102 protein-coding genes, 1 tRNA gene and 2 riboswitches (1 of these 105 cut by a window edge) are annotated in these 110,415 nt (G+C 68.8%); of the genes, 52 read left to right on the forward strand and 51 right to left on the reverse strand.

The features are described from left to right. Positions 1–131, reverse strand: partial view of an arsenical resistance protein ArsH gene (gene arsH, locus GDJ08_RS10330; RefSeq protein ID WP_153164819.1) — the start only. 610 nt of this gene lie to the left of the window's left edge; 131 of the gene's 741 nt are visible here — the first part of the coding sequence; the start codon lies at positions 129–131; its stop codon lies off the left edge, out of view. A 42-nt stretch (positions 132–173) separates the two neighbouring features. Between arsH and GDJ08_RS10335 the strand changes: the two genes are divergently transcribed. Together GDJ08_RS10335 and arsB are read left to right on the forward strand one after the other, a co-directional pair. Next, entirely contained in the window at positions 174–500 is a 327-nt protein-coding gene (locus GDJ08_RS10335; RefSeq protein ID WP_136005267.1) for an ArsR/SmtB family transcription factor, read from the forward strand. Next, positions 497–1,570, forward strand: coding sequence for an ACR3 family arsenite efflux transporter (gene arsB / locus GDJ08_RS10340; protein ID WP_153164820.1), 1,074 nt, complete (start codon positions 497–499; stop codon positions 1,568–1,570). The genes GDJ08_RS10335 and arsB overlap by 4 nt, the downstream gene beginning before the upstream one ends. A 39-nt stretch (positions 1,571–1,609) precedes the next feature. On the opposite strand, the gene arcD is transcribed toward arsB, so the two are convergent. The 3 genes from arcD to GDJ08_RS10355 form a co-directional block, all read right to left on the reverse strand. After that, positions 1,610–3,034 carry an arginine-ornithine antiporter gene (gene arcD / locus GDJ08_RS10345; protein ID WP_026070568.1) on the reverse strand — a complete coding sequence of 475 codons (1,425 nt, stop codon included), beginning with the start codon at positions 3,032–3,034 and terminating at the stop codon, positions 1,610–1,612. A gap of 111 nt (positions 3,035–3,145) precedes the next feature. Then, entirely contained in the window at positions 3,146–5,686 is a 2,541-nt protein-coding gene (locus GDJ08_RS20370; protein WP_153164821.1) for a methyl-accepting chemotaxis protein, read from the reverse strand. A gap of 169 nt (positions 5,687–5,855) precedes the next feature. Further along, the gene (locus tag GDJ08_RS10355) at positions 5,856–7,334 is read right to left on the reverse strand and encodes a SulP family inorganic anion transporter (RefSeq protein WP_153164822.1); all 1,479 of its coding nucleotides are present in this window, start codon (positions 7,332–7,334) and stop codon (positions 5,856–5,858) included. Positions 7,335–7,583: 249 nt separating this feature from the next. Here GDJ08_RS10355 and GDJ08_RS10360 point away from each other — a divergent pair, with 249 nt between their 5' ends. Beyond that, entirely contained in the window at positions 7,584–7,883 is a 300-nt protein-coding gene (locus GDJ08_RS10360) for a putative quinol monooxygenase (protein ID WP_017354807.1), read from the forward strand. A gap of 4 nt (positions 7,884–7,887) precedes the next feature. On the opposite strand, the gene GDJ08_RS10365 is transcribed toward GDJ08_RS10360, so the two are convergent. Then, positions 7,888–8,751, reverse strand: a complete 864-nt coding sequence (locus GDJ08_RS10365) for a DMT family transporter (RefSeq protein WP_136005281.1) — start codon at positions 8,749–8,751, stop codon at positions 7,888–7,890. A 121-nt stretch (positions 8,752–8,872) separates the two neighbouring features. On the opposite strand from GDJ08_RS10365, the gene GDJ08_RS10370 reads away from it, so the two are divergent. Next, complete coding sequence (locus tag GDJ08_RS10370; RefSeq protein WP_136005284.1) at positions 8,873–10,288, forward strand: aminotransferase-like domain-containing protein; 1,416 nt, start codon at positions 8,873–8,875, stop codon at positions 10,286–10,288. On the opposite strand, the gene GDJ08_RS10375 is transcribed toward GDJ08_RS10370, so the two are convergent. After that, positions 10,285–10,680 carry a hypothetical protein gene (locus GDJ08_RS10375; protein ID WP_017354810.1) on the reverse strand — a complete coding sequence of 132 codons (396 nt, stop codon included), beginning with the start codon at positions 10,678–10,680 and terminating at the stop codon, positions 10,285–10,287. The two genes, GDJ08_RS10370 and GDJ08_RS10375, sit on opposite strands and share 4 nt — an antisense overlap. A 226-nt stretch (positions 10,681–10,906) precedes the next feature. On the opposite strand from GDJ08_RS10375, the gene GDJ08_RS10380 reads away from it, so the two are divergent. The 9 genes from GDJ08_RS10380 to GDJ08_RS10420 all read left to right on the forward strand — a co-directional run bounded on the left by GDJ08_RS10380 (position 10,907) and on the right by GDJ08_RS10420 (position 18,371). After that, complete coding sequence (locus tag GDJ08_RS10380) at positions 10,907–11,470, forward strand: fasciclin domain-containing protein (protein WP_136005286.1); 564 nt, start codon at positions 10,907–10,909, stop codon at positions 11,468–11,470. A 134-nt stretch (positions 11,471–11,604) separates the two neighbouring features. Further along, the gene (locus GDJ08_RS10385; RefSeq protein WP_153164871.1) at positions 11,605–12,552 is read left to right on the forward strand and encodes a DUF2268 domain-containing putative Zn-dependent protease; all 948 of its coding nucleotides are present in this window, start codon (positions 11,605–11,607) and stop codon (positions 12,550–12,552) included. Positions 12,553–12,691: 139 nt separating this feature from the next. Further along, entirely contained in the window at positions 12,692–13,387 is a 696-nt protein-coding gene (locus tag GDJ08_RS10390; RefSeq protein WP_017354813.1) for a response regulator transcription factor, read from the forward strand. A gap of 25 nt (positions 13,388–13,412) precedes the next feature. Next, positions 13,413–14,666, forward strand: a complete 1,254-nt coding sequence (locus GDJ08_RS10395) for a sensor histidine kinase (protein ID WP_153164823.1) — start codon at positions 13,413–13,415, stop codon at positions 14,664–14,666. A 75-nt stretch (positions 14,667–14,741) separates the two neighbouring features. Then, on the forward strand, positions 14,742–15,188 hold the full coding sequence (locus GDJ08_RS10400) for a diacylglycerol kinase (protein ID WP_229296488.1): 447 nt from the start codon (positions 14,742–14,744) through the stop codon (positions 15,186–15,188). Positions 15,189–15,281: 93 nt separating this feature from the next. Continuing rightward, entirely contained in the window at positions 15,282–16,937 is a 1,656-nt protein-coding gene (locus GDJ08_RS10405) for a phosphoethanolamine transferase (protein ID WP_153164824.1), read from the forward strand. Positions 16,938–17,216: 279 nt separating this feature from the next. Further along, complete coding sequence (locus GDJ08_RS10410) at positions 17,217–17,468, forward strand: polymorphic toxin type 15 domain-containing protein (RefSeq protein ID WP_165699789.1); 252 nt, start codon at positions 17,217–17,219, stop codon at positions 17,466–17,468. A gap of 5 nt (positions 17,469–17,473) precedes the next feature. Continuing rightward, positions 17,474–17,641 (forward strand): polymorphic toxin type 15 domain-containing protein, encoded by a 168-nt coding sequence (locus GDJ08_RS20445; protein ID WP_425505096.1) that lies wholly within the window; start codon positions 17,474–17,476, stop codon positions 17,639–17,641. A gap of 46 nt (positions 17,642–17,687) precedes the next feature. Then, positions 17,688–18,371: a GAD-like domain-containing protein gene (locus GDJ08_RS10420; protein WP_153164827.1), complete on the forward strand. Its 684-nt coding sequence runs from the start codon at positions 17,688–17,690 to the stop codon at positions 18,369–18,371. Between the two features lie 116 nt (positions 18,372–18,487). On the opposite strand, the gene GDJ08_RS10425 is transcribed toward GDJ08_RS10420, so the two are convergent. The 4 genes from GDJ08_RS10425 to dtd form a co-directional block, all read right to left on the reverse strand. Continuing rightward, positions 18,488–18,563, reverse strand: a tRNA-Ile gene (locus GDJ08_RS10425). A gap of 68 nt (positions 18,564–18,631) precedes the next feature. Further along, the gene (gene yjjJ / locus GDJ08_RS10430; RefSeq protein ID WP_165699790.1) at positions 18,632–20,032 is read right to left on the reverse strand and encodes a type II toxin-antitoxin system HipA family toxin YjjJ; all 1,401 of its coding nucleotides are present in this window, start codon (positions 20,030–20,032) and stop codon (positions 18,632–18,634) included. Between the two features lie 342 nt (positions 20,033–20,374). Then, entirely contained in the window at positions 20,375–22,225 is a 1,851-nt protein-coding gene (gene rpoD / locus GDJ08_RS10435) for an RNA polymerase sigma factor RpoD (protein WP_017357507.1), read from the reverse strand. Positions 22,226–22,314: 89 nt separating this feature from the next. Beyond that, on the reverse strand, positions 22,315–22,755 hold the full coding sequence (dtd, locus tag GDJ08_RS10440; protein WP_017357508.1) for a D-aminoacyl-tRNA deacylase: 441 nt from the start codon (positions 22,753–22,755) through the stop codon (positions 22,315–22,317). Between the two features lie 118 nt (positions 22,756–22,873). On the opposite strand from dtd, the gene GDJ08_RS10445 reads away from it, so the two are divergent. The 4 genes from GDJ08_RS10445 to GDJ08_RS10460 all read left to right on the forward strand — a co-directional run bounded on the left by GDJ08_RS10445 (position 22,874) and on the right by GDJ08_RS10460 (position 27,113). Continuing rightward, positions 22,874–23,791, forward strand: a complete 918-nt coding sequence (locus GDJ08_RS10445) for a lauroyl acyltransferase (RefSeq protein ID WP_017357509.1) — start codon at positions 22,874–22,876, stop codon at positions 23,789–23,791. Between the two features lie 67 nt (positions 23,792–23,858). Beyond that, a complete protein-coding gene (gene ribA / locus GDJ08_RS10450; RefSeq protein WP_026071013.1) occupies positions 23,859–24,995 on the forward strand; it encodes a GTP cyclohydrolase II RibA in 1,137 nt (378 codons plus the stop codon). An 82-nt stretch (positions 24,996–25,077) separates the two neighbouring features. Continuing rightward, entirely contained in the window at positions 25,078–25,593 is a 516-nt protein-coding gene (locus tag GDJ08_RS10455; protein WP_136004458.1) for a PH domain-containing protein, read from the forward strand. Beyond that, a complete protein-coding gene (locus GDJ08_RS10460; protein ID WP_229296489.1) occupies positions 25,590–27,113 on the forward strand; it encodes a PH domain-containing protein in 1,524 nt (507 codons plus the stop codon). Before GDJ08_RS10455 ends, GDJ08_RS10460 begins: the two co-directional genes overlap by 4 nt. Before the next feature lie 22 nt (positions 27,114–27,135). Here GDJ08_RS10460 and GDJ08_RS10465 read toward each other — a convergent pair whose 3' ends face one another. Continuing rightward, complete coding sequence (locus GDJ08_RS10465) at positions 27,136–28,194, reverse strand: CDP-glycerol glycerophosphotransferase family protein (RefSeq protein WP_026070936.1); 1,059 nt, start codon at positions 28,192–28,194, stop codon at positions 27,136–27,138. Between GDJ08_RS10465 and GDJ08_RS10470 the strand changes: the two genes are divergently transcribed. After that, positions 28,193–29,011: a glycosyltransferase family 2 protein gene (locus tag GDJ08_RS10470; protein ID WP_017357127.1), complete on the forward strand. Its 819-nt coding sequence runs from the start codon at positions 28,193–28,195 to the stop codon at positions 29,009–29,011. The two genes, GDJ08_RS10465 and GDJ08_RS10470, sit on opposite strands and share 2 nt — an antisense overlap. Here GDJ08_RS10470 and GDJ08_RS10475 read toward each other — a convergent pair. The 5 genes from GDJ08_RS10475 to def form a co-directional block, all read right to left on the reverse strand. Then, positions 28,996–30,285 carry an O-antigen ligase family protein gene (locus GDJ08_RS10475; protein ID WP_017357126.1) on the reverse strand — a complete coding sequence of 430 codons (1,290 nt, stop codon included), beginning with the start codon at positions 30,283–30,285 and terminating at the stop codon, positions 28,996–28,998. The genes GDJ08_RS10470 and GDJ08_RS10475 overlap by 16 nt on opposite strands. Positions 30,286–30,396: 111 nt before the next feature. Next, on the reverse strand, positions 30,397–32,118 hold the full coding sequence (locus tag GDJ08_RS10480; RefSeq protein WP_153164828.1) for an ArnT family glycosyltransferase: 1,722 nt from the start codon (positions 32,116–32,118) through the stop codon (positions 30,397–30,399). 25 nt (positions 32,119–32,143) lie between these two features. After that, a complete protein-coding gene (gene rsmB / locus GDJ08_RS10485) occupies positions 32,144–33,484 on the reverse strand; it encodes a 16S rRNA (cytosine(967)-C(5))-methyltransferase RsmB (RefSeq protein ID WP_229296490.1) in 1,341 nt (446 codons plus the stop codon). A 1-nt stretch (position 33,485) separates the two neighbouring features. Further along, positions 33,486–34,409, reverse strand: coding sequence for a methionyl-tRNA formyltransferase (gene fmt, locus GDJ08_RS10490; protein WP_017354355.1), 924 nt, complete (start codon positions 34,407–34,409; stop codon positions 33,486–33,488). A gap of 99 nt (positions 34,410–34,508) precedes the next feature. Further along, positions 34,509–35,021 (reverse strand): peptide deformylase, encoded by a 513-nt coding sequence (gene def, locus GDJ08_RS10495; protein ID WP_136004464.1) that lies wholly within the window; start codon positions 35,019–35,021, stop codon positions 34,509–34,511. 126 nt (positions 35,022–35,147) lie between these two features. On the opposite strand from def, the gene GDJ08_RS10500 reads away from it, so the two are divergent. The 9 genes from GDJ08_RS10500 (at position 35,148) to GDJ08_RS10545 (ending at position 44,756) form a co-directional block, all read left to right on the forward strand. After that, a complete protein-coding gene (locus GDJ08_RS10500) occupies positions 35,148–36,281 on the forward strand; it encodes a LysM peptidoglycan-binding domain-containing protein (protein ID WP_017354357.1) in 1,134 nt (377 codons plus the stop codon). Positions 36,282–36,374: 93 nt separating this feature from the next. Then, on the forward strand, positions 36,375–37,505 hold the full coding sequence (gene dprA / locus GDJ08_RS10505) for a DNA-processing protein DprA (RefSeq protein WP_153164829.1): 1,131 nt from the start codon (positions 36,375–36,377) through the stop codon (positions 37,503–37,505). 42 nt (positions 37,506–37,547) lie between these two features. Beyond that, positions 37,548–38,021, forward strand: coding sequence for a DUF494 family protein (locus tag GDJ08_RS10510; RefSeq protein WP_136004468.1), 474 nt, complete (start codon positions 37,548–37,550; stop codon positions 38,019–38,021). Positions 38,022–38,058: 37 nt separating this feature from the next. Beyond that, a complete protein-coding gene (locus tag GDJ08_RS10515; protein ID WP_017355384.1) occupies positions 38,059–38,802 on the forward strand; it encodes a GYF domain-containing protein in 744 nt (247 codons plus the stop codon). Between the two features lie 48 nt (positions 38,803–38,850). After that, positions 38,851–39,774, forward strand: coding sequence for an RDD family protein (locus tag GDJ08_RS10520; protein WP_017355383.1), 924 nt, complete (start codon positions 38,851–38,853; stop codon positions 39,772–39,774). Between the two features lie 192 nt (positions 39,775–39,966). Next, on the forward strand, positions 39,967–42,465 hold the full coding sequence (locus GDJ08_RS10525; protein ID WP_153164830.1) for a DNA topoisomerase I: 2,499 nt from the start codon (positions 39,967–39,969) through the stop codon (positions 42,463–42,465). A gap of 16 nt (positions 42,466–42,481) precedes the next feature. Continuing rightward, positions 42,482–43,042, forward strand: coding sequence for an L-threonylcarbamoyladenylate synthase type 1 TsaC (gene tsaC / locus GDJ08_RS10530; protein WP_136004474.1), 561 nt, complete (start codon positions 42,482–42,484; stop codon positions 43,040–43,042). 56 nt (positions 43,043–43,098) lie between these two features. Then, positions 43,099–43,902, forward strand: a complete 804-nt coding sequence (locus GDJ08_RS10535) for a DUF4124 domain-containing protein (RefSeq protein ID WP_136004476.1) — start codon at positions 43,099–43,101, stop codon at positions 43,900–43,902. A 128-nt stretch (positions 43,903–44,030) separates the two neighbouring features. Beyond that, a complete protein-coding gene (locus GDJ08_RS10545) occupies positions 44,031–44,756 on the forward strand; it encodes a hypothetical protein (RefSeq protein WP_313160972.1) in 726 nt (241 codons plus the stop codon). Between the two features lie 10 nt (positions 44,757–44,766). On the opposite strand, the gene GDJ08_RS10550 is transcribed toward GDJ08_RS10545, so the two are convergent. Then, on the reverse strand, positions 44,767–45,543 hold the full coding sequence (locus GDJ08_RS10550; protein WP_136004477.1) for an SDR family oxidoreductase: 777 nt from the start codon (positions 45,541–45,543) through the stop codon (positions 44,767–44,769). Between the two features lie 161 nt (positions 45,544–45,704). On the opposite strand from GDJ08_RS10550, the gene GDJ08_RS10555 reads away from it, so the two are divergent. Next, positions 45,705–45,950: a hypothetical protein gene (locus GDJ08_RS10555; RefSeq protein WP_229296491.1), complete on the forward strand. Its 246-nt coding sequence runs from the start codon at positions 45,705–45,707 to the stop codon at positions 45,948–45,950. Between the two features lie 104 nt (positions 45,951–46,054). On the opposite strand, the gene sppA is transcribed toward GDJ08_RS10555, so the two are convergent. The 4 genes from sppA to GDJ08_RS10575 all read right to left on the reverse strand — a co-directional run bounded on the left by sppA (position 46,055) and on the right by GDJ08_RS10575 (position 51,083). Next, positions 46,055–47,959 carry a signal peptide peptidase SppA gene (sppA, locus tag GDJ08_RS10560; protein ID WP_153164831.1) on the reverse strand — a complete coding sequence of 635 codons (1,905 nt, stop codon included), beginning with the start codon at positions 47,957–47,959 and terminating at the stop codon, positions 46,055–46,057. Positions 47,960–48,032: 73 nt separating this feature from the next. Continuing rightward, positions 48,033–49,400 (reverse strand): MATE family efflux transporter, encoded by a 1,368-nt coding sequence (locus GDJ08_RS10565; RefSeq protein WP_136004483.1) that lies wholly within the window; start codon positions 49,398–49,400, stop codon positions 48,033–48,035. Positions 49,401–49,519: 119 nt separating this feature from the next. Further along, positions 49,520–50,086 carry a DUF3106 domain-containing protein gene (locus GDJ08_RS10570; RefSeq protein WP_136004485.1) on the reverse strand — a complete coding sequence of 189 codons (567 nt, stop codon included), beginning with the start codon at positions 50,084–50,086 and terminating at the stop codon, positions 49,520–49,522. After that, positions 50,079–51,083: a hypothetical protein gene (locus GDJ08_RS10575; protein WP_153164832.1), complete on the reverse strand. Its 1,005-nt coding sequence runs from the start codon at positions 51,081–51,083 to the stop codon at positions 50,079–50,081. The genes GDJ08_RS10570 and GDJ08_RS10575 overlap by 8 nt, the downstream gene beginning before the upstream one ends. 438 nt (positions 51,084–51,521) lie before the next feature. On the opposite strand from GDJ08_RS10575, the gene GDJ08_RS10580 reads away from it, so the two are divergent. Beyond that, entirely contained in the window at positions 51,522–53,747 is a 2,226-nt protein-coding gene (locus tag GDJ08_RS10580) for a primosomal protein N' (RefSeq protein ID WP_136004489.1), read from the forward strand. Between the two features lie 41 nt (positions 53,748–53,788). On the opposite strand, the gene GDJ08_RS10585 is transcribed toward GDJ08_RS10580, so the two are convergent. Next, a complete protein-coding gene (locus GDJ08_RS10585) occupies positions 53,789–53,992 on the reverse strand; it encodes a hypothetical protein (protein ID WP_229296492.1) in 204 nt (67 codons plus the stop codon). A 103-nt stretch (positions 53,993–54,095) separates the two neighbouring features. Here GDJ08_RS10585 and GDJ08_RS10590 point away from each other — a divergent pair, with 103 nt between their 5' ends. After that, entirely contained in the window at positions 54,096–54,716 is a 621-nt protein-coding gene (locus tag GDJ08_RS10590; RefSeq protein ID WP_017356738.1) for a glutathione S-transferase family protein, read from the forward strand. A gap of 72 nt (positions 54,717–54,788) precedes the next feature. On the opposite strand, the gene GDJ08_RS10595 is transcribed toward GDJ08_RS10590, so the two are convergent. Continuing rightward, positions 54,789–55,538 carry an NYN domain-containing protein gene (locus GDJ08_RS10595; protein WP_136004493.1) on the reverse strand — a complete coding sequence of 250 codons (750 nt, stop codon included), beginning with the start codon at positions 55,536–55,538 and terminating at the stop codon, positions 54,789–54,791. A gap of 163 nt (positions 55,539–55,701) precedes the next feature. On the opposite strand from GDJ08_RS10595, the gene GDJ08_RS10600 reads away from it, so the two are divergent. After that, entirely contained in the window at positions 55,702–56,991 is a 1,290-nt protein-coding gene (locus GDJ08_RS10600) for an NAD(P)/FAD-dependent oxidoreductase (protein WP_153164833.1), read from the forward strand. A gap of 12 nt (positions 56,992–57,003) precedes the next feature. On the opposite strand, the gene GDJ08_RS10605 is transcribed toward GDJ08_RS10600, so the two are convergent. Beyond that, positions 57,004–57,264 (reverse strand): hypothetical protein, encoded by a 261-nt coding sequence (locus tag GDJ08_RS10605; protein ID WP_153164834.1) that lies wholly within the window; start codon positions 57,262–57,264, stop codon positions 57,004–57,006. Here GDJ08_RS10605 and GDJ08_RS10610 point away from each other — a divergent pair. Continuing rightward, entirely contained in the window at positions 57,263–58,351 is a 1,089-nt protein-coding gene (locus tag GDJ08_RS10610; protein WP_153164835.1) for a hypothetical protein, read from the forward strand. The genes GDJ08_RS10605 and GDJ08_RS10610 overlap by 2 nt on opposite strands. A 3-nt stretch (positions 58,352–58,354) precedes the next feature. Beyond that, positions 58,355–59,956, forward strand: coding sequence for a hypothetical protein (locus GDJ08_RS10615; protein ID WP_153164836.1), 1,602 nt, complete (start codon positions 58,355–58,357; stop codon positions 59,954–59,956). Between the two features lie 137 nt (positions 59,957–60,093). Here GDJ08_RS10615 and GDJ08_RS10620 read toward each other — a convergent pair whose 3' ends face one another. The 4 genes from GDJ08_RS10620 to GDJ08_RS10635 all read right to left on the reverse strand — a co-directional run bounded on the left by GDJ08_RS10620 (position 60,094) and on the right by GDJ08_RS10635 (position 61,335). Next, a complete protein-coding gene (locus GDJ08_RS10620; RefSeq protein ID WP_153164837.1) occupies positions 60,094–60,252 on the reverse strand; it encodes a hypothetical protein in 159 nt (52 codons plus the stop codon). 42 nt (positions 60,253–60,294) lie between these two features. Continuing rightward, on the reverse strand, positions 60,295–60,618 hold the full coding sequence (locus GDJ08_RS10625) for a DUF2004 domain-containing protein (RefSeq protein ID WP_017356744.1): 324 nt from the start codon (positions 60,616–60,618) through the stop codon (positions 60,295–60,297). Positions 60,619–60,647: 29 nt separating this feature from the next. Further along, positions 60,648–60,995: a ribonuclease E inhibitor RraB gene (locus GDJ08_RS10630; RefSeq protein ID WP_026070875.1), complete on the reverse strand. Its 348-nt coding sequence runs from the start codon at positions 60,993–60,995 to the stop codon at positions 60,648–60,650. 67 nt (positions 60,996–61,062) lie between these two features. Next, positions 61,063–61,335: a GIY-YIG nuclease family protein gene (locus GDJ08_RS10635; protein WP_026070876.1), complete on the reverse strand. Its 273-nt coding sequence runs from the start codon at positions 61,333–61,335 to the stop codon at positions 61,063–61,065. Between the two features lie 44 nt (positions 61,336–61,379). Next, positions 61,380–61,462: riboswitch (glycine riboswitch) on the forward strand. Between the two features lie 20 nt (positions 61,463–61,482). Further along, positions 61,483–61,573, forward strand: a riboswitch (glycine riboswitch). 88 nt (positions 61,574–61,661) lie between these two features. Here GDJ08_RS10635 and GDJ08_RS10640 point away from each other — a divergent pair. From GDJ08_RS10640 to GDJ08_RS10655, 4 genes are all read left to right on the forward strand, one after another. Then, entirely contained in the window at positions 61,662–62,279 is a 618-nt protein-coding gene (locus GDJ08_RS10640; protein ID WP_136004499.1) for a trimeric intracellular cation channel family protein, read from the forward strand. A 204-nt stretch (positions 62,280–62,483) separates the two neighbouring features. Then, positions 62,484–63,650: an MdtA/MuxA family multidrug efflux RND transporter periplasmic adaptor subunit gene (locus GDJ08_RS10645; protein ID WP_153164838.1), complete on the forward strand. Its 1,167-nt coding sequence runs from the start codon at positions 62,484–62,486 to the stop codon at positions 63,648–63,650. Continuing rightward, positions 63,647–66,751 carry an MdtB/MuxB family multidrug efflux RND transporter permease subunit gene (locus GDJ08_RS10650; protein WP_136004501.1) on the forward strand — a complete coding sequence of 1,035 codons (3,105 nt, stop codon included), beginning with the start codon at positions 63,647–63,649 and terminating at the stop codon, positions 66,749–66,751. The genes GDJ08_RS10645 and GDJ08_RS10650 overlap by 4 nt, the downstream gene beginning before the upstream one ends. Next, positions 66,748–69,813 carry an efflux RND transporter permease subunit gene (locus GDJ08_RS10655; RefSeq protein ID WP_153164839.1) on the forward strand — a complete coding sequence of 1,022 codons (3,066 nt, stop codon included), beginning with the start codon at positions 66,748–66,750 and terminating at the stop codon, positions 69,811–69,813. Before GDJ08_RS10650 ends, GDJ08_RS10655 begins: the two co-directional genes overlap by 4 nt. A gap of 132 nt (positions 69,814–69,945) precedes the next feature. On the opposite strand, the gene aroG is transcribed toward GDJ08_RS10655, so the two are convergent. The 5 genes from aroG to GDJ08_RS10680 all read right to left on the reverse strand — a co-directional run bounded on the left by aroG (position 69,946) and on the right by GDJ08_RS10680 (position 74,606). Beyond that, the gene (gene aroG / locus GDJ08_RS10660) at positions 69,946–71,019 is read right to left on the reverse strand and encodes a 3-deoxy-7-phosphoheptulonate synthase AroG (protein WP_153164840.1); all 1,074 of its coding nucleotides are present in this window, start codon (positions 71,017–71,019) and stop codon (positions 69,946–69,948) included. Between the two features lie 276 nt (positions 71,020–71,295). Next, the gene (locus GDJ08_RS10665; protein ID WP_017356751.1) at positions 71,296–72,051 is read right to left on the reverse strand and encodes a DNA alkylation repair protein; all 756 of its coding nucleotides are present in this window, start codon (positions 72,049–72,051) and stop codon (positions 71,296–71,298) included. Further along, on the reverse strand, positions 72,048–72,542 hold the full coding sequence (locus GDJ08_RS10670; protein ID WP_026070877.1) for a MarR family winged helix-turn-helix transcriptional regulator: 495 nt from the start codon (positions 72,540–72,542) through the stop codon (positions 72,048–72,050). The genes GDJ08_RS10665 and GDJ08_RS10670 overlap by 4 nt, the downstream gene beginning before the upstream one ends. A 31-nt stretch (positions 72,543–72,573) precedes the next feature. Then, the gene (locus GDJ08_RS10675) at positions 72,574–73,866 is read right to left on the reverse strand and encodes a HAMP domain-containing sensor histidine kinase (protein WP_136004678.1); all 1,293 of its coding nucleotides are present in this window, start codon (positions 73,864–73,866) and stop codon (positions 72,574–72,576) included. Positions 73,867–73,898: 32 nt separating this feature from the next. Beyond that, positions 73,899–74,606, reverse strand: a complete 708-nt coding sequence (locus GDJ08_RS10680) for a response regulator (protein ID WP_136004508.1) — start codon at positions 74,604–74,606, stop codon at positions 73,899–73,901. Positions 74,607–74,709: 103 nt separating this feature from the next. On the opposite strand from GDJ08_RS10680, the gene GDJ08_RS10685 reads away from it, so the two are divergent. Further along, positions 74,710–75,663: a retropepsin-like aspartic protease gene (locus tag GDJ08_RS10685; RefSeq protein WP_153164841.1), complete on the forward strand. Its 954-nt coding sequence runs from the start codon at positions 74,710–74,712 to the stop codon at positions 75,661–75,663. Between the two features lie 23 nt (positions 75,664–75,686). Here GDJ08_RS10685 and GDJ08_RS10690 read toward each other — a convergent pair whose 3' ends face one another. Both GDJ08_RS10690 and GDJ08_RS10695 read right to left on the reverse strand, forming a co-directional pair. Then, positions 75,687–76,736 (reverse strand): LLM class oxidoreductase, encoded by a 1,050-nt coding sequence (locus GDJ08_RS10690; protein WP_206147326.1) that lies wholly within the window; start codon positions 76,734–76,736, stop codon positions 75,687–75,689. A gap of 16 nt (positions 76,737–76,752) precedes the next feature. Next, a complete protein-coding gene (locus GDJ08_RS10695; RefSeq protein ID WP_136004512.1) occupies positions 76,753–77,388 on the reverse strand; it encodes a glutathione S-transferase family protein in 636 nt (211 codons plus the stop codon). Positions 77,389–77,544: 156 nt separating this feature from the next. On the opposite strand from GDJ08_RS10695, the gene GDJ08_RS10700 reads away from it, so the two are divergent. Then, positions 77,545–78,444: a LysR substrate-binding domain-containing protein gene (locus GDJ08_RS10700; RefSeq protein WP_017356758.1), complete on the forward strand. Its 900-nt coding sequence runs from the start codon at positions 77,545–77,547 to the stop codon at positions 78,442–78,444. Positions 78,445–78,573: 129 nt separating this feature from the next. On the opposite strand, the gene groL is transcribed toward GDJ08_RS10700, so the two are convergent. Then, on the reverse strand, positions 78,574–80,223 hold the full coding sequence (groL, locus tag GDJ08_RS10705) for a chaperonin GroEL (protein ID WP_017356759.1): 1,650 nt from the start codon (positions 80,221–80,223) through the stop codon (positions 78,574–78,576). Positions 80,224–80,276: 53 nt separating this feature from the next. After that, on the reverse strand, positions 80,277–80,564 hold the full coding sequence (locus GDJ08_RS10710; RefSeq protein ID WP_017356760.1) for a co-chaperone GroES: 288 nt from the start codon (positions 80,562–80,564) through the stop codon (positions 80,277–80,279). 271 nt (positions 80,565–80,835) lie between these two features. On the opposite strand from GDJ08_RS10710, the gene GDJ08_RS10715 reads away from it, so the two are divergent. From GDJ08_RS10715 to GDJ08_RS10730, 4 genes are all read left to right on the forward strand, one after another. Next, positions 80,836–82,632, forward strand: coding sequence for an endonuclease (locus GDJ08_RS10715; RefSeq protein ID WP_017356761.1), 1,797 nt, complete (start codon positions 80,836–80,838; stop codon positions 82,630–82,632). Between the two features lie 100 nt (positions 82,633–82,732). Beyond that, positions 82,733–83,071, forward strand: coding sequence for a divalent-cation tolerance protein CutA (gene cutA / locus GDJ08_RS10720; RefSeq protein WP_153164842.1), 339 nt, complete (start codon positions 82,733–82,735; stop codon positions 83,069–83,071). Continuing rightward, the gene (locus GDJ08_RS10725; protein WP_206147328.1) at positions 83,071–85,428 is read left to right on the forward strand and encodes a protein-disulfide reductase DsbD family protein; all 2,358 of its coding nucleotides are present in this window, start codon (positions 83,071–83,073) and stop codon (positions 85,426–85,428) included. Before cutA ends, GDJ08_RS10725 begins: the two co-directional genes overlap by 1 nt. A gap of 2 nt (positions 85,429–85,430) precedes the next feature. Continuing rightward, on the forward strand, positions 85,431–85,976 hold the full coding sequence (locus tag GDJ08_RS10730) for a TlpA disulfide reductase family protein (protein ID WP_136004681.1): 546 nt from the start codon (positions 85,431–85,433) through the stop codon (positions 85,974–85,976). Between the two features lie 66 nt (positions 85,977–86,042). Here the strand turns inward: GDJ08_RS10730 and GDJ08_RS10735 are convergent, their stop codons facing one another. Beyond that, a complete protein-coding gene (locus GDJ08_RS10735; RefSeq protein WP_136004516.1) occupies positions 86,043–88,676 on the reverse strand; it encodes an excinuclease ABC subunit UvrA in 2,634 nt (877 codons plus the stop codon). Between the two features lie 67 nt (positions 88,677–88,743). Beyond that, entirely contained in the window at positions 88,744–91,311 is a 2,568-nt protein-coding gene (locus tag GDJ08_RS10740; protein ID WP_136004518.1) for a methyl-accepting chemotaxis protein, read from the reverse strand. 250 nt (positions 91,312–91,561) lie between these two features. On the opposite strand from GDJ08_RS10740, the gene GDJ08_RS10745 reads away from it, so the two are divergent. Next, on the forward strand, positions 91,562–92,383 hold the full coding sequence (locus tag GDJ08_RS10745; protein WP_153164844.1) for an arylamine N-acetyltransferase family protein: 822 nt from the start codon (positions 91,562–91,564) through the stop codon (positions 92,381–92,383). A gap of 19 nt (positions 92,384–92,402) precedes the next feature. Here the strand turns inward: GDJ08_RS10745 and GDJ08_RS10750 are convergent, their stop codons facing one another. Next, entirely contained in the window at positions 92,403–93,089 is a 687-nt protein-coding gene (locus tag GDJ08_RS10750) for a cysteine hydrolase family protein (RefSeq protein WP_153164845.1), read from the reverse strand. 120 nt (positions 93,090–93,209) lie between these two features. Between GDJ08_RS10750 and GDJ08_RS10755 the strand changes: the two genes are divergently transcribed. Beyond that, positions 93,210–94,184 (forward strand): helix-turn-helix domain-containing protein, encoded by a 975-nt coding sequence (locus tag GDJ08_RS10755; RefSeq protein WP_153164846.1) that lies wholly within the window; start codon positions 93,210–93,212, stop codon positions 94,182–94,184. A gap of 10 nt (positions 94,185–94,194) precedes the next feature. Here the strand turns inward: GDJ08_RS10755 and GDJ08_RS10760 are convergent, their stop codons facing one another. Further along, on the reverse strand, positions 94,195–94,896 hold the full coding sequence (locus GDJ08_RS10760; RefSeq protein ID WP_229296493.1) for a hypothetical protein: 702 nt from the start codon (positions 94,894–94,896) through the stop codon (positions 94,195–94,197). A 144-nt stretch (positions 94,897–95,040) separates the two neighbouring features. Here GDJ08_RS10760 and GDJ08_RS10765 point away from each other — a divergent pair, with 144 nt between their 5' ends. Together GDJ08_RS10765 and GDJ08_RS10770 are read left to right on the forward strand one after the other, a co-directional pair. Further along, a complete protein-coding gene (locus tag GDJ08_RS10765; protein ID WP_153164847.1) occupies positions 95,041–95,883 on the forward strand; it encodes an AraC family transcriptional regulator in 843 nt (280 codons plus the stop codon). After that, positions 95,874–96,947 carry an alpha/beta hydrolase family protein gene (locus tag GDJ08_RS10770; RefSeq protein WP_153164848.1) on the forward strand — a complete coding sequence of 358 codons (1,074 nt, stop codon included), beginning with the start codon at positions 95,874–95,876 and terminating at the stop codon, positions 96,945–96,947. The genes GDJ08_RS10765 and GDJ08_RS10770 overlap by 10 nt, the downstream gene beginning before the upstream one ends. 50 nt (positions 96,948–96,997) lie before the next feature. On the opposite strand, the gene GDJ08_RS10775 is transcribed toward GDJ08_RS10770, so the two are convergent. Both GDJ08_RS10775 and GDJ08_RS10780 read right to left on the reverse strand, forming a co-directional pair. Then, a complete protein-coding gene (locus tag GDJ08_RS10775) occupies positions 96,998–97,639 on the reverse strand; it encodes a response regulator transcription factor (protein WP_153164849.1) in 642 nt (213 codons plus the stop codon). Then, complete coding sequence (locus tag GDJ08_RS10780) at positions 97,636–98,739, reverse strand: sensor histidine kinase (RefSeq protein ID WP_017357177.1); 1,104 nt, start codon at positions 98,737–98,739, stop codon at positions 97,636–97,638. Before GDJ08_RS10780 ends, GDJ08_RS10775 begins: the two co-directional genes overlap by 4 nt. A gap of 144 nt (positions 98,740–98,883) precedes the next feature. Between GDJ08_RS10780 and GDJ08_RS10785 the strand changes: the two genes are divergently transcribed. Together GDJ08_RS10785 and GDJ08_RS10790 are read left to right on the forward strand one after the other, a co-directional pair. Next, positions 98,884–99,306 (forward strand): DUF2141 domain-containing protein, encoded by a 423-nt coding sequence (locus GDJ08_RS10785; protein ID WP_153164850.1) that lies wholly within the window; start codon positions 98,884–98,886, stop codon positions 99,304–99,306. A 45-nt stretch (positions 99,307–99,351) separates the two neighbouring features. Next, the gene (locus GDJ08_RS10790; RefSeq protein ID WP_153164851.1) at positions 99,352–100,875 is read left to right on the forward strand and encodes a carotenoid oxygenase family protein; all 1,524 of its coding nucleotides are present in this window, start codon (positions 99,352–99,354) and stop codon (positions 100,873–100,875) included. Positions 100,876–100,884: 9 nt separating this feature from the next. On the opposite strand, the gene GDJ08_RS10795 is transcribed toward GDJ08_RS10790, so the two are convergent. The 3 genes from GDJ08_RS10795 to GDJ08_RS10805 all read right to left on the reverse strand — a co-directional run bounded on the left by GDJ08_RS10795 (position 100,885) and on the right by GDJ08_RS10805 (position 103,734). Next, entirely contained in the window at positions 100,885–101,577 is a 693-nt protein-coding gene (locus GDJ08_RS10795; protein ID WP_153164852.1) for a hypothetical protein, read from the reverse strand. After that, positions 101,574–102,032 carry a methyltransferase family protein gene (locus GDJ08_RS10800; protein WP_153164853.1) on the reverse strand — a complete coding sequence of 153 codons (459 nt, stop codon included), beginning with the start codon at positions 102,030–102,032 and terminating at the stop codon, positions 101,574–101,576. The genes GDJ08_RS10795 and GDJ08_RS10800 overlap by 4 nt, the downstream gene beginning before the upstream one ends. Positions 102,033–102,204: 172 nt before the next feature. Next, positions 102,205–103,734, reverse strand: coding sequence for an alpha/beta hydrolase (locus GDJ08_RS10805; RefSeq protein ID WP_229296494.1), 1,530 nt, complete (start codon positions 103,732–103,734; stop codon positions 102,205–102,207). 130 nt (positions 103,735–103,864) lie between these two features. On the opposite strand from GDJ08_RS10805, the gene GDJ08_RS10810 reads away from it, so the two are divergent. Beyond that, on the forward strand, positions 103,865–105,571 hold the full coding sequence (locus tag GDJ08_RS10810) for a histidine kinase (protein WP_153164854.1): 1,707 nt from the start codon (positions 103,865–103,867) through the stop codon (positions 105,569–105,571). Next, the gene (locus tag GDJ08_RS10815; protein ID WP_153164855.1) at positions 105,559–106,260 is read left to right on the forward strand and encodes a response regulator transcription factor; all 702 of its coding nucleotides are present in this window, start codon (positions 105,559–105,561) and stop codon (positions 106,258–106,260) included. Before GDJ08_RS10810 ends, GDJ08_RS10815 begins: the two co-directional genes overlap by 13 nt. A 24-nt stretch (positions 106,261–106,284) precedes the next feature. On the opposite strand, the gene GDJ08_RS10820 is transcribed toward GDJ08_RS10815, so the two are convergent. The 5 genes from GDJ08_RS10820 to GDJ08_RS10840 form a co-directional block, all read right to left on the reverse strand. Continuing rightward, positions 106,285–106,422: a hypothetical protein gene (locus GDJ08_RS10820; protein ID WP_017356879.1), complete on the reverse strand. Its 138-nt coding sequence runs from the start codon at positions 106,420–106,422 to the stop codon at positions 106,285–106,287. Continuing rightward, positions 106,407–106,664 (reverse strand): hypothetical protein, encoded by a 258-nt coding sequence (locus GDJ08_RS10825; RefSeq protein ID WP_153164856.1) that lies wholly within the window; start codon positions 106,662–106,664, stop codon positions 106,407–106,409. Before GDJ08_RS10825 ends, GDJ08_RS10820 begins: the two co-directional genes overlap by 16 nt. Before the next feature lies 1 nt (position 106,665). After that, a complete protein-coding gene (locus GDJ08_RS10830; protein WP_153164857.1) occupies positions 106,666–107,982 on the reverse strand; it encodes a hypothetical protein in 1,317 nt (438 codons plus the stop codon). A 154-nt stretch (positions 107,983–108,136) separates the two neighbouring features. Continuing rightward, entirely contained in the window at positions 108,137–108,733 is a 597-nt protein-coding gene (locus GDJ08_RS10835; RefSeq protein ID WP_136004541.1) for a TetR/AcrR family transcriptional regulator, read from the reverse strand. Positions 108,734–108,745: 12 nt separating this feature from the next. Continuing rightward, complete coding sequence (locus GDJ08_RS10840) at positions 108,746–109,345, reverse strand: NAD(P)H-dependent oxidoreductase (protein WP_153164858.1); 600 nt, start codon at positions 109,343–109,345, stop codon at positions 108,746–108,748. A gap of 175 nt (positions 109,346–109,520) precedes the next feature. Between GDJ08_RS10840 and GDJ08_RS10845 the strand changes: the two genes are divergently transcribed. Further along, positions 109,521–110,096 (forward strand): metal-dependent hydrolase, encoded by a 576-nt coding sequence (locus GDJ08_RS10845; RefSeq protein ID WP_165699791.1) that lies wholly within the window; start codon positions 109,521–109,523, stop codon positions 110,094–110,096. Positions 110,097–110,415 lie beyond the last annotated feature (319 nt).

Consider the following 110,415-nt stretch of genomic DNA (forward strand, 5'->3'; position numbering starts at 1 on the left):
CTGTAGGACTGTGGGCGCAGCGATCCGTACAGAATCAGGATCCGCGGCGGGTGGTCGCCGCCCTCCTGGCGCAATGCGTCCAGATCGGGCGACGGGGCCGCCGCCGGGGTCAGGTGGGGAAGGCGGGACATGAGGGCGTTGCTCCGGCGCTATTGTTCCACTATTCTAGAAACATGGAACACAAAACCGCAACCACCGCCCTAGCCGCGCTGGGCCACGCCACCCGCCTGAGCGTATTCCGCCTGCTGGTCCAGGCGGGCCACAGCGGCCGCCTCGCCGGCGAGATCGCCGCTGAACTGTCGTTGCCCGGGGCCACCCTCTCCTTCCACCTCAAGGAACTGGCGGCTGCCGGGCTGGTGACGGCCGAAGCGCGGGGCCGCAGCATCTGCTACCGCGCCGAGTTCGACGCGATGAACGGACTGATCGGCTACCTGACCGAGAACTGCTGCGCCGGCGACGCCGCCTGCGGACCGGATGCCCGCTGCATGCCGACGCCATGACGTCTCCCGCCGCCCCCCGCCTGTCCTTCCTGGACCGTTGGCTGACGCTGTGGATCTTCGCGGCGATGGCGCTCGGCATTGCCTTGGGCGCCTGGTTCGAGGACCTGCCCGCCGCCCTGGATGCCCTCAGTATCGGCAGCACCAACATCCCCATCGCGATCGGCCTGATCCTGATGATGTATCCCCCGCTGGCGAAAGTGCGCATGGATACCCTGCCCACCGTGTTTGCCGACAAGCGCGTGCTGCTGCTGTCGCTGGTGCAGAACTGGGTGGTCGGGCCGGTGCTGATGTTCGCGCTGGCCGCCCTGCTGCTGCGCGACCATCCCGATTACATGACCGGCCTGATCCTGATCGGGCTGGCGCGCTGTATCGCAATGGTGCTGGTCTGGAATCAGCTCGCGCGTGGCGACAACCGGTATGTCGCCGGCCTGGTCGCGTTCAATTCGCTGTTCCAGATCGCGTTCTTCAGCCTGTACGCCTGGCTGTTCCTGTCGGTGCTGCCACCGCTGTTCGGCCTGGAGCGCAGCGTGATCGACGTCAGTCCCTGGACCATCGCCAGCGCCGTGCTGGTGTATCTGGGCATTCCGTTTGCAGCCGCATGGCTGGGGCGGGTGCTGCTGACCCGCATGCGCGGTGCGGACTGGTACGAAACGCGCTTCCTGCCCGCAATCAGCCCGCTGACGCTGGCCGCGCTGTTGTTCACCATCGTGCTGATGTTCAGCCTCAAAGGCAGTGATGTGCTGCGCCTGCCCCTGGATGCGATCCGCATCGCGCTCCCCCTGACGCTCTACTTCCTGCTGCAGTTCCTGATCAGCTTCTTCATGGGCCGGTGGATCGCCAAGGACTACCCACGCACCACGGCCATCGCCTTCACCGCCACCGGGAACAACTTCGAACTGGCGATCGCGGTGGCCATCGCCTCGTTCGGCCTGGCCTCGCCGGTGGCGTTCGCGGCGGTGATCGGGCCGCTGGTGGAGGTACCGGTGCTGATCCTGCTGGTCCACCTGGCGCTGTGGCTGGGGCGCCGTGGATTCGCCCCTGCCGGCAGCCGCGTCGACAGCGCGGCATGAACGGGACGACCGGACCGGGCCGGCAACCGCTGCCGCAGCTCAGGCCAGCGTCAGGCTGCCGTGCCACAGCCCCCATACCCCGCACAGCGCCACGCCCAGCACGCCCCCGGCGATCCCCCACTCCACCGGAGTGAACACCGGCTGCCCGTGCTGCCGCTTGGCCAAAGCGAACATGAGCATGCCCGGTGCGTACAGCAGCGCCGACAGCATCACCTGCGCCACGCCGCCGGCATACACCAGCCACACCGCATACACGGTGGCCAGCAACGCCACGAACAGGTCGCGCCGGCGCGGCGCGGCGGGGTCGGTGTAGCCTTCGCCACGCCACGCGATCAGCACCCCGTAACCGGCCGAGAACAGGTACGGCACCAGCGCCATCGAGGCGCCCAGCAACACCAGACTGGTGTAAGTGCCGGCATTGAACAGGGTGATCACCAGGAACAGCTGGATCAATCCGTTGGTGAGCCACAGCGCGTTGGCGGGCACGTCGTTGGCGTTCTGGCGGGCCAGGAAAGCGGGCATCGTGCCGTCCCCGGCCGCGGCGTACAGCACTTCGGCACACAGCAGCACCCAGGCCAGCAGCGCGCCCAGCACCGACACGATCATGCCGATGATGATCAGGGTGGCTCCCCACGGGCCAACAATGGCCTCCAGCACGAACGCCATCGAGGGGTTGTGCAGGTGCGCCAGCTTCTCGTGGCCGAGCACGCCCATCGACAGCAGATTCACCAGCATCAGCAACGCCAGCACGCACAGGAAGCCGATCACGGTGGCGCGCCCCACGTCGGCGCGCTTTCCTGCACGCCGCGAGTAGATACTGGCGCCCTCGATGCCGATGAACACCCAGACGGTGATCAGCATCATCCCGCGCAGCTGCTCGCCCAGGCTGCCCAGCGTGGCGGTACCCCAGAAATCGCCAGTGAAGATGTCGGCCCTGAAACCGATCGCGGCGATGATCAGAAACACCACGATCGGCACGATCTTGGCCACCGTCACCACCGCGTTGACCAGCGCCGCCTCGCGGATGCCGCGCAGGATCATCGCGTGCATCGACCACAGCAGCACCGATGCACATGCCACCGCCTGCCAGGTGTTGCCTTCGCCGAAGGCAGGCACAAAGTAGCCCAGGCCGCTGAAGATCAGCACGAAGTAGCTGACATTGCCCAGCAGCGAGCAGACCCAGTAGCCCCAGGCCGATGAGAACCCGATGTAGTCGCCGAATCCAGCCTTGGCGTAGGCGTAGATGCCGGTGTCCAACCCGGGCTTGCGGTTGGCCAGGTTCTGGAACACGAACGCCAGCATCAGCATGCCCAGCCCGCTGATCGCCCAGCCGATCAACGCGGCCCCGGGGCCGGCGCTGCGCGCGATGTTCTGCGGCAGCGAGAAGATGCCGGCCCCGATCATCGAGCCGACCACCAATGCGGTCAGTGCGGAAAGACCGAGGCGGTCGGAGGACGCTGTCATGACGGTGCCTGCGCGGTCAGGGGAACGCCCGCAAGTCTAGGACCGCCCGATGATTCCAGGGTGAAGCGCGCCGGTGCCGGCATGCACCGACGCGCATGCCGGACGCCTGGCTCACACCGTTGCCGGTGCGCGTCCGCTCGCACGCTGCACCGGTGCGGCCGGCGCCTGCAGGCGGAAGATCGACACTGCGGTGCCCAGCTGCTGTGCCTGCTCTTCCATCGCACGTGCCGCTGCCGTCGCTTCTTCGACCAGCGCTGCGTTCTGCTGCGTGGTTTCGTCCATCTGGGTGATGGTCTGGTTGACCTGCTCGATGCCGGCCGACTGTTCCTTCGAGGCCGCCGAGATCTCGGCCATGATGTCGTTGACCCGGCGCACGCCGCTGACGATGTCCTCCATCGTTCGGCCGGCGGTCTGCACCAGCGCCGAGCCCTGGCTGACCTGCTCGACCGAATCGTCGATCAGCGTCTTGATCTCCTTGGCCGCGCCGGCTGAGCGCTGCGCCAAGGCGCGCACTTCAGAGGCGACCACCGCGAAACCACGGCCCTGCTCACCCGCGCGCGCCGCTTCCACCGCTGCGTTCAGGGCCAGGATGTTGGTCTGGAAGGCGATCCCGTCGATGACCGTGATGATCTCGGCGATGCGCTTGGACGACGCTTCGATACCGGCCATCGTCGTCACCACCTGGCCCACCACCAGGCCACCCTGCGACGCTACCTCGGCAGCGCCGGCGGCCAGCTGGTTGGCCTGCACCGCATGGTCGGCATTCTGACGCACGGTGGAGGTCAGCTCTTCCATCGATGCCGCGGTTTCCTCCAGACTGGCGGCCTGCTGCTCGGTGCGGCGCGACAGATCGCTGTTGCCCGAGGCGATCTCGCCGGCGGCCAGGTTGATGCTGTCGGTGGCCTGCTGGATACGGCCGACGATGTCGGTGAGCTGGCTCACGGTGGTATCGGCATCGTCGCGCATGCGGGCGAACACGCCGTGGAACTCACCGTGCATGCGCGCGGTCAGGTCGCCCGCCGCGATCGCCTGCAGCAGGTCGGAAATCTGCTGCAGGTTGTCGTCGCTCACCTGCATCATGGTGTTGAGGTTCTCCACCATCAGGCGGAAGTCGTGGTCGAACCGCACCACGTCGCCGCGCTGGCTGAAGTCGCCGATGGCCGCCGCGCCGGCCAGATCCTGGATCTGGGTGTTGATCGCGCGCAGGTTGCCCTTGGTGGTATCCATCGCCGCGGTGAACGCGGCCTGCTCACCGGGCAGGCGGTCCATGTCCGGGGTGAGGTCGCCGACCGCATAGCGCTGCATCACCTCAACCAGGCGCCGGGTCACGCCGATGTTGGCACCCACCAGGTGGTTGGTGTCGTGCACCATGCGGCCGTATGCGCCGGGGAACCCCTCGGCATCCATGCGGTAGCTCAGCTCGCCGGCTTCGTGGCGCCGTGCCATCTCGGCCTGGGCGGTCATCACCGCCTGCAGCTGGTCACGCATGCGCTGCATCGACTGCAGCAGGCGGCCCACTTCGTCATCGCGCACCGCCGGCAACGGCGTATCCAGGCGACCGTCGGCGACCTCGGCCGACAGCCGCACCGCATCGGCCAGCGGACGGATCGCCTGGCGGCGCAGCAGCACATAGACGCTGCCGCTGAGCACCAGCGCCGCGCCCAGGCCCACGGCCAGGATGATCCAGAGCAGCGCGCGGGCCTGCGCGGTGATCAGGTCGTGCGGCACGATCACGCCGAGCGCGAAGCGCTCCTGGCTGCCGCCGATGCGCAGCGGCACGTACGCCTTGACGTTGCCGGCGGCGTCTTCGTGGAAATCCTCGTACGGCTTGTCCGCCGCGATCTGCGCCAGCAGGCGGCGGGTCGCCGCGTCCTCGCGGCGCGTGCCGATCTCCTTGGCGTCGGCGGCGGCCAGCACGATGCCGGCCGGCGAAATCAGCTCCACATGGCCCTCGCCCATCGGACGCAGCGCGGCCAGGCGCTCCTGCAGTGCGGCCAGGCCGAAGTCCACGGTCACCGCACCGAGGAAGGTGCCGTTGTCCAGCACCGGCGTGGACAGCGTGGTCATCAGCACCGGCTTGCCGCCGATCTCATAGCGGTACGGCTCGGCCACGGTGGGGCGCTTGAGCTCGCGCGGGCGCAGGTACCAGTCGCCGTCGCCAGGCACGTCGTAGCCCTTGAGCACGTCCTGCACCGGGTTGCCGTCCTGCCAGGCCCAGTAGCTCATGAAGCGGCCGGTGGCATCGTGGGCCTCGGCATCGACGAAATCGGCATCCTTGCCGTCGAACGCCTGCGGTTCCCACAGCGTGCCCAGGCCCACCCACTCCGGGTGCGAGCGCAGCTGCTGCTGCAGGATCTGTGCGGCGGTGCCGCGCGACAGCGTGCCGGCGGCATGCTGCACCACCAGGCTGTCGGCCAGTGCCTGGCTGGTGGCGAACGCAGCGGACAGGTCGGTATTGACCCGGCGCGCCTCGGCCTCGGCCTGGCTCTGCATGGTCCGCCGCGAGGACTCCACCAGCGCCTGGCTGGCTTCGCGGTAGCTGATGGCCGCGGTGACGCCGAAGCAGAGCATGGCAATCAGTGCGGTACCGAGCATCAGCCGGTTGGCGATGCTGCCGGGGCGCTTGGAAGCGGTCGAGCGGGACGCAGGCATGGGGGCGGTTCCGGAAATAGGGTACAGGGTCAGCGGACGCCATCGAGCGCCACTACGGCATCGCGCAGTCCATTGCGGTCCAGCCCGGGACGGTGACACTCACGCACCGGGCATTGAGCTGGATAACGGCCTTGCCGCGCCGATGTTTAGCCGCGTTTCCTGACCGGGTTCAGTGTCCGCCCGGTGGCAGCCCATCCACGCCCGGTGTCCGCGCCAGGCGCTCGACCAGGGTCTGGCTGGCCGCATTGAGCCCGCGGACCTCGACCTGCGCGCCATGCGCACGCAGCCTGGCCACCACCCGTTCCAGCGCAGCCACCGCGCTGAGGTCCCAGAAGTGCGCGTTCGACAGGTCGATCACCACGCGCGCGGGAACATGCTGCAGATCAAAGCTGGCAGCGAACTGCCCGGCCGACGCGAAGAACACCTGCCCGGCGACGGTGCAGGTGCAGCTGCCATCGGCCTGCGCGACGGCGTGGACATCGAGCATGCGGCCCACCTTGCGGGCGAAGAACAGCGCCGACAGCAGCACCCCGGTCAACACGCCCTTGGCCAGGTCGTGGGTGATCACGGTGACCACCACGGTGGCCACCATCACCAGCGACGAGCTCTTCGGGTGCAGCCGCAGTTCCTGGAACGAGCGCCAATGGAAGGTGCCGATGCTGACCATGATCATCACCGCCACCAGCGCGGCCATCGGAATCTGCCGCACCCAGTGGGCGCCATAGACCACCAGCAGCAGCAACAGCACACCGGCGACCAGGCACGACAGCCGCCCGCGCCCGCCCGAGGACACGTTGATCACCGACTGCCCGATCATCGCGCAGCCGCCCATGCCGCCGAACAGCCCGGCGGTGATGTTGGCCAGGCCCTGTCCGGCGCATTCGCGGTTGCGCTGGCTGGGGGTGTCGGTCATGTCCTCGACGATCTGCGCGGTCATCATCGACTCCAGCAGACCCACGACCGCCAGCGTCGCCGACACCGGCAGCAGCAGGCGCAGCGTGTCCCAGGTCAACGGAGCATCCGGGAACAGGAACGTCGGCAGGCTGTCCGGCAGTGCGCCCATGTCGCCGACCGTGCGCACCTCCCAGCCAAATCCGATCGACAGCACGGTCAGCACCACGATCGCCACCAGCGGCGACGGCACCGCACGGGTCAGCCGCGGCAGCAGGTAGATGATCGCCAGCCCGGCCGCGCACACCGCCCATACCTGCCAGGACCGTCCGATCAGCTCGGGCATCTGCGCCAGGAAGATCAGGATGGCCAGGGCGTTGACGAAACCGGTGATCACCGAACGCGACACGAAGCGCATGAGGGCCCCCAGCTTCAATGCGCCGGCCACCACCTGCAGCAGGCCGGCCAGGATCGTCGCAGCCAGCAGGTACTGCAGGCCGTGGTCGCGGACGAGGTCGACCATCACCAGGGCCATCGCGCCGGTGGCCGCCGAAATCATGCCGGGGCGGCCGCCGGCGATGGCGGTGACCACCGCGATGCAGAACGACGCGTACAAACCGACCTTGGGGTCGACGCCGGCGATGATCGAGAAGGCGATCGCTTCGGGGATCAGCGCCAGTGCCACGACGGCGCCGGACAGCAGGTCGCCACGGATATTGCCGAGCCATTGCTGGCGCAGCGGATAGGAAACGGACATGAAAAAACTCCACGCACCGGCGCGGCGCGCGGCGCGTTGTGTGATGGAAACAAGGCACTCCCTGGACCCGGCACTGGCACGGGCGCGTCGTCAGCGCGTTGTCAGGGTGGCGTCATCACAGCAGGTCCGGCCCGGAGGCGAAAGCGGCGCGCAGGATACCGCAGCGCTGCCAGCCCCTCAATGCGGCGGGCGTTGACCTGTGCCGCCCGCATGCCCAGCATGGGCGCCGGACCTGTTCAGGAGTGCACCATGTACGGATTGATCGGCAAGATGAAGACTGCGGCCGGCGAGCGCGATCGGGTGATCGCGATTCTTCTCGACGGTACCGGCGCCATGCCCGGCTGCCTGAGCTACGTGGTTGCCACCGACCCGGCCGATCCGGACGCGATCTGGATCACCGAGGCATGGGAGAGCGCCGACCTGCACCGCGCCTCCCTCGCCCTGCCGGCCGTACAGGCGGCCATCGCCCAGGCGCGCCCGATGATCACCGGCTTCGGCGAGCGCTTCGAGACCGCCCCGGTGGGCGGGCACGGCCTGGTCAGCGGCTGACGCCTCAGCGTGCGAACCGCCGGGCGCCCGCCACGCAGGCCACCGCGCACAGCGTGACCACCAGCATCATCGGGCTCACCGTTTCGTGCAGCAGCAGCGCGGCCAGGGCCAGGCCGAAGAACGGCTGCAGCAACTGCAGCTGGCCGACGGCGGCGATCCCGCCCTGGGCCAGGCCGCGGTACCAGAACATGAAACCGATCAACATGCTGAACACCGACACGTAGCCCAGCCCCCACCAGGCGGGCGCGCCCACCTGTGCCCAGGATGCCGGCCAGCGCAGCAGCATCAGCGGCAGCATCACCGGCAGCGACACCACCAGCGCCCAGCTGATCACCTGCCAGCCACCCAGCGTGCGCGCCAACCGCGCCCCTTCGGCGTACCCCAGCCCGCATACCACCACCGCTGCCAGCATCAGCAGATCGCCCTGCAGCGAAGCCTCGATACCGTTGCCGAGCGCGTAGCCAACCACCACCACGCTGCCGAGCAGCGAGAACCCCCAGAACGCGGGGCGCAGCCGCTCGCCGCCGCGCAGCACGCCGAATACCGCCGTGCTCAGGGGCAGCAGCCCGAGGAACACGATCGAGTGCGCCGACGAGACATGCTGCAGCGCCAAGGCGGTGAGCAGCGGAAACCCGACCACCACCCCCAACGCTACGACCGCCAGTGCAGGCAACACCGCTGCGGCCGGTCGCCGCTGGCCCAGCGCGTGCAGCAGCGCCCACCCGAGCACGGCGGCGACGCTGGCGCGCGCGGCGGTCAGGAACAGCGGGTCCAGATCCGCCACTGCCACACGGGTGGCCGGCAGCGAGCCGGCAAAGATCACCACGCCAATCAACCCGTTCATCCAGCCGCGTGTCGCGTTGTCCATCGTCCAATCCTTGTAGGGGACGGCCAGTGGATCACGCCGACCCGGCCTTCCCCCAGAGACAGTCCAGTACACTTCGACGTAACTGTTATGCCCTGACCTCCCCTACGGAATGCACACACCGATGACGCCGCCCGCCACCCGCATCGATGCGGTGATGACCGCCGTGCGCGCGAAGATCACCGCGCGCACCTATCTGCCCGGCATGCGCCTGCCCTCGGTGCGTGCCCAGGCCCGGGCACTGCAGTTGTCGGTGTCCACCATCGTGGAGGCCTACGAGCGGTTGGCGGCCGAAGGGCTCATCGTGGCCCGGCCCGGCTCGGGCTTCTACGTCATCGGGCCGGTGGCACCGCTGGCGCTGGCCGAGATGGGGCCGCCGCGCGATCGCCAGGTGGACCCGCTGTGGTTGGCGCGGCAGTCGCTGGAGCAGGACGCCAGCGTGCTCAAACCGGGCTGCGGCTGGCTGCCCGACGACTGGATGTACGTGGACGGGATCCGCCGTGGCCTGCGCCATGCCGCGCGCAGCAGCGCATCGGCACTGGCCGGTTACGCCACCCCGCTTGGGCTGCCGCCGTTGCGGCAACTGCTGGCGCGGCGCCTGGCCGGCCACGGCATCGATGCCGCACCCGAGCAGATCATGCTGACCGAATCGGGATCGCACGCGATCGACCTGATCTGCCGTTTCCTGCTGGAACCCGGCGACACCGTGCTCATCGATGACCCGTGCTATTTCAACTTCCTGGCACTGCTCAAGGCGCACCGGGTGCAGGTGGTGGGCGTGCCCTATACCGCCAACGGGCCGGACGTGGCTGCCTTCGCCGCCGCACTGGAAGCACATTCGCCACGGCTGTACATCACCAATTCGGGCATCCACAACCCGACCGGTGCGGTGTTGTCGCCGGCCACCGCGCACCGCCTGCTGTCGTTGGCCGAGCACAGCGACCTGGTGATCGTCGAGGACGATCTGTTCGCGGACTTCGAGCACACGCCCGCACCGCGCCTGGCCGCATTTGATGGGCTGTCACGGGTGATCCAGGTGGGAAGCTTCTCCAAGACGCTGTCGGCGGCGGTGCGCTGCGGCTTCATCGCCGCACGCGGCGACTGGATCGAGCGGCTGGCCGACCTGAAGATCGCCACCAGCTTCGGCGGCGGGCGCCTGGCCGCCGACATCCTGCACACCGCGCTGACCGACAGCGGCTACCGCCGCCATGTGGAGTCCATCCGTACCCGCCTGGCCGTAGCACGCGAGCACACCCTGGCGCGGCTGGCCGCGCTGGGCATCCGCCCCTGGCTGGTGCCGCAGGCGGGGATGCTGCTGTGGTGCCACCTGCCCGACGGCCGTGATGCGGCCACCCTGGCGCGCACCTGCCTGGCCGACGGCGTGGTGCTTGCGCCGGGCAATGCGTTCAGTCCATCGCTGAGCGCGGGTGGGCTGCTGCGCTTCAATGCCGCCCAGGCGCAGGATCCGCGCATCTTCGACGTGCTGCGCCGGGCGCTGCGGGAGCGGCCCGCCGACGCGCGCGCCGTCGCCGGGGACTAACCCACCAGCCAGTCCACGATCAGGCGCGGCAGAAAGACCATCGCGGCGACAACGGCCACGAAGATCATCAGTACCTTCAGCGTCAGCGGCCGGCGCCGGGGATGGCTGAAATGCAGGTGCAGGTCGCGCAGCTCCGATTCCAGCGCGTAGTGTCCGGTCGCCGAGCGCCTTCCGGGCGCCGACGTGAGCCGCTCCAGTTCGCGGCAGCGGGCCATCAATTCGCGCGCGGGCGTCTTCAGCAGAATCTGATGGCGGATCTCGACCAGTCGCGACGTGAGCGGCATCAAGGCCTCCGCGCAACGGTCGGCCGGTGTCTGCTGCGCCGCCAACCGCGCCGCCTCCACATCGATCGCGTACTGAAGCGCATCGCGGTCTGCACGCAACTGCGTCAATGAACGTCTGCCCACACGCATCGCACGCTCCCTATGCGGCTGATCCCGCCACCGGGCGGTTCGTCCATTCTAGAGCGTCGCCACGACCAAGGAATCTGAATACGCATAACGGGTACATGGCACCGGTCCGCTGGAAACAGTCGCTCCCACGTGCATCCGCTTGCCTGCCCGCTGCGTACCTTCAGTACCCCTCATCCCGAGGGCACACCAGATCAGGAGAAGCACCATGCACGCTCTTCTTCAACGCATCGCCGTCGCCGCCAGCTTCGCCGTACTCGGCACCACCCCTCTGCTCAGCATTGCCGCCGACACCGTCATGGTCGGCGGCGCGGCGATGTACCCGACGAAGACCATCGTTGAGAACGCCATCAACTCCAAGGATCACACCACCCTGGTCGCCGCCGTGAAGGCCGCCGGTCTGGTCGACACCCTCAACGGTAAAGGCCCCTTCACCGTCTTTGCGCCCACCAACGCTGCCTTCGACAAACTGCCGGCGGGCACCGTCGATACCCTGATCAAACCCGAGCACAAGGCCGACCTGACCAGGATCCTCACCTATCACGTCGTCCCCGGCACCTACACCTCCATGCAGCTCACCGCCGACGCCAGAAAGCACGGCGGCACGGCAACGCTCAAGACCGTTCAAGGCGAGCCGCTGACCATCAAGCTGCATGATGGCAAGCTCTGGGTTGTGGATGCCAAGGGCGGCAAGGCGGCGATCAGCATCGCCGACGTTACCCAGTCCAACGGCGTCATCCACGTCGTGGACAGCGTGCTGATGCCCAAGTAACCGCACGGCCGGGCGGGCATTCACGGGAATGCCCGCTGCGGGTCGGCGTTACCGGGGCCGACGTGTAAACCTTCTCACCGCCTTCTGCATCCAACCTTGGATATCACCACAAGGCGACCGATATGAAGGCATGGATGTGGATGCTCGTGGCTCTTTTGGCTGCAGGCACGGTGCCGGCAGCCACGGCCGCCGCGCCGCAGGTGGAGACACGCGACATCGCGAATTTCTGGATCGCGTACGACGCCATCCGTGCCGAAACCGATCCGGTGCGCAGGAAGGCGCTGATCAACACGCTCTACATCGGCAAGGGCACGCCCGGCCTGCATGCCCTGATGCGGGCGCGCGGCTACACCGACGACCAGTACGTCGCAGCGATTGATGCTTGGCCGCGTTACTGGGCGTCGGTACGCCCGCTGACCGGTCGCGCCTTCGCCGCCACCGCCCCACTCGAGGCCGATCTGGCCACACTCAGCCGCCTGTACCCCGCCCTGCGCCCAGCGGGCATCACCTACGCCATCGGCGTGCTGCGCACCGGCGGCACTACGCTTGACGACAAGGTGCTGATTGGCGCCGAACTCGCCCTGGGCGACGACAGCGTCGATGTCTCGGAGCTTCCCGAGCCTCTGCAGACCCGGCTGCGCACCTTCTATGCATCTCAGCCGTTCCACAACAACGGGCAGAACAACATCCACGAGTACATCCACACCCAGCAGGCCGAGGCCGGCGATACCCTCGCCCAGTACGCACTGCGCGAAGGCGTGGCGGAGCTGGTGGCCGAGCTGGTCACCGGGAAGAAGCCCGATCTGCCGCTGTACGTGTACGGGCCGGCACACGAGGCCGAGTTGAAGGCACGGTTCCAGGCCGACCGGCGCGGGAACGACTACCGCGACTGGCTGTACAACAGCAGCAACAACCGGTTCGGGGTGAGCGACCTGGGGTACTACGTGGGATACCGCATCGCGAGCGCGTACTACGCCGCGCAGCCGGACAAGGCCACAGCGATCGCGACGTTGCTGGAGCTGCGCTATGACGATGTGCAGGCAGTGGACGCAGTGATCGAACGATCCGGCTACCTGCGCTGATCCGAACGACGTCCACGGCGGTGCGCGCCCTGTCGACAGGTACGCGTTCGACGTCCCCTCAGCGGCAGGGTCCGGCGACGCTTGGCAACCCTGCGCCGATCCCGCACAGTTCCCCTCTGCCCCAGGATGCCGATGCCCCATGACACGCCTGCTCATCATCGAGGACAACCCCGAGCTGGTGGCCAACCTGTACGGCTTCCTGGAGCCACTGGGCTATGTGCTGGACGATGCACGGGATGGCGCCACCGGCCTGCGCCTGGCCACGCAGAATGACTACGATGCCATCCTGCTGGACCTGATGCTGCCACGACTGGACGGCATGACGCTGTGCCAGAAGCTTCGCGAGGAATTCCAGAATCCCGTGCCGGTGATCATGCTGACCGCCCGCGACCCGGTGGACGACCGGGTGCAGGGCCTGGCGCAGGGTGCGGACGACTACCTGGTCAAGCCCTTCTCATTGAAGGAGCTCGATGCGCGCATCCAGGCGCTCGTCCGCCGTGCCCAGGGCCGCAACGTCCAAGGCACGCTCACCTGGCAGGACCTGCGCGTGGACACCCGGGCGCCTCAGGCGTGGCGGCAGGGCCAGACCATCACGCTGACTCCGAGCACCCACAAGCTGTTGCTGTGCCTGATGCGTGCCGCGCCTGACGTGGTGAGAAAGCAGGAGATGGAATACCTGCTCTGGGGCGACCATCCGCCGGAAAGCGGTGCGTTGCGGACGCACATCCACGAGCTCCGCCAGCACACCGACAAGCAGTTTGCGAATCCGCTCATCGAAACGGTGCATGGCATCGGCTGGCGTCTGAACGCGCCCCGGACGCCCGCCCCGGAATGACCATGCAGGGAGGCCCGTTGCCACCATGAAAGCGATCTACCGCCAGATGACGCTCAGAGTGCGCATCATCGTGTCGTTCGTGCTGCTGATGGTCGCCGTCATGGGGTTTGTGGTCGCCGCCGAGCAGCTGGACTATGACGAACTGCGCGCATACGTCATCTCCAGAAGCCTGCACGACGAGATGCATCGGCTGCAGTCGGAGCTCGCCAACGGCACGACGCCAACCCTCTCCCCCGGCAGCCAGCTCTATGACAGCCGCAGCGTACCCGATGACCTGCGCAGGTTTGCACCGGGCTACTACAGCGCCGACCCGCCCGACGTCTGGCACCTGCTGGTGTTCGACGGCGATGGCCAGCGCTACTACCTCCGCCAGGATGCAGAGCGCTACCAGTACCTGGAGCACGTGATTGACGGCTATGCGCTGGTGGTCATTCTGCTGTGCATCCTGTGCGCGTTCTGGATCGGACGGCTGACCGCGGCGCGGGTCATCGCCCCGATCACCCTTCTGGCCGATGCGGTGCAACGCAAGCAGACCCCCTTCCCGTTCCAGGATGCGCGCGATGAGATCGGGGTGCTGGCACGCGCCTTTGCCCAGCACAGCGACGAGGCGGAGCAGTTTCTGCAGCGCGAACGCTGCTTCGTGGGCGATGCGAGCCATGAACTGCGCACCCCACTGGCCGTCATCTCCGGGGCAGCGGAGACCATCGTTCACCAGCTGCCCGACGACAGCCACCTGAAAGCGAGTGGCGAGCGCATCGTGCGCACCACGCAGGAGATGCAGCGCCAGCTCACCTGCCTGCTGCTGCTCTCGCGCGACCCGCAGCGCCTTGCCAAGGAAGACGTGCCACTACGCCCGCTGATCGAAGAATGCATGACGCGCTGCCACCCCTGGCTGGCGGGAAAGCCGGTGACCGTGCGGCTGGATGCGCCACAGGCGCCGTCCATCCATACCAATGCCGAACTGGCGCGCAGCGTGGTCTGGAACCTGCTGCGCAATGCATGCCAGTACACCGATCAGGGCGAAATACGCATCGCCGTCGAGGGTGCCACACTGGCCATTGCCGACACCGGCCCGGGCCTGCCACCCAGCATCGACCCGCAGCAGTTCCAGCGTTTCGCGCCCAGCCTGCGCGAGAGTGGCGAAGGGCTTGGCCTGTCGATCGTGCAGCGGATCGTGGACCACCTGGGATGGCACATGGCGGTCGAAAGCTCGCAGACCGGCTGTCGATTTACCGTGGACATGTCCGGCACCGGGCACGGAGCAGCGCAGAGCCGATAGCCGCGCGTCCACGCGCGGCCAGGAAAGCGCGCCATGCCGCGCCGGTCCTGACAGCTTCCTGACGCCGCCTTCTCAATGATCTGCCTCGATCACGCCCTTGATGAGAAGCAGATGCAAGCGCCAGACCCCGTCGGAACCGGCAAGTATCGCCACGGCAGAACCGGATTCAACCGGATTCTCCACACGTTGATTCATTCGCGGGATGGCTTCCTGGCAACCGTGCGCGGCGAGGCCGCCTTTCGGCAGCTCCTGGCTCTGCATGGCGCACTGATGGCAGGCACGCTGCTGCTTGATGTCACCCCGGTGGAGCGTGCGCTGATGCTGGCCGCCAGCTTCATCAGCCTGATCGTGGAGCTTCTCAACTCGGCCATCGAAGCCGTCGTTGACCGCATCTCGCTTGAGCGCCACCCCTTGTCCAAGAATGCCAAGGACATGGGCAGTGCAGCACAAACCGTCGCACTGATGATGGTGGGTGCCGTGTGGATGGCCATCCTGCTGGGACAGGACGCCACGGCGCTTTGATCCACACGGACCACCGGGACGCACCGCGTCATTCCTGACAACTTCCTGATACGAGCATTTTGATACTGCGCGCACTCTTCATTCATTGGACGAATGCGCGTGCTTCAACGCCTGACCTCTGTGCGGCTCAACCCGGTACAACTGACATGGGTAGCCGCACTGTTCTTCACCACCCTCGGCAACATCGCACTGTGGCAGACGCTATGGACCCACCTGGAGCTGGATGGCCTGCGCGGCGTGCTGTTCGCCCTGAGCCTGCCGGTGTTCTTCTTCTGCCTGTTCAACCTGCTGCTCATGCCGGTGCTCGCGCTTCCGTATCTGCGCAAGCCCCTGCTGGCGCTGCTGGTGATCATCAGCGCCGCCTGCACGTACTTCATGCTGCACTATAACGTGCTGATCGACCGCAGCATGGTGCAGAACGTCTTCGAGACCAACCAGGCCGAGCTCGGGTCCTACTTCTCCGTTCCCCTGCTGCTCACCATCGTGGTGCTCGGTGTCCTTCCGGCTGCGGCAATGGTGTCGCTGCGCATCGGCAGCGCATCGGCGGGAAAGACCGCCGGCTGGATGCTGATCAATGCAGTGGCAACACTGGTGATCCTGACCGTAGTGTCCATGTTGTTCTACAAGGACTACGCCTCCCTGCTGCGCAACAATCGTGAGCTCAGGGACCAGGTGTTGCCGGTCAACGTCGTACGCAATGCCAATGGTTACCTCAAACGCAGACATCTCACGGTGTCACGACCGCTGCAGGCCGTTGCCGAGGACGCTACCCGGCCAGCGATGGTCGCCGGCAGGCGGCCGAGACTGGTGATTGCCGTCGTGGGCGAGACCGCGCGCGCACAGAACGTCCAGCTCACTGGCTACCCGCGCGAAACCAATCCGGTGCTGTCGGAGCGAGGGGATATCATCGCCTTCAGGAACGTCTCATCCTGCGGCACCGCCACCGCCATTTCCGTGCCCTGCATGTTTTCCCGGATGGCACGCAGCCAGTACGACGACGTGCGCGCCGCAACCGAGGAGAATCTGCTGGATATCCTGCAGCGCACCGGCGTGAACATCCTCTGGCGCAACAACAACAACGGTGGCTGCAAAGGGGTGTGCGCACGCGTGCCCACCGATGACATGCCCACGCTCAAGGTGGCCGAACACTGTGTCAACAGGGACGGCACCTGCTACGACGAGGTGCTGCTGCATCAACTCAATGCGCGCATCGATGCCATGCAGGGCGATGCCCTGATCGTGCTTCACCAGCTGGGCAGCCACGGCCCCACCTACTTTGAACGCTACCCGCCGGACGCGGCCGTCTTCACCCCGACCTGCAACAGCAATCAGATCCAGAAGTGCACCAACGAGGCGCTGATCAACACGTACGACAATACGCTGCGCTACACCGACCGCATGCTGGGCAGGACCATCGAGATGCTCGAAAGCTATTCGGACCAGCGGGACGTGGCCATGATCTACGTTTCCGATCATGGCGAGTCGCTCGGCGAGCGCGGCATGTATCTGCACGGCACGCCGTACGTCATTGCGCCGCCGGAGCAGACGCGCGTGCCCATGTTGATGTGGTTCTCGCCGGCATTCGCACTTCACGCCAACCTCAACCTGGCCTGCCTTCGTTACCATGCCGAGGGAACCCCGTACAGCCATGACAACATCTACCACGCCGTCCTGGGCCTGTTCGATGTCAGGAGCAGTGTCTACCAGCGCGATCTTGATCTGTTTGCCGGCTGCCGCTCCGGGGCGTGACCGCCCTTGCCACCTGCGCCGTCACGTTCGCCGCAGGCGGATAACCGCCTGGGCGTGCTCGAGCAGCAGGATCGTTTCCCCCTGCACGGATTGAAGCATCGCGGCGTCACAGCTGCCGTCGGGAACGGGGGCGACAAGCAGGACGCCGCCGGCCATCAATCGCCGGCGACGACCGGGCATTGCCATCCCGATCTGCCCGCCGTGAAACCGCCGCGAGGGCGCTGATTGTTCCGGCCAGTGTTCCGCAAGCTCTTATCAGGTACTTCGGGGATACTCCAGGTGCGTGATTTTCTTGGTGGGGACCGGCAGTTGAAGCGGCAGGAGCAGGCGCTCAATGATATGAGTGTTGATGAGTACCTTGAGGCGCGGAAGGCATTTGATCCGAAGAATCGGGATAGAACGGTCGCCGAAGCGGCTGGAAGGCAGTACAAGCTCTTTTTTTGGAACAGAAGGAGAACGAGCGAAAAGATCTTGGGATCGATAGAGAGACGCGCAGGAGAATGGGAGCCGAGCACGCAGATGAAACAATGAAGGTCATGCACGCGCTTCACAATCCAGACTTCGTGGCTGGGGGCAACGACAAGATTACCGACGTCGGCGATGGCCAGGTCACCTCGACCAGTGGCGGCAGTGGAAGCGTGCAAAGAAAGGGCGAACATCGCGTATCGATGAGTTGGACGAGGCCGCAGCCAACGTTCCTTTGAGCGAAAGAAGCAAGACAAAAATGAAGGGCGGACTGGAGCGTTGCAAATGACCCGCATGATTGATGAAGATTTTAAGTACTTCTATCGAAACTCGGGATTTGGACCTGCAGTGGATACCCGACCCGCAGGGGAATCTACGCTGACGCTCTATCGCGGGAAGCTACCTGAAAAGCTGCTTGAGTACTGGAAGGCCTATGGCTTTTCCGGCTACGGAGGCGGCTTGTTTTGGATGACTGATCCAAGTGAGTATTCTGAAGTCCTCAATGCCTGGATCTACGGCACGCCGCTGTACGGGACCGACGATTTCCACGTTATCGGTCGGACGGCATTCGGGCGACTGATGGTGTGGGGAACCCGAACGGGCCCGTGCATGACCATCCTGTCGATGACGTCAATGATCTTCCCAAAAGACAATTCGAAGTGGATGAGCCAAGGCAAAGGCGACGCTTTAGCGTCCAGCTGGGTGGAGCGCCTTGATAAGGTCGATCTAGATGAGGAAGACGAAGCTGGACAGCCTCTGTTTGAAAGAGCAGTGAACCAGCTCGGGCACTTGGCTCCCGATGAGATGTATGCCTTCACTCCGGCTTTGAGGGCGGGCGGGCCGTGTCGCCTCGATCATTTGAAGAAGGTCAAGGCCGTCGAACACCTCATGCTCCTGGCCCAGCTTGGAGAGCCAGAAATCATGCTGGACATCGTGAAAGAAGCGAAAGACCGTGGTGTCTGGAAGTAGCCCATGCCCGGTCATCCTGTCGGACTGTCATCGGCCCCCAAAGCGACTGCCTCAAGGCCAAAACCCCTATTTTTTTTGAGAGTTCAGCCTTTGCTGGACTACATGGGATCATCAAGTGGTGGGCCCACCAGGATTCGAACCTGGAACCAAAGGATTATGAGTCCTCTGCTCTAACCGTTGAGCTATAGGCCCTTGCGGCCGCACAGTGTAGTAGAGCCGCGCCCGGCCCTGCCACTGCCTGCGGGCATGCCACGCACCCCTCATCCGAACCGGTGGCGCATCGCATCGACCTGCCGTGCATTGTCCGCCGCCAACGCGCGCAAGGCGGGCGAGCGCAGCAGGGACGAGCCCGCCACCCGCTGCCAGTAGTCGAGCGCCACCGGCGCGGCCCATTGCAGGTGGGCGAGCTGGCCGCTGCGCTCTGGCGCAACCGGCCCGAGCGGCGCTGCCGCGCGCAGCACCCCGGTGCGCGAGGGGGCCAGCGACATCGGCAGCATGTCGTAAACCGGCGCCAGCGGCAGCGGGCCGCGGTCGACCAGATGGAAGCCGAGATTGCCGTGGTGCATGTCGCTGTTGCCGATGAGGCGGCCGAAGGCATGCAGCCGGGCCATGTGCGTGGCGGTGGCGGCCGTCAGCCAGCCCTGCGCGTGCAGCTGCTCGCCCGCGCGCGCCCAGTCCAGCGTGACGTCTCCCACGAACGCCGCAGTCAGCGACATCAGTGACACGAAGCCGCGGCGGCCAAGCACGTCCGGCGTGCGGTCGAAGCGCTGCACCTCGAGGAAGGCATGCGTGCTGGTCTGGAGCAGCTCGGAAACGGCCGCATCCACGCCTGCATCGCGCAGGCACTGCAGCGCGAGGTGCTCGCACACGAGCAGGTCGGCCCAGCGCTCGGCAGCCTCACCGGCGGTGGGCTGCGCGAACTTCACCAGCACTGCCTGGCGATGACCGTTGTGCGTCACGGTGGCGGTGAACTTGGGCTGCTCCCCGCCGGGTGATGAACCGACATCCTCGCCCTCCAGGACGGCCGCAGCGCGCGCAGGATAGTCGCGGACACGCTGGTCGGCCTGGACACCGTCCGGCGGCGCATCCAGTTCGGCCAGGGCTGCGGCGACGGCGTCGCCCCCCAGCAGCAGGTCGCCGATGCCGGTACCTCCGGCGCGCACCAGCGCCTGCAGAATGTCGCCCTGGTGCCAGCGGTTGAGATCGTCCGGCACGCCGAGATCGCGTGCGCGGCGATGGGCGAAGGTGCGGCCGAGAAACCCCTGCGGGCGCAGGTCATCCAGGAACCACGGGATATCGGGGAACCAGCCGTCGATGGCACCGTCCGGGGCGCGGTTGAGGTTGGGCCGGGCGGTGCCGACGTCCAGGTGGAAGGCATCACCGCTGAGGGCGATGAGCATGCCCAGCTCTTCCAGGCTGGCATCGGGGCGGAGGCGGAACAGCGGCCATTCGCTGCCTGCGGCAGTGGCTCGGCGGGCGGCGTAGGCAGTAGCGCGGCCCCGGCCCAGGCGGGCCACGCGGTCGCCGGCGTCGGCCACCAGTCGGCTCAACGTCATCCGGGTGGCGCCGAGACGCTCGGCGAGCGCGGCGGCCGCTACCACCTCACCGGCCGGAAGGCGGTCGAGCAGATCCTGCACGGTGTGGCGGGTGGGACGGGCCATGCTGGCGGACATCCGGACTGATTATGTTACGAATATATAGACGTAAACACGGAGCTTCGCAAGGACGTGCACGTCTATCTTACTGATAACAGAGCTACTTTCATCGGGTTGTCCGGCCATCGATCCGTTTTTATGTTACGAATCATGTTACATAAATGGGAGGCTGCAACGGTACCATGCGAGGAGCGTCCGGGTCGCGTGCGTACGCCCCCCCCCCGACTGCCGCGCTGCACGCGGGCAGCCGACCGACGGTCGGCTCCACCGTCGGGGCACCCGCTCCCGCCACCCCATAAAAAAACCCCGCCGAAGCGGGGTTTTTTCATCAACGCACCAACGCGGAGATCAATCGATATCCAGGAAGCTGCGCAGCTGCTCGGAGCGGCTCGGGTGACGCAGCTTGCGCAGCGCCTTGGCTTCGATCTGGCGGATGCGCTCGCGGGTGACGTCGAACTGCTTGCCGACTTCCTCAAGGGTGTGGTCGGTGTTCATGTCGATGCCGAAGCGCATGCGCAGCACCTTGGCTTCCCTCGGGGTGAGGCCGGCCAGCACGTCGCGCACGGTTTCAGACAGATTGATGTTGGTGGTGTTCTCGATCGGGGACTCCACGTTGGTGTCCTCGATGAAGTCGCCCAGATGGGAATCCTCGTCGTCGCCGATCGGGGTTTCCATCGAGATCGGCTCCTTGGCGATCTTCATCACCTTGCGGATCTTGTCTTCCGGCATGTCCATTTCCTTGGCCAGCTCCTCCGGCGTGGCCTCGCGGCCGTACTGCTGGAGCATCTGGCGGGAAATGCGGTTCAACTTGTTGATCGTTTCGATCATGTGCACCGGAATACGGATGGTGCGGGCCTGATCGGCGATCGAACGGGTGATGGCCTGGCGGATCCACCAGGTCGCATACGTGGAGAACTTGTAGCCGCGGCGGTACTCGAACTTGTCCACGGCCTTCATCAGGCCGATGTTGCCTTCCTGGATCAGGTCGAGGAACTGCAGGCCGCGGTTGGTGTACTTCTTGGCGATGGAGATCACCAGGCGCAGGTTGGCCTCGACCATTTCCTTCTTGGCCTTGCGCGCCTTGGCTTCACCGTAGGCCATCGCCCGGCTGATTTCCTTCAGCTCTTCCAGTTCCAGCCAGGTGGTCTTCTCGATGTCGATCGTGGCCTGCTGCTCGGCGATGATCTGGTCCTTCACATCACGCAGGGCCGAGGACCACTTCTGCTTGCGCTTGAGGGCGTCTTCCACCCATTCCAGGTTGGTCTGGTTGCCTTCCCAGGAACGGATGAAGTCCTTGCGCGGCATGCGCGCGGTCACGGTCGCCAGGTTCAGCACGCGGCGCTCGTGGGACTTGATGTCGGCCATGACGTCGCGCAGCTGCTTGACCAGCACGTCGGTCAGCGGCAGCGGCAGCTTCAGGGTCACGAACACGGCGGCCATGTCGTCGCGCAGCTTGGCCAGCGGCTTGCGGTCGCCCTTGGCGGCCGCCTTCTTGAACGCGGCATAGGCGTCGGTCAGCGCCTGCATGCGGCGCGCGACTTCTTCCGGGTCCGGGCCGGTCGGGCCGGCGTCTTCCTCGGCGTCGACGTCGTCGTCTTCGTCCTCGTCGGCATCAGCGTCGGCGTCGTCGCTGGTGTCTTCGGCCACGGCCGGGGCCGGGACTTCCTCGACCAGGTCGTTGAAGCCGACGATCACTTCGGCCAGGCGCTTCTTGCCTTCCTTGTGCGCGTCGTAATCGGCGAGCAGGGTTTCGACCGACACCGGGAAGGTGCCGAGCGCAGCCTGGACCTGGCCCAGGCCTTCTTCGATACGCTTGGCGATGGCGATTTCGCCTTCGCGGGTCAGCAGTTCGACGGTACCCATTTCGCGCATGTACATGCGCACCGGGTCGGTGGTGCGGCCACCTTCGGTGTCGAGCGCGCTCAGCGCGGCGGCGGCTTCTTCGGCCGCGGTGTCATCGACTTCGCGGTTGCCGGTGTTGCCATCGTTGAGCAACAGGGTTTCGGCATCGGGTGCAACTTCATGGACATCGATGCCCATGCCGTTGATCATGCCGATGATATCTTCGATCTGCTCCGGGTCGACGATGTCGTCGGGCAGGTGGTCATTGACTTCGGCGTAGGTCAGGTAGCCCTGTTCCAGGCCCTTGCTGATCAGAAGCTTGATGTCGTTTTGCTGGGCAGGACGTTCGTTGGCCATGTAGTGCTCGCGCCACCGGCTGGGAGAGGGAATAGAACCTAGCATTATACCAGCCCGGCGCCCCGCCTTCCCGGGCGGTGGTCCCGGGGCTAGGGTCTGAGCAGGAAGGTCACGGGACCATCATTGACCAGGCTGACAACCATATGGGCACCAAACCGCCCGGTTTCCACCCCTGGGGCGTGCTTTTGACGGCATGTTTCGACCAGTTGGTTGAATCCACGTTCAGCCTCCGCAGGCGCGGCGGCGGTACTGAAGCCCGGCCGCATGCCGCTGGCGGTGTCCGCCGCCAGGGTGAACTGGCTGACCAGCAGCAGGCCACCCCCGGTATCGAGCAGCGATCGGTTCATTTTTCCGCCCTCGTCGCCAAAGACACGGTAACCAAGCAGGCGATCGGCCATCCGCCGGATCTGCGCGTCGGTGTCGCCCGGCTCCATGCCGACCAGGGCCAGCAGCCCTGGCCCGATCTGCCCGACCACGGCATCGTCGACGCGGACACTGGCTTGGCTGACGCGCTGGATGAGAACAAGCATGGCAGGGCTTCCGTGGCAGAGGGCGGACCACCTTAGAGCCTGGGGGTGCGGTTGGCGATCCGGACCGTGGGCGGGCTGCGGATGCCCCCGCACCGCCCAGCGGCTAGACTTCCACGTGATGAAACCGCATACCACCGCCCGCCTGGCCTATCGCGCCGCTGCCCTGTTCACCCGCCTGCCCTGGGCCTGGCTGCGTGGGTTCGCCGCCGCCCTGGCCTGGTTGTGGATCCGCCTCAATGCCCGCGAGAGCCGGGTGACCCGACGCAATCTGGAGCTGGCCTACCCCGAGCTGGCCCCGGCCGACCGCGCGGCGCTGCACAAGGCGGTGCTGCGCTCGACCGCGATGCAGGCCATCGAAACGCTGCGGCTGTGGACCCAGCCCCGCGAGCGCAACCTGGCCTGCCTGACCGAGCGTCACGGCGAGGCCCTGTACGACGCCGCGCTGGCCTCGGGCAGGGGCGTGATCGTGGCCGCCCCGCATTACGGCAACTGGGAGCTGCTGAACCAGTGGCTGGCCTCGCGCGGGCCCATCGCCATCGTCTACAAGGCGCCCGATGAAGCGGTGGGCGACGCCTTCCTGCAGCTGGTGCGTGGCGGCGACAACGTGCAGCAGGTGCGCGCCGAGGGCCCGGCCGTGCGCCAGCTGTTCAAGGTACTCAAGGACGGCGGGGCCACCGGCATCCTGCCCGACCAGCAGCCGAAGGCCGGCGACGGCGTGTTCGCGCCCTTCTTCGGCATCGAGGCGCTGACCATGACCCTGGTCAACCGGCTCGCCGAGCGTACCGGGGCGACCGTGCTGTACGGCTGGTGCGAGCGGATCGGCCCGGACATGCAGTTCGCCCTGCACATCGAGCCGGCGCCGCCGACGGTGGCCGACCCGGACCCGCGCACCGCCGCCAGCGCGCTCAATGCCGGGATTGAACGGATCGCGCGCCGCGATCCGAGCCAGTACCAGTGGACCTACAAGCGCTACACGCTGCGCCCGCCGGAAAGCGGCGAAGTGGACCCTTACGCCACCGAGGAACACCCGCACTGAATGCGACGCTGTGTCGCGCCCGGGCGCGATTGGAATCGTCGCCCCTCGTCCCCACTGTGAACCCACGATGTCCCCCACGGCCCCTGCCATGTCTGATGCTGCTTCTTCCCTGTTCGGCGATCCGGCCGCGATCCGCTGCGAGCGCGCGGTCGCCGAGCTGCGTGCCGGCCGCCCGGTGGTGATCGATGACAGCCACGGCCAGCGCCTGGCGTTCATCGCCCTGGACAGCAGCACCCGCAGCAGCTTCGGTGCCTTCGCCGAGGCCGCGGCCGGCCAGCACTACCTGTTCCTCACCGCCACCCGCGCGCGGGTGCTGGGCGTGGCGGCCGAACATGGCGCGCGCGTGCCGCTGGCCGGGATCGATTTCGATGCACTGCCATCGTTGGGCTACCTGCGCGAACCGGAGGCGATGCCGCCAGGTTGGAGCGCCGGCCAGGCGCTGGACGACGGCGCGATCGAAGTGGCGCGGCTGGGCCTGTTGCTGCCAGCCACGGTCGGGGTGCTGCTGGACCCGGCCGATACCCGCTTCGACAGCTGCGCGCAGGTCTCTCTGTGCGACCTGCACCAGGGCGCCGAGCAGGCCGCCCATGCCTACGAGCTGGTGGCGCGCTCGCCGGTGCCGTTGCGCGACGTCGGCATGACCGAGTTCGCGGTATTCCGCGGCGGTGTCGCCCAGCGCGACCAGGTGGCGATCATCGTGGGCACCCCGGATCTGTCCGGCGTGGTGCCGGTACGCGTGCACTCGTCCTGCCTGACCGGGGATCTGTTCGGCTCGCTCAAGTGCGACTGCGGCGATCAGCTGCGCCGCGGCCTGCGCAAGCTCAAGGATCTTGGCGGTGGCGTGCTGCTGTATCTGGACCAGGAAGGGCGCGGTACCGGTATCGCCGCCAAGATGCGCGCGTACGGTTATCAACATGACGGCCTGGACACCATCGACGCCGATGCACAGCTCGGCTTCGGCGCCGACGAACGCCGCTACGGCAGCGCGGCGGCGATGCTGCAGGGCCTGGGCGTGTCGCGGGTGCAGCTGCTCAGCAACAACCCCACCAAGGCCCAGCGCCTGCGCCATGCCGGTATCGAGGTGGTGGAGTGCGTGCCGGTCACCGGCGACATCACCGTCGAGAACGAGCACTACCTGCGCACCAAGGCCGAGCGCGCGGGGCACCTGCTCGATGTCGACGCGCTGATCCAGGCCGCGCAGTAACCGGGCAACCTGCTACCGTCTGCGCCACGGGCGCCGGTTGCTGACGCGGGCGTCCGGCCCTGTCCACGCCGAGCGCCCTGCCTTGACCGAGTCCATCGATCCCGTCGTGCCGCCCGCGCTGCCGCTTCCGGCAGCCTGGCAGCCGTTGCCGCTGCGTGCGGCCTCCATTGCCGCAGCCAGCGGCGCGCTGACCGGCGCGCTGCTGCCCGGCGGCGCGCTCGGTGCCGGCTGGTTCCTGCTGGCGCTGCCCGGGCGCTGGTGGGGCGTGGCCGCGATGGTGGTGCTCGGCGCACTGATCGGCGCGGTGATTGGCTTCCGCCGTCAGCGCCGCACGTCGTGGCGCCTGGATGCGCGCGGGCTGGGCCTGCGCCGCGAGCTGCTGTGGCAGCAGGAAACCCATGTCCCGATCTCGCGCGTACAGCACCTGGACCTGCGTCGCGGGCCGATCGAGCGTAGTGCAGGGCTGGCCACGCTGGTGGTGCACACCGCCGGCAGCCGCATGAGTGCGGTCTCGATCAGTGGCCTGGACCAGGCCGATGCCGAGCGCCTGCGCGACACCCTGGCCCACCAGCTCGACCAGGACGACGACGCCCTGTGAGCACCCCGGCCCCCGAAACTCCGGCACCCGAGCAACGCCTGCATCCGTGGTCGTGGCTGTTCGTGCTGCTGATGCAGCTGCGCCAATCCCTGCTGCCGCTGGTGGCGCTGGTGGTGTTCGGCAACCGCGGCGACCGCGACCAGCTGTGGCTCACACTGGGCCCGCTGATCGCCGTGGTGGGGCTGGTAGCGTACGCCCTGCTGCAGTACCTGACCTACCGCTACCAGATCGGGCGCGATGCGATCACCGTGCGCAGCGGGGTGGTGTCGCGCAACCGCCGCGAGATTCCGTTCGCGCGCATCCACAACGTGGTGGTGCACCAGAATCCGCTGCACCGGCTGTTCGGCGTGGCCGAGCTGAAGCTGGAATCGGCCGGCGGCAACCGGCCGGAAGCGGAGATGCGCGTGCTCAAGCTGGACCAGGCACTCGCACTGGAAGCACTGGTCCGCCAGCGTGGGCAACCGACGGTGGCCGTCGCCGCGCCCGGCGCGACCGAACCGCCACCACTTCCCACCGACCCCGTGCTGCTGCGGCTGGGCGCACGCGACGTGCTGCGCATCGGGCTGCTGTCCGACCGTGGCTGGGTGGTGGTGCTGGCGGCCGTGGGCGCGGTGATGCAGTTTGTGCCGAGCGGGACGGTCTCCGACGTACTCGACAACGGCAGCCGGCAGGCGTTCGGCTACGCCAGCCACCTGCATCCCAGCACTTGGATGTGGGTCGTGGCCGGTGCCTCCGCGCTGCTGGTGTTCTGGCTGCTGCTGCGGGCGCTGTCGGTGACGCTGGCCTTCCTGCGCTACCACGGTTTCCAGCTCAGCGAGCACGAGCGACGCCTCACCGTGTCCAGTGGCCTGCTGACCCGGTTGCGCACCAGCGTGGCGCGGCGTCGGATCCAGGCCTGGACCCTGCGCGAGAGTCCCCTGCAGCGCCTGTTCGGGCGTCGCCATCTGGGCATCGACATCGCCGCCAGCACCCCGGGCGATGGCGAACGGCGCGACCTGCGCGAGCTGGCCCCCTTGGCCACGCCGGCCGCGTGCGATGCGCTGGTGCAGCACCTGCTGCCGCATGCGCAGTGGCCGCCGGCCACGTGGCAGCCGGTGGATCGGCGCGGCTGGTGGCGGCTGTGCCTGCCGGCGCTGGTGATCGCTCTGCTGCTGGCTGCCGGTGCCGTGTGGGAAGACCAGCGCTGGGGCCTGCTGGTGCTGCTGTGGCTGCCGTGGTCGGCGTTCAGCGCGCGGCGGCGTATGGCGCGCATGGGCTACTACGTGGACGACGCACTGGTGGCCGTCCGCGGCGGCTGGTGGCACCGCTGGTGGCGGTTCGCCGAGGTGGACAAGGTGCAGGCGCTGCGCCTGTCACGCTCGCCGCTGGACCGTTGGCTGGGCACTGCCAGCCTCTGGCTGGATACGGCCGGTGCCGGCGGCAGCCTCCCGCTGTGCCTGCGCTACCTGCCCGACGCCGAGGCCCGCGCGTTGCAGGCGCAGCTGGGCGATGCGCTGGCCAGGCGCCGGCTGCACTGGTAGACGCGCGGCCGGGGGCCCACCCTCAGCGCCTGGACGGCCCCCAGTATCCCAGGTCGCGGCGGATCTGCAGGCCCCGCGTCCAGGCGCCGAACGGTTTGCGTTTGAGGCGGCCCAGTTCCCCGGCCAGGAAGTCCTCGGTGGCCGCGATCACCCGTTCGCTGGAACAGCCGTCGCGATAGGGATGGATCGCATCGGCATAGCGGCGGATCTCGGCCATCAAGGCCGGCTCCGGCGCCAGTGCGCGCGCCAGCATCGCCGGCAGCTGCGCCGCATCGTCGAAGTCGATCATGTGCGGCTGCGGCACCCGGTTGCGGAAGGTCACCACCGGTTTGTGCTGCACCACGAACTCGGACACGATCGACGAGGTGTCCGACACCAGCACATCCGCCGCCCGCTGCGCGGCCATCACCTGCTCGGGCTCGATAAAGGCGGCGTTGGCGCCGGCCAGCGCGCGGTAGCGGTCAAACAGCGCGGGGGGACATTTGGGATGCAGGGTCAACAGCCAGTAGCGGTCGCCGCGGGCGATGTCGGCGGCGATCGGGTCATACAGGTGCGGCGCCGCACTCAGCCGCTCGGTGAAGGTGGAGCCGAACAGGATCACCGGGCGCGCCTGGGCAGGGGCGCGCAGGGCGGCCGACAGGCCACCGTCATCGCGGAACAGCGGGTCCAGCTTGGGCCAACCGGTTTCGGCGACGGCGAAATGGCCATCGCGCATGGCGAGGTCACGGAACGGCGTGGTGGTCGCCGGACCCTGCGTGCAGTACAGGTCGAACAGACCGCGCACCCGGAAGTGGCCGCGCGCGCTGTCGCGCTTCTGCACGTTGAAGCCGTGGAAGACCTGTACTTTGGCCCCGGCAATGAACGGCGGCACCCAGTTGGCGGCGCTGAACACCGCGCGCGGACGCAGCGCCAGCGCCTGCTTGAGGTCTATTCCGGGCACCCCCGGCAGCGTTGCGCCGGCCGCGCCGTCGACGAACCAGGTCGACACCGATTGCCCGGATGCGTGCAACGCCTCGGCCAGTGGGGCGAGAATAGGCAACGCATAGCGTTCCGTCGCAAACAGCAGGTACTCGGCCATCATGTCCTCCACGACCGCTCCCGTTGAACGGCCTCGCATCTCGGCCTGCATTATCGCGTTCAATGAAGCCGACCGCATCGGCGACTGCCTGGCCTCACTGGCCTTCTGCGACGAGATCATCGTCGTGGACTCCCATTCCACCGATGCCACCGTGGCCATCGCCAGCGCCGCCGGTGCCCGCGTGCTGCAGCGCGCGTTCGACGGCTTCCGCAGCCAGAAGGCCTTCTGCGTCGCGCAGGCCAGCCACGACTGGGTGCTGTGCCTGGACGCGGACGAGCGCGTCGACGACACCCTGCGCGCCTCGATCCAGAGCGCCCAAGCTGGCGGCTTCGCCGGCCATCACGGCTACCGGTTCGCGCGGCTGTCGGCCTACTTCGGCAAGTTCCTGCGTCACGGCAACGCCTATCCGGACCGGGTGATGCGGCTGTTTGACCGCCGCCACGGCGGCTGGCGCGGCAAGCGGGAGATCCATGAAGCGGCCAGCGTCGACGGTACCGTCGGCACCCTGCGCGGCGACCTGATCCATTACCCCTACCGTTCGCTGGAGCAGCAGCTGGCCAAGACCCAGCGCTATGCGCGGATGATGGCCGAACACGAGTTCGCCCGCGGCAAGCGCGCCACGCTGGGCAAGCTGGTGCTGGCCCCGGCGTGGCGCTTCTGGCGCGGCTGGCTGTTCCGCGGCGGGTTCCGCGATGGCTGGCACGGACTGGTGTACGCCTACGTGCGCGCCAACTACGTGCGCCAGAAGACCATCATGTTGTGGATGCTGCAGATCGGCCAGCCGGTGGCAGACCCGCCCCGGGATCAGCCGCCGGCCTGAGCCGGGCGCTGGCGGTGGGCGTGTCCCTGCAGGACCGACAGGCCGGTCAGCAGGGCAACGATGGTGACGTAGAAGCTCGCGGTGATCTGGTGGGCGAACATCGACTGGGTCAGGCCGCACAGGACGTAGGCCACCACCACCATGATCCCGGCTGCGGCCGGGCCGCGGAAGCCGATCTGGCCACTGCGCCGGTGCAGCCTGGCAAACACCAGCAGCGGCACGCCGTACACGGCCAGCAGCAGCAACAGCCCGGGCACCCCCTGGGTGGCCGACCACTCGGCCAGGTCATTGTGCGCGTGGCCCAGGTGGCAGCGCGGCTCGTCCGGGTCTTCGCGGCACACCGGCAGGCGCAGCATCGCGCTGTCGAAGTGGCCGATCCCCACCCCGATCAGCGGGTGGTCGAAGAACGTCTCATAGGCCACCTGCAGGCGTTCGACACGGGCGCCGGCCGAGGAATCGCTGTCGCCGCGCTCCATCCGCACCACATCGTGCTGCAGTTCGGTCAGGCGCACCTGCTCGCGCAGGCCGGGGACGGTCAACGCCAGCGTGCCGGCGATCGCCAGCAGCGCCAGCAGCACCGACAGCCGCGCCCGCCCGGTCCGCCAACGCAGGCTCATCGCCATCACCACCAGCAGGGCCACCAGCGCCGGCCATACGCCGCGGCTGCCACTGAGCACGATCGTGACGCAGCCGGCGATCATGCCCACGATCACCCACGGCCAGCGGTGGTGCGGGCGACAGAACACGAGCAGCACCATCAGCATCAGCACGATGTCGGCCAGCACGATCGCATTGGTGCTCAGTTCGGCGCGGGGCGCCCCCCCCATCACCTGCACCACCGACAACACCATCACCGCCAGCAGGCCGACCAGCGAACCAGCCCACAGCCAGTGCAGCGCCGGGCGCAGCGCGCAGACCCACAGAATGATCCACGGGATCACGACGAAGCGGGAGCGGTTGTCGATATCGCGCAGGCCCTGCTCGAACAGCAGCATCGACACCAGCGACAGTGCGATCACCGCCAGCATCAGCCAGCCCAGCACCACCAGCGGACGACCGGCGATGACCCGCGCGCGCCACAGCTCCAGCGGTGCCAGCAGGCTGCCCAGCAACAGCAGCAGGCCGTACGGCAGCAGGTTCTGCGGCACGCTGAGGATCAGCGCCGGCAGGCAGAACAGGCCAATGTTGGCGACCCAATGCGCCACGCCGAGACGGCCCTGCAAGGGCGGGAATGACGCCACGTCGGTCGTGCTGGACGCGCCTTGCTGCTTCATTGCCAACCTCGATTACCACGCCCAGGCCGCAAGGCCCATTGACACGAACGGCGCGACCGGCGCCCACGGAGCGGCCTGCGGACCTGGATGGCCCGATGACCCCGGCTATCTTTACTCATCGCCATCGATTCTGTGCAACTCGCGTTCGCGCTTCTGTTCAGCCGCCGTGGCCGTACAGGGACTGCGGATATCACTGGCCCGCACCAACCACCAACGACGCCGGTTGGCGACCCCGGCCAGCGTGGCGCTGTCGCGATCCACGCAGCCCAGCAGCGCGTCTTCCTGCACCAGCAGCCAGCGCTGCGCGGGGGCCTGCACCTGCCACTCCACGCCGTCGCGCAGCTGGTTGTCCCAGCGTCGGTTGAATCCGAAGGTGGTGGCCGCGCGGTCGGCCATCAGCAGGTTCTGCTCCTTCCAGGCCACCAGGCCCAGCTCCGCATCCGGGCCGATCCGCTGGCCGACCTGCTGCATCAGCCCGCGCGCGGAACTGGAATCGTTGAACAGCGGGTAGCCGATCAGCCCGTAGGCCACCCAGGCCATCGCCAGCGTGGCGATCGCCGCCACGTGGAAGCGCCGGCGCCCGCTGAACACCAGGCTCATCACCGCGCCGCAGCCCAGTGCGATGCCGATCCAGGCCAGGCCGCTGGTCACCGCGGTGTCGATGCCGCGCTTGATGATCAGGCTGCGTTCGAAGCCGGGCTCGCCCCCGAGCATGGCGATGCCCACGCCCAGCAGCGCCAGTGCCAGCACGGCAGTGAAGGCGCCCATCAGCCATTGCACGTCGCGCCGCCGCAGCAGCCCGGGCAGCAGCGGGGCCAACGCCAGGCAGAACATCGGCAGCGCCGGCAGGATATAGACATCGCGCTTGCCGTGCGGGATCGAGAAAAACAGCACGATCAGCAGCCACCAGCCCAGCAGCATCAGGTAGCGTGGATCGCGCCGCCGCAGCCGCCGCCACCAGGCCGGAACCGCCCACGGCAGGACCAGGAAGGCGGGAAGCCACATCGACGGCATGGTGGCCAGGAAGTACCACCACGGCTGGTGGTGATCCCAGGACTGGGCGTAGCGCTTGGCGGTCTGGCGGAACAGGATGTCGTCCAGGTAGGCCCGGTACTCGGCCGAACCGCTGCCCAGCGCGGTCAGCACCATCGGCACGAACCACATCGCGATGGCCAGCACGAATGCCAGCGGCGCCAGCCAGAAGCGGGCATCGCGGATGTGCAGCCTGACCCGCGGCCATCCGAGCAGCGACGCCGTGGCCGCGGGCACAATCATCAGCAGCGCGAGCACACCCACGCCCTTGGTGATCACGCCCAGCCCGGCCGCGAACCAGCCCAGCCACCACCATCGCCACGCCGGCCCACACAGCAGGTGGCGCAGCAGGCCGTAATTGGCCAGGGTGATGAAGAACACCACCAGCGGATCGATCTGCGCCTTTTTCGACTGGAAGGTGAAATGCACCGCAAACAGCAGCGCCCAAGCGGCATACAGCCCCACCCGCCGCGTCCACAGGCGTCGTCCCAGGTCGTAGACGCAGGCCAGCGTACCCAGCGCCGCCAGCAGCGACGGCAGCAGGAACGCCACGCGCCAGTCGCCGATCAGGCGATACAGGATCGCCTGCGACCACATCAGCATCGGCGGCTTGTCCGAGTAAAGCTCGGTGCCGCGATGCGGGAACAGCCAATCGCCACTGGTCACCATCTGTTTGGCGACCAATGCGAAGCGGGGTTCATCGGAGGGCCACGGGTCGCGCAGGCCAAGACCGGCCCCCAGCACAAGCAGGGCCATCAGGGCGAGCAACCAGAACTCTCGGGACGCGCGGGTGTTGAGCATGGGGCGCGATTCTAGCGGTGTTGGCCTAACCCTTCTTTAGCAGACGCGCATAGAAGAAGCCGTCAGCGCCGTTTTCACCCGGCAGGCGCTGTCGCCCGGCCCAGGAATCGTGGCCGAATGCGTCACCCAGCGGCAGGAAACCGGCGTTGCGCGTGCGCTGCAGGAAGGCCTCCACCTGGAACTGGTTTTCCTCGCGCAGGATCGAGCAGGTGGCATACAGCAACGTGCCGCCAGGCGCGAGCATCGTCCAGCAGGCATCCAGCAGGCGGGCCTGCAGCGCGACCAGCGCCTCGATATCGGTCTCGCGCCGATGCAGCAGCACATCGGGCTGGCGGCGGATGATGCCGGTGGCCGAACACGGCGCGTCCAGCAGAATCGCGTCGAACGGCTGGCCATCCCACCACGCGGCCGGATCGCTCGCATCGCCGGCACGCACCTGCGCGTGTTCGCCGACGCCGGTGCGCGCGAAGGTCTCGCCGATGCGCTTGAGCCGGCGTGGATCGATGTCCAGCGCGAGCAGGTGCAGGCTGGGGTCGCGTTCGAGCAGGTGGGCGGACTTGCCGCCCGGCGCGGCGCAGGCGTCCAGCACCCGGATTCCCGGGCGCAGCGACATGGCGTCGGCGACCTGCTGGGCCGACAGGTCCTGGACCGACAGCGCGCCTTCGGCAAAGCCCGGCAGGGCCGATACGGCCACCGGCGTCGGCAGGCGGATCGCGTCCGGCGCGATCGGCGACGCCTCGGCGGCGATGCCGGCCGCCTCCAGCCGCTGCAGCATCGTGTCGCGATCGCCGTGCTGGCGGTTGACCCGCAGCCACAGCGGTGCCGGCTGCAGGCTGGCCTCGAATACAGCGTCGGCCTGGTCCGGCCAGTCCTGTTCGATCCTGTCGGCCATCCACAGCGGGAACGCCGCGCGCGCCGGCTGCGGGGGGATGCCCTCGCGCTGGGCGCGGCGCAGCAGCGCGTTGACCATGCCGGCCTGGCGTTCGCGGCCCAGCGCGCGCGCGGCATCGACCGTGGCCGACAGCGCGGCGTGCGCCGGCAGTTCCAGCGCATCCAGCTGGGCGAAGCCGACCAGCAGCAATGCGCGCAGTTCGTCTTCGCGCACGCTCAGCGGGCGCTGCATCCACTGCGCCAGTGCCGCGTCGTACGCATTGCGCCGGCGCAGCACCGCAAAGCACAGCGCTTCGAGCAGCGCGCGGTCGCGGCTGTCATCGAGCGTGGGCAAAGCGGTGGAGAGCTCGGCCTTGAGCGACCGGCCGCGGCCGATCACCTGGGCCAGCACCTTGGCGGCCAGCACGCGGGTGGGCACGCCGGGCGCCATCGCAGCGCGCGGCGCGGCCTGTTTTTCCTGCCGGGGATGGGCCATCTCAGGCGCCCACGGCCAGGTCGCGGCGGGCATTGAGGTAGTCCGCTGCGGTGATCGCCTTGCCGCCTTCGCGCTGCAGCACGCGCAGGCGCAGCGCGCCCTGGCCGCAGGCGATGTCGATGCCTTCGCGGGCCGCCGCCAGCAGGGTGCCGGGCGCCTTGCCCTTGTTGTCGGGCAGCGCCACTGCACCGTGAATGCGCACGCGCTCACCGGCCAGCTGCGCTTCGGCAATCGGCCAGGGATTGAAGGCCCGCACGGTCCGTTCGAGCTGCTGGGCGTCCTGCGCCCAGTCCAGCCTAGCCTCGGCCTTGTCCAGCTTGTGCGCGTAGGTCACGCCGGCCTCGGGCTGCGGCTGGGCGATCGGCTTGATGCCGGCACGCAGCAGACCCAGGCCATCGGACAGCACCTGCGCACCAAGCTCGGCCAGGCGGTCGTGCAGCTGGCCGCCCAGCTCGCCCGCCGCAATCGGGGTGTGCTGGCGCAGCAGCACCGGGCCGGTATCCAGGCCGGCCTCCATCTGCATCAGGCACACGCCGGTTTCGGCGTCGCCGGCCTGGATCGCGCGCTGGATCGGCGCGGCACCGCGCCAGCGCGGCAGCAGCGAGGCGTGCACGTTCCAGCACCCGTGGGTGGGAATGGCGAGCACGGCCTTGGGCAGGATCAGGCCGTAGGCCACCACCACCATCAGGTCCGGCTGCAGGTCGTGAAGCTGCTGCTGCGCTTCGGGGGTCTTCAGGCTTTCCGGCTGGAACACCGGGATGCCGCGCGCGATCGCCTCCAGCTTGACCGGCGAGGGCATCAGCCCGCGCCCGCGACCGGCCGGGCGGTCGGGCTGGGTGTACACCGCAACCACCTCATGGTGGCGGGCGGCGGCCCGCAGCGACGAGACGGCGAACTCCGGCGTACCGGCAAAGACAATCCTCATGGCGACCCCACTTGCAGAAAGAAAAACGGCGCCGGTGGCCGGCGCCGCGACACCGGAAGCGGCACGCGGTCCTGCCGCGTGGCCGTTTCCGCGACCATCTCAGGCAACGTGCTTGCGCTGCTTGGCCAGCTTCTTGCGGACCATCTCGCGCTTGAGCGGCGAGAGGTAATCGATGAACAGCTTGCCGTCCAGGTGGTCCATCTCGTGCTGGATGCACACCGCCAGCACGCCGTCGGTGGTCAGTTCCTGGGCCACGCCCTGGCGGTCCAGGAAGCGCACCGTGATCTGGTTGGCGCGGGTGACGTCGGCAAAGATGCCCGGGACCGACAGGCAGCCTTCCTGGTACACCTGGCCGCCTTCATTGGCGACGATCTCGGGATTGATGAACACCCGCGGGGTGTCCTTCTCTTCGCTGACGTCGATCACCATGAAGCGCTTGTGCACGTCCACCTGGCTGGCGGCCAGGCCGATGCCCGGCGCCTCGTACATGGTGTGGAACATGTTGTCGATCAGCTCCTGGAAGGCAGGCGTGGTCACTTCGGCAGCGTCGATCAACGCGGCCTTGGTGCGCAGGCGCGGATCGGGAAACTCAAGAATGGGCAGGATGGCCATGACAATTACCGGTAGGGGGCGCCGCTGGGAACGGCGTATGGGGCGATTCTATCGCCAACGCTTGCCCTGCGCCCCGGTTTCTGGACTATAGTGCGGGCACCTGTTGGGGAATCAGGCACCACACTCATGTTTGAACGTACTCGTACGGTCGTCGCCGTGGCGCTGCTGACCGTCGCTACCTATGCTACCGCCGTTGAAATGAATGGCGGGCACCCGGATACCTATGTCGTGCGCAAAGGCGACACGTTGTGGGACATTTCCGCGCGTTTTCTGAAAAAACCGTGGCTCTGGCCGGAAATCTGGCAGGCCAACCCGCAGGTCAGCAACCCGCACCTGATCTACCCGGGCGACGTGCTGAGCCTGGCCTATCTGGATCGCGTCGTCGGCCAGCAGCCCGGCCCGCGCCAGGAAGCCCCGATCAACGCGATTCCGCTGGAGCAGGTGGAGCCGTTCCTGAAGCAGCTGAGCGTGGTCGACGAGATCGATTCGCTGCCCTACGTGGTCAGCCTGGAAGACAACCGTCTGCGTGCCACCACCGGCCAGATCGCCTACGTGCGCGGTCTGGACCAGGCCCAGGTGGGCCAGCGCTGGGCCGTGGTCCGCCCGACCGTGCGCTACGCCCTGCCCAAGCCGACCGAAGACCTGAACGCCAACGGCGACGTCATGCCCGGCAGCGGCAACCTCTGGAAGGACTTCACCGTCCCGACCAAGCGCCAGGCAACGCTGGGCTATGAGCTGGCCCAGCTCAATGTGGGCACCGTGACGCGCGTGGCCAGCGGCAACGTGGAAGTGACCACGCTGACGCTTCAGGGCCGGGTTGACGGCCGCGAAGTGCGTGCCGGTGACCGCCTGGTGCCGGTGGAAGCCAATCCGTACGACCTGCAGTTCTACCCGCACGTGCCCGCTGCCCAGACCGAGGGCCTGGACATCCGCATCCTGGCCGTGACCGACATGTTCTCGGCCGGTGGCCCGCGCGATGTGATCGCCCTGTCCGCCGGCCGCGCCGATGGTGTGGACAACGGCACGGTGGTCTCACTGTGGCGGCAGGGTCGCCATGTCGCGCACCGCATGCAGTACCCCAACTCCTCGCGGATGGACGACGCGCTGAGCACGGGCGCCGGGCGCGTCACCCTGCCCGACGAGTATGCCGCCCATGCGATGGTGTTCCGCACCTTCGACAAGGTCAGCTACGCGCTGGTGATGCAGGGCGTCAAACCGGTCCATGTGGGCTACGCAGCCAAGCATCCGGACGCCCAGTAGGGACAGACCGCTGGTCGGTACGCGGAACATCCCTACGCAAGACTCCGACGGCGCCCCAGGGCGCCGTCGGCGCATCCGGCCTACGGTGGGGGGATGACCACCCTTGCCCCCTCCCCGCTGCTCACGTTGTTGCTGGCGGGCGGCCCGACCCGCCCCCGCCGCCGCCTGCTTCATGAGCATGGTGATGCCGAGCGCGCCTTGGCCGCCGGCCCCTCGGCCTGGCGCGCAGCCGGGTGCGACGCCGCGCAATGCGGGCGACTGCAGACGCCTGATTCCGCCGCGCTGGCACGGTCCCTGCGCTGGCTGGAGCACGACAACCACCATCTGCTGGCCTGCACCCACACCGACTATCCGCCCCTGCTGCGGCAGATGCCCCAGGTGCCGCTGGCGCTGTTCGTCCAGGGTCAGCCGGCGCGGCTATGGCACCCCGGCGTGGCGGTGGTGGGCAGCCGCACGCCCAGCCCTGCCGGCGGAGAGCTGGCCGCCGAATTTGCCGGGGGTCTGGCGCGGCAGGGACTGTCGGTGATCAGCGGGCTGGCCGCCGGCGTCGATGCCCGGGCGCACGCGGCGGCGCTGGACCAGCCCGGCGGTTGCACCGTGGCGGTGGTTGCCACCGGCCTGGACCGGACCTACCCGCCACGACATGCCGCCCTGCAGGCGCGGATCGCGAGGGAGGGCGCGGTGGTCAGCGAGTACCCGCCGGGCACCACCGCCCACGCGGGCCAGTTCCCCGCCCGCAACCGCATCATCGCCGGGCTGGCGCTGGGCACCCTGGTGATCGAGGCGGCCGAGCGCTCCGGGGCGCTGATCACCGCGCGGCTGGCGGCCGAGGCCGGGCGCGAGGTGTTTGCCCTGCCCGGCTCGGTGCGCAACCCGCGCGCGCGGGGCTGCCACCGCCTGATCCGCCAGGGGGCGGCGCTGGTGGAAGACGTGGCTGAGGTGATCGCGGGCCTGGATCCCCTGGCCCAGACCCTCGCCCAGGCCTTGCGAACGCGCCTGGGCACCCCCACTGAACAGGCACGGGCAGGCCGTGTGAGCGCCGCCCCCTCCTCCGACCCGGACTACCAGTGCTTGTGGCAGGCACTGGACCACGACCCAACAGGTATGGATTCCCTGATCCAACGCAGCGGATTGACGGCGGCCCGGCTGTCGGCCATGCTGCTGGTCATGGAACTGGACGGAAAGGTAATGGCCATGCATGGCCGCTACTGTCGAAAACCCTAGTTTCTTCACCTCCACAGCGTCATGGACGCAGGCCGAGGGGCAATGAAAGAGAGCATTCTGGATGTCCTGCTGTACCTGTTCGAACACTACTTCAGCGAAGACGCGGATCTTGTGCGTGATCGCGACACCCTCCAGAACAGCCTGATACAGGCCGGCTTCAGCCCCGCAGAGATCAACAAAGCCTTCGATTGGCTCGATGCCCTGGCCGAACAGCGCCCGGCCGTGGCCCAGCCGCGCGTGGACGGTCCGGTCCGGATCTACCACGGCCCGGAACTGGACAAGCTGGACGTGGAATGCCGCGGTTTCGTGCTGTTTCTGGAGCAGCACGGCATCCTTGACGCCGGCCAGCGCGAGCTGGTGCTCGACCGTGCGATGGCCCTGGACCAGGACGAACTGGACCTGGACGACCTCAAGTGGGTGGTGCTGATGGTGCTGTTCAACCAGCCTGGTGCCGAAGCCGCCTACGCCTGGATGGAAACCCAGATGTTCATTGACGAACCCGAACCGCTCCACTGACCGTACACTGAGCGCCTTGCGCATTCAGGAGCGGGCCGTGAGCGAGTGGTTCTATGCAGAAGGAAATCGTCAGCAGCGTGGGCCGCTGACGTCTGATGAGTTGATCGCGCTGTTCCAGTCCAGCCGCATCGCGCTGGATACGCTGGTATGGCGCGACGGCATGCCGCAGTGGCAGGCCCTGCGCACCGTGGCCGACGAGATCGGCCTGGTGCAGGCCCCGAGCGACCCGCCGGCCGGAGTCGACGCCGACAGCCCTGCCGCCCAGCTTCCCCCGCAGATTCCGGCCGGCCCCTATGCCAGCCAGCCGCCGCCGGCACAGCCGGTGGCCGTGCCGCAGAAGAGTCTGTCCGGCTGTGCCATCGCCGGCATCGTCGCGGCCGTCCTCGGCGTGGGTGGCCTGGCGCTCATCGGCATTCTGGCCGCGATCGCCCTGCCCGCATACCAGGACTACACCCACCGCGCAAAGGCCAGCGCGGCCTACGTCGCGCTGGCGCCGATCAAGACCCAGGTCGAGGAGTTCGTCGCCACCAACGGGCATTGCCCGGTCAATGACGATGAAGGCTTCCTGCCGGCCGATGGCTACGCGCTGGACGGCATCTCCGCGCTGCGCATCGGCCGTTTCGACAACAACCATTGCGGCATCGAGGCCGAGCTGTCGATTCCCGGCAGCACCGGCCTGGACGGCACGCTGCTGTGGCTGGACTACGATGGCGACGCCCGGCACTGGGAATGCACCGGCGGCGCGGACGACAAGTACCTGCCGACGGTCTGCCGCGGCTGAGCAACGCCTTACTTCTTCCACGGACGAGAGCAACAGGGGACACATGCAATGACCGAGTGGTACTTCGCCGACGGCGCACAACGCCAGGGGCCACTGCCCGCCGACGATCTGCGCCTGCGCTTCCAGCGCGGCGAGATCACCCTCACCACGCTGGTCTGGCGTGAGGGCTTCGACCAGTGGAAGGCGCTGGGCGATGTGGTTGAAGAACTGCAGCTGCAGAATCTGACCAACGCCACCGGGAACCTCGGCAGCGGGTTCGACCTGCGGGGCGATTACATCGCCATCGAGAACGGTACCGCCCCGCTGCCGGGCACCGGCGGCGGCACCTACTCGCCGTACAGCGCCCCGGCCAGTACCGGCAGCTATGCCGGTGCAGGCGTGGTGCAGGGCGGCGAGGTGGTCTATGCCGGCTTCTGGAAGCGGTATGCGGCCTACTTCATCGACTATGTGGTGCTGACCCTCTGCGGCGCGGTGATCGGCGGCATCGTCGGCGCCATCTTCGGCCTGGCCGTCGGTGCGATGGCGGGGTCGGACGCCGGGTCGAGCACCTCGGACATCGTCGGCGGTCTGCTCGGCATCGTGATCTCACTGGTGTACTACGCCGAGTTCCACGCCTCGGCCGGCGGCGCCACGCTGGGCAAGATGGCGGTGGGCATCAAGGTGGTGCGCAGCGATGGCCAGCGCTTGACCCGCGGCCGTGCGGTGGGCCGCTACTTTGCGACCTTCGTCAGCACCCTGACCCTGATGATCGGCTATCTGATGGCCGCCTTCACCGAGCGCAAGCAGGCGCTGCACGACCTGATGTGCGACACGGTGGTGGTCGACAAGTGGGCGTTCACCGAGAACGCGCACCTGCAAAACCGTGAACTGGGTACCGTCACGATCGTGATTCTGGTGCTGGCTGGCCTGTCCACGCTGGCCCTGATCATCGCCGCCGTGGCGATGGTGGGCGTGCTGGCCGCGATGGCCTGACGGGCGCACCCTCACACCGGGCCGCTTGACACGGGCAGCTCCGGCGTGATTCCTCTAATAGGCAGGAAAGCTGAACGCCCGGCGCATACCCGGGCGTTCAGTTTATGGATATCGCCCGCTGCCCTTCACTAATGCGGCCATTTGCTCCACCCTAGCGCCCTCCCCGGGCTGCTGCCCATAGAAATAGACGCCATGCCCAAGCACCTGCTCATCGTCGAATCGCCTGCCAAGGCCAAGACGATCAACAAATACCTCGGCAAGGACTTCACCGTCCTGGCCTCGTATGGGCATGTGCGCGATCTGGTCCCGAAGGAAGGCGCGGTCGATCCCGACAACAACTTCGCGATGCGCTATGACCTGATCGAGAAGAACGAGAAGCATGTCGATGCGATTGCCAAGGCCGCCAAAGGGGCCGACGACATTTTCCTGGCGACCGATCCGGATCGCGAGGGTGAAGCGATCAGCTGGCACATCGCCGAGATCCTGAAAGAACGCGGGCTGGTCAAGGACAAGCCGATGCAGCGCGTGGTCTTCACCGAGATCACGCCGCGCGCCATCAAGGAAGCCATGAGCCAGCCGCGCGCGATCGCCGGCGACCTGGTCGATGCCCAGCAGGCGCGCCGCGCGCTTGACTACCTGGTGGGCTTCAATCTCTCTCCGGTGCTGTGGCGCAAGGTGCAGCGCGGCCTGTCCGCCGGCCGCGTGCAGAGCCCGGCGCTGCGCATGATCGTCGAGCGCGAGGAAGAGATCGAAGCCTTCATCGCCCGCGAGTACTGGAGCATCGATGCCGAGTGCGCGCACCCGTCGCAGCACTTCAATGCACGCCTGATCAAGCTCGACGGCAAGAAGTTCGAACAGTTCACGGTGACCGACGGCGACACCGCCGAGGACGCGCGGATGCGCATCCAGCAGGCCGCGCAGGGCGCGCTGCACGTCACCGATGTGGCCAGCAAGGAGCGCAAGCGCCGTCCGGCGCCGCCGTTCACCACCTCCACGCTGCAGCAGGAAGCCTCGCGCAAGCTTGGTTTCACCACGCGCAAGACCATGCAGGTGGCGCAGAAGCTGTACGAAGGCGTGGCGATCGGCGATGAGGGCACGGTTGGCCTGATCTCGTACATGCGTACCGACTCGGTGAATCTGTCGCAGGATGCGCTGGCCGAAATCCGCGACGTGATCGCGCGCGATTACGGCATTGCCGCGCTGCCGGACAAGCCCAACACCTACCAGACCAAGTCCAAAAACGCCCAGGAAGCGCACGAAGCGGTGCGCCCGACCTCGGCACTGCGGACCCCGGCCCAGGTCTCGCGCTACCTCACCGACGACGAGCGCAAGCTCTACGAGCTGATCTGGAAGCGTGCAGTGGCCTGCCAGATGATCCCGGCGACGCTCAACACGGTCAGCGTGGATCTGTCGGCCGGCAGCGAACACGTGTTCCGCGCCAGCGGCACCACCGTGGTCGTGCCCGGCTTCCTGGCCGTGTACGAGGAAGGCAAGGACAACAAGAGCGCCGAGGACGACGATGAAGGCCGCAAGCTGCCGGCGATGAAGCCCGGCGACCGCGTGCCGCTCGAACGCATCCTGGCCGAACAGCACTTCACCCAGCCGCCGCCGCGCTTCACCGAAGCGGCGCTGGTGAAGGCGCTGGAAGAGTACGGCATCGGCCGTCCGTCGACCTACGCCTCGATCATCCAGACGCTGCTGTTCCGCAAGTACGTGGAAATGGAAGGCCGCAGCTTCCGTCCGTCGGACGTGGGCCGCGCCGTGTCAAAGTTCCTGTCCAGCCACTTCACCCAGTATGTGGACTACGACTTCACCGCCAAGCTCGAGGACGAGCTCGATGCGGTGTCGCGTGGCGAAGAGGACTGGATTCCGTTGATGGCCCGCTTCTGGGAACCGTTCAACAAGCTGGTCGAAGAGAAGAAGGAATCGGTGGACCGGGCCGAGGCCAGCGGTGCCCGCGAGCTGGGAACCGATCCCAAGACCGGCAAGCCGGTCAGCGTGCGCCTGGGCCGTTTCGGACCATACGCGGCAATCGGCAGCACCGCCGAAGATGCCGAAGACAAGCCGAAGTTCGCCTCGCTGCGTCCCGGCCAGTCGATGCACACCATTTCGCTGGAAGACGCGCTGGAACTGTTCCTGATGCCGCGTGCGCTGGGCCAGGACAACGGCGAAGACGTCAGCGTCGGCATCGGTCGCTTCGGGCCGTTCGCCAAGCGTGGCAGCACTTACGCCTCGCTGAAGAAGGAAGATGACCCCTATACGATCGATCTCGCCCGAGCGGTGTTCCTGATCGAAGAGAAGGAAGAGATCGCACGCAACCGGATCATCAAGGAGTTCGAAGGCAGCGAGATCCAGGTGCTGAACGGTCGCTTCGGCCCGTACCTCAGCGACGGCAAAATGAACGGCAAGATCCCCAAGGATCGCGAGCCCGCCTCGCTGACCCTGGCCGACGTCCAGCAGTTGATGGAAGAAACCGGCAAGCCGGTGCGCAAGGGCTTCGGCAAGAAGGCCGCCAAGAAGGTCGTGGCCAAGAAGGCCGCGGTCAAGAAGGAGGCTGCGCCGAAGAGGGCGGCGGTGAAGAAGACGGCGACCAAGAAGGCCGCCACGAAGAAGGCCTTCCCCCGCAAAACGGCCGCCAAGAAGGCCGTGAAGAAGACGGTGGCCAAGAAGGCCGTCGCCAAGAAGGCCTGACCCCCGGTAGCACCCGATGAACGTACTCACCCCGGACACCGCCCTGCCTGCGCTGCGCGCTGGCGGGGTGATCGCCTACCCCACCGAAGCGGTGTGGGGCCTGGGCTGCGATCCCGGCCACGAAGCGGCGGTGATGACGCTGCTGACGATCAAGCAGCGCCCGATCGAGAAAGGCATGATCCTGGTCGCCGCCGATACCGCCCAGCTCGACGGCTGGGTGGACCTGGAGGCGCTGCCCGCCGCGCGCCTGGCCGAGGTACGGGCCAGTTGGCCCGGCGCCAACACCTGGATCGTACCGGCCGGCCCACGCGCCCCGCGCTGGATCACGGGCGAGCACACCGGCATCGCCGTGCGGATCAGCGCCCACCCGCTGGTGGCCGCGCTGTGTCGCGCCTGGGGCGGGCCGCTGGTATCCACCAGCGCCAACCTCGCCGGCCAGCCGCCGGCACGCCAGCGCGGCGAACTGGACCCGGCCCTGCTGCCCCTGCTGGCGGGCATCGTCGACGGCGCCACCGGCGGCCTGGCCCAGCCGACCCCGATCCGCGACGCACTCAGCGGCCAGGTGCTGCGCAGCTGAGCCGGCCGCCTGCGCCGGGTTTTGCGCGGGCCGCGGCAAAGCCGCACACTGTGGACATGCGCCCCCGCCCTGCCCTGTGGTTGCCGTTGTTCCTGCTGCTCGGTCCCGGCCCGGCCGGTGCCCAGCAGGATGCCAGCGTGCGCATCTACCGCTGCGTGGGCAGCACGGGCGCGGTGTCGCTGCAGGATGCCCCGTGCAGCACCGGCAAGCAGGAAGTGCGCGACATGCAGCGCCCGCGCGACCCGGCCCCGCGCGTGGTCCGCAGCGATGCCGATCCGGCCACGCCCGCGGCCACCCGCGCGCCCGAGCGTGAGGTTCGCCACGTGTACGTGCAGCCACCACAGCCGATGTACGAATGCGTCACCAGCGACGGCGACCGCTACGTCAGCGACAGCAATGAGGGCAACCCGCGCTGGGTGCCGGTGTGGACCGGTGTGTATCTGCCCTATCCGCCCGGTCGGCCGGGTCCGCGTCCGCCGGGTGGCGGCCGGCCACCACCGCGCCCGCTGCCACCGGTGGTGCCGATGGACAGCGGCTCGGTGACCTCAAGCGGCGGATCGGTGTCGATCTCGGGGCAGGGTTCGCATGTCGGCGGCCGTCTGGCGTTCGGCGGCGGCAGTTCGCAGTGGGAGGGCAACGGCTATCCGCGGCCCGGCTACGGCGGGCTGGAGATGCCGGCCGGCAACGTGCTGGTCCGCGATGCCTGCCACCCGTTGCCCCAGCAGGACGTATGCTCTCGCCTCAACGACCGGCGCTGGGAACTGCAGCGGCGTTACAACAGCGCCCTGCAGAGCGAACGCGATGCGATCAACCGCGAACAGCGCAGCATCGATGCGCGGCTGGACCGCGACTGCAATTGACGCGTTTCGGCGCAAGGAGGCACACATGCAAGAAGCCGATGAAACCACGACCGGCCCGGCCAGCATCATGCTGGAAGATCCCGACGGCAATCCGATCCTGCTCGACCAGCACGTATGAATCCCACCGCATGATGTCTTTCTTTCCGCGCGCCTGCGCGCTGGCCGGGCTGGCACTGACGCTGCCGGCCACGGCCGAGGACGCGGTGTTCTACCGCTGCACGGCCGCCGACGGCGGCCTGACCATCCAGAACGCCGCCTGCCCGCCCGGCAGCCAGCAACGCATCCAGCGCATTGCGATGCCCGCCCGTACGGCCCCCGCCGCCACGCCGGCACCCGCACCAGCGGCGTCACCGGCGCCCCGCGATGCCGCCGTGCCGGTACCGCGTCCAGGGGTGCCGGCACCGGGCGCGCTGCCGGTGCTGCAGGCCGGGCCCGCCGACGACAGCGGCAACGGCATCCTCGACAGCGACACACTGCGCCGCGACGCCGCCACGGCATCGGCCGACGACGCGGCGGCGCCCAAGGCGCCACTGCCGCCGATCTTCCGCTGCGAGTCCACCGAGCGGGGCACCTACCTGCATGAGCTGGAGCCGGCCCCGCCGATCTGCCTGCTGATGTCGGTGACCGGCCTCGGCGGCGGCAACACACCGGTCAACGCGGCCGGTTGCGAAGTGGTACGCGATACCTGCGAGGCAGTGCCGGAACCGCAACGCTGTGCCAGCTGGCAGCAGCGCTTCCGCGACGCCCGCGGGCGCGAACGCTTCGCCACGGCGGACAATCATGCCGCCGCCACGGCCGAGCGCGAGCGCCTGCATGCGGTCCTGGCCGCCAGCGATTGCGCCGTGCCGGACTGACGCGGGCGCGCTAGAACCCGTAGCGCAGGAAGCCGCCATCCACGGCGATGCACTCGCCTGTGATGTAGCTGGCGGCGGGCAGGCACAGGAACCCCACTGCGGCGGCCACTTCATCGGGCTCGCCGATCCGGCGCATCGGCGTGCGCTCGATCACCTGGTCGTAATAGTCCGGATCGGACAGCGGACCGGAGGTGCGGCGGGTGCGGATGTACCACGGCGCCACCGCGTTGACGCGGATGCCGTCCTCGGCCCATTCCACCGCGAGGTTGCGGGTCAACTGGTGCATCGCCGCCTTGGTCATGCCGTACACCGCGCCGCTGCGGACGTGGGTCAGGCCGGAAACGCTGCCGACATTGACGATCGCCGAGGACGCATGCCGGGTCAGCAGCGGATGGGCGTAGCGCGACAATTCAAACGCCGAGAACAGGTTGGTCTCGAAGATGCCCCGCCATTCGTCCTCGGTGTACTCGATGGCCGGCTTGGTGATGTTGCCGCCGGCGTTGTTGACCAGCAGGTGCAGGCCATCGGTGTGGTCTTCCACCCAGTCGAGGATCTCGCGGCGGTCCTCGTCGTCGGAGACATCGGCGGCCAGGCCGTGGATCTCGCGATCGGGGAAGGCATCGGCCAGTTCATCGCGCGCCATCTCCAGCGCATCGGCGTCGCGACCCACGATCAGCAGGTCGGCACCGAACCCGAGCAGCTCCCGCGCGATCGCCAGGCCGATGCCGGCACTGGCGCCGGTGATCAATGCGGTCTGTCCATCCAATCGCCAACGTTGCGTGCTCACGGTGTTCTCCTGCCGATGGGCCGCGCGGCGGCCGTGGAATCGTCTGTGCGGGCACCACACGGCGCCCCGGGCGACAGGATAACGCGCATGCGCATCCTCACACAGGCCGCGCCGGGCGGTGCGACACTGCCGTCTCCGCCCGTGTGTGTTGCGAGGTTGCCATGTCCCTGCGAACCCTCCCGTTACTTCCGACGCTGCTCCTGCTGGGCGCGTGCAACCGTCCAGCGCCAGCGCCCCCGGACACCCCGCCCGAACCGCAGGCCACGCAGATGCGCGATGCGATCCAGCGGCCGCTGGATCGCGCCAAGGCCGCACGCGACATGCTGGAAAAAGCACCGGACCTGGATGCCGCCGAGCGCGCCGCCACCGACACCCCGGCAACGCCGGCTCCGCCGGTATCGCGCTGACTGCGGGGTCGAGCGTCGCGCCCTGTCCGGATGGCCGGCGCCGAGCGGACCCCTGAAAAAAAAGCCCGGCGTTTGCCGGGCTTTTTGATTTCACGCTGAAGCGGTCAGAAGCCGCAGAAGCAGTACGCCAGCGCCTTGACCGGTGCGCTGCCGCGCGAATCGCGCGCCGCGTCTTCGACGAAGCGCAGCTGGGTATCCAGTTCCGGCATCGACCGGGCCAGCATCATGCGTGCCATGCCCGATTCGCTGAGCATGTAACCGCCCATGCGGCTGCCGGCAAACCCGCTGACGAACTGCGCAAACGGCGTGGCACCCTTCTCGATGTAGCGCACGCGGTACGCATCGCTCTTGCCGAGCTTGGCACGCCCTGCCGCGTCGACGACCGCCTCCTTCAGCCCGCCGAACGCGTCGACCAGCCCGCGCTCCTTGGCCTGGGCGCCGCTCCACACGCGACCACGGGCCACCTCATCGACGGCCTCGACCGGCTTGCCGCGGGCCTCGGCGACCTTGCCGGTGAAGTCGGCGTAGCCCTTGTTGATCACCGACTGGATGACCTGGCCCACGGCCGGGTCCATCGGGCGGGTGATGTCGTAGGCACCGGCGAAGCGCGTGGTGCCCACACCGTCGGTGTGCACGCCGATCTTGTCCAGCGAACGGCTGACATTGGGGATCATCCCGAAGATGCCGATCGAACCGGTGATGGTCGAGGCGTCGGCATAGATGCGATCGGCGTTCATGCTGATCCAGTACCCACCCGAGGCGGCCAGGTCACCCATCGACACCACCACCGGCTTGCCGGCGGCCTTCAGCGCGACCACTTCGCGACGGATCTGCTCGGAGGCGAACACTTCACCGCCGGGCGAATCCACGCGCAGCACCACGGCCTTCACATCCTTGTCGTCGCGCGCTTCGCGCAGCAGCGCGGCGGTGGACTCGCCACCGATGCGGCCGGCCGGCAGGTCGCCGCCGGAGATCTCGCCGGCAGCCACCACCACTGCCACCTGCGGACGCGCATCCACCGGCGAACGGCGGGTGTCGAGCAGCGCCAGGTAGGCGTCCATGTTGACGTTGCGGTAGCCACCGTCGGCGTCGCCATCGGCCACACCACGGTCGGCCAGCAGGTCCTCCACTTCCTCGCGGGTCTTCAGGCCATCGACCAGCTTCTGCTGCAGGGCGAACTTGGCCAGGTCGCCACCGGCGGCGGCCACGCCTTCGGGCATGGTGTCGATACCGGCTGCCAGCTGCGCGGCATCCAGCTTGCGGGCCTTGGCGATGTCGCCGAGGTAGCGCTGCCACACGTCGTTCATCCAGAACAGGTCCGCTTCCTTGGCCTGCGGCGACGCGGCGTCGAGCACGTACGGCTCCGCGGCGGACTTGAACTCGCCCACCTTGAACAGGTGCACGTCCACGCCCAGCTTGTCCTGCAGGCCGGTGCGGAAGTACTGCCGGTAACGGCCGAGGCCTTCCAGCACCACCGAGCCCATCGGATCGAGATAGACCTCATCGGCCTGCGAGGCCAGCAGGTACTGCGACTGGCTCATGTTCTCGCTGAAGGCCACGACCTGCTTCTTGGCCGCGCGCAGGTCCTGCAGCGCCGCGACCACTTCGCGCATCGAGGCGAAACCGCTCGGCTGCAGTTTGTCCAGCTGCAGCACCACGCGCTCGATCTTCTTGTCGTCGCGGGCCGCTTCGATGGCACGGATCAGGTCGCGCAGCTGCACTTCCTCGGCGCTGTTGTCGCCCACGGCGCGGGCCAGCGCGCGGCTGACCGGATCGGCGCTGAACTGCTCCACCAGGCGGCCTTCCGGCGCGATCACCAGCGTGGTCCGGTCCTGCAGCGGCTTGCTGGCCCCGGCGCCCTTGCCCATCGCGACGATGAACACAATCAGCAGCAGGAACAACAGACCGAAGAACAGCAGGTTGAGGATCAGCCTGCGGGTAAAGTTCATCACATCCCACAGCCCGATGAAGAAGCTGGCGACGGGATTGCGACGCGCGGGTTGGTTCATGGAAAACTCCAGGTTGGCTTCTTGCCGTATTGCCAGAATAGCCGGTGCCGGCGGATCCGGCATCGGACACAAGTCAGGGTGACGCCTGGGCGAGCCCGATGCGGCGGCTGCTGACGCGAAGACGCCAGGCCATCAGGATCGCCGCCGCGGTCAGGCCCAGGATCAGGCCCAGCCACATGCCCTGCGGCCCCATGCCCAGCCCCAGGCCCAGCCCGGCGCCGAGCGGCATGCCCAGCCCCCAGTACGAGAACATGGCGATGAACATCGGCACCCGGGTGTCCTTGAGACCGCGCAGCGCGCCGGCCGAGAGCACCTGGATGCCGTCCGGGAACTGGAACGCGGCCGCGTACAGCAGTAGCGTGGAGGCCAGGGCGGCCACGCCCAGGTCGGCGGTGTAGACGCCGACGATGGCGTCGTGGCCGAACAGCAGCACCAGCGCCGACAGCGTCTGCGTGCCCAGAATGATCACCAGACCGGCATTGGCCGCGCGCCGCACGCCCAGCCCGTTGCCGCTGCCGACCGCATGGCCCACGCGCACGGTGGTGGCCTCGGCTACGCCCATCGGGATCATGAAGCACAGCTGGGCCACGTTGATTGCGATCTGGTGCGAGGCTGCTTCGGTGGCGCCGAGGCGGCCGATCAGCAGAGCGGTGACGATGAACAGACCGCCTTCCATCAGAACGGTGATGCCGATCGGCAGGCCGGTACGCAGCAGGTCCCAGATTGCCGCCCAGCGCGGCAGCTCAACGTGCGAGAACAGCTGCAGGTGGGCGAAGCGCCTGGTTTTCCACAGGTAGCCGGCAAAGCACAGCGCCTGGAGCCACATCATCGTCGCCGAGGCGATGCCCAGCCCTTCGGCGCCCATTTCCGGGAAACCGAGCTTGCCGTAGCAGAGCACATAGCCCAGCGGCGCCAGCACCAGCAGGCCGCCGAAGCCCAGGATCATGGTTGGCAGCGTCCAGTGCATGCCCTCGCTGAGATAGCGCATGCAGAAGTACAGCGTCAGTGCCGGGCCGCCCCAGCGCACCGCATGCAGGAACGCGGTCGCACCGGGCACGATGTCCGGCGCGATGCCGAATGCCGGCAACAGCGGCGGTACCACCGTGAGGAAGGCGAACATGATCAGGCCCAGGCCAAGCGCCAACCACAGCGCCTGGCGGAACAACGGACCGATCTCACGCTCGCGTCCGGCACCGTGCAGCTGCGACACCGACGCGGTCAGCGAGATCAGGGTGCCGATCGGAATCAGCATCGGCAGCCACAGCAGCGCGGTACCGATGGTGACCGCGGCGAGCGTCTGCGTGCCGTGGTGGCCGGCGATGACGTTGTCGACGAACGAGATCAGGCCGGTGGAAACGTGGCCGAGCACCAGCGGCAACGCAAGCAGACCGGTGGCGCGCACTTCCCGGGAAAGGCGCGGCGTGGGGGTAGCGATGGACATGGGGATCACAGACGGCAACTACGGTCGCGCGCGGAGGGCACAGGCACCGGGTTGCGGCCCGCCATCTTACGCGTGCGGCATGACAAAACCCACGATGCCAAGTGAATGGGCGCGCGGTGTCAGTGGCCGACGTGCTGCTTCAGCCACGCATCGCGGGCGCCCGGCGCCAGCGCCAGGAACTGGCTGCGCACCTGCTCCCGTTCCTGCGGCGGCGTGCGCTGGGCGATCAGGCTGAGCTGGGCGAGCTGGTCCACGCTGAGCTGGCGCAGGACCGCCAGCGCCGGTTCGCGCTGCTCGGCCGGCAGGTAGCCGAACAGGCCCTGCAGCTTCGGGAACGATTGGCCGAGGTGCGGCCCGAGCAGCCAGCCATCACGGAAGCGCTGGTCCTGCTGGGCGAAACGCTCGCGCAGGGTCTGCTGCTGGGCCGGCGTGAGCGCGGCAATGCGGCGTGCCCCGTCGCGGACACGGGCGCGCTCGGACTCGGGCAGCGACTGCCAGATGGCATAGCGGGCGCGCAGCTCGGCCAGTTGGGCCGGGTCCAGCGCGCTGGCGGTGGTCGGAATGGCGGTGCGGGTGGCCGGCACCGGCGTGGCCTCCGACGGCAGCGGCAATGGCACCGACGTCGCCGCCGCAGGGACCGACAGGGTCGCGGCCAGGCAGGCCATCAGCAGGATCGGCTTATTCATCGGCGCCTGCCGTCTCCAGGCCGGCGGTAGCGGGTTCAGGGCGGCTGGGTTGCGGCTGTGACTCGTCCACCGGCACCGGGCCGCCCGCGGCGAACCAGGCGTACAGATCGGCATCGCGGGCCACCGCCAGGTCCGGATCGGCGAGCATTGCCGCATCGCTGGCCGCATGGGCGGCGGCGGCGGGCGCGATGGTCGGCGGATCGGCCTCGGGCAGGGCTTCGGTGCTGACCGGATTGTCCACGGCCACCGCGCCGTCGGGCACGCTGGCGGCCGGATCGACCGCGGAACGACTGTGCTTCCACCACGTGGCCCCGCCCAGCAGCGCGGCCACCGTCCCCGCCACGATCACCAGGCCGCGCCACGGCACACGGCGCCCCTGGCGGCGGGCCCGGACGCGGGGTGCCGGTGCGGCGTCGGTCTTGACCGGGGTGCGCCACGACGCCGCATCGCTGGGCGCGGCGGGCGCCGCCACCGGCTGCTGCAGGCGCTGCAGGCGCGTGGCCGGCACCTCGCGCAGGCGCTGCTGGACCTGCTCGGCCAGCGCGCGCCAGCCGGCTGCGTCGGGATGGCCCTGGGCATCGCGCGGGCACGCCTCGGCCAGCGCCTGCTGGTAATCGGCGACCGGCAGATCCAGGATCTGTGCCGCAGCGGCCTCGTCCAGGCCCCCGCCGACACGCAGCAGCAGCGCCAGCCGGGCCGGCGGTGCCAGCGTCGGCAGATGGGCCAGCCCGGGCGGCCACTGTCCCCCCGCAGCGGGCACGCGGATCGGGTGGCGGTGCGCCAGCAGGATCCAGAACCGGTCCGGCCATTGGGCCATCGGCACATCGCTGGCGATGCCGGCAAAGGCGCGCATCACCGCCACCAGTGCCTGCTCGGCCACGGTGGGGTCGCCACACTGCAGTTCGGCCACCACCAGGGCACGGCGTTCAACGCCGCGGAGAAACGCCGACAGCGCACCGGCTGCAGTAGAAGAAACGGGGGCGGTCGCAGCCGTCATAGCAACTCCATCAAGTGGGGAAATGATAGCGATTGCGCCGGCCCGTCGGGCATGCCGATGTAGTTGACATGTGAAGGCCCATGCCGACCTTGATGTCGCAATCAGCCGCAGGTTGTGCACAGCACCAACGAAATCGGCAGGAAGTGGCAGCGCCTCACGGGACCGGGGGATGTTTCAACTTTGTTTCACAGATATCTTGTTGTTTTTATTGACTATTGTTATGTGGCTATTTTTTGACCAATCCGACACGAAGGTCGGAAGTTCCTTACCCATCGTCCCAAGATCGGCAGTCGCACACAGACTTATCCACAGAAGATGTGGATAAGCCTGAATCTCCAATCCACACCGATATTTAGGTGCGATTTATTCTTCTCGCCGCATGGCGAGACTGTCTCGATGCACGGCCGACGGGTCCGGTCGGGCCGCTACACTGCACCGATGTCCAGCCCCGTTCTGCCCCGGTCGGCGTCTGCCCGACCCGATCCGACCCCGTCCTTCCCGACCCTGCGCGTGGCCCTGCCGGTGCCGCTGCCGCAGCTGTTCGACTACGCGCCGCCGCCCGGGACCGCCGCCGTACCGGGCCAGGTCGGTTGCCGGGTACGGGTGCCGTTCGGGGCGCGCGAGCTGATCGGCATGGTGGCCGCGGTCGGCGCGGTGGACAGCCCGGACAGCCTGCGGGAGGCGCAGGCGTGGATCGATCCGCAGCCGCTGCTGGGCGGCGAACTGTGGGCCTCGTTGCAGTGGCTGGCGCGTTACACCCACGCCCCGCTCGGTGAGGTGGTGAGTACGGCGCTGCCGGCGCCATTGCGGCGGGGCGATCCGGTGCCGGACACCCATCCGTGGGGCTGGCAGCTCACCGCCGAGGGCACGCAGCAGCGTGAGCGGCTGCGCGCGGGTACCCGCCCGCAGCGCCTGGCAACCTGGCTGGCCGACGGGCCGGTGGACGAGGACCGGCTGGATGGCCTCATGGACGACTGGCGCAGCGCCGCACGGTCGCTGGCCAAGCGCGGACTGGTGGAGCGGGTGGCGCTGGCCCATTCGGCGCCGGCGGTCAGCGTGCGCGCCGCGCCTGCGCCCAATCCCGAACAGGCCGACGCGATCGCCGCGATCAGCGCCGCCAGCGGTTTCGCCCCGTTCCTGCTCGACGGCGTGACCGGCAGTGGCAAGACAGAGGTGTATCTGCAGGCCATCGCCACCTGCCTGGCGCAGGGCCGGCAGGCACTGGTGCTGGTGCCGGAGATCGGCCTCACACCGCAGACACTGTCGCGCTTCCGCACCCGCTTCGGCATTCCGGTGCATGCGCTGCATTCGGGCCTGAACGACAACGAGCGCGCCCGCGTATGGGCCGCCGCCGCCCGTGGCGAGGCGCAGATCATCGTCGGCACGCGCTCGGCGGTGTTCACCCCGCTGCCCAACGCCGGGTTGATCGTGGTCGATGAAGAGCACGACGGCAGCTACAAGCAGCAGGACGGCATCCGCTATCACGCCCGTGATTTCGCGCTGGTGCGCGCCAAGGCGCTGGATGTGCCGGTGGTGCTGGGCAGTGCGACGCCGTCGCTGGAATCGCTGCACAACGCGCAGGCGGGGCGTTACATGCACCTGCGCCTGAAACAGCGGGCCGGCGAGGCACGGCCGCCGCGCGTGCGGGTGCTGGACGTGCGCAAGCGGCCGCTGCGCGATGGGCTGTCACCGGACGTACTGGACGGCATCGCCCAACACGTGCAGGCCGGGCACCAGGTGCTGGTGTTCAAGAACCGCCGCGGCTACGCGCCGGTACTGCTGTGCCATGACTGCGGCTGGACCGCGCCCTGCCAGCGCTGCGATGCACCGATGACCGTGCATGCCGGCGGGCGCCGACTGCAATGCCATCACTGCGGTGCGCGCCAGGCGGCGCCGTTGGCCTGCCCGGACTGCGGCAGCCTCGCTCTGCAGCCGCAGGGGATCGGCACCGAACGACTGGAGGAGCATCTGGTCGAGGCATTCCCCGAGGTGCCGGTGATCCGCATCGACCGTGGCACCACCGGCAAACGCGATGCACTGGAGACCCAGCTGGCCACGCTCGGCGACCAGGCCGGCATCCTGGTCGGCACGCAGATCCTGGCCAAGGGTCACGACCTGCCCAAGCTCACGCTGGTGGTGGTGGTGGGCATCGACGAAGGGCTGTTCTCGGCCGACTTCCGCGCCAGCGAGAAGCTGGCCCAGCAGCTGATCCAGGTGGCCGGTCGGGCAGGACGCGCCGAGCATCCCGGTGAGGTCTGGTTGCAGACCCATCATCCGGGACATCCCCTGCTGGACACCCTGGTCAATGGCGGCTACCACGCGTTTGCCGCGGCAGAGCTGCAGCAGCGCGAAGCGGCCGGGTTCCCGCCGTTCGCGCATCTGGCTCTGCTGCGTGCCGAAGCGCAGCAGGTGGAGCATGCCAACGCCATGCTGATGGCGGTGCGCGCACTGGTACCGGATGACGCGGTGATCGAACGCTACGGCCCGATGCCGGCCCCGATGCCGCGCCGCGCCGGCTATCAACGCGTGCAGCTGCTGCTGTCGGCCCCCGCGCGCGGACCGTTGCATCGGGCGCTGGACCAGGTCACCCCGCAGATCTCCGCACTACCGCAGGCGCGGCGCGTGCGCTGGTCGCTGGATGTGGACCCGACTGACCTGTACTGAACGCTGCGCGCGTCGGCCCGCGCCCTCTCCGATACGCGATGTCAGTGCTGCAGCAAGGCCAACGGTCGCGCGTCGGCGTTGGCGCGTCCCTCTGCGAAACCCTCGACCACATCCGGCACGACACCGCTGACCAGCAACACCAGCGCGGCCGCCACCAGCATGGTGCGGCGGTTGCGGCGATAGCCCACCACCAGCAACACCGCGCCGACCACCAACAGCCCCAGTTCCAAGACGTACATCCCCATCCGTTTCGCTCCTTGAAGGTGACCGTGACGCGGCCGATCGGCGTATCGTAGCCGCACCGCGCGGCCATGTGGCGCGCATTCCATTCGAACGGGAAGCCTGACCATGCTGAAGATCTGGGGCCGCCGCAATTCCAGCAACGTGCGCAAGGTGCTGTGGTGCGCCGAAGAAATCGGAGCGCCGTACGAGTCGATCGAGGTTGGCGGCGCGTTTGGCGGCACACAGTCGCCGGAGTACCGTGCGATGAATCCCAACGGCCTGGTGCCGGTGATCGAAGACCACGGCCTGCCGCTGTGGGAATCCAACACCATCGTGCGCTATCTGGCCGCGCGTTATTCGCTCGGCACGCTGTATCCGGAAGATGTGGTCGAGCGTGCGCAGTCGGAGAAGTGGATGGACTGGACCACCTCCACCTTTTCCGGCGCCTTCCGCGATCTGTTCTGGGGCACGCTGCGTACCGCCCCGGCCGACCGCGACGACGCGCGCATTGCGGCCGCGCTGGTGCGCTCGGGTGAGCTGCTGGCGATGGCCGACGATGCATTGTCGCGCCAGCCCTGGTTGTCCGGCGAGCGCTTCGCGATGGGCGACATTCCGCTGGGCGCCTTTGCCTACGCGTGGTTCGAAATGCCCATCCAGCGCCCCGCGCTGCCGCACCTGGCCGACTGGTACGAGCGACTGAAGCAGCGGCCCGCGTACCAGCGCGGTGTCATGACGGCGTTGACCTGAGCCGGGGACCTCGCCGGTAGCGACGACCGCTGGTCGGCTCAGGCGCGCAGCGCAGCCGACCAACGGTCGGCGCTACCGGGCGCTTTTCCTGGGGAGCGCGCGGACGTAGGTCGACTTGCCGTCCTTCTTCATTTCGAACAGGCCCGTCGCGGCCAGCAGCTCGCTCAGCTTGGCGTAGCCGTAGTTGCGCGAGTCGAACGAGGCCTGATTGCCGATCTGGCTTCCGACCGGGCCCAGGTGCGACCAGCCATCCTCGGCTTCGGCCGACGCCACCGCGCGGCGCAGCATCTGTACCAGGCGGGTGTCGCTGCGCAGCTCCGGGCCGGTCTTGCGCGGCCGCGCTTCCTCGTTGTCCTGCTCCACTTCCGGGTCGGCAGCGTGGCCCTGTCCCAGCGCCTCGAGGTAGGTGAACTTCGAGCAGGCGTTGACGAACGGCTCCGGCGTTTTCTTCTCGCCGAAGCCATACACCTTCACCCCGTCGGTCAGCAGGCGCATCACCAGCGGGGTGAAATCCGCATCGCTGGAGACGATGGCGAAGCCGTCCAGGTTGCGCGCATACAGCATGTCCATCGCATCGATCACCATCGCCATGTCCGACGCATTCTTGCCCCGGCTGTACGCGAACTGCTGGATGGGGCGGATCGCGTAGGCGTGCAGCACCGATTCCCAGCCTTTCAACCGCGGGCTCTTCCAGTTCCCGTAGGCGCGGCGCACGTTGGCCACGCCATAGCGCGCCACCTCGGCCAGTACCACGTCGATCTTCGACGACGGCGCATTGTCGGCATCGATCAACAGGGCGATGCGCTTTTCCGGTTCGGACATCTCGACCTCCAGTGCGGATGGACACAGGCCGCCGGCAAGCGCGACCGCTGCTGAACCCAGTATCGACCATCCACGTGAACATCGCGCGTCACGTGCGACGATACGACGCGTCGACAACGTTCCCACGGTGCCGGATGGCCGGCCCCAGCCCAGGAGTGACTGCATGACCCGCGCCCCCCTGCCCCACCTGGTCGTCATCGGTGGCGGTTTCGCCGGCCTCTGGGCCACCCGCGCATTGGCCAGGGCGCACGTCCGCATCACCCTGGTGGACCGCCGCAACCACCACCTGTTCCAGCCGCTGCTCTACCAGGTGGCCACCGCCGGCCTGTCGGCACCCGATATCGCCGCACCCCTGCGGCATATCCTCGGCAACCAGCGCAACGTCGAGGTGCGACTGGGCGAAGTCACCGCGATCGACAAGCACGCCCGCAGCATCACCCTCGCCGACGGCAGCCAGCTCGGCTACGACATGCTGATGCTCTGCACCGGGGCCACGCATGCCTACTTCGGCCACGACGAATGGGCCGCCGACGCGCCAGGCCTGAAAACCCTGGACGATGCGATCGCACTGCGCCGCAAGCTGCTGCTTGCCTTCGAGCGCGCCGAGGCCGAACCGGACCCGGCGCGCAAGGCCGCCTGGCTCAGTTTCGCCGTGGTCGGCGGCGGCCCGACCGGTGTGGAACTGGCCGGCACGCTGGCCGAGATCGCGCGCCACACATTGCGCAACGAGTTCCGTCATATCGACCCGGCCAGCGCCAAGGTCCGCTTGGTGGAGGCCGGTCCGCGCGTGCTGTCCAGCTTCCCCGAGGTGCTGTCGCTGAAGGCGCGTCGCCAGTTGGAGAAGCTCGGCGTGGATGTCCTGACCGGCACGCCGGTGACCCACATCGATGGCGAGGGCTTCCAGCTGGGCGACCGGTTCTTTGCCGCCCGCACCGTGGTCTGGGCCGCTGGCGTGGCGGCCTCGCCGCTGGCCCGCACGCTCGACGTCCCGCTGGACCGCGCCGGCCGCGTGCCGGTGCAACCCGACCTCACGCTGGACGGTCACCCGGAGATCTTCGTGGCCGGCGATCTGGCTGCCATCAGCCAGGCCGACGGCAAACCGGTACCGGGCGTTGCGCCCGCCGCCAAACAGATGGGCAAGCACGTCGCCGCGACCATTCGCGCGCGGCTGGAGGGCAAGCCCACGCCGGGCCCCTTCGCGTACCAGGACGTCGGCAACCTGGCCACGATCGGGCGCATGGCGGCGATCGTGCACCTGGGCAGGCTGCAGCTGTCCGGCGTGCTCGCCTGGTGGTTCTGGCTGGCCGCGCACGTGTTCTTCCTGATCGGCTTCCGCAACCGCATCGTGGTGCTGCTCAACTGGGCCGTGGCGTACTGGAGCTACCAGCGCAGCGCGCGGATCATCTTCGGCGACGACCGCGACGACCGACGGCCCCGTCCCCCGTCACCCTGAGCCCGGCGGCACTCAGCCGGGCGGGCGACGGGCGACGTCGATGCGTGGCGTGCGCAGGTGCCTTACGCTGGCGGTGACGGCCTCCGGTGCGGTGTCGTCCCGCTTCGCCGGCCACACGTCGCGGACTGTCCCGCAGGCAGCGTGCAGGCGTTGCGCATGGTCGTGCGCGTCGCCATCGCGGATCACCACGTTGCGACCACGCGGACCCGGATTCGACGACCGCCGGGATCGGCGGTAGAGTCGCGGCAGTTTCTTCAGGGGGAGAAGCCGCATGACGCATCACCGTCAGGTACGAGGCTGGCCGCTGGCCCTGTCGGCCCTGCTGGCCGGTTGCAGCGCGACCACCGGCATCGGCGTGAAGGACGTCCCGTACCCGACGGTGCGCAGCAGTTGGGCGCAGGCCGGCATCACCGATGCACGCCAGCCGTTCTCCGCCGTGTTCTGCCGGCACCTGCAGGCCACGCCCGCCACGGCGATGCAGGACTGCGCGCGGTGGTGGTGGCCGATCGAGGCCGGGGCCACCGACGTCGCTGACCGGCCCCTGTCCGACCCGCTGCCCGCCACACGCGATCTGGTGATCATCCCCGGCATCTTCGGCGAGTGCGTGGCACCGTGGGTAACGCCCTTCTCGCACGACCATGCGGCGCTGGCAGCGCTGGGCTACCGGGTCAGCGTGGCGGACGTGGAGGGGCGCGCGTCCGCGGCGCGCAACGCCGACCACCTGCATACCCACCTGGCCCGGCTGCCGGAGGATGCCAACGCCGTGATCATCGCCTATTCCAAGGGCGCCACCGACGTGATGCTGGCGGTCAGCCAGCCACAGGCTGCTGCGTGGCGGCACAAGGTATCGGCCCTGATCGCCGTGGCCGGCGCGGTGCAGGGCTCGCCGCTCGCCGATGACGGGCACACGCTGTATCGCGACCTGGCGCGGTTCGATCTGCCCACCTGCGACCGCAGCGATGCCGGGGGCGTCCGCAGCCTGACGCATGCGGAGGCCATGCGCGTCGCCGACGCCTTTGCGGCATCGCGTCCGCCGTTTCCCACCTACAGCGTCGTCGCCGTTGCCGAACGTGGCAACGTCAATTCCCTGCTCGCCGGCACGCACGCGTGGCTGTCGCTGATCGACGCGCGCAACGACGGACAGGTGCTGCTGGAAGACGCCGTGATTCCCGGCAGCACGGTGCTGGGTGTGTTCCGTGCCGACCACTGGTCGATCGCGCTGCCGTTCGAGGACAGCCCCGCCCCGCTGATGCGCCCGTTCCGGCGCAACAACCACTTCCCCCGCGGCCCATTGGTCCGGGCAATGCTGGAGTTCACTGCCCCAGTGGCCGCGTCACGTGTCACCACCAAGGAGGAGTAGTGCATGCACAAGGTGCTGGTTGCCGCCGCGTTGGCGGCGTGTTCGGCGTCGGCGTTGGGCGCGGAGGAAACGACATCGCCCACGCAGGTGTTCTTCCTGGCGGATCCGCAGATCCACAACGTGTACGGCGCCGCGCTGAAGCAGATGTTTCCGGTGTCCAACTGGGTGTCGGGCGTGGCGATCCGGCCGCCGGAGGTCAACCTGTTGGCGCCGCTTGTGCTGAGGCACTCACTGACCCGTGGGATGGAACAGCTGCCAGCGGACAATCGCCTGGTCGTCGTATTGGGAGATGGAACCAACATTGGCTGTAGCGGCGAGGCCGAGGTATTCGATGCGGAGTTTCGACGTTCCGATACCACGATCCGCCTGATGGCACACGGCAATCACGACAGTTACCTGATGGGCACCGTGAACTCGTATGGGCCCCGCCCAGAGGATACCCGCCCGCTTGATCACATGAGCAGGGCGCCGCTGCCGGTGGACGAAACCTGGTACACCGCGACGCCGTCTCCTGTGGTCACCGGCACCAGTATGGCCAACCGCAACTGGGCCGACGGCTGCTATCAGCCTGTCGGGAACGGGGGGCAACCCGGCACCCCGATGAACAAGGTGCGCTGGATGGCACGCTATGCAGCGAGCCTTGAGGCGCAGGGGTTGGTCCAGACACCGGGCGGCACGGCAAAGCACGGGGGACTGCGATTCACGGGCAGCGCCGTGCCTGGGACACCGCTGGCTGCACTGAACTATCGCTCCGAAGGCATCTGGTACCGCCCGAAGCAGTCCACGACGCCTGGACACTCGGACTACGCCCGCAGCTGGAACTCGTACATGGTGCAGGCCGTCGACCTGGATGCGCGACACACGCTGGTGCTGATCGATACGTCCGTGTGCCAGAACGCCCGCGGCGGTCCCTCGTATGTGCTCAGCAATGCCGGACAGAATGCCTGTCTCGGCTGGGAGCAGTACGCAACGCTGACAAGGATGCTGGATGGCATGGCGGATGAGAGGAGCCTGATTGTCGGCGGTCATTTCCCGCTCAACGATCTCAAGGGAGATCGCAGGAAACTCATCGCGCTGTTCAACAAGGTGCGCCCCGCAGGGTGGACCTACGTCTCGGGGCACACCCACCACGCAATCACCAGCAGGAAATACGGCAACGGTGTGGATGTGAACATCGGCTCCACAACCGACTGGCCGATGGAAAGCCACGTCCTGGCCTTCGCCGCTGATGCGCCTACGGTGGTGGACACGAAGTCGCTGGTGATCGGGACCACCATTGCCCAGCCGATGACGTATCGGGCAGGAACGCAGATGGGCGGAAAGTACTCCGAGCTGTGCCGCCATCTCCCCGTGGCCAGGGCCCTCGCCGACGCCTCCCCGGAAACAGCGGGCACGCTGTGGGTGTCCCCCTCACTGACGACGACACAGTGCGACGCCATCCAGGCCGACTGGGCGAAGCATGCCCAGGTTTTGATGGACGACCAGGAGCGGATCTCCAAGCGCTTCGACGACGAGCCGCGATACCGGGACTTCGTGCTGTCGGTTGCGGCAAGCGCCAGCCTGCACGAGCACAGGTCCTTCAGCCTCGGCAACTACCTCCCCTGAGCGCTCCCTGCAGCGCCCGGTGCCTGCCGGGCGCTGCATCCGCGCCCCACGTCAGTCGTCGATGGCGTCGATCACGCCGGTGCCGTGGCGGACGCACACGGTGAGGATCGGCCCTGGTCCGATTCGCGGCTCCGGTCTCACGCATTGGCGGAATCGGCGTCCAGCGGCACGCCCACCGCGCACAGCCACATTGACGCCGCCACGCGCGGGGCGGCACCCGACGCGCCGCCCATTGCAGCCGCGCCGGCTCTGCCTCGCCAGCGGTCCCCGCCCGCCCCTTCTTCCATCGTCGTCATGACACGCTGCTCCTTGTGTCGGGTCGTGCGGGACGGACCCGGTCAGCTTTCCATCGAAATGCCGTCGATCACGCCTGCGTCGTCGAAATGGACCGACAGCACGTACTGGGTGACGTCGCCCGGCAGGGTGAAATCGATGTACTCCATTTCATCTTCCCCCCATGCCGAGGCGAACTGGAGCAGGCCGATGATGCTGGCGGTATCCGGTTCGGTCTGGCCAAGGTATTGGCGCCAGTAGCTGGCCGGCAGTTCCTCGCGATGATGGCTGGCGAACAGGTCGACCCCGTCCTCTGCGGCCTCGGTACCGATGGCCTGTTTTATCGCGGCCAGGGCATCGGCCTGCCGCTGCGTTGCAATGTCGGTCATGTGCGTTCCTTGTTCATGCGTGCGTGCGGTCAACTGGCCTGCGACATGCAGCCCCAGCCGTCGACCTTGCCACTGTAGGACACCGCCTCGCTGACCAGCAGGCCTTCGAAGCCGGCGATGTTCTGGTAGGTCGGGATCATCAGCGGATGCACCACCACCTGCCACGGGAAGTCCTCGTTCTCTTCATAGGCGGAGAACGACACCTTCTGCTCGTTGCGCAGCAGGTGCACCGCAAACGCGATGGCGACGTCTTCGGTCGGGAAGATCAGCGCGAAGTCCACTTCGCGGGGAATGGTCAGGTCGTCGCCGTCCTGCAGCATGTTCCACAGCACATCGCCGTTTTCGTCTTCCGGGTACAACGCAACATCGCGGGTCATGGCAATCCAGGGTGGGTGGTCTGCAGGGATTGTCGGCCAGGATCGCGTGGGCGACCAGTGGGTCTGCTCAGGGCGCCTGCAGCCACGCCAGCTTGCGTGCGCGCGGCTGGCGCTTGAGCGCCCATTCGGCCTTCGAGGCTGCCGCGCGGTCGGGGTAGGCGCGCATGGCCAGCACTTTCACCGGCGGATTGGCGCGGGTGTAGCGGGCCCCCTTGCCGGCCAGGTGGGCCTGGAAGCGAGCCGCCACGTCGGTGCTGATGCCCGCGTAGAAGCTGCCGTTGCGGCATTCGAGCAGGTACAGATACCAGCAGGCGGACGCGGTGGGCGGTTCAGCGGACATACCGGGATTATCCCCCGGACCGGTGCCGCTGGCTGCTAGAATCCGCCCCGGATGCAGGAGAGAGGCGCCGCGCTGGCGCCCGCCGAAGGCGCAGGCTCCCATAATCGCTCAGGCCGGTGGCCCGATACGCCACCAACCATGCATCCGACACGCCGATCTGGAGAGAGGTCTTCAATGACCCGCCGAAGGGGCACGTGGCCTGGCCACCGAACTCTCAGGCAAAAGGACAGCGGGAGCGGCAACGGTATCCCCCTCTCACGACAGTGCACCGCGCTGGCGTGCGTCGTGCGTGGTTCCGTCCCCGTTTGTCGTGTCCGGAGCCCCCCATGCTGCTCTCCCTGATCTACCTCATCGCCATCTCCGCCGAAGCCATGACCGGCGCACTGTCTGCCGGGCGACGGCGCATGGACCTGTTCGGCGTGGTCATCATTGCCTGTGTCACTGCGCTCGGTGGCGGCTCGCTGCGCGACATCGTGCTGGGCCACTACCCGCTGGGCTGGGTGAAGCACCCGGAGTACCTCGGCTTCACCATCTGCGCGGCGCTGATCGCCACCTGGGTGGCGCGCTGGATGCACCACTTCCGCCGTACCTTCCTGGTGCTGGACGGGCTGGGCCTGATTGCGTTCACCCTGATCGGCTGCGCGGTGGCGCGCGAAGGTGGGCATACCGCGCCGATCGTGCTGATCGCCGGCATGTTGACCGGTGCATTCGGTGGCGTGCTGCGTGACGTGCTGTGCAACGAAGTGCCGCTGATCTTCCAGAAGGAACTGTATGCGGTGATCACCCTGCTGACCGGCGCGGCCTGGCTGGTGCTGCTGGAACTGGGGATGTCGCTCAATGCAGCCACGCTGTGGTGCCTCGGCGGCGGTTTCCTGTTCCGCCTGCTGGCGATCCACTTCAAATGGGAAATGCCCAAGTTCGTGTACCGCGACGAGGTGCATTGAGCCGCTGACGCACACATGACCAAGGTCATGTGAGCGCAGGGGGCCGCGCGCGTTACCATAGCGGTCCCGTCCTCGCCGACGGCATCCAGCCACGCCGCGGCATTCGACTGCGGCCCCGCCAGACATCCCCACTTCGTCCCGCCTGCCCCCACGGGCCGGTATCTCATGGACGCGCCAACCGCTGGTCGGCGCGCAGGATGCCCCATGTCTGCCCCGCTACCCCCGTCGTCGCGTACCCGCCGTCTGTTCAAACCGCTGTTGCTGCTGGCCGTGCTGGCCGTCGCCGCGATCGCCTGGCGTGTGTTCGCGCCGGCACCGGCGGACAAGGCCGCCCCTGCCGCCGCTGCCACCCCGGTCCGCGTGGCCACGGTAGTGCGCGAGGACCTGGTGGTGCGGTTGAAAGCGCTCGGCACGGTGACCCCGCTGCACACCGTGAGCCTGCGCAGTCGCGTCGAGGGTGAACTGCTGCGGCTGACGTTCCGCGAGGGCCAGCACGTCAACGCAGGCGATCTGATCGCCGAGATCGACCCGCGCCCCTACCAGGTGCAGTTGGCGCGTGCATTGGGCACCCAGCAGCAGAACCTGGCCGAGCTGGACAACGCCCAGACCCAGCTCAGACGCTTTGTCGAACTGCAGAGCAAACACTTCGTCTCGGCGCAGGAACTGAGCGACCAGCAGAGCCGAGTGCGCCAGCTGCAGGGCCGACGTCAGACCGACCAGGCCGCCGTGGACGAAGCACGTCTGCAACTGCAGTACACCCGCATCACCGCGCCGGTGGCCGGGCGCATGGGGCTGCGCAACGTGGATGTGGGCAACCTGGTGCGCAGCGGCGACACCGAGCCGCTGGCCACCATCACCCAGACCATGCCGATCAGCGTGCTGTTCACCGTGCCCGAGCCGGACCTGCCGGCAGTGGTCGCCGCGGTGCGCACCACCCCCCAGCTCACCGTGGAAGCGTGGGACCGCGAAGAACGCCAGGCGCTCGGTGACGGTGTGCTGTCCAGCCTGGACAACCGCATCGACACCGCCACCGGCACGCTGAAGCTGCGCGCGCAGTTCGCCAATGCCGACGAAACCCTGTTCCCCAACCAGTTCGTCAACATCCGCCTGCAGGTCAGCAGCAGCGACGCGGTGGTGATCCCCAATGCGGCCGTGCAGTTCGGCAGCAAGGGCACCTATGTGTATGTGATTGCCGCCGATGACACCTCGCACCTGCGCAACGTGGTGCTCGGCCCCGCCGACGGCGAGCGCGTCTCGGTCCGCGAGGGGCTCAGGGCCGGCGAGCGGGTGGTGGTCGAAGGCATCGACGGTCTGCGCGAAGGCGCCAAGGTGGAGGTGGTCGCGCAGGACCCGGCACGGACCGGCGCATGAACCTGTCGCGTCCCTTCATCGAGCGCCCGGTAGCCACCACGCTGCTGATGGTGGCGCTGCTGCTGTCCGGGATCATGGCCTACCGGCTGCTGCCGGTGGCCGCACTGCCACAGGTGGACTACCCGATCATCCAGGTGACCACGCTGTACCCGGGCGCAAGTCCGGGGGTGACCACCCGCGCGGTCACCGCCCCGCTGGAACGCCAGCTCGGGCAGATTCCCGGCCTGAAACAGATGTCGTCCACCAGCTCCGGTGGGGCCTCGGTGATCACCCTGCAGTTCTCGTTGGAGGTGGTGCTGGGCGTGGCCGAGCAGGAAGTGCAGGCCGCCATCAACGCCGCCGACAGCGTCCTGCCCGATGACCTGCCGGTGCCGCCGGTGTACCGCAAGGTCAATCCGGCCGACACGCCGATCCTGACCCTCGCGGTGACCTCGCAGGGCCTGTCGCTGCCGCAGGTGCACGACCTGGTGGATACGCGCATGGCGCAGCGGCTGTCGCAGCTGCCCGGGGTGGGCCTGGTCAGCCTGGCCGGCGGCCAGCGTCCGGCGGTGCGGATCCAGGCCAATCCGTCCGCACTGGCCGCCAACGGCCTGAGCATGGCGCACATCCGCCAGGCGATCGGCGCAGCCAACGTGAATGTGCCCAAGGGCAGCTTCGACGGCCCGACCCGCGCGATCATGCTCGATGCCAACGACCAGATGCGCTCGGTGGCCGAGTACCGTGCGCTGATCCTGGCCTACAAGGACGGCGCGCCGCTGCGGCTGGGCGATGTGGCGACCATCGAGGACGGCGCCGAGAACCGCCAGCTCGCCGCGTGGTCGGGCACCACCCCGGCGGTACTGGTCACGATCCAGCGCCAGCCCGGCGCCAACGTGATCGCCGTGGTCGACCAGGTGCGCGCGCTGCTGCCGCAGTTGCAGGCCTCGCTACCCAAGGGCGTGGATGTGACGGTGATGAGCGACCGCACCGAGTCGATCCGCGCCTCGATCCGCGGGGTGCAGCACGAGCTGCTGATCGCGATCGCGCTGGTGGTGATGGTCACCTTCGTGTTCCTGCGCAACATCCCGGCCACGATCATCCCGTCCATCGCGGTGCCGCTGTCGCTGGTGGGCACGTTCGGGGTGATGCTGCTGGCCGGGTTCTCGCTCAACAATCTCACCCTGATGGCGCTGACCATCGCCACCGGCTTCGTGGTCGACGATGCGATCGTGATGCTGGAGAACATCGCCCGGCATCTGGAGCGCGGCGAGACGCCCCTGCAGGCCGCGCTCAAAGGCGCGCGACAGATCGGCTTCACGCTGATCTCGCTCACCCTGTCGTTGATCGCGGTGCTGATCCCGCTGCTGTTCATGGCCGACGTGGTGGGCAGACTGTTCCATGAGTTCGCCATCACCCTGGCGGTGGCCATCGGCATCTCGCTGCTGGTCTCGCTGACGCTGACCCCGATGATGTGCGCACGTCTGCTCAAGGCCGGCCACGCCACGCGCCGCGACAGCGACGGCCGCGAATCGGCGCAGCAGGGCGATCCGTTCGACCGCGTGGTCGCCCTCTACGACCGCCAGCTGCGCTGGGTGCTGCAGCGCCAGCCGCTGATGCTGGCCGCCACGGTGGCGACCCTGCTGCTGACGGCGGTGCTGTACCTGTGGGTGCCCAAGGGCTTCTTCCCGGTGCAGGACGCCGGGCTGATCCAGGGCATCAGCGAAGCCCCGCAGTCGATCTCGTTCCAGGCGATGGCGCAGCGGCAGCAGGCGCTGTCCTCGGCGCTGCTGGCCGACGAAGACGTGGCCAGCCTGTCCTCGTTCATCGGCGTGGACGGCAACAACGCCACGCTCAACAGCGGGCGGCTGCTGATCGAACTCAAACCGCATGCGCAGCGCGATGCCGATGCGCAGGCGATCATCGCGCGGCTGCAGCAGCGCGTGGCGCATGTTCCGGGCATCCGCCTGTACCTGCAGCCGGTGCAGGAGCTGGGCATCGAAGACCGGATCAGCCGTACCCAGTACCAGTTCACCCTGACCAGCCCGGACAGCGATGCGCTGGCCGTGTGGACGCCCCGCCTGCTCGCCCATCTGCAGCAGGCGCCTGCACTGGCCGACGTGGCCAGCGACCTGCAGGACCAGGGCCTGCAGGCGCACGTGCTGATCGACCGCGTGGCCGCCGCGCGCCTGGGCATCGGTGTGGATGCGGTGGCCGATGCGCTGTACGACGCGTTCGGCCAGCGCCAGATCTCCACCATCTTCACCCAGGCCAACCAGTATCGCGTGGTGCTGGAAGCGCGGCAGGACGCCGCGTTCGGGCCCGACGCGATCGCGCGCCTGCATGTGACCGGCCCGGACGGACGGCAGGTGCCGCTGGCCGGCATCGCCCGCATCGAGCAGCGCCCGGCGCACCTGCTGATCAACCACGTCGGCCAGTTTCCGGCGGTGACGTTCTCGTTCAACCTGGCCGAGGATGCCTCGCTTGGCGAAGCGGTCGCGGCGATCGACGGCGCACGCGCGGCGATCGGCCTGCCCAACAGCGTGGAGCTGCGCCTGCAGGGCGCCGCCGATGCGTTCCGCGCGTCGCTGTCGAGCACGCTGTGGCTGGTCCTGGCGGCCGTGGTGGTGATGTATCTGGTGCTGGGCGTGCTCTATGAGAGCTTCATCCACCCCATCACGATTCTCTCCACCCTGCCCTCGGCCACGGTGGGCGCGCTGCTGGCGCTGCTGCTGAGCGGCCGCAGCCTGGACCTGATCGCGGTGATCGGCATCGTGCTGCTGATCGGGCTGGTGAAGAAGAACGCGATCATGATGATCGACTTCGCGCTGGAGGCCGAGCGCGAAGCCGGCCTGCGCCCGCGTGAGGCCATCCACCAGGCGGCGCTGCTGCGCTTCCGCCCGATCCTGATGACCACCCTGGCTGCGCTGTTCGGCGCGATCCCGCTGATGTTCGCCAGCGGCTCCGGCGCGGAACTGCGCCAGCCGCTGGGCGTGGTGATGGTGGGCGGGTTGATCGTCAGCCAGGTGCTCACGCTGTTCACCACGCCGGTGATCTACCTGTTCTTCGACCGCTTCCGCCGTCGCCCCGCCAGCGCTGCCGATACCGCCGAGGCGCAGGCGTGACACCGCTGTCGCGCGCGATCGGCTGGTTCGTGCAGCACCCCGTCGCCACGGTGCTGCTGTCGGTGGCGGTGGTGCTGGCCGGTCTGCTCGGGCTGCGCCTGCTGCCGGTCGCGCCGCTGCCACAGGTGGACTACCCGGCCATCAATGTCAGCGCCAGCCTGCCCGGGGCCAGCCCCGAGTCGATGGCCGCCAACGTGGCCACGCCGCTGGAGCGCGCGCTCGGCACGATTCCCGGGTTGACCGGGATCGATTCGGCCAGCACGCAGGGCTCCACCCAGGTGGAGCTGACGTTCGCGCTGGGCCGCAACGTGGACGATGCCGCGCGCGATGTGCAGGCCGCGATCAACGCCGCACGCGCGCAGTTGCCGAGCGGCATGCCGGGCATGCCGCAGTACCGCAAGGTGAATCCCTCGCAGGCGCCGATCCTGGCGTTGGCGCTGAGCTCGGACAGTCTCTCGCCAGGCCAGATCTACGATGTGGCCTCGACCGTGATCGCGCAGAAGCTGGCGCAGATCCCCGGCGTGGGCGAGGTACAGGTGGGCGGCAGTTCGCTGCCGGCGGTACGCGTGTCTCTGGACCCCAACGCGCTGAACCAGTACCGCATCGCGCTGGACGATGTAGCCGCGGCGATCCGCAATGCCAATGCGCTCAAACCGCTCGGCATGATCGCCAGCCGGTCGCGGCAATGGCAGCTGGAGGCAACCCTGCAGCTGCGCACGGCTGCCGAGTACCGGTCGCTGGTGGTCGCCATGCGTGACGGCAGGCCGGTCCATCTGGGGGACGTGGCGGCGGTCAGCGAAGGGGTCGAGGACCGTTACGCCAGCGGCTTCCACAACGCACGTCCGGCGGTGCTGCTGATTGTGAGCCGCCAGCCGGATGCCAACATCATCGAGACCGTCGATGCTATCACCGCGCAGATGGATACCCTGCAGGCACTGCTGCCGGCCAGCATCGACATGCAACTGGTGATGGACCGCTCGCCGGTGATCCGCGCCACCCTGCGCGAGGCCGAGCTGACCCTGCTGCTGGCGGTCGCGCTGGTGGTGCTGGTGGTACTGGCCTTCCTCGGCCACTGGCGCGCGGCGCTGGTGCCGGCGCTGGCGATCCCCGTGTCGCTGCTGGGCGCGCTGGCAATCATCGCGCTGCTGGGGTTCTCGCTCAACACACTGTCGCTGATGGCGTTGATCGTCGCCGCAGTGCTGGTGGTCGATGACGCCATCGTCGTGCTCGAGAACATCGCCCGCCATCGTGAGCTCGGCGCGTCACCGCTGCAGGCCGCTTTGCGCGGTGCCGGCGAGGTGGGCGCCACGCTGCTGTCGATGAACATCGCGCTGGCCGTGGTGTTCGTCTCGATTCTGTTCCTGGACGACTTCGTCGAGAAACTGTTCCGCGAGTTCTCGTTGACCCTGGTCGCCGCGATGGGCGTATCGCTGCTGGTGTCGCTGAGCCTGACCCCGATGCTGTGCGCGCGCCTGCCCGGGCAGGCGCGGCCTGGCCCCGGCATCGGACTGCAGCGTGCGGGCACCGCGCTGTTCGAGCGCCTGCGCAACGCCTACGTGGGCAGCCTGCAGGCGATGCTCCGCTGGCTCGCGCTGCCGCTGCTGCTGTTTGCCGGTGTGATCGCGCTGAACGTGTGGCTGTTCCAGCAGGTGCCCAAGGGCATCGTGCCCAAGCAGGACACCGCGCAGCTGCGCGGCTTCGCGCGTGGCGACGACGGGCTGTCCTTCCAGGTGATGCAGCCCAAGATCGAGGCCTATCGCCAGCTGCTGCTGGCCGATCCGGCGATCAGCGACATCATCGGGTACATCGGCGGGCGCAGCGGGGTCAACAACGCCTTCATCATGATCAAGATGAAGCCGCTGGCCGAGCGCAGGGTGTCCAGCCAGCAGGTGATCGACCGCCTGCGCGCCAACATGCCGAAGATTCCCGGCGGCGGGATGTTCCTCTGGGTGGACCAGGACCTCAAGCTCGAGGGCAGCGGTGACAGCGGCCAGTACGAGCTCCAGCTCCTGTCCGGCGACCTGGCCGCGCTGCGCCAGTGGACGCCGCGGGTCGGCGATGCGCTGCGCGCCCTGCCCGAACTGGTGGACGTGGCGTCCAAAGGTGACGAGGGCATGCGCCAGGTGGTGCTGGACATCGACCGCGATGCGGCCGCCCGGCTGGGCGTGGACATGCGCATGATCGCCTCGGTGCTCAACAACGCCTTCAGCCAGCGCCAGGTGGCCACCCTGTACGACACGCTCAATCAGTATCGGGTGGTGATGGAACTGGACCCGCGCTACACGCAGGACCCCTCGACGCTGGAGCAGATCCACGTGATCGGCAAGGATGGCCAGCGCCTGCCGCTGTCGTCCATCGCCCGCTGGGACTACGGCATGGCACCGGACCGGATCTACCACAGCCAGCAGTTCGCCTCGGTCTGGATCGAGTTCGCGCTGGCCCCCGGCGTGAGCCTGGAGCAGGCGGTGAAGGCGGTGGACCGCGCGATGGCCGGGATCATGCTGCCTACCCAGGTGCAGGCGCGGCTCAGTGGCGAGGCCGGCGGCTTCGAGAAACTGCGCGCACGCCAGCTGTGGCTGATCCTTGGCGCGATGCTGGCGGTATACCTGGTGCTCGGCGTGCTGTACGAGAGCGTCGTGCAGCCGCTGGCGATCCTCTCCACCCTGCCCTCGGCCGGCGTCGGCGCGCTGCTGGCGTTGATGGCGTTCGGCAACGAATTGAATCTGATCTCGCTGCTCGGATTGTTCCTGCTGGTCGGGGTGGTGATGAAGAACACCATCCTGATCATCGACTTCGCGCTGTCGGCCGAGCGCGAGCGCGGCCTGTCGCCCTGCGATGCGATCTGCGAGGCCGCACGGCTGCGCTTCCGCCCGATCCTGATGACCAGTGTGGCCGCCCTGCTCGGTACCCTGCCGTTGATGCTGGCCACCGGCGAAGGCTGGGAGATGCGCCAGCCGCTGGGCATCGCCATCGTCGGCGGGCTGCTGGTCAGCCAGTGGCTGACCCTGTACACCACCCCGGCCATCTACCTGGCGTTGGCCCGGCTGCGACGCCCCGCGTAGCGCCGGGTTCTGCCCGGCGGCGTTCTGCCGTGACACACGCGCCACCACCGCCGTCGCATCGTCGTCGGACGATGCGACGATGCGGCGATGCCATGCTTCAGCGGGATCACCGTTGCCGGCGTCGCCCCACTTTCAGGCCGCTTCGCTGACCCGCGCGGCACGCCGGGCGCGGACCGCCTGCGCCAGCGACTCGAGCACGGCCAGGGAGCTGTCCCAGCCGATGCAGCCATCGGTGATGCTCTGCCCGTAGACCAGCGGCTGGCCCTCGACCAGATCCTGCCGGCCCGCTACAAGGTGGCTCTCGACCATCACACCGACGATGCGCTCTTCGCCGTTGGCCAGCTGCGCGTTGATGTCGGCGATGACCTTGGGCTGGTTTTCCGGATTCTTGCTGCTGTTGGCGTGGCTGGCGTCGATCATGATGCGCGCGGGCAGGTGCGACTTCGCCAGCGTCTGGCTGGTTGCCTCGACATGGGTGGCGTCGTAGTTGGGGGTCTTGCCGCCGCGCAGGATCACATGGCAATCGGGGTTGCCGGCGGTGGCAACAATGGCGGTGCCGCCTTCCTTGGTCACCGAGAGGAAGTGGTGCGGGTTGGAGGCCGCGCCGATCGCATCGGCGGCGATCTTGATGTTGCCGTCGGTGCCGTTCTTGAACCCGACCGGGCACGACAGCCCAGACGCCAGCTCGCGGTGCACCTGGCTTTCGGTGGTCCGCGCACCGATCGCGCCCCAGGCCACCAGGTCGGCGATGTACTGCGGCGAGATCACGTCCAGGAACTCCACGCCGGCCGGCAGGCCCAGCTTGTTGATGTCGCGCAGCAGTCCACGCGCCACGCGCAGGCCCTTGTTGATGTTGAAGCTGCCGTCCAGGTCGGGATCGTTGATCAGGCCTTTCCAGCCCACCGTGGTGCGCGGCTTCTCGAAGTACACGCGCATGACGATCTCCAGCGCATCGGCATACGCATCGCGCAGCGGCTTGAGGCGCTGGGCGTACTCGATGGCGGCCACCGGATCGTGGATCGAGCACGGGCCGATCACCACCGCCAGACGGTCGTCGCGGCCATGCAGGATCTCGTGCAGCGCGGCGCGCGAGGCGCTTACCGTGTCGGAGGCTTCATCGTCACAGGGCAGCATCGCCAGCAGCTGGGCCGGCGGGGTCAACGGTTCGATCTTGCGGATGCGCAGGTCGTCGGTGTGCGGGGGCATGGGGGAACTCCTTGGAAGGTGGGGGTCCCCAGCGCGGCGGCAACAAAAAAGCCGCCAGGTGCGCTGGCGGCTTTCGGGAATGCGTCTGAAGCTTTCTTCAGGGTGAGCGCATGCCTTCCTCCGCCGGTGGCTTCGGAAAGTAATACCAAAAGTAGGCATTGGCGGGGCGTGCGTTCATTGGGGACTAGTGATAACACAGGGTTTCAGGGCTGCCAACTGTTTCAAACGCAACTGGCGCGCCGCGTTCAGGCGTGGACGCGGTCGCATCGCGGCGGCTTACCCGGCCTTGTCCAGCAGGCGCAGCGCGCGCTTGCGCACGTATGCATTGGCCGCGCCGTCATGGCGTTCGGCCCAGGCCGCGCACAGCGATCGCACCCACGCCGGCTGGCTCTTGCCGGCGTCGTTCAACCAGTTGCCCACCGAGTCCTGCACGTAACGCGATTCATCGCAGCACAGCGCTTCCAGCAGCGGCTGCGCGTGCTGCGGTTCCTGCTTGAACAACGCGATGTGCGCGGCCCACACCCCGCGCGGACGCAGCGCTTCGCAGGCGAAACGGCGCACGTTGGGGGACGCATCGGCGGTCCAGCCGTGCACATGCGCCAGCACCCGCAGCGGCTCGGCGGCGATGTGCGGGCGCAGTGCGAGCCACGCCCATTCGCGCACGCCGAAATGCGGATCGTCGGCCAGCGCGCGCATCGCATCGAGCTTGTGCTCCAGTGTCAGGCGCGGGTCGCTGCCGATCAGATAGCAGGCCCAGCCACGCACGGTGTCGCTGGTATGGCGCTGCCAGTGCTGCGGATCGCCGAGCGCATGCGCGCGCAGCAGCGTCGCCGCGCCCTGCATGCGCAGGGTGATGCCGCTGTTGGCGGCCTTGCGCATGCTGTCCACGGCCGAGGCCGGCAGGGATGGGGCGACAGCGGCAAGCAGGCGGGCGAAATCCAGCGAGAGGATCTCGGCCAGATGCGCCGCTTCGACCCGGCCCGCATCCAGCTGGGCACGGCGCTCGCGTGACAACGGCGGCTTCTTCGTCATGCGATCTTCCCCGCATCGGTGCGTGCCCAGATGCGGCACAGCATGCCACTGAGCAGGCTGCGTTCCTGATCGCTGAGATCGGCGAACAGGCCGCCGATCCACTGCGTGTGCTGGTCGAACAGCTGCACCGCGAGCGCCTCGCCCGCAGCGGTGAGACGCACGTTGACCCGGCGCCTGTCGTCCGGATCGGGGTGGCGCTCCAGCAGCGCATCCCGCGCCAGGCCGTCGAGCAGCCCGGTGATGGTGGCGCGGGTCACGCCGGCGCGCTCGGCGAGCTGGTGTGGCGACAGGGGCTGCTCGGCCCCCTGGAGCAGGAACAGCAGCACGAAGCGGCCTTCGCTCAGCCCCAGCGGGGCCAGGCGGTGCGCGCAGTCCTGGTCGATCGCGCGGGACAGCGACAGCAGTTGGAAGCACTGGGTCAGACCCTCGTGCTCGGCGTGGCCACGGCGCTGCAGTTCGCTGAGAAAGGCCTGGTGTTTGGGTTCCAGCATGCGGGCACGGATCAAGTAATACGGCGGCTAACTATATCGGAAAGCACAGACGAACGATCAACCCGCCTCCCGGCCGGTCTACCAGCTGCAGTTGGCCACCGTGCTGACGCACCGCGCCCTGCACCACCGCCAGGCCCAGGCCGGTGCCGCCGGTGCTGCGGTTGCGCGAGGTTTCATGGCGCTGGAAGGGTTGCAGCAACCGCGCCTTCTCCGCCTCGGGAATGCCCGGGCCACGATCGGCAACGTCCACCCACAGCGCCTCCGCCGTGCGCTGGACGGCCACCTCCACCGCGCCGGCATAGCGCGCGGCGTTGTCGATCAGGTTGTCCAGCGCGCGCCGCAGGAGCAGCGCGTCGCCGTGCCAGGGTAGGTGCGCGGGCAGATCGGCATGGATCTGCACGCCCCGCAGGCGCGCGGACTGTACGCAGTCGTCCAGCAGCGCGCCCATCTCCACGGGCCGCATCGAGGCCGGCTCCAGTTCGCCGCGGGCGTAGTCGAGCACCTGTTCGATCATGGCGTTCATGCGCTCGATGTCGGCCACCATCCGCGCGGCCTGCGCAGGCGGTGCGGATTCCGCGCGCAGGCGCAGGCCGGTCAAGGGAGTACGCAGGTCGTGCGCCACGGCGGCGAGCATGCGCGTCATGTCCTGCGCCTGGTCGCGCAGGCGCTCGCGGCCGGCGTTGATCGCACTGGCCAGCACCTGGACCTCGCGCGGGCCATCATCGGGCAGCCGCGTCATCGCGTGCAGGGTCACCTCAGCGCTGGCATCGGCCAGCCGCCGCAGCGGACGCCCGATCCGACGTGCGGCCCAGGTCGCCAACGGGGCCAGCAGCAAGGTGCCGCCGAGCAACGCCAGCAGCACCTGCCGACGCCACGCGGCAACGTCGCTGACGTCGCTGCCCAGCACCTGCCAACGGCCGTCGGCGCCGCGCACGCCCAGTTCGAACGCCGGCCACTGCAGCGCTGCCAGCAGCGCGCCCTGCGTCCGTACCACGTCGGGGTCGGCGCTTGCGCTGACCGATGCACCGCGGGCGAACACCTTGATGTCCGGGGCTTTGTCGGCCCCTTTCCAGACCAGCCTGACGTGCTCGACCGGCTGGCCCAGCTGCTGGGCGGCCAACTGCGTCAGCCAGGGACTGGCATACCCGCCAGGCGGCACCTCGCGCAGGGTCACGCGCATCCCTTCCGGCCCTGGCGCGCGTGCGCCGCGCAGCACCTCCACGGCACGATCCAGCCGCATCTGCGGTGGCGCGGGCCGTGGCATCCAGCCGATCACGACCAGGCTCACCAGAGTGGCGAGCAGCAGGCTGCTCACCGCCAGCATCGCGATCCAGGCAGCCGTAGACCAGCGCCGGGTCACAGCGTCTCCACGGTGGCGTCGAACCGGTAGCCTTCGCCCCGCAGCGTGTGGACGAGCGCCTCGCCGCCGACAGCCGCCTGCGCTAGCTTGCGACGCAGCCGGCTGATGGCCAGATCCACGGCGCGGTCCACGCTGTCATGCGCGTCGCCGCGGGTGAGCTGCATCAGCCGCTCGCGATCGAGCACGCGGCCGGGACGCTCGGCCAGCGCCTGCAGCAACGCGAACTCGCCACGGCTCAGCAGCACTTCGGCGCCATCGGGCGCCCACAGACGACGCTGCTCCGGCAGCAGGCGCCAGCCGGCAAAGCGCAGCTCGACCACGGCCTGCCCCCGCAGTTTGTCCTGCCGGCGCAGCAGCGCGCGCACGCGCGCGATCAGCTCGCGCGGATCGAAGGGTTTGGCCAGATAATCGTCGGCCCCCATTTCCAGACCGATGACGCGGTCCGGCGTGGCCCCCATCGCCGACAGCATCAGGATCGGGATGGCACGGGCCTGCAGCCGTCGGCAGACCGACAGGCCATCCTCACCCGGCATCATCCAGTCCAGGATGATCGCGTCGGGGCGCTGGACCGCCAGCAACCGGTCCAGCGCCTGCGCATCGGCGGCCACGCGCACGCGGAATCCGTGCCCTTCCAGGCACTCGGCAAGGGCGTCGCGGATGCTGGTGTCATCGTCGACCACGATGATGTCGGCGGTTGCGTTCATGCGTGCAGTATCGGGCAGCTCTGTATCGGCACGGTATCAACGCGGACATTCCCGCGATACGGCAATGCGGGTCAATGACGCCTCCTTTCCACGGCGATTTCCCATGCACCCTGCCCTGCTCCCGCTGTTTGCCGCCACGGCCGCGGCCGTCCCCACCGCCCCGATCGCCCCCGCCGCGACAGCACCGGAACATGTGCTGCCGATGTGGATGCAGGCGATGCACCCTGCCATCGCCGTGCGCCTGGATGGACGCGCAGAGCCGCTGCGGTTCGTGGTGGACAGCGCCGCAGGAGCCACCCTGCTCGACAGCCGGATCGCCCGCCGCTATGGCCTGGAAGACGTCGGCAACCCGACCACCGGGCAGATCCGCGGCGCGTCCGACAGCAGCGCCACGGCGAACCGCATGCGGCAGGCCGACTGGGCGATCGGCAGCATGACGCTAAAGATCGTGGGCATGCACTCGGACCTGTCACGCCTGTCCGCGCCGGAAAAGGCGGTCACCGTTGACGGCATTCTCGGCAACGACCTCACGCGGCGCTGGGATACCCGCTGGGATTTTGCCGCGAAGGAACTGCAGTTGTGGACGGCCGGCCAGCTCGCCGGGGGGCCCCATTGCCAGACCAATGCGATGCCGGAACGACGTCGGGGTCTGGAGGGCTTCGGCTTCATCACCACCCGCCTGGGCGACGCCGGCATCGAGGCGATTGCAGTGGTGGATACCGGGGCCGCGCAGACCGTGCTCAACGCCGCCGCCGCGCAGGCCCTGGGGCTGCGCACTGATGGCAGTGATCCGCGGGTGGTCCCTCGCGAGAAAGGCACCGAGGGGCTGGGCGGGCAACCTCAGCCAAGCTGGCTGTACACCCTGCCCGCGCTGCGCAGTGGCGCGTGGCAGCATCCGGCCTTCGAGGTACGGATCAGCGCGCTGCCGGTGTTCAAGGCGATTGGACTGGAGGATCGGCCGGCGTTGATCCTGGGTGCCGACGCGATGCTCGACAGCCAGGTGGACATCACCGCCGGTGCGGCGCGCATCTGCCTGCAGCGCCCCACCGCCGGCTGAGGGCTGGCGATGGGGCCTGCGTGTTACCAGCGCACGGGCGCTGCGGGTGGCCCGTCATGCGAGGGGAACAGCGGCAGCACGTACTCGGCCAGCTCCTGCAGCACCTCTGCGGCGGGCCGCTGCGAGAACTGGATGCCGAGCGCGGCGTGGTTGACGCCGGCCCGTTGCCACTCGCCGAGCAGCTCGATCAGCCCGTTGCGGCCGGTCCGCAGCGTGTAGCCGCCATTGAGCGGGGTGCGTGGATGGTTCGGGTCCTCCACCAGATCCAGCCATTCATTGGTGACATGCGGCCGGAAACCACCGTCGGGAATGAGACGGCGCCACGCCCGGATCTTCTCCGCCAGACGCTGCGGCCCACCGGCATGGTGGGTCGCATCGGGATAGGTGAGCCAGCCATCGGCGTGCTGCCCCACCCAGTCGAGCGTCTGCCGGGAGGTACCGGTCACCAGCAGCGGAATCGCGCCGGCCACCGGTTTGGGCAGCAGTTCCACGCCCTGCAGCACGCCCAGCGGCGAGTCGATCTGCAGCGGGCCGGACTGCATCAACTGGCGTACGTAGGCGACCGACGCGGCGAAGCGCTCGCCGCGCGTGGCGTGATCCAGCCCATACGCGGGGAACTCGACCGGTCGATCCCCGGAGGCGATACCCAGCACCAGGCGCCCGCCGGACAGCTGGTCGAGGGTGGCCGCCGCCTTGGCCAGGTCGATCGGGTGCCGCAGCGTGAAAATCGCGCTGCCCGTGGCCAACGCCAGCCGCTCGGTACGCGCGGCAAGGAAGGCGAGATAGGTGAAGAGATCGAACACCTGCCCGGCGTCGCCGAACAGCGGATCGAACAGCGGCACGTCGCGCACCCAGGTCGCGGCGAAACCATCGCGGTCCAGTTGGCGCACCAGATCCGCCTGCCCGGCCAGCACCTGCATGTCGCCCTGGTAGACGCGCAGCGGCAGGAAGATGCCGAGGGTGAGGGCGCCCTCGCGGAACATGCGCTGGTAGCCGGCGTGGTGGACGAACGCAGGGGCGGAGGCGCCGGTCAGGGGCGCCGGCATCGCGGCGATATCGGTCAACAGCGTCATCGTTGGAACTCCTGGATCAAGGGCCGGTTGCCGGTTCGGGACGCTGTACGCCACGCTGCACCGCCGGCCGCTGCGACATGCGGTCATGCCACGCGCTCAGGTGCGGGTAGGCACTGAAATCCATGTCGATGATCCGCGCGATGTGGGTCCAGCCGTAGCCGGCGATATCGGCGATGGAGTACGTCTCGCCGGCCAGCCAGACATTGCCCGCAAGGCGTTGATCCAGCGTCGCGAAGAAGGCCGCGCTCAGGTTGCGGTAGCGCGCGATGGCAGCGGCGTTGGGCTGCGCGTCGAACATCTCGAAGTGCACGCGCTGGCCAAGGATCGGCCCGACGCTGGCGGACTGGAACATCAGCCAGGTGATGGCCGCCCAGCGCGCGGCGGGCGTGGGCGGCAGCAGGCGTCCGCTCTGCTCGGCCAGGTACAACAGGATGGCGGCGGACTCGAACACGGTGATGCCGGCCGCCTCGTCCACCAGCACGGGGATGCGGCCGTGTGGATGCAGTGCCAGGTAGTCGGGATGGCGATGCTCGCCCTCGGCAATGCGCACGTGGTGCAGCGTGTAGGGAATGCCGAGTTCTTCCAGCGCGATGGTGATCTTGAAGCCGTTGGGCGAACTGTCGGTGTACAGGTGCAGCGAAGCGGGGGACACGGCGGTCTCCTGTGGGGGAATGGACGGGGGCGGCGGCGTGCCGGGAAACGCAGCTGGACTAACTTCCCGCGTTTCAACATGATCGCGATGCTACGCAGCCCAATGCCTGCTGTAGAACGATTTATCCTGCCCACAAAAGAGAGAAAATCTAACGTCATGGGCGCTGTACTTCCGTTGCTGGCGCTGCGCGCCTTCGTCGAAACCGGCCGTCATGGCAGCCTCAAGGCGGCCGCCGCCGTCATGGGCGTCACCCCCGGTGCCATCAGCCAGCAGCTCAAGCTGCTGCAGGCGCGCACCGGCGTGGCGCTGTTCACGCGCACGCGCCAGGGAGTCGCGTTGACCCCGGCCGGCGCGCAGGTACATCCGGCGCTGCTGCGGGCGTTCGATCAGATCCAGGACAGCATGGCCGCGCTGGAGGCCATCCATGCGCGGCAGACACTGACCATCAGCACGGTGCCCGGTTTCGCTGCGTCGTGGCTGGTGCCGCGACTGGGGCGCTTCACCGAACGGCATCCGGACATCGAAGTGCGGGTGGAAGCCTCCTCGACCCTGGTGGACCTGCGTCGCGACCGCATCGACATTGCGATCCGTCACGGCCTTGGCGAGTATCCCGGGTTGGTCTCGCGACACCTGGCGGCCCCGGTGCTGCTGCCGGTGGCGTGCCCGACCCTGCTCGCCGCCGGGCCACCGATCCGCGCGGCAGTGGACTGCCTGCAGTACCCGCTGCTGCAGGACTCGGACCGCAGCGACTGGTCGCTCTGGTTCAGCGCGCTGGGGCTCCCGCCGGACCCACGCATCACGCGCGGGCCGGCCTTCGATGATGATGTGCTGCTGATCCGTGCCGCTGAAGCGGGCCAGGGCATCGCGCTGGTGCGCGACCTGTACGTGCAGGCCGACGTAGCCAGCGGGCGGCTGGCGATCGCGCTGGACCAGCCGTGGCCCACGCGGTTTGCGTACTACGCGGTCACCCTGCCCGGGGCCGAGGAGAACCCGGCCATCGCCGCGTTCCTGGGATGGCTGCAGGAGGAAGTCGAGGCGCCGGCGAGCGCGCGCTGAACGCCGCCCCGCGCGCAAAAAAAAACCCCGCCTTGCGGCGGGGTTTTTCCTGTTTCGTGGCGGATACGTGCCGACCGAGGGTCGGCACCTATCGGACCGATGCGGGCCAGCCAGCGGCCGGCCGTTGCATCAGAAGTCCATGCCGCCCATGCCACCCATGCCGCCCATGCCGCCGCCAGCTGCGCCAGCGCCGTCATCCTTCTTCGGGGCTTCGGCAACCATTGCTTCGGTGGTGATCATCAGGCCGGCGATCGAGGCAGCGTTCTGCAGCGCCGAACGGGTCACCTTGGTCGGGTCCAGGATGCCGAATTCCAGCATGTCGCCGAATTCGCCGGTGGCGGCGTTGTAGCCGTAGCTGCCGGTGCCTTCCTTGACCTTGTTGACGATCACGGACGGCTCTTCGCCGGCGTTGGCGACGATTTCACGCAGCGGGGCTTCCATCGCGCGCAGGGCGATCTGGATGCCGTGGTTCTGGTCTTCGTTGGCACCCTTCAGGCCAGCCAGCGCGGTGACCGCACGGACCAGGGCGACGCCGCCGCCCGGGACCACGCCTTCTTCAACGGCTGCACGGGTGGCGTGCAGGGCGTCGTCGACGCGATCCTTCTTTTCCTTCATTTCGATTTCGGTCGAGGCGCCGACCTTGATCACGGCCACGCCGCCGGCCAGCTTGGCCACGCGTTCCTGCAGCTTTTCGCGGTCGTAATCCGACGAGGTGTCTTCGATCTGGGTCTTGATCTGGGTCACGCGCGCTTCGATGTTGGCCTTCTCGCCGGCGCCATCGATGATCGTGGTGTTTTCCTTGGAGACCTGCACCTTCTTGGCGCGGCCCAGGTCCTTGATCGTCGCCTTTTCCAGCGACAGACCAATTTCCTCGGAGATCACGGTACCGCCGGTCAGCACGGCCATGTCTTCCAGCATCGCCTTGCGACGGTCGCCGAAGCCCGGTGCCTTGACGGCCACGACCTTGACGATGCCACGGATGGTGTTGACCACCAGGGTGGCCAGCGCTTCGCCTTCGATGTCTTCGGCGATGATCAGCAGCGGCTTGCCGGCCTTGGCGACGCCTTCCAGCACGGGCAGCAGGTCGCGCACGTTGGAGATCTTCTTGTCGTGCAGCAGCACGTACGGATCGTCCAGGTCAGCGGTCTGCGACTGCTGGTTGTTGATGAAGTACGGCGACAGGTAGCCGCGGTCGAACTGCATGCCTTCGACGACGTCCAGCTCGTTGTCCAGGCCCGAGCCTTCTTCAACGGTGATGACGCCTTCCTTGGTCACGCGGCGCATCGCTTCGGCGATGATGTTGCCGATCGACTCGTCCGAGTTGGCCGAGATCGTACCGACCTGGGCAATGGCCTTGTCGTCGGCGGTCGGCTTGGAGATGTTCTTCAGCTCGGCGACGGCGGCGATCACGGCCTTGTCGATACCGCGCTTGAGGTCCATCGGGTTCATGCCGGCAGCAACAGCCTTGGCGCCTTCGCGGATCAGGGCCTGGGCCAGCACGGTGGCGGTGGTGGTGCCGTCGCCGGCGTCGTCGTTGGTACGCGACGCGACTTCCTTCACCATCTGCGCGCCCATGTTCTCGAACTTGTCAGCCAGTTCGATTTCCTTGGCGACGGAGACGCCGTCCTTGGTGATGGTCGGGGCGCCGAAGCTCTTCTCGAGCACGACGTTGCGGCCCTTCGGGCCCAGGGTGGCCTTGACGGCATTGGCGAGCACGTTGACGCCGCGCACCATGCGCGAACGGGCGTCTTCACCGAAACGGATATCTTTGGCAGCCATTAGCTCTTACCTCGAATGATTGGGTTGGATCAGAAGGAACGGGCGCGACGCACTCAGCCAACGATGGCGAGGATGTCGTCTTCGCGCAGGACCTTGAATTCGACGCCTTCGGACTTGTAGCTGCTGCCGGCGTACTGGCCGTAGATGACCTTGTCGCCGACCTTCAGCGACGGCGCGCGGACGCTGCCGTTGTCCAGCGGCTTGCCCGGGCCCACGGCCACGACTTCACCCTTGGTGGACTTTTCCTTGGCGGAATCGGGAATCACAATGCCGCCGGCGGAGATTTCGTCGGCTTCGATCGGCTTGACCACAACGCGGTCGTGAAGCGGCTTGATGCTCATATGAGACCTCTTAAGTTATTGATTGGTCTGGAAAAGTCTGGCGATGTTAGCACTCGCACAGGGCGACTGCCAGCACCGCTCACGAAAAAACCCGACAGTGCGGGACAGGGCAGAGATGGTGCTGCCCACCGCCCTTTCAAGGGGGGTCGCGCGTAAATTTCGATTCTTGACGCACGTCCCATAAGTGGGGGCCGAATGCGACACATTAGATAAATGTGTCATTTGGATTGGTTAGATTCGGCCAGCAATTCCCAATCACAAGGAGCCGTAGATGAGGTTGCTCACCCCGCTGTCCCTGGGCTGTCTGCTGGCGCTCGCCGCCGGCACCGCCCGGGCCGATGTGTTCATCAATGAACTGCATTACGACGACAGTACCCCCGCCGGCGATGTCGGCGAGGCCATCGAAGTCGTTGCCACCGCCGGGGAGAACCTGGCCGACTACCGGCTGTACCTGTACAACGGCAGCACCCCGTCGGCAGCCACGGTCTACGCCAACAATCCGGTACCGGCAGGCACCGCCGCCGGCTGCGGCAGCGCCACCCTGGCCACGGTCACCTACCCCAGCAACGGCCTGCAGAACGGTGCCAACGACGGGATCGCGCTGGTGGACGCCAGCGGCAAGGTGGTGCAGTTCATCAGCTACGAGGGCACCATCACCGCCTCCGGCGGCCCGGCGGCCGGCCTGACCAGTCAGAACATTCCGGTCAGCGAGACCAACAGCACCGCCCCCGGCACCTCCCTGCAGCTCACCGGCAGCGGCAGCCAGTACGCCCACTTCACCTGGGCCGCCTCGGCGACGCAGACCTTTGGCGCCTGCAACAACGGCCAGACCTTCAGCGGCGGCGGCAGCACCGGGCCGAACACCCCGCCGTCGGTACGCGCCACCACGCCGGAACAGGGCGCCAGCACCTTCCCGGCGGCCGCCGACCTCAGCGTGACGTTCAGCGAGCCGGTCACCCTGGCCAGCGGCGCGTTCGTGCTCAGCTGCGGCCAGTCCGGCACCGTGCCGTTGAGCCACGCCAGCAGCGGCTCGCGCTTCACGCTGTCCACCAACACGGCACTGGTGGCCGGCGAGGCGTGCCGCTTCGACATCCGCGCCACCCGCATCACCGATGCCCAGGGCGCCCGCCCGGCAGCGGACACCCGCATCGCGTTCACCGTTGCCACCACGACCGGCAACCCCGACCCGGGCAATCCGGACCCTGGCACGCCGGGCACGTACTACTCGCGGGTGAACACCTCCACCCCGAGCCAGCTGCGCTGCTCGCTGCATGAAACCATCAAGGGCCATACCGCCTATCCGTACAGCGGTTCAGGCACCAGCACCTGGACCATCCTGGAAATCGCCGACGAAGATCCCAACAACAGCGGCAGGATCCTGGACGCCTACCGCAATCGCAGCTACACCAAGGTCAGCGGCCGCGCGGGCACGGGCAGCGGGCTGACCTACAACCGCGAGCACACCTGGCCCAACTCGCTCGGCTTTGCCAGCACCACCGGTGACAAGGGGCTGCCGTATGCGCCCTACACCGACACCCACATGCTGTACCTGACCGATGCGCAGTGGAACGCCGACCGCGGCAACAAGCCGTTCGGCAAGTGCGACAGCAGCTGCGGCGAGCGCGCGACCGAGTCCAACAACGGCTTTGGCGGCGGCAGCGGCGGCTACCCGGGCAACTCCAACTGGGTGCGCACACCCGACGGCAATGGCGGCACCTTCGAGGTGTGGGGCCACCGCAAGGGCGACATGGCGCGGGCGGTGATGTACATGGCGATCCGCTATGAGGGTGGCAAGGACGCCAAGACCGGCCAGTCCGAGCCGGACCTGGAGCTGACCGACGACCGCAGCAGGATCGTCAAGACCTCCGCTTCGCCGGCGTACATGGGCCTGCTCTCGACCCTGATCGACTGGCACCTGTCCGACCCGCCGGATGCGGCCGAACGCGCCCGCAACGAGGTGATCTACAGCTTCCAGGGCAACCGCAACCCCTTCATCGACCACCCCGAGTGGGCCACCCCGGCCCTGTTCACCTCGGCCAGGCCGGCGACCTGCCAGCTGGCGAATTGACGTATCCGGCATTGCCGGCCAGCGGCCGGCACGACCGGGTTTGAGCGCTGCCGGCCGGTCCCGCCGGGACCGGCCGGTCACGGCCCTATACTTGCGGGTCATGTCGACCGCCGATCCCATCTTTCTGTTGTTCACCACCTGCCCCGACGTGGCCTGCGCCACGCGGCTGGCACACGCGTTGGTGGAGGAACGGCTGGCCGCCTGCGTGACCCGCCTGGAAGGCGCGCACTCGACGTACCGCTGGCAGGGCCGGATCAACGAGGACCCCGAGGTCCAGCTGCTGATCAAAACCACCGGCGCCCGCCTGGACGCGACCATCGCCCGCGTGCAGGCCCTGCACCCGTATGAACTCCCCGAGTGCATTGCGGTCGAAACCCGCGCCGGTCTACCGGCGTACCTGGATTGGATTCGGGCGCAGACCCGTGAGGAAAGTGATTGATGACGCTGCTTTGTCGTGTTGCCGCGCTGTGTGCGCTGCTGGTGCTGTCCCTGCCCGCCTGGGCCGTCAGTGAGAAAGACCTGCTTCCGGTGGATGAGGCGTTCGGGCTGACCGCGCAGGCGCGTGACCGCGACCGCATCGAAGTGCGCTGGTCCATCGCCCCGGGCTACTACCTGTACCGCCACCGCACCACGGTCAAGCCGGAGGCCGGCTTCGTCGCCGATGCACTGCAGATGCCGGCCGGCAAGAAGCACCACGATGACTTCTTCGGTGAAGTGGAAACCTACCGCGAACGTCTGATCGCGGTGCTGCCCGGCAAGGCCGCCGATGGCGCCGATACCGTCACCCTGGAAGTGCGTTATCAGGGCTGCGCCGACGCCGGCGTCTGCTATCCGCCCCAGAAGCGCACGCTGCAGGTGAAGCTGCCGGGCGCCACAGCGACCCGCACCGATGCTCCGGCCGCGCTGCCTGCCGCCGCGCCAGCGGCGTCCTTCAACACCCCACTGTCCGGCGGCCTGCGCCTGCCCGGCATGGCCGCCAGCCAGGCGCTGCCGCTGCCCTCGGAAAAGGCCTTCGGCTTCGATGCGATCGTTGGCGACGGCAACACCGTGCTGCTGCGCTTCAGCCCCGCGCCGGGCTACTACCTGTATCGCGACCGCACCTCGCTGAAGCTCGAAGGCGCCGCCGGCATCCGTGCCGACAAGCCCCGGTGGCCGGCCGCCCGCTCGCACCGTGACGAGCATTTCGGCGACGTGGCGGTGTATTTCGACCAGATCGACGTGCCGCTGCCGCTGCACCGCAGCCGTCCCGACGCGGCCGATGCCACCCTGGTGATCACCTTCCAGGGCTGCCAGACCGACGGTATCTGCTACCCGCCGATGACGCGGCGGGTAAAGCTGTCGCTGCCGGCAGGCAAGGTCAACGGCACCAGCAGCGATGCCAGCGTCAAGCAGGAGGTGATCGCACCGCTGCCCAGCCGTGACAAGCGTGCGCAGGCGCGCGACCGTGCCGACAGCGGCATCGCCACCCAGCCGATGCTGATCCGCCCCAACGAACCGGTGCTGCCGGTGGCCGAGCAGGCCGCCCCCGACGCCAGTGCCGACAACGCGCTGCGCACGCCGCCGCCGGGCAGCAACGACACCACACCGACCAGCCTGGTGGTGGCGCTGCTGCTGTCCCTGCTGGGCGGACTGATCCTCAACCTGATGCCGTGTGTCCTGCCGATCCTGTCGTTGAAGGTGCTGGGCGTGGCGCAGAGCGGGGAAAGCCGCCAGCGCGCGCGCAGCCATGCGCTGTGGTACACCGCCGGCGTACTGGTCGCCTTCGCCGCGATCGGCGGACTGGTGCTGGCCCTGCGCGCGGCAGGCCAGGCCGCAGGCTGGGGCTTCCAGCTGCAGCATCCGTGGTTCATCGCCGCACTGGTCTACCTGATGTTCGCCGTTGGCCTGAGTCTGTCCGGGGTGTTCACCCTGGGCGGCAGCCTGGGCGGGATCGGCCAGTCGCTGGCCTCGCGCAGCGGGCCGGTGGGCGATTTCTTCACCGGCGTGCTGGCCTGCGTGGTCGCCAGCCCGTGCGTGGCCCCGTTCATGGGCCCGGCTCTGGGATTTGCCTTCACCGCGCCGGCACCGCAGGCGATGCTGGTGTTCCTGGCACTGGGCCTGGGTCTGGCGCTGCCGTTCCTGCTGATCGGCTTCGTGCCGTCGCTGGCACGTCGCCTGCCGCGCCCGGGGGCGTGGATGGAAACGCTCAAGCACGTGCTGGCCTTCCCGATGTACGGCACCGCGATCTGGCTGCTGTGGGTACTGGGCCAGCAGCGCGGCGTGGATGCGATGACCCTGGTGCTGGGCGGCCTGGTGGTACTGGCGTTGGCGCTGTGGTGGTTCGAGCGCAGCCGCTGGCGCAGCCAGCGCGTGGCCGGCCTGCTGGCCACGCTGCTGATCGTCGCCGCGCTCTATCCGGTGTGGGGCGTCACCCGCCTGGCGCCGCCGGCCAAGGCCGCGCAGGTGGCCAGCGACAACGTGGTGGCCTACTCCCCGCAGATGCTCGACCGCCTGCGCCAGGACAACCGCGTGGTGTTCGTCAACATCACCGCCGACTGGTGCGTCACCTGCAAGGCCAACGAGCGCACGGTGCTGGCCACCCATGCGTTCGAGGACACCCTGCGCCGCACCAACGCGGTGTACATGCGCGGCGACTACACCAACGTGGACGAGCAGCTCACCGCCTTCCTCAACGAACACAAGGCCGTGGGCGTGCCGTTGTATGTGGTCTACGGCCCCGGCGCTCCGCCGACCGTGCTGCCGACCGTGCTGACCCAGGCCATCGTCGAAGAAGCCCTGCTGCGCACCGCGCGATGAGCATGCGGCTGCCACGCCGGTACCTGGTGGTGGCGGCCGTAGCCGCCGCGGCCGGCATTGCCGCCGGTACCTGGCTGCATGGCACGCCGCCGGACGTTGTTCCGGCCCCATCGCCGCCGGCGCCGGTGGCCGGCCCCGGCGATCGCCTGCCGGCGATCACCCTGCCGGATCTGGACGGACGCCCGGTGGACCTGTCGCAGTTTGCCGGGCGACCGCTGCTGATCAACGTATGGGCCAGCTGGTGCGGCCCCTGTGTGGAGGAAATGCCGGCGCTGGCGGCCTTTGCCGCCAGCCAACCCGCCGACGGCGTGCAGGTGCTGGGGCTGGCGCTGGATACCGTCGAGGGTGTGCGCGGGTTCCTGGCGCAGGTGCCGGTGGACTACCCGATCGTGCTAGATACCCCCGGCCCGGCCGACGCCAGCGTGCAGCTCGGCAATGCCAAGGGGCTGCTGCCCTACACGGTGCTGGTGGATGCACGCGGACGCATCGTCAAACAGAAGCTCGGACCCTTCGCCCCCGGCGAGATCGAGGGATGGGCCCAGCCTTGACCGGGCTGGCTGTTCATGGCCCTCCAGTCCGGTTGCATGGCCGCGGCGGCGGGCGGTGTGCCCGGATCACTCGAACCAGCGGCGCAGGTAGCGCGCGGTCGCACCGTGGCGGGCGCGACTGACCTGCGCGGGCGTGCCCTCGGCCACGATCGTGCCGCCCGCCTCGCCCGCCCCCGGGCCGATGTCGATCACCCAGTCGGCACCAGCGACCACGCGCAGGTCGTGTTCAACCACCACCACGGTGTTGCCTGCATCCACCAACCCGTGCAGTTGCGCCATCAGCTTGTCCACATCGGCCGGATGCAGGCCGGTGGTCGGCTCATCGAGCACGTACAGCGTGCTGCCGCGCTGGCTGCGCTGCAGCTCGGTGGCCAGCTTGATGCGCTGCGCCTCGCCCCCGGACAGCTCGGTGGCGGGCTGGCCCAGGCGCAGGTAGCCCAACCCGATATCGCGCAGCAGCTGCAGCGGGCGCTGCACGGCTGGCTCATCGGCAAAGAACGCGAGCGCTTCCGCCACGGTCATCGCCAGTACCTGCGCGATGTTGCGGCCGTTCCACTGCACCTCCAGCGTGCGGGCGTTGTAACGCTGCCCGTGGCAGGTCGGGCACGGCGCATACACGCTGGGCATGAACAGCAGTTCCACATGCACGAACCCCTCGCCCTCGCAGGTGTCGCAGCGGCCCTGGGCGACGTTGAACGAGAAGCGCCCGGCACCGTAGCGGCGCGCCTTGGCCATGCGCGTCCCCGCGAACAGGCGGCGCACGTGGTCGAACAGGCCGGTGTAGGTGGCCAGGTTGGAGCGGGGCGTGCGCCCGATCGGCTTCTGGTCCACGTTGACCAGCCGGGTGACCGCATCGGTGTCACCCTGCAGCCGCCCGCGCGTGCGCACGAGCGCGCTCGGCTGGGGCAGATCGCCGTCGCTCTCCTCCACCGCCGGCTCATGGCCGAGGTGCTCGCCAACCAGCTCCACCAGCGCCTGGCTGACCAGGCTGGACTTGCCGGAACCGGACACGCCGGTCACTGCGGTGAACGCACCCAGCGGGAAACGCGCGTCCAGCCCATGCAGATTGTTGCGATGCAGCCCGCGCAGCGCCAGCCAGCCCGATGGTGGTCGCGGCGTGCGGCGTGGCGCCGCGCGATCCTCGAACAGGTACGCCGCCGTCACCGACGCGGCGACCGTGCGCAGCCCGTCCGGCGGCCCGCTGTACAGCACCTGCCCGCCCTGCTCGCCCGCGCCGGGGCCGACATCGACCAGCCAGTCGGCACGGCGCAGCATCTCCAGGTCGTGTTCCACCACGAACAACGTGTTGCCGGCGGCCTTGAGCTGGTCCAGCGCACGATGCAGCGCTTCCCCGTCCGCAGGGTGCAGGCCGGCGGTGGGCTCGTCGAGCACGTAGACCACGCCGAACAGGCTGGAGCGGATCTGCGTGGCCAGGCGCAGCCGCTGCAGCTCGCCCGGCGACAGCGTGGGCGTGGCGCGATCCATCGACAGATAGCCCAGGCCGAGATCCTCCAGGGTACCGATGCGATCGACCAGATCACGCGCGATGCGCTGGGCGGCGATGCGCTTTTCTTCCGACAGGTCAGGGGTGCGCCGCACATCGCTGCCGCCGGCATGTGCGTTGCCACCGGCAGCCACCCGCCGTGCCGTGGCCTTGCGGCCTGCCGCGCGGCTGCGCGTGGCGCTCGCCACCGGCACGTCGAAACGCCCCTCGGCGGCCGGACGCAGCACCTGCGCCATCGCCGCGAGCGACAGCTGCGACAGCGCGCCGATGTCCAGACCGGCGAAAGTGACCGACAGCGCCTCGCGTTTGAGGCGCTTGCCTTCGCACACCGGACAGGTCGCGCCGATCATGTAACGTGCCACGCGCTTCTTCATCATCGCGCTCTGCGTGGTGGCGAAGGTATGCAGCACGTAGCGGCGGGCACCGGTGAAAGTGCCCATGTAACTGGGCTCTTCCTTCCGGCGCAGCGCAGCGCGGGTTTCGGCCGGCGTGAAGCCCGCGTAGACCGGCGCCACCGGTTGCTCCTCAGTGAACAGAATCCAGTCGCGCTGCTTCTTCGGCAGCTCACGCCAGGGGATGTCCACGTCGTAGCCGAGCGTGACCAGGATGTCGCGCTGGTTCTGTCCGTGCCACGCAGGCGGCCACGCAGCTATCGCGCGCTCACGGATGCTCAGCGACGGATCGGGCACCATCGACTGCTCGGTCACTTCGTACACATACCCCAGCCCGTGGCAGTTCGGGCAGGCGCCCTGCGGTGTATTGGGCGAAAAGTCCTCGGCATACAGCATCGGCTGCGCGGCCGGATAGGTGCCGGCGCGCGAGTACAGCATGCGCAGCAGGCTGGACAGCGTGGTGACGCTGCCCACGCTGGACCGCACGCTGGCAGTGCCGCGCTGCTGCTGCAGCGCCACCGCCGGCGGCAGGCCGTCGATCGCATCCACGTCCGGTACGCCGACCTGGTCGATCAGTCGCCGTGCGTAAGGTGACAACGACTCCAGGTAGCGCCGCTGCGCCTCGGCGTACAGCGTGCCGAAGGCCAGCGAGGACTTGCCCGAGCCGGAGATGCCCGAGAACACCACCAGCGCGTCGCGCGGCATGTCCACGTCGACATTCCTGAGATTGTGCTCGCGCGCGCCGCGTACACGGACGAATGCGCCGGGCTGCGCCGGTGCTGCCGGCTTCTTTCGTGTGCTCATGCCAGCAGGATAGAGACCACCCCCGCACGCGGCCAGTGAAGGCGCGTGCGGGAACGATCGGCCCGTGTCAGGCGTGCGCCAGACGGGCGCTGCGCGGGGCCTGCGGCGGCTCCACCTCGAAGGCGGCCACCGCCTGGGAGAGATGCCTGGCCTGGCGCTGCAGCGCCTGCGCCGACGCCGAGGCTTCTTCCACCAGTGTGGCGTTCTGCTGGGTGCTGCCGTCCATCTGCAGCAGCGTCCTGCCCACCAGCGCGATGCCCACGCTCTGCTGCTGCGACGCGGCCGAGATGCCCGCCATGATCGCGGTCACCTGCTGCACGCTGCCGACGATCTGCTGCATGGTCGCGCCGGCCTGATCCACCTGGCGCGTGCCCGCGGCGACGGTGTCCACCGAGGCCTCGATCAGACCCTTGATCTGGCGCGCGGCATCGGCACTGCGCTGGGCCAGCAGCCGCACCTCGCTGGCGACCACGGCGAAGCTGCGTCCCTGCTCGCCGGCACGCGCGGCCTCCACGGCGGCATTCAGCGCCAGGATGCTGGTCTGGAAGGCGATGCCGTCGATCACGCTGGTGATGTCGGCGATGCGATGCGATGCCTGGGCGATGTCGCGCATGCTCGCCACCACCTGCCCCACCGAATCGCCACCGCGGACGGCGATGTCGGCTGCCTCGATCGCCAGGCGGTTGGCCTCCTGGGCGGACTCGGCGTTCTGGTGCACCGTGGCGGTGAGTTCCTCCATCGACGATGCGGTCTCCTCCAGGTGCGCGGCCTGGCGCTCGGTACGATCGGCCAGGTCATGGTTGCCGCTGACGATCTCGCCGGCGGCGCCGTTGATCGCCACCGACGCCTGCTGGATCCGCGCGACGATGTCGGTGAGCTGCTGCACGGTGGCATTGGCGTCGTCGCGCATCTGCGCGAATACGCCCTGGAAGTCACCGCGCATGCGCACCCGCAGGTCGCCCTGGGCCAGCGCCGACAGCAGCGCCTGCAGACCGGAGAGATTGCCCTGGAAGGTATCCAGCAGGCGGTTGATGCTCACCGCCAGGGTCAGGACGAAGCCCTCTTTGCCGGCCACGTCGATGCGACCATTCAGGTCGCCCTGCGCGGCGGCATCGACCAGCGCGGCGACTTCGGTTTCCACCGTGGTCTCCAGCGCGCGGCTGCGCCACTCCACCGCCGCGCCCAGCAGTTGGCCGTGATCGGTGATCGGGTTGACCACCAGCTGGTATCGGGTACCGGCGTGCACGATCTCGTGGCAGGCGCTGTCGGGGCCGTGCAACGTCTGCACGACGGTGGCGAACACCGGGTGCAGCTCCTGCGCGGAACGTCCGCGCCAGGCCAGCTCGTCGGTGCCGAGTTCGGCCTGCAGCGCGCGGTTGAGCAGGCTCACCCCGCCATGCGGGTCCAGCACCATCAGGCCGGTCTGTGCGCTGTCCAGCGCCTGCCGCGCACGCGCATTGTCGCGCGCGGCTGCGCGTTCGGCCTCGATCCGTTCACGCAACCGCTGCTGCATGTGCACCAGGCGCTGCGCGAGCTGGCCGATCTCGTCGTACGGGTTGTGCACGGCCAGCACCGTGTCCAGGCGATCCTCGGCGATGTCCTCGGCAAAGCGCAGCGTATCGGCAATGGGCCGGCGCACGGCGCGCAGCACCAGCAGCAGCGTGGCGATCAGCACCAGTGCCACGAGCGCCAGCGTCAGCGCAAACCCCACCGTCATCGCGCGGTCCTGCGCCTGCTGACGCTGGCGGGCGGCATCCAGCGCCGCCCCCTGTGCCTGCTCCAGCTGCTGCAGCGCCGGCGCGATCTGCTCAGCGGTGTCGGCCAGCGACTGCGCTTCCACGTCCAGCCCGACCCGTGCGGCGGTGTAGGCCAGCAGCGCGCCCTGATAGGCGTCCATGCGTGCGCGCAGCGCATCCTGCGTGGCGCCGGGCAGGCCCGCGCCCGGCAGCGCCAGCTCGAACGGCAGGCGCGCTTCGCTGGCGCGGTCGGTATGGGTGGCATCGCCGCTGAGCAGCAGCAGCGCTTCTTCGCGGCGCATGCCCTGCCACTGCGCCTGCAGCAGCGGCGCCGCGGTGGTGTCCAGCACGGTGGCCACGGCCGCGGCCGCCGCTTCCAGCTGCGCGCGCAGGCCCGCGTCGCCGCGGCCCATTTCATCGGCACGGGCATTGAGTGCGGCAATGCCCTCGGCAAACTCGCCGGCGCGTGCGGCCAACGCATGCAGCGCCTCGGCCGTGCCCGGGTCGTGCGGGTCGCGCTGCAGTTGCGCCAGCGTTGCCTGCAGACGGTGCTGTGCCTGCTGCAGCGCGCTGCGGTCGGTGTCGTCGAACGTGAACGCGTAACGGGTCTGCAGCCGCCGTGCGTCGGCCACCTGCGCAGCCAGCGCGGCGGCCAGCGCGGCATCCTGCTGGTGCGCGGCGAACGTCGCCGCCGCCCGTTCGCTGCTGTAGCGGGTGCCGGCGTAGACCAGGGCCACCACCAGCAGGCCGATGCCGCAGACCACCAGGCTGGCCTTCAGTTTGCGTGCGACACTGAGCCGCTGCAGCAGCCCGCGGGCGTGGCCGATGGGAAAGAGGGGCGATGCGCGTCCGCCGGAACGGGCGAACGAGGGAAACAGGCGGCGGGGGATGGCCGACATCACGTACTCCAAGCGGAATGACGCATCGGTATCGGCCGCACGCCGGTAGACTGTAGGCTTTTTTTCATCCCGATCGGCCAGCGCTCGCCGCTGCGCCCGTTGTACCCGGCGCAGGCGACGCCAAGATGACGGCCGCACGCCGCCCACCACCGCGCGACGCAGCGTTCCAGGCGCGCCCGTACCGCCGGCTTGACCTCAACCACGGTTGAGCCGCGACAGTGGCGTCACCTTCCCCGGTGGTGGGCTGCCCATGACCCCGCACGACCTTCACGCGTACCTGCAACGACTCGGCGAACCCACGCCACCACCTCCCACGCTGGCGACACTGGCCCGGCTGCAGCAGCGGCACAACGCCATGTTCCCGTTCGAGACGCTCACCTGCCTGCTGCGCGATGCCGTCGCCATCGACCTCCCCAGCGTGGCGCACAAGCTGCTGCACGAAGGGCGCGGCGGGTACTGCTATGAGCTCAATGGCCTGTTCCTGGCGCTGCTGCAGCACCTCGGCTTCCAGGCCCGCGCGCTGGCCGCGCGGGTGGTGATGGACGCCAGCGACGATTCACCCACCGCGCGTACCCACATGCTGGTGCTGGTGGTCATTGACGGGGTGGCCTACAGCGTGGATGTCGGTTTCGGTGGCAATACGCCGACCGGGCCGCTGCGGCTGGACCAGCGCTTCCCGCAGGCAACGCCCCACGAGCGCTACCGGATGGACCGGTACGAGGATGCGTATCTACTGCGGGTGGACGTGGGGGGCGAGTGGCGGCCGCTGTACCGCTTCGACCTGCAGGTGCAGGAAGCCGTGGATCACATCGTCGGCAACTGGTATGTCTGCACGCATCCGGCGTCGTCCTTCCCCGGCCAGCTGCGTGCGGCACTGAGCGGCCCCGGCTGGCGGCGCACCCTCGGCGCCGGCCGTTATGCAGTGCATCGCCACGGGCAGCCGAGTGAGCGGCGCGCGCTGGTCGATGTGGAGGATGTGCTGCAGGTGCTGCGCGAGGACTTCGGCATCACCCCACCCACGCACCCACGCCTGCGCGACGCAATCGCCGCGTGGCTGCGCGGCGCGGCCTGACGATGCGGCACCGTCGACGTCAACGTTGTACCGGCAGGGCCAGCACGGCGGCGGTGGACAGGACGCTGCCGAACGCGTCGGCGATTCCGGTCAGCGCGGCGCGGTGCAGCGCGTCGGCGCCCACCACCCCGTTGCCGTCGTACGCCTGCACGCTGCGGGTGGCGACTGCATCGGACGGCACGATCACCTCATAGCCCAGCGGCACCGCATCGCGGGCAGTGGTGGCCACGCAGACATGCGTCATCAGCCCTGCGATGATCAGCGTGCGGATGCCACGGGCCTTCAACTGCGCGTCCAGGTCGGTGCTGGCGAACGAACTCACCGTGGTCTTCCTGACGAGCGCGTGGTGGGCCGCCGGCTGCATGCCGGGAACCAGCTGCACGCCCACGCTGCCCTCGGCAAACACGGGTGCAGCAGCCGGGTTGACGTGCTGTACGTGGAACACGGCGATGCCGTTGGCGTCGGCCATGCGTACCAGCCGCTGGCTGTTGGCCAGCGCGGCGTCGCCGTCGGGGATCGGCAGCCGGCCGGTGTAATACTCATTCTGGAAATCGATCACCAGCAGCGCGGTGCTGTCGGCGTGCAGCTGCTGCGGTGCAGTGGCGCCGCCGAGGGTGCGCAGCGTGGGTGCATCGGCGGCCGTCGCAGCGCCGCTGGCAGCGGCCAGGGTGATACCGGCGACGAGGGGAAGAATGAGAGCTTTCATGTGGGGAACTCCGGGGCAGTGACGGGGGGTGGGCGGCGGTGCGCCGACGGCCACCATTGTTCCGCCCCCCCTGTTCGCGCCAACAGTGGCCCGGATGCCATTCACTGCTAGGATCGGGCCATGTTGACCGACCCCGCTCCGCACCACGTCGCCGTGGTGGCCTACCAGCAGATCAGCCCTTTCCATCTCGCCGTGCCGTGCATGGTGTTCGGTGAGGACCTGCTCCGCCTCGGCGCGCCCCGCTACCGGTTGAGCGTGTGCGCCGCCGAGCCCGGGCCACTGCGGACCCCGGCCGGCTTCAGCATCGACGTTGCGCAGGGGCTGGAGGCGCTGGCCGACGCCGATACCATCGTGGTGCCGGCCTGGCGCGACCCGGCCGAGCCGGCACCGCCCGCGCTGCTGGACGCCCTGCGCGCGGCCCACGCGCGCGGCGCGCGCCTGGTCGGGCTGTGCCTGGGCGCGGTGGTGCTCGCCCAGGCCGGACTGCTCGACGGGCGCCGCGCCTCGACCCACTGGGTGTTCATGGACGATGTGGCCGCACTGCACCCGCAGGTGCAGCTGCAGCGCGATGTGCTCTACGTGCAGGACGGCACCCTGCTGACCTCGGCCGGTACCGCGGCGGCCATCGACTGCTGCCTGCATCTGTTGCGCCAGGACCACGGCGCAGAGATCGCCAGCCGCGTCGCAAGACGCATGGTGGTCGCCCCGCACCGCCAGGGCGGCCAGGCGCAGTACATCGAACAGCCGCTGCCGGCCACGTTCGGCGACGACCGTCTGGCCGGGGTGCTGGAATGGGCGCTGTTCCACCTCGCCGAGCCGATCGGGATCGATGCCCTGGCCGCGCGCGCCAGCATGAGCCGGCGCACCTTCACCCGGCACTTCCGCAGTCTGACCGGCACCACCTTCAACCAGTGGCTGCTCGACCAGCGCCTGGCGCGCGCACAGCGCCTGCTGGAAACCAGTGACACCGCGCTGGAGCGCATCGCCGGCCAGGCCGGCTTCGGCTCGACGGCGTCCCTGCGCAGCCACTTCAGTACCGCCTACGGCGTGTCGCCTGGCGCCTACCGGCGCACCTTCCTGGGCGCCAGTTCCTGATTGCTACGCGCTAGCGTTTGAGGTCGCGCTCCGGTGCCATCACGTGAACGACCTTGCCCGCCGCATCCAGAAACTCGATCGCACCGTAGCCTTCCGGGGTCACGGTCATCCGCACCCGCGGCTGATTGCCGGCATCGGCCAGCGCCACCATCGGCGTGCCGTCGGCGGCAACACTGAGCTTCACCCGCGTGGGCGCTTCCACACCGGGGACCAGGCGATTGCCGAGCCCGGCCTCGCGGATCAACGGTGGCGCCTGGTTGATCACGAACATCACCGAGCCGTCCGGCGACACCCGCCAGCCCGCCGCATCCATCGCCGGATGATCCAGCGCGAGCACCGCCGCGGTGCCGGCGGGCGTGTCGGCCACGCCGAATCCCCCGCGCTCGCTGCCCGTGTCGTCGTACAGGATCATCCCTGCCACATCGAAGGCCCGCTTGTACTGGATGCCATCGATGATCGGCGGCGGGGTGTTCGCCGACAGCGTCATGCGGATGGTGCCGTCCTCACCCACGATGTCGATGCGCCTGGCCGTGATCCGCTCGTGATCGACCGCCTCCACCCGCGTCTGTGGCGCGCGGTCGGCGATGATGCGCTGCAGGGTCTCCAGCGACGGCCGTTTCGGCGGGGAACCGGCCTCGGCGGCGGCCAGCGGGGCGACCGGTACCAGCGCGAGCGACAGAACGGCACGATGCAACGACGTCATCCGGGTCATCGACAACATCCATCAGAGGGGTGAACCCGCATGCTGTGCGCTGGGGGGCGCAACCTCAAGTGTCGGCGCAGCAAGAACGGCGAAACGCCGGGGATGCCCGTGCGCTACCCTCCGCACCGGACCATCACAAGGAGCCGTGCAGGCATGGGGGCGACCGCCAGGGCGCTGTGGTACATCGAAAGCCATTACGCCACCCCGCTGGCGCTGGCCGACATCGCGCACGCGGTGGGACTCTCGCCGTTCCACCTGTCGCGGCTGTTCCAGGCCGGCACCGGCACATCCATCGTGCGCTACCTGCGCGGACGTCGGCTGAGCGAGGCGGCGCGACAGCTCGCCCAAGGCGCCGGCGACATCCTCGCCGTCGCGCTGGCGGCCGGCTACGCCTCGCACGGCAGCTTCACCCGCGCCTTTGCCGAGCAGTTCGGGCAGACCCCGGAGCGGGTCCGTGCGTGTGGGCTGGACGGCATCGCGCTGGTGGACGCCATCAAGCTCGACGACACCGCTCTGCCCTGCGCGGTGCCGCCCCGGGTGATGCGGGCCGGTCCCCTGCGGGTCGCAGGCATCAACGCGCGCTACAGCACAGCGACCGTGGCCGGCATTCCGGCGCAGTGGCAGCGCCTGGCGCTGGCGCACCCTGTGCCGTCGGCGGTGAGCTTCGGCATCTGCCACAACGGCGACGCAGACGGCCACTTCGACTATCTGGCGGGCATCCCGTGCCAGCCCGGCCACCCGACGCCGCAGGGCTGGCACACGCTGGACATCGCCCCGCGCGATTATCTGGTCGCCTGGCACGCCGGGCACATCTCGACCATCCGCGCCACGTGGCGCTGGCTGCTGGACGTGCACCTGCCGGCCTCCGGCCTGCAGCTGGCCGACGCGCCCGACCTGGAACGCTACGATGCCCGCTTCAACGACCACACCGGCCACGGCGGCGTGGAAATCTGGCTGCCCCTGGACACGCTGAAGGAACGCCCCCCATGCGCATGATGCCCCTGCTCCTGTCACTGGCCCTGTGGTCGACGCCCGCGCTTGCCGAGGGTCCCGTCACGGCAGTCGGCGAGCGCCACGGCCAGGCCTTGCGCCCCGGCGCCGGCGTGCGCGACGCCGAGCAGCGCGAGCACGTGCGCTACACCGTGTGGTACCCGGCACAGGCCGGCAGCCACGAACGCGCCCTTCAGATCGGCCCTCCGCAGGCACCGCTGTTCGAGGTGGGCCGCGCCGCCGACGATGCCGTGCCGGCGGCGGGGACGTGGCCGGTGCTGCTGCTGTCGCACGGCAACGGTGGCAGCGCGCGGATGATGGGCTGGTTCGGCACCGCGATGGCACGTGCCGGCTTCCTGGTGATCGCCGTGGACCATCCCGGCAACAATGGCGTGGACGCCATGACCGTGGCCGGCAGCACGCTGACCTGGGAGCGCGCGGGCGACCTCAAGGCCGCGCTGGCCGCCGTGCACGCCGATCCGGCGCTGTCGGCACACCTGGACATGGCGCGCCTGGGCGTGGCCGGCTACTCCGCGGGCGGGTTCACCGCGCTGCTTGCCGCCGGCGCGCGCATGGATCTGCAACGCCTGCTCGACTTCTGCCGTGCCCAGCCGCAGGACGGCGTCTGCCAGCCGCAGGCCGAGTTCCCCACGCTCACTCTGCAGGCGCGCCTGGACGCCGCCGCCACCCCGGCCCTGCAGCCATACGTGCGCCAGGCCGGCGACGATCACGCCATCCCCGGCGTGCGCGCGGTGTTCCTGATGGCCCCCGCCATCGTGCAGGCATTTGCACCGGCCGAGCTGGAGCAGGTAGTGCAGCCGGTGGGCATCGTGGCCGGCGAGCGCGATACCGTTGCCGCGCCGCCCACCAATGCCGATGTCGCCGCCGCGTCGATCCCGCACGCGACGCGGCTGACGCTGCCCGGCGTGGGCCATTACGACTTCCTGTCCGACTGCACCCCGCTGGGCCGGCAGCGCCTCGGGCCGCTGTGCGAAGTGGCCGTGCCCAGGACGCAGACCCATGCGACCACCATCGACGCGGCCACGCGCTTCTTCCGCGACACACTGTGACCGGAGCTTTGCCGCGCCTCACCTGACCCTGCGATGCACCGCGCGCGCGGTCAGATCACCCGCAGCGTGATCGCCTTGAGCACGGCGCGGGTGCGGTCGCGCGTGCCCAGCTTGTCCAGAATGGTGGAGACGTAATTTTTCACCGTGCCCTCGGCCAGGAACAGGCTGCGCGCGATTTCCTTGTTCGAGTAGCCACCGGCCAGCAGGCGCAGAATCGCCACTTCCTTCTCGCCGAAGGTGTCGCTGGGCGGCGCCTCATCGTGGAAGCGGTAGCGTGCGCGCACAGGATCGGTGCTGACCGGCAGCAGCAGGGTGTCGCCCCGCGCTACCCGCGTGATCGCCTCGTACAGATCGTCGGGCGCGGCATCCTTGAGCATGAATCCCTGCGCGCCGGCCTCGCTGGCGCGCAGCAGCAGGTCGCTCTCATCGAAGGTGGTCAGCAGCAGCCACGGCGTACGGTCGCCACGTGCGCGCAGGTGCTGCAGCGCCTGGATGCCGTCCATGCCGGGCATGCGGATATCGCTGAGCACCACGTCCACCGGCTGGGTCTGCAGTCCGTCCAGCAACGCCTGGCCGTCCGCGGCTTCGAGCACCACCTGCACCCCCAGGCCCTGCAGCAGCGCACGCAGCCCGGCGCGGACCAGCGCCTGGTCGTCAGCCAGGGCCACACGCACCGCGATCGCGGCGCTCATGCCGGCAACCGCGCGGTGAGGTGCATGCCGCCGGCATCTGTCCGGGCCAGCTCCAGCTGCCCCTGCAGGTCCGCCAGACGCTCACGCATGCCGGTGATGCCATTGCCCTCGCGGATGCGCTCGGGGCGCTGGCCGTCGTCGCGGATGTCGATACGCACGCAGTGGTCTTCCTTGTTGATGTCCAGCCAGACGGTCGAGGCATCGCCGTGACGGGCCGCATTGGTGAGCGCTTCCTGGGCCAACCGCACCACGGCGTCGGCCACCAGCGGGTTGGTGATGCGCACCTGCTCGGCGATGCGCAGGCGCAGGCCTGGGCGCGGGAACGGTGCCGCCAGCGCCTGCAACGCCGTGGCCAGATCCAGGCCACGATCATCGCGCATGGACTGCACCACCTGACGGATGTCGCCGAGCAGCTCGCCGGACAGGCGTTCGGCCAGCAGCAGCGGTTCGCGATGGGCCAGCATCGGCTCGGTGGCCAGCGCGCGCAGGTTCAGCCGCATCGCCGTGAGCTTGTGTCCGGCGACATCGTGCAGCTCGCGGGCCAGCCGCAGCCGCTCGGCATCGCGGGCGCCATCGGCCAGCAGCGCACGCGTGGCGAGCAGGTCTGCGTTGACCCGGGCCAGCGCATCACGCGCCTGCCCGGCGCTGCGCGCGTAGTGCGCGGTCAGTGCGGCGAACGCCTGGAAACCAGCGTAGATCGTCACAATCAGCAGCGGGTGGCTGAAACCACTGTGGCGCAGCACCGCATACAGGCTGATGTTGAGCAGCAGCGTGGCGGCGAGCACCGGGCGCGGCGGCCAATGCTCGGCCAGGTGCGCCACCAGGACCACCAGCAGCACCGGCACGGTCCCCACGCGCGGCTCCAACCAGGCCAGCCAGAGTGCCAGCAGCGCCTGCAGCACATCGCTGGCCAGGCGCAGCGGCGAGCGCGCCGGCAGGTGGTCGTAGGCCAGGAACAGCGCGATGAACGCACCCAGCACACCCCAGCGCAGCGCGCCGTTGGCGTCGGACGGGAGGCCCAGCGACAGCCCCACCCCCAGGAGGGTGAGCAGGCCGGCCAGAGACAGCGGGCTGACGAGGGTGCGCAGGAAAGCAGGCATGCCGCATGCTGCCGCCCAGCGCCCCGAACGGCAATGGGCCGCGCGCAGAAAGTGACTTCCGGCACTGCGGATCGATGACCACTGGGCATGGGGCGGCCGCCGTCCGCCCGGCAGACTGGCTCCACACCCACCGGAGCTGCCGCCATGATCCGCACCGCCCTGTTCTGCCTTCCGTTCGCCGCCCTGCTGCTGGCTACCTCCGCCTCGGCCGGCGACCTGCAGATCGACCTGCAGGGTATCCGTACCCACACCGGCACCGTCCGCCTGGCGCTGGTGGACAGCGCCGCCGGGTGGGGCGGCAAGGCCGCCCCGGTACAGGGGCAGACTCTGGTGCCCATCGCCGATGCTGCGCACGTGGTGTTCAGGAACCTGCCCGCAGGCGACTACGCGGTGCTGGTCACCCACGACGAGAACGACAACGGCAAGCTCGACACCAACGTGGTCGGCATTCCGGTGGAAGGCTATGGCTTCAGCAACAATCCCCAGGTGCAGCGCAAGCCCACCTTCGATGAGGCCCGCGTGCATGTGCCAGCCAACGGTGCATCCATCACCATCGCGCTGCGCTGATCCTTGACCCCGCCCTCGCCCGCCTACTGAACCTGAGGCCCCCGCATGGACCGCCGCCGCTTCCTCCGCTCGCTGCTCTCGGCCACCACCACTGCCGTGATCGGCGCCAGTGCACTGCGCAGCCTGCCCGCCTTCGCCGGCGATGCCGCGCAGTTCGCCGCCGCCCGCGACCAGCACCCGTGGCTGACCGGCTGGCGCAGTGTCACTACCGAAACGCTGGGTCCGGCCACGGTGCCGTTGCAGGGCCGCCTGCCGCAGGGGCTGGCCGGCACGCTGTACCGCAACGGCCCGGCCTGGACCGAGCGCGACGGCTTCCGCTACGACCACTGGTTCGACGGCGATGGCATGGTTCACGGCTGGCAGTTCAACGGCGACGGCACACTGACCCACCGTGCGCGCATGGTGGCCACACCCAAGTTCACCCGCGAGCAGAAGGCCGGGCGCTTCCTGTATCCGGCCGCCGGCACCGTGGTGCCGGACGTGCAGCCGGTACGCAACAACGACGATGCCAACGCCGCCAACACCTCGGTGATCCGCATCAACGGCCGTCTGTTCGCGCTGTGCGAAGCCGGCTCGGCGTTCGAGCTGGACCCGGATGATCTCACCACACTCGGCCCGACCACCTGGCGCGCCGATCTGGCCACCGTGCCGTTCTCGGCACATCCGCTGGTGGACCGCGACGGCACCGTGTGGAATTTCGGCTCGCTGTCGCTGCTGGGCGGCACCGGCCTGCTGATCTGGATGATCGGCGCGGACGGCCAGCTGCGCTCGGCCAGTGTGGTCGACACGCCGTTCATGGGCTACCTGCACGCCTTCGCCATGACCGACACGCATCTGGTGTTCATGCTGATGCCGTTCGACTACAAGGAAGACGGCGGCGCATTCTTCGAGCGCCTCCGCTTCGCCCCGGACCGCGCGTGCCGCATCGCGGTAGTGCCCAAGGCCGCACCGGACACCGCGCAGTGGTTCGAGGCAGCGTTCACGGCCGCCTATCACTTCGGCGATGCCTTCCAGCGCAACGGCCGCATCGTGATGCGTACCGTGCGCCACGACAACATCGACGAAGCGCGTTCGCCCATGCGTGAAGCAATGGCCGGCGATGCCGCGCACGCCGTCAACTCCAACGCGTCGCTGCGCGAGCTGCACCTGGACCTGCGCACCGGCAAAGCGCATTGGGAAGACACCGGCATCCAGGGCATCGAGTTCCCGCTGTTCGACACCCGCAGTGCCGGCAACCGCGGCGCACGGCTGTACGCCCCGGCCATGCAGGGCGAGACGACTGCGCCGTACTTCAATGCGGTGGCCGGCTACGACGTGGCGCGGGGGCGCCGCGAGATACACCGCTATGGCCGCGATATCCTCGCCGAAGAACACGTGTTCGTGCCGCGCCCGGGCAGCCGCAACGCCGACGACGGCTGGCTGGTCGGCACGCTGCTCGACGCGGCCAACCAGCGCAGCGGCATCGCCGTGCTGGACGCCCAACGCATCGACGAGGGCCCGGTGGCGCAGGCGTGGCTGCCGTACGCAGTGCCGCTTGGCTTCCACGGCACGTTCGCCGCGCGGGGGTGAGCGCGTCGCTCAGCCGCCCGACGCCACCACCCACCGTGTGCCCTGGCGATCAAAGCGGATCACGCGCATGCCACCGCTGCGGTCGCAGTAGCGATCCAGCACCATCGCCAGCGCCGGGCCGTCTGGCGCCTGGACGACGCCGCGGCTGATGCGGATCAGGTGCCCCATGCGCGCAGAGAGCAGCGCGCACGCGTCGGCGAATGCACTGCCGGCCGTCGCGTCCAGGCGGGTGACGCCCGGGACATGCGGATCGCGGTTGTACGTGCGCTGTCGCGTCTGGCGATCGAGTGCCTGCTGCAGCGCCAGTGGCAGGCGAGGGTCGGCAGCATCCACCAGTGCGCCCTCCCGCTCCACGGCCAGATACTCCTGCGCATCGCACGGCCCGCCAGCGTCGATGGCGCAGAATGCGGCTGACAGAGTGTCGAAGTAGATCACCTCATCGACCGGGCGGCCGGCAATCGCCTGCGGCGTGCGACGCAGGACGTGCGCCAGATAAGTGCGGACCAGGTCGGCCTGCATCGCATCGTCAACCCCCCGCACCGACTGCCCCGCATCGTGATCGGGGATGCGCCCGGCAAGCAGCGGCCATGCCATTGCCACCGCACACGCCAGTGCCAGCGCGCAGACAGCCACGAGTACCCGTGCTGGCGCCACGCCTGCCAACCGCGCGCTATCGGCCGAGGGCTTCGGACGCGGGATCATAGCCACCGCCGCACCCGCCGGCAGTAGGACGCATAGTCCGGGAAGCGCTGCGCCAGCGCACGCTCCTCCGGCTGGATCTGGAAACGGGTCACGAACAGCACAAAGGCCGGCAGGGCGATCATGGCGAGCGCATTGCCGAGATGGAGCGTCCACCCGGCCAGGATCAATGCATGCCCCAGATACATCGGGTTGCGTGTGTAGCGGTAGATGCCCGAGGTCACCAGCTGCGTGGATGCGGCAGGACGCAGCGGGTTGACCGTGGTGCCAGCGCGCCGGAACGCGCGCTTGGGCAGCAGGTTCAGGACAAGGCCGAGCATGGCAACCCCGACGGCAAGCGCGGTCTGCAGCGGAACATCGACGGCGAATGCCGGCGCGCAGCGCGCCACACCCAACGCGGCCAGCCCGAGCAGCAGCATCACGATGGGCGGCGGGATACGGGTCTCAAGCCAGTGCATACCGCGCCCTATCGTCCGCACATCGGCTGTCCCTGTCCATTCGGTTGGCGCCCATCATGCGCATCGCACGGTGCCGGCGCCACTGTCCGGCCGCCGTCACGGCCGAACGGCACCACGGCACCGAACCCATCGGGTCCGGTGCCGTGGCAAGCCTCACGGTGTTGCGCCCGGCTTACCGGCGGCGCGGATCGACCATGTCGGCCGCGCTCCGGGCGAACGTCAGTGGCGTGGCGTCCACCACCGCATCGCCCACGGGGCGGCCCGCCAGGAAGTCGACGATGCTGCGGGCGATGGCCGGGTTGCCCACCCACATCTCATTGTCGTGCGCGGCGTTGCGCACCAGCAGCGAGCGGTGGTTGGACAGCCCGGGGCGCAGGGCCTCGGCATTGGCCGGCGGGGTGCGCCCGTCCAGCGTGCCGCTGATCAGCAGGACCGGCACGTCACTGCGCACCGGTGCGCGAAACCCCTCGCCCAGATCGACCAGGCCCAGCCCATCGCCCAGCGACGGGAACGGAACGTTCATGGCATCGCCGAACAGACTCTGGCGCGCCTGTGCCTCGGCCAGTGCGCGGCGCTGCGGACTCTGCCCGGACGCCACGTCCATCGCCAGCGACATCGCGTTGGACGCGCCGTACTGGCTGCGCAGCAGCAGCACCAGGTCGGCCAGCGGATCGTAGTTGCCCTGCTCGGCCTCGCGCAGCACCATCGGCAACCATTGCTGGGTCATGCGCTGGCCCAGCGACAGAGCGATGGCCAGCTGGCCATCGAACGCGCCGATCATGACGGTGCGTCCGCCCTGCATGCGGCTGGTCCCCTGGCGCGGCTGTTCGCGCAGCGCCGCCAGCACGCGCACCGCCGATCCCTGCAGATCCTCGACGCCGGCCGGCCTGGCCACCGTTGCCAGCTCACCGAGCAGTGCGTCGGCCGCCAGCGGCAGCTTCAACGTATCGTCCGGCCCTTCGACGCCCATCAGCACCACGCGCTCCAGTCCGTCGCCGTGCAGGCGCATCGTGGCCAACGCCAGATGGGTGCCATAGCTCATCCCCCACAGGCTGATCCGGGGTACGCCGAGTGCCTGGCGAAGCGCGTCCAGGTCGCCCGCGCTCTCCACGGTGGTGTACGCGGCCAGATCCACGCCGGCCTCGCGCCAGTACGCAACACAACGGGCGGTGGTGGCATGCAGCGTGGCCAGCATGGCCTCGCGCTGCAACGGCCTGGCATCGTCGAAGCGGTCCTGGTACGGGCACTCCGGCGGCGGCTCTGACGCCCCCGCGCCGCGCTGGTCGAGCAGCAGTACGTCGGCTTCGCGCCGCATCTGGTCGAACACCGGCCAGCGCGGCCCACGCGCGGTGCCGATCCCCGAGCCGCCGGGACCGCCGGCCAGGTACACCACCGGTGCGGCGCTGCCGTCGCCGCCGGTCGCGCGCAGCCGCACCACGCGCAGCCGCATGCGCGGTCCCTGCGGCTGATCGTGATGACGCGGCACCTCCAGGTAGGTGGCTTCGGCGGCGATGGTGCCATGCCCCTGGGTGACCAGTTCGTAGGGCTCGAACACCAGCGACGTCGGCGCATCTGCGGCCATTGCGGGCAGTGCGGCAGCGAGGGCCAGGCACAGCGCCGCCAGGCGGGCGGCCGGTGCCGCGGTGGCCGCGAACGGGGCACGGCGACGCAGGCAGGACAGGAACATCGGAACAGTACGCATGGCGGACTCCGGGATGGGTGGATGGGTTCGACGCCAGCATCGCGTCCCGGGTGCCGGTCCGGGCGGCACCGTCGGTCGAACGTCTCCAAACGGGGGCCCAGTGTCTCCACGCACCCGATACGATGGACGCATGCACATCGCCCGCACCCTGACCGCCTTCGTCGTCCTGCTCGCTGCCGTCGCCGCATGGTTGTCGGCCGCGGGCCCGCCGCCGCAGACCGTGTTCCTGCCGCCCGCCGCGATGGCACCGGCGACGGTGGCCGCGTCGGGACACATGCCGGCATCACCGCCGGATGGTCTGGACTGGCGCCCGCTCGATCAACGCGTACTGGCCGGCTGGCGCGGTCCGTACTGGCTGCGCTGGGACGTGCCGGCCACTGCGGCGAACGCCCCCGACCGGGCGCTGCGCCTGTCCCTGCGCGCCGCCAGCCAGCCGTACTGGAACGGACGGCCCCTGGCCGCCAATGGCGTGGTCGGGCGCACCGCCGCAGAAGAGCGGCCCGGCCGCGTCGACGTTCTGCGCGTGCTGCCGCCCGCCTCGGGCACCGGAGGCGACACGCTGGTGGTGCTCGCCTCCAGCCAGCGTCCCGGGTGGCGGCTGCACAGCGCCGATGCCTTCATTGCCGTGGGACCGGTCGCGTCGCTGTACGGCCATCCTGTTGCCCCGTGGCTGATCGCAGCACTGGCCACCGGCGCGCTCGCTGCGTCGTGCCTGTATTTTCTGGCGGCGCAGCGCGGACGGCCGCGCGTTCCCGGCGCCCGCCTGCTGCTCGCGCTTGGCTTGGTGGGACTGGCCTTGCCGGTGATCGAAGCCTGGCGCCCCCTGTTCGGTTACCCCTACCCGTGGCACGCGCCGCGTCTGCTGGCGCTGCAGGCGCTGCACCTGGCCGGCGCGGTCCTGCTGCCCGCCTACCTCGCACGGCGCTTCGCTGTGGCGGTACCGGTCGGCGTACGCCTCGCCTACCTGGCCACACTGGTGGCCGTGATCGCATTCGTGCCCGGCTTCGATGGCCGTGGAGCGGCGCTGTTGCTGCTGAGCCTGCTCAGCGCGACCGCCCTGCTGCTGCGCGCCCGTGGCGAGCCCGACGAACGCGGGCCGATCCTGACCCTGGTGCTGGCCGGCGCGCTGGCCATTCCGCTGCTGGGCGGCGCCTTCCTCGACGGGCCCTACTTCCTGTTCCTGGCGGTGCTGATGGGCTTCCTGCTGCTGCGCCATGCCGCCCAGCTGCGGACGCTGGACCAGCACAACGCACAGCTGCGCGAAGAGCGCGCGCGTCTGTCGCTGCAGCTGCTGCAGCGGGGCATCCAGCCGCACTGGCTGATGAACACCCTGACCTGCCTGCAGGAGTTGATCGAGCAGGCGCCGATGCGCGCCAGCCGGCTGGTCGAGTCGCTGGCCGAACAGTTCGATCGCCTGCGCGAGAGCAGCACCCGACAGACCGTGCCGCTGGAGGAGGAACTGGCGCTGTGCCGCAACCACCTGGACATCGTGGGGCAGGCGATGGACCGCCACATCCGCTTCGAGGTGGATGCCGGTCCGGGCACGCCGTGGCTCCCGCCGGGCGTGCTGCATGCGCAGGTCGAGAACGCGCTGACCCATGCCGGTGCGGTTGCATGCGCGCAGCATCCGTTCCGCCTGCGCGTGCAGCGCGATGGCCAGCGCTGGACGCTGGATCTGCGCAGCGCGCGCGGTTCGGCCCCGCATCGCGGCCACGGCACCGGCACGCGCTACATCGAAGCCAGCCTCGCGGCCGCCTGCCCGGGCGGATGGCGCTTCGTGCAGGGTGCCGAGGGTGACGAGTGGTACGGCCGGATGGAGCTGACATGCGCATCCTGATCGTCGAGGACGAACTGCTGGTGCGCCAGCGCCTGCTGCGCCTGTGCACCGAGCTGGCCGGCGCACGGGCGCGGTTCGACGCGGTGGCCGATCTGGACGCGGCCGGCGACCGCCTCGCGCGCAGCGTCTACGACGGCCTGCTCCTGGACCTCAACCTCGGCGGCGAGGACGGCTTCGACCTGCTGCGCCGCGCGGTCGCCGGGCGATACCACTGCGTGGTGGTGTCGGCCCACCGCGACCGTGCGCTGCAGGCGTTCGAGCACGGTGTACTGGATTTCGTGCCCAAGCCGTTTTCACGCGAGCGCCTGGGCCAGGCGCTGGAACGCCTGCTGGACGTTGGCCGCTACCGCGCCGGCGGCGCCCGCTATCTCGGCATCTGGCGCGCACAGGGCACCGCACTGGTCGAGCTGGCCGAGGTGCAGTGGATCCGTGCCGATGGCGATTACAGCGAACTGCGCCTGGCCAACGGCCGCAGCGAACTGCACGACAAATCCCTGGCCAGCCTGACCGCCGTGCTGCCGCCGGATTTCGTGCGCTGCCACCGCTCCTATCTGGTCAATCTGCGTCACGTGCGCACGCTGCATGCCGGCACGGGCAGCCGCTACTGGCTGGTGCTCAACGATGGTGCGGAACTCCCGGTAGGGCGCGCGCACGTGGCCACCCTGCGCGGAGAACTCGCGCTGGCGTGAGCGCCATCGCTCATGCCCGCCCGGTCAACGCCGCGCGGGCGTTGTCCGGCCCAGGCCGATGCGCACCCCCAGCCAGGCGCCGGCCAGCGCGCTGAAGATCGAACAGGCCACCGGGGCAGCATTCCAGCGCACCAGCTCGCCCAGGGTCACTTCGGGCGACACGCGATGCAGGAAACCGAACGCTCCCCCCAGTAGACGGCGTGGAGCGCCACCGCCACGCCCACGAACGCGTATCGGCGTGCGACTGCACCGCCGCACAGGCACAACGCGAACCCCAGCAGCCCCGCCCACAGATCGGCCATCTGCAGCGGCCCTCCGGTTCTGGCCTGCACGGAGATCCCAAGAAACTGCGCTGCCAGCAGCGTGGGCAACAGCACGATGCAGATCGCAATCATCAGTCGCATGTCATTCTCCGTCGCGTCCTTGCGTACCGCAGGGCAGTGCGGCCCCGGGCGTCAGCTGCCACCCCACCGCCTGCCGCTCCAGTCGCCAGCCTTCGTTGAGGGTGAGCGTCCAGCCCGGCCCCTTCCATGCGGTGCCACAGCCTTCCACCGCGCCGCCCTGCACCCTGGCCAGCGACCACTCTTTCAACAGCAGTGCGCCGGCAGGCGCAGTCAGTTCACCCCACGCATCGCGCACGGTGATCGGCAGGTAGACCGTGCCGATGTCGTCCAGCGGGAACAGCGTGCGCGGATCGAACGACACCGACGGTGCACGCAGCGGCAGACGGACCGCATCGTCGGCCAGGAAGCGTGCGCGGTAGTCGGCGCTGCGCTGCTCACGCTGCAGCGCACGTACCCGCTCTTCTGCGCGCACGTCAACCAATCCATACGTGCGCCCGGCCTGCTCGACACCCGACGGCGGCGCGCCGATCCGCCCGGCGAGCAACGTGGGCAGATCCGCATCGGCCGACAGCCTGCCGCGCCACTGTGGCGACCAGCGGTCCAGCAGCAGCCCGTACGCCGGCCCCGTTGCATACGCGGCGGAGCGGACGAAGCTCGCGGTTGCATCGGCCTTGCGCAATGCCGCCACCACGTCAGGAGCGGCATTGCCCTTGCCTGCCGCCGCAGCCAGCACGCGACCGGTGTACTCGGCCAGGCCCTCGTTGCGTTCCACGCGCGCCTCTTCAGCCCGCGCATCGCCGCCGGGCGCGGCCGCGCCCGAACGCTGGTCCCGGAATGCCACGGCAGCGGCCGCATGGCGCCGCGCATCCGCGTCGTCGGTCGTAGCGATCGCCTGTGCCAGCGCGCGCAGTTCCAGACGCAGCCAGGTGCGGCCAGCCTCACTGTCCAGATGCGCCGTATCACCTTCGGACGACGGCAGTCCCAGCGCGGCCTGCACGCAATGCCACTGCTCGTGCCAGTAGAGCGTCGCCAGGCCGTCGCCGTCCGCCGGCAGCGGCAGAAGCAGCAGCACGGTCGGTGTGCCCTCGATCTCGATGCAGGTATTGGCCGGGGGTTGATCCCGGCGCAGCGCGATGGGCACGAGCGCGCCTGTCGCCGGGTCGCGACGCCAGCTCGTGGCCGAGGTCCGGTCATGCACGATCACCGGCGCATCCAGCGGCACGCCCCACAGCCGCCGGGCGGCGCGCGCCGCTGCCGGTGCATCCGCGATCGCCGCGATACGTTGCACGGCCACCTCGATCCCGCTGGGTGGAACCTGTGCGCGGGCCGGGAACGCAGGCACGCCCAGCCCGGCAAGGACGGCGGCAGCGCATACCATGCCCGCATACCGATGACGCGCGCCCTTTCCTGACCGGCCTACGCTCGACATCCTTGCCATGATCCGCGCGCATCTCCCTGAAAACGTGATGGATGGTGCTGCGGCTCAGGGTAGTTCAGCGCGCGCGGGGGTGCCACACCGGCACAACGCGGCGCTAGCGCCCGCGTCGCACCGTGGCGACGATCAGATGCTCCAGCTCTGCTTCGGCGGCCGGCTGCGCCACCCGCCCGGCCACAACCGCGTCGGACAGCGACTCGGCGGCGCCCAGGATGGCCCAGAAACCGGCTTCCGGCACGCTCCCCTCGGGTGCGAAGCCGCCGAGCCATCCCGCGCACTTGGCAATGAAGTCCTGCTGATAGCGCCGCTTCACCTGCAGCAGTTCCGGCGAGCCGGCCAGCGCGGCGAGAATGCCCTGGATTTCGCTGCCCTGTGACAGCACGCAATCGATGTAGCCACCCGCAATGGCATGCGCGCGGTCCTTCAACTGCACCTTCGCCGCGCCGATGCGCTCGTCGAAAACGGCGGTCTGGCGCACGTCGTAGTCCTGGTAGAGCGCGGCCAGCAGACCGTTGCGCGTCACGAAGTGGTCGTACGCCACCGGCTTGGTGACGCCCGCCGCCTCGGCCAACCGCCCCAGCGAGAGCGCATCGGTGCCTTCGGCGCCAACCAGTGCCCACGCCACGTCGAGCAGCTGGCGGGCGCGTTGTTCACGCGGCAGGCGGCGGCGGCGGGGCTCAGGGCGTGCAGGCATCGCGGTGGGGGTTCAGGCGGCGGCGGACACCCCAATGGTACGTCCGATGTCGGCCGCAGTACGCAGGTGCGCCTCGGCGGCGCCGCTGTCGGACTCGAGCAGCAGCGTGGACGACAGCACCTGCGCGCCGCAGTAGTCGAAGATGCCCATGTCGATCTGCGTCTTCATGGCCGCCCCGTAACCGCGTCGCTCGATCATCTCCGCACCGGCACCGCCCAGCCCCACCAGATGCACCTGCAGACGCTGCAGCTTCTTGGTCACCTTGCCATCGGGGGTGTCGGCGTAAGCCCAGCCCTGGGTGAACACACGGTCGACCCAGCCCTTCAGCAGCGCCGGGAACGACCACCAGTACAGCGGATAGACCAGCACCAGCACGTCGGCGCGATCAAGGCGCGCATGTTCGGCGGCCACATCGGCCGGCGCGGCCGCCGTCTGATGGAAGAGCGCGTTGTCGGCCGGATTGAAGCGGGGGTCGAAACCCTCCGCGGCGAGATCGGCGATTTCCACGGTATGGCCGGTACCGGCTGCAAGAACGGCATCGCCGATGCGGCTGGCCACGGCATGGGTGAGTGAATGAGGGTTGGGGTGGGCGACGACGATAAGGCTGTGCATGGGAGTAATCCTTGGATGACGTTACCTACCAAACGTAACATCGGACCTGCACGGGACCAGTGCTGTCAGCGGAACGCTGTTTCCGTCGCGCGGCTTCATCCCCGCCACACATGCTCCCCATCGTGGCCTCATGCGCCGGGTGCAGTCTGGGCGCCTGCATCTCGGAGGGGTTTCTGTGTCTTCCATCGCGGGCCACGCGGCCGCCGGCATCACCGCCTATCTGTGCTGCAACCGCTGGGCGTGCGCGCCGTCGCGCTGGGCAGTGGTCCCGTTCGCTTTTCTGGCCGTCTGCCCCGATCTGGACTACCTGGCGGTGTGGCTCCTCGGCTACGCCGCCTCGCCACGGATCACGCACAGCCTGCTCTTCGCGCTGGTGGCCAGCCTGCTGGTGCACCGGCTCACGCGCCGGCCGGCCTCCGCGCGCCTGCCCACCGCCTGGCTGCTGGCCGCCAGTCTGTCCCATCCGCTCATGGACCTGCTGGTAGGGGCGCATCCGGTGCCCCTGCTCTGGCCCATTGCCGCGGAGATCGCCGTGCCGGTTGGCCTGCTCCCCAGCGCAGGCGCACTGTCCGCGGGCAACTACTACCTGTGGCGCAACCTGATCATTGAACTGGGCGTGCTGCTGCCGCCATTCGCACTGGCGGTGGCGGCAAGCCGGCATGCCACGCCACGCCGGGTGCTGGCCTGGGCAGTCGGCATCGCCCCGGTCTGGGCGGCGTTCCTGATCGGCTCGCTGGCACTGGCCCGTTGAGCCGGCCGTTGCCGTTTACCGCCTGCGGCCTGTCACGCGTTTCAAAAGGTTCAGGTGTGTGCGGCTCAGCATAGTTGGTGGGAGACCGGCCACCATAGATGGTGGCCAGTCTTTACCTAGGACCAACTCGAAGGGCCTCGAAGGCGCCGGGCGCCTAAGTCAGAGCACCTGTGAGCATCCCAACGGGTTCTGCCCCGAAATCACGGACGGTTCTAAAAGAGCTGCAACCTTCTGATCCTGCCTGGCGACCCTTCGCCGCATCCTTGGGTTGTGGCGTCGCTCGATGTAGTCAAACACATCCGCTCGTGCTGCATCCAGT

The organism is Stenotrophomonas nematodicola, from assembly GCF_009467805.1.
Classification (GTDB): domain Bacteria; phylum Pseudomonadota; class Gammaproteobacteria; order Xanthomonadales; family Xanthomonadaceae; genus Stenotrophomonas; species Stenotrophomonas nematodicola.

Bases quoted from the DNA above. Each gene is read 5' to 3' on its own strand.
- GDJ08_RS10335 (WP_136005267.1), top strand. From the start codon at position 174: ATGGAACACAAAACCGCAACCACCGCCCTAGCCGCGCTGGGCCACGCC.
- arsB (WP_153164820.1), top strand. From the start codon at position 497: ATGACGTCTCCCGCCGCCCCCCGCCTGTCCTTCCTGGACCGTTGGCTG.
- arcD (WP_026070568.1), bottom strand. From the start codon at position 3,034: ATGACAGCGTCCTCCGACCGCCTCGGTCTTTCCGCACTGACCGCATTG.
- GDJ08_RS20370 (WP_153164821.1), bottom strand. From the start codon at position 5,686: ATGCCTGCGTCCCGCTCGACCGCTTCCAAGCGCCCCGGCAGCATCGCC.
- GDJ08_RS10355 (WP_153164822.1), bottom strand. From the start codon at position 7,334: ATGTCCGTTTCCTATCCGCTGCGCCAGCAATGGCTCGGCAATATCCGT.
- GDJ08_RS10360 (WP_017354807.1), top strand. From the start codon at position 7,584: ATGTACGGATTGATCGGCAAGATGAAGACTGCGGCCGGCGAGCGCGAT.
- GDJ08_RS10365 (WP_136005281.1), bottom strand. From the start codon at position 8,751: ATGGACAACGCGACACGCGGCTGGATGAACGGGTTGATTGGCGTGGTG.
- GDJ08_RS10370 (WP_136005284.1), top strand. From the start codon at position 8,873: ATGACGCCGCCCGCCACCCGCATCGATGCGGTGATGACCGCCGTGCGC.
- GDJ08_RS10380 (WP_136005286.1), top strand. From the start codon at position 10,907: ATGCACGCTCTTCTTCAACGCATCGCCGTCGCCGCCAGCTTCGCCGTA.
- GDJ08_RS10385 (WP_153164871.1), top strand. From the start codon at position 11,605: ATGTGGATGCTCGTGGCTCTTTTGGCTGCAGGCACGGTGCCGGCAGCC.
- GDJ08_RS10390 (WP_017354813.1), top strand. From the start codon at position 12,692: ATGACACGCCTGCTCATCATCGAGGACAACCCCGAGCTGGTGGCCAAC.
- GDJ08_RS10395 (WP_153164823.1), top strand. From the start codon at position 13,413: ATGAAAGCGATCTACCGCCAGATGACGCTCAGAGTGCGCATCATCGTG.
- GDJ08_RS10400 (WP_229296488.1), top strand. From the start codon at position 14,742: ATGATCTGCCTCGATCACGCCCTTGATGAGAAGCAGATGCAAGCGCCA.
- GDJ08_RS10405 (WP_153164824.1), top strand. From the start codon at position 15,282: ATGCGCGTGCTTCAACGCCTGACCTCTGTGCGGCTCAACCCGGTACAA.
- GDJ08_RS20445 (WP_425505096.1), top strand. From the start codon at position 17,474: ATGCACGCGCTTCACAATCCAGACTTCGTGGCTGGGGGCAACGACAAG.
- GDJ08_RS10420 (WP_153164827.1), top strand. From the start codon at position 17,688: ATGACCCGCATGATTGATGAAGATTTTAAGTACTTCTATCGAAACTCG.
- yjjJ (WP_165699790.1), bottom strand. From the start codon at position 20,032: ATGGCCCGTCCCACCCGCCACACCGTGCAGGATCTGCTCGACCGCCTT.
- rpoD (WP_017357507.1), bottom strand. From the start codon at position 22,225: ATGGCCAACGAACGTCCTGCCCAGCAAAACGACATCAAGCTTCTGATC.
- dtd (WP_017357508.1), bottom strand. From the start codon at position 22,755: ATGCTTGTTCTCATCCAGCGCGTCAGCCAAGCCAGTGTCCGCGTCGAC.
- GDJ08_RS10445 (WP_017357509.1), top strand. From the start codon at position 22,874: ATGAAACCGCATACCACCGCCCGCCTGGCCTATCGCGCCGCTGCCCTG.
- ribA (WP_026071013.1), top strand. From the start codon at position 23,859: ATGTCCCCCACGGCCCCTGCCATGTCTGATGCTGCTTCTTCCCTGTTC.
- GDJ08_RS10470 (WP_017357127.1), top strand. From the start codon at position 28,193: ATGTCCTCCACGACCGCTCCCGTTGAACGGCCTCGCATCTCGGCCTGC.
- GDJ08_RS10465 (WP_026070936.1), bottom strand. From the start codon at position 28,194: ATGATGGCCGAGTACCTGCTGTTTGCGACGGAACGCTATGCGTTGCCT.
- GDJ08_RS10475 (WP_017357126.1), bottom strand. From the start codon at position 30,285: ATGAAGCAGCAAGGCGCGTCCAGCACGACCGACGTGGCGTCATTCCCG.
- GDJ08_RS10480 (WP_153164828.1), bottom strand. From the start codon at position 32,118: ATGCTCAACACCCGCGCGTCCCGAGAGTTCTGGTTGCTCGCCCTGATG.
- rsmB (WP_229296490.1), bottom strand. From the start codon at position 33,484: ATGGCCCATCCCCGGCAGGAAAAACAGGCCGCGCCGCGCGCTGCGATG.
- fmt (WP_017354355.1), bottom strand. From the start codon at position 34,409: ATGAGGATTGTCTTTGCCGGTACGCCGGAGTTCGCCGTCTCGTCGCTG.
- def (WP_136004464.1), bottom strand. From the start codon at position 35,021: ATGGCCATCCTGCCCATTCTTGAGTTTCCCGATCCGCGCCTGCGCACC.
- GDJ08_RS10500 (WP_017354357.1), top strand. From the start codon at position 35,148: ATGTTTGAACGTACTCGTACGGTCGTCGCCGTGGCGCTGCTGACCGTC.
- dprA (WP_153164829.1), top strand. From the start codon at position 36,375: ATGACCACCCTTGCCCCCTCCCCGCTGCTCACGTTGTTGCTGGCGGGC.
- GDJ08_RS10510 (WP_136004468.1), top strand. From the start codon at position 37,548: ATGAAAGAGAGCATTCTGGATGTCCTGCTGTACCTGTTCGAACACTAC.
- GDJ08_RS10520 (WP_017355383.1), top strand. From the start codon at position 38,851: ATGACCGAGTGGTACTTCGCCGACGGCGCACAACGCCAGGGGCCACTG.
- GDJ08_RS10525 (WP_153164830.1), top strand. From the start codon at position 39,967: ATGCCCAAGCACCTGCTCATCGTCGAATCGCCTGCCAAGGCCAAGACG.
- tsaC (WP_136004474.1), top strand. From the start codon at position 42,482: ATGAACGTACTCACCCCGGACACCGCCCTGCCTGCGCTGCGCGCTGGC.
- GDJ08_RS10535 (WP_136004476.1), top strand. From the start codon at position 43,099: ATGCGCCCCCGCCCTGCCCTGTGGTTGCCGTTGTTCCTGCTGCTCGGT.
- GDJ08_RS10545 (WP_313160972.1), top strand. From the start codon at position 44,031: ATGATGTCTTTCTTTCCGCGCGCCTGCGCGCTGGCCGGGCTGGCACTG.
- GDJ08_RS10555 (WP_229296491.1), top strand. From the start codon at position 45,705: ATGTCCCTGCGAACCCTCCCGTTACTTCCGACGCTGCTCCTGCTGGGC.
- sppA (WP_153164831.1), bottom strand. From the start codon at position 47,959: ATGAACCAACCCGCGCGTCGCAATCCCGTCGCCAGCTTCTTCATCGGG.
- GDJ08_RS10565 (WP_136004483.1), bottom strand. From the start codon at position 49,400: ATGTCCATCGCTACCCCCACGCCGCGCCTTTCCCGGGAAGTGCGCGCC.
- GDJ08_RS10570 (WP_136004485.1), bottom strand. From the start codon at position 50,086: ATGAATAAGCCGATCCTGCTGATGGCCTGCCTGGCCGCGACCCTGTCG.
- GDJ08_RS10575 (WP_153164832.1), bottom strand. From the start codon at position 51,083: ATGACGGCTGCGACCGCCCCCGTTTCTTCTACTGCAGCCGGTGCGCTG.
- GDJ08_RS10580 (WP_136004489.1), top strand. From the start codon at position 51,522: ATGTCCAGCCCCGTTCTGCCCCGGTCGGCGTCTGCCCGACCCGATCCG.
- GDJ08_RS10585 (WP_229296492.1), bottom strand. From the start codon at position 53,992: ATGGGGATGTACGTCTTGGAACTGGGGCTGTTGGTGGTCGGCGCGGTG.
- GDJ08_RS10590 (WP_017356738.1), top strand. From the start codon at position 54,096: ATGCTGAAGATCTGGGGCCGCCGCAATTCCAGCAACGTGCGCAAGGTG.
- GDJ08_RS10595 (WP_136004493.1), bottom strand. From the start codon at position 55,538: ATGTCCGAACCGGAAAAGCGCATCGCCCTGTTGATCGATGCCGACAAT.
- GDJ08_RS10600 (WP_153164833.1), top strand. From the start codon at position 55,702: ATGACCCGCGCCCCCCTGCCCCACCTGGTCGTCATCGGTGGCGGTTTC.
- GDJ08_RS10610 (WP_153164835.1), top strand. From the start codon at position 57,263: ATGACGCATCACCGTCAGGTACGAGGCTGGCCGCTGGCCCTGTCGGCC.
- GDJ08_RS10605 (WP_153164834.1), bottom strand. From the start codon at position 57,264: ATGCGGCTTCTCCCCCTGAAGAAACTGCCGCGACTCTACCGCCGATCC.
- GDJ08_RS10615 (WP_153164836.1), top strand. From the start codon at position 58,355: ATGCACAAGGTGCTGGTTGCCGCCGCGTTGGCGGCGTGTTCGGCGTCG.
- GDJ08_RS10620 (WP_153164837.1), bottom strand. From the start codon at position 60,252: ATGACGACGATGGAAGAAGGGGCGGGCGGGGACCGCTGGCGAGGCAGA.
- GDJ08_RS10625 (WP_017356744.1), bottom strand. From the start codon at position 60,618: ATGACCGACATTGCAACGCAGCGGCAGGCCGATGCCCTGGCCGCGATA.
- GDJ08_RS10630 (WP_026070875.1), bottom strand. From the start codon at position 60,995: ATGACCCGCGATGTTGCGTTGTACCCGGAAGACGAAAACGGCGATGTG.
- GDJ08_RS10635 (WP_026070876.1), bottom strand. From the start codon at position 61,335: ATGTCCGCTGAACCGCCCACCGCGTCCGCCTGCTGGTATCTGTACCTG.
- GDJ08_RS10640 (WP_136004499.1), top strand. From the start codon at position 61,662: ATGCTGCTCTCCCTGATCTACCTCATCGCCATCTCCGCCGAAGCCATG.
- GDJ08_RS10645 (WP_153164838.1), top strand. From the start codon at position 62,484: ATGTCTGCCCCGCTACCCCCGTCGTCGCGTACCCGCCGTCTGTTCAAA.
- GDJ08_RS10650 (WP_136004501.1), top strand. From the start codon at position 63,647: ATGAACCTGTCGCGTCCCTTCATCGAGCGCCCGGTAGCCACCACGCTG.
- aroG (WP_153164840.1), bottom strand. From the start codon at position 71,019: ATGCCCCCGCACACCGACGACCTGCGCATCCGCAAGATCGAACCGTTG.
- GDJ08_RS10665 (WP_017356751.1), bottom strand. From the start codon at position 72,051: ATGACGAAGAAGCCGCCGTTGTCACGCGAGCGCCGTGCCCAGCTGGAT.
- GDJ08_RS10670 (WP_026070877.1), bottom strand. From the start codon at position 72,542: ATGCTGGAACCCAAACACCAGGCCTTTCTCAGCGAACTGCAGCGCCGT.
- GDJ08_RS10675 (WP_136004678.1), bottom strand. From the start codon at position 73,866: ATGCTGGCGGTGAGCAGCCTGCTGCTCGCCACTCTGGTGAGCCTGGTC.
- GDJ08_RS10680 (WP_136004508.1), bottom strand. From the start codon at position 74,606: ATGAACGCAACCGCCGACATCATCGTGGTCGACGATGACACCAGCATC.
- GDJ08_RS10685 (WP_153164841.1), top strand. From the start codon at position 74,710: ATGCACCCTGCCCTGCTCCCGCTGTTTGCCGCCACGGCCGCGGCCGTC.
- GDJ08_RS10690 (WP_206147326.1), bottom strand. From the start codon at position 76,736: ATGACGCTGTTGACCGATATCGCCGCGATGCCGGCGCCCCTGACCGGC.
- GDJ08_RS10700 (WP_017356758.1), top strand. From the start codon at position 77,545: ATGGGCGCTGTACTTCCGTTGCTGGCGCTGCGCGCCTTCGTCGAAACC.
- groL (WP_017356759.1), bottom strand. From the start codon at position 80,223: ATGGCTGCCAAAGATATCCGTTTCGGTGAAGACGCCCGTTCGCGCATG.
- GDJ08_RS10710 (WP_017356760.1), bottom strand. From the start codon at position 80,564: ATGAGCATCAAGCCGCTTCACGACCGCGTTGTGGTCAAGCCGATCGAA.
- GDJ08_RS10715 (WP_017356761.1), top strand. From the start codon at position 80,836: ATGAGGTTGCTCACCCCGCTGTCCCTGGGCTGTCTGCTGGCGCTCGCC.
- cutA (WP_153164842.1), top strand. From the start codon at position 82,733: ATGTCGACCGCCGATCCCATCTTTCTGTTGTTCACCACCTGCCCCGAC.
- GDJ08_RS10725 (WP_206147328.1), top strand. From the start codon at position 83,071: ATGACGCTGCTTTGTCGTGTTGCCGCGCTGTGTGCGCTGCTGGTGCTG.
- GDJ08_RS10730 (WP_136004681.1), top strand. From the start codon at position 85,431: ATGCGGCTGCCACGCCGGTACCTGGTGGTGGCGGCCGTAGCCGCCGCG.
- GDJ08_RS10735 (WP_136004516.1), bottom strand. From the start codon at position 88,676: ATGAGCACACGAAAGAAGCCGGCAGCACCGGCGCAGCCCGGCGCATTC.
- GDJ08_RS10740 (WP_136004518.1), bottom strand. From the start codon at position 91,311: ATGTCGGCCATCCCCCGCCGCCTGTTTCCCTCGTTCGCCCGTTCCGGC.
- GDJ08_RS10745 (WP_153164844.1), top strand. From the start codon at position 91,562: ATGACCCCGCACGACCTTCACGCGTACCTGCAACGACTCGGCGAACCC.
- GDJ08_RS10750 (WP_153164845.1), bottom strand. From the start codon at position 93,089: ATGAAAGCTCTCATTCTTCCCCTCGTCGCCGGTATCACCCTGGCCGCT.
- GDJ08_RS10755 (WP_153164846.1), top strand. From the start codon at position 93,210: ATGTTGACCGACCCCGCTCCGCACCACGTCGCCGTGGTGGCCTACCAG.
- GDJ08_RS10760 (WP_229296493.1), bottom strand. From the start codon at position 94,896: ATGACCCGGATGACGTCGTTGCATCGTGCCGTTCTGTCGCTCGCGCTG.
- GDJ08_RS10765 (WP_153164847.1), top strand. From the start codon at position 95,041: ATGGGGGCGACCGCCAGGGCGCTGTGGTACATCGAAAGCCATTACGCC.
- GDJ08_RS10770 (WP_153164848.1), top strand. From the start codon at position 95,874: ATGCGCATGATGCCCCTGCTCCTGTCACTGGCCCTGTGGTCGACGCCC.
- GDJ08_RS10775 (WP_153164849.1), bottom strand. From the start codon at position 97,639: ATGAGCGCCGCGATCGCGGTGCGTGTGGCCCTGGCTGACGACCAGGCG.
- GDJ08_RS10780 (WP_017357177.1), bottom strand. From the start codon at position 98,739: ATGCCTGCTTTCCTGCGCACCCTCGTCAGCCCGCTGTCTCTGGCCGGC.
- GDJ08_RS10785 (WP_153164850.1), top strand. From the start codon at position 98,884: ATGATCCGCACCGCCCTGTTCTGCCTTCCGTTCGCCGCCCTGCTGCTG.
- GDJ08_RS10790 (WP_153164851.1), top strand. From the start codon at position 99,352: ATGGACCGCCGCCGCTTCCTCCGCTCGCTGCTCTCGGCCACCACCACT.
- GDJ08_RS10795 (WP_153164852.1), bottom strand. From the start codon at position 101,577: ATGATCCCGCGTCCGAAGCCCTCGGCCGATAGCGCGCGGTTGGCAGGC.
- GDJ08_RS10800 (WP_153164853.1), bottom strand. From the start codon at position 102,032: ATGCACTGGCTTGAGACCCGTATCCCGCCGCCCATCGTGATGCTGCTG.
- GDJ08_RS10805 (WP_229296494.1), bottom strand. From the start codon at position 103,734: ATGCGTACTGTTCCGATGTTCCTGTCCTGCCTGCGTCGCCGTGCCCCG.
- GDJ08_RS10810 (WP_153164854.1), top strand. From the start codon at position 103,865: ATGCACATCGCCCGCACCCTGACCGCCTTCGTCGTCCTGCTCGCTGCC.
- GDJ08_RS10815 (WP_153164855.1), top strand. From the start codon at position 105,559: ATGCGCATCCTGATCGTCGAGGACGAACTGCTGGTGCGCCAGCGCCTG.
- GDJ08_RS10825 (WP_153164856.1), bottom strand. From the start codon at position 106,664: ATGCGACTGATGATTGCGATCTGCATCGTGCTGTTGCCCACGCTGCTG.
- GDJ08_RS10830 (WP_153164857.1), bottom strand. From the start codon at position 107,982: ATGGTATGCGCTGCCGCCGTCCTTGCCGGGCTGGGCGTGCCTGCGTTC.
- GDJ08_RS10835 (WP_136004541.1), bottom strand. From the start codon at position 108,733: ATGCCTGCACGCCCTGAGCCCCGCCGCCGCCGCCTGCCGCGTGAACAA.
- GDJ08_RS10840 (WP_153164858.1), bottom strand. From the start codon at position 109,345: ATGCACAGCCTTATCGTCGTCGCCCACCCCAACCCTCATTCACTCACC.